Source organism: Pseudoxanthomonas sp. YR558 (assembly GCF_900116385.1).
Classification (GTDB): Bacteria; Pseudomonadota; Gammaproteobacteria; order Xanthomonadales; family Xanthomonadaceae; genus Pseudoxanthomonas_A.
This window is the reverse complement of record NZ_FPCI01000002.1, coordinates 226,850-342,192: the sequence shown is the minus strand read 5'-3', so window position 1 is coordinate 342,192 and position 115,343 is coordinate 226,850. Positions and strand designations below refer to the sequence as shown.

The window sequence follows — 115,343 nt, the reverse complement described above, 5'->3', positions numbered from 1 at the left end:
GGGCTGATGTCGTCGGCGGCGATGAAGTAATCGGGCAGCTTGGCTTCCGGATCGTCCGAGAACGGCATGGCGTTGGCGTTGACCAGCTCGCGGTAGGCCAGCAGCTCGTAGGAGTAGACGTCGACCTTTTCCTTCGACTTCTTGCCTTCGCGGATCACGTTGCGGCTGTAGTGGTGCGCGAACGAGGGCTCGATGCCGTTGGAGGCGTTGTTGGCCAGCGACAGGCTGATGGTGCCGGTGGGCGCGATGGAGCTGTGGTGGGTGAAGCGGCTGCCGACTTCGGCCAGCTCGTCCACCAGGTCCGGGGCCACTTCGGCCACGCGCTGCATGTAGCGGCTGTACTTGGCGTGCAGGACCTTGCCGGGAATTTCCTGGCCGGCCTTCCAGCCGTCCTTCGCCATTTCCGGGCGCTGGCGCAGCATAGCGGCGGTGACGGTGAACAGCTCGTCCATGATCGGGGCGGCGCCCTTTTCCTTCGCCAGGGCCAGGCCCATTTCCCAGCCGGCCACGGCCATTTCGCGGGCGATGGCTTCGGTGAACTCGCAGGATTCGGCGCTGCCGTACTTGTGCTTGAGCATGGTCAGCGTGCTGCCCAGGCCCAGGAAGCCCATGCCGTGGCGACGCTTGCGCAGGATCTCCGCCTGCTGCTGCGGCAGCGGCAGGCCGTTCACTTCGACCACGTTGTCGAGCATGCGGGTGAACACGCGCACGACTTCCTTGTATTCCTCCCAGTCGAACCGCGCCTGGTCGGTGAAGGGATCGCGCACGAAGGTGGTCAGGTTGACCGAGCCCAGCAGGCAGGCGCCGTAAGGCGGCAGCGGCTGCTCGCCGCACGGGTTGGTCGCGCGGATGGTCTCGCACCACCAGTTGTTGTTCATCTCGTTGACGCGGTCGATCAGGATGAAGCCCGGCTCGGCGTAGTCGTACGTCGAGACCATGATCATGTCCCACAGGTGGCGGGCACGGATGTGGCCGTAGATCTTGCAGGCCACCAGGCCGTCGTCGCGGACGATGTAGTTCTTGTGGGTGGGCCACTCGCGCCAGACGACCTGGGCGGCGTCCTCGACGTCGATGTCGCCCTTCTCCTTGATGTTCACCGGGAACACCAGCGGCCAGTCGGCGTCGGTGTCCACGGCTTCCATAAAGCCGTCGGTGATCAGCAGCGAGAGATTGAACTGACGCAGGCGGCCGTCTTCGCGCTTGGCGCGGATGAAGTCCTTCACGTCCGGGTGCGAGATCTCGAACGTGCCCATCTGCGCGCCGCGGCGGCCGCCGGCGCTGGAGACGGTGAAGCACATCTTGTCGTAGATATCCATGAAGGACATCGGGCCGGAGGTGTACGCACCGGCGCCGGCGACGAAGGCGCCCTTCGGGCGCAGCGTGCTGAACTCATAGCCGATGCCGCAGCCGGCCTTCAGGGTGAGGCCCGCTTCGTGGACCTTGTCCAGGATGCCGTCCATCGAGTCTTCGATGGTGCCGGAGACGGTGCAGTTGATCGTGCTGGTGGCCGGCTTGTGCTGCTGGGCGCCGGCGTTGGAGGTGATGCGGCCGGCCGGGATGGCGCCGCGGCGCAGCGCCCACACGAAGCGCTCGTACCAGTAGGCACGCTTCTCCGGGGTCGCTTCGGCGTCGGCCAGGGCGCGGGCCACGCGCTGGTAGGTGCCGTCGATGTCGGCGTCGAGGGCCTCGCCCTGCTTGGTCTTCAGCCGGTACTTCTTGTCCCAGATGTCCTGGGACGCCGGTTGCATGGGGATCAGGGTGGGCTGTTCCGTCTTGATCGCCTCGAGGCGCACCGTACTCATGGTTTTGTTGTTCTCCTAAAAACGACTGGAACCCGTAATGGCTGTGCCGGGTGGGCGCCGGGCCCACCCCCTGTATCTCAACGCGGACCCGGACGACGGGGACGGCGGCGCAGGCAGTCGCTCAGGAGGCGCCGCCCGGGTTGCCGGATTGTGGAAGTGGGCCGTACCACCGACCTGGAAATCGCCGTGTCGCCCACTGCTTCCCTCGCCCTCATGCGCCAATCCCCAAAGGCGCCCGAATTCCCAAGCAAAACCGCCTGAAAACACCATCGCTTGGGTCCGCCACGTGCTGGACCGCAACATATTGTGTCCACACGAGGCATGCAAACTACGCCCGGGTGTGACCTCTGTCAACCGGATTGACATGACATTCCGGTGACGCCAAGGCACCGTCCGTCATCACGTCATGACGCCGGCCAGGGGGCCACGCCGACCCGAACTTCATTGCCGGTTTAGGGGTCTCTGAGCAGACTCATTCAGGTTCGCCTCCCCGCCCCGTGCGGGCCTGGCCCCTCCTTCCTTATCTATGCGACGACCCGCCGACCGACCATGAAGAACGCGATGCGCCCGCTCCCGACCCTGATCGCCCTGACCGCTGCCGCCGCCTTCGGCGGTTTCGCCGCCACCGGCCTCAACGAACTGCTGCAGCAGCCGGCCCAGGCCGCCCCCAGCGCCGCCGCCGCGGTCCCGGCCGCCGCCGCCCTGCCCACCGCCGTCGATGGCCAGGTGCTGCCCTCGCTGGCGCCGATGCTCAAGCGGGTCACCCCGGCAGTGGTCAGCGTGTACAGCCGCCAGACCGTGCGGGTGGCCAGCCCGCTGGGGCCGTTCGGCGACGACCCGGTGTTCCGCCGGATCTTCGGCATCCCGGACATGCCGCGCGAGCGGGTGGAACGCGCGCTGGGCTCGGGCGTGATCGTCGATGCGGTGCGCGGCTACGTGCTGACCAACCACCACGTGGTGGAGAACGCCGACGGCGTGTCGGTGACCCTCAGCGACGGCCGCCAGGTGGAAGCCGAGTTCATCGGCTCCGACCCGGACACCGACGTGGCGCTGATCCGCATCCCCACCCAGGGCCTGACCGCGGTGCAGATGGCCGACAGCGACCAGCTGCAGGTGGGCGACTTCGTGGTGGCGATGGGCAACCCGTACGGACTGGGCCAGACGGTCACCTCGGGCATCGTCTCGGCGGTGGGCCGCAGCGGCATCCCGGTGGCGGGCTACCAGAACTTCATCCAGACCGACGCCTCGATCAACCCGGGCAACTCCGGCGGCGCGCTGGTCGACCTGCAGGGCCGGCTGGTGGGCATCAACACCGCCAGCTTCAACCCGCGCGGCAGCATGGCCGGCAACATCGGCCTGGGCTTCGCGATCCCGATCAACATGGCGCGCGGGATCATGGAGCAGCTGATCGCCAACGGCGGCGTGGTCAAGCGCGGCACCTTCGGCGTGGAATCGCAGGACGTGGACGAGCGCACCGCGCGCGGCCTGGGCCTGGACGCGCCGCGCGGCGCGCTGGTCACCCGCGTGTATCCCGGCTCGGCCGCGGCCACCGCCGGCCTGCAGCCCGGCGACGTGGTGACCACCGCCAACGGCCAGCGCATCGACAACCGCGCGGCACTGCACAACTTCGAAGGCTTGCAGCCGGTCGGCACGCGCGTGGCGCTGGACGTGCGCCGCGACGGCAAGCCGGTGCAGCTCAACGTGGCACTGAAGGAAGGCGCGCGCTCGGCCGACGGCACGACGATCGACGCGCGCCTGACCGGCGCGACGCTGAAGGAACTGGACGAATCCGCGCGACAGGTGCTGCGCAGCCAGGGCGCCAACGGCGGCGTGCAGGTCAGCAACGTGGCGCGCGACAGCCGCGCATGGAAGAGCGGTCTGCGTCCGGGCGACGTGATCGTGGCCAGCAGCAGTGGCGAATTCGGCGACCTGCCCGGCTTCCGCGCGACCTTCGAGCGCTCGCCGCCGCAGCTGGTGCTGCAGATCCTGCGCGGACGCGGCACCGGTCGCGTGCTGATGCAGTAATCGCGCGCGGTGGACGGGATAACAGCCCGTTCACCGCCGTGCATTAGAGTGGCCCCATCCCCCGCCCGCAGGAGCACCTGATGACCATGCCGACGAATACCGATGCATTGAAGTCCAACCTGGGCGAAGCCGGTTCGCACCTCGCCTCCGCCGCGGCCGCCGCTGGCGAAGCGATCAAGGGTGCCGCCAGCGCCGCGGGCGACGAGCTGCGCCTGGGCAAGGCGAACGTCAAATCCGAACTGGCCGACAGCGCGCTGTCCGGCATCGCCGCGGCCGAAGCCGGTGGCGGCGCCGCGCGCGAGCAGGTCGATGCGCTGATGGACAAGGGCCGCGACCTGATCGACAGCGCCGCCGACCTGATCCGCGAACGTCCGCTGGCCTCGTTCGGCGTCGCCTTCGCCGCTGGCTGGATCATCGCCAAGCTGGCGCGCAGCGGCGGCGACAAGTAAGCCCCGCCGCGTGTCCGACGCGCCCCGCGACACCGACGCACCCGCACCGCCCGACCTCGCCGACACCCTGAAAGAGGTCGGTGCGGCGGGCCGTGCTGCGTACGGTTCGGCGAAAGACACCGGTCGCGCGCTGCGCGGATTGGTGTCGGCCGACTTCGCGCTGGCGCGCAGCGCGTTTGGCCGAGGTCTTGCCTGGGCTGGCATCGCGATCGTGTTCGGTGCATCGGCCTGGCTGCTGGTGACCGGCGCGCTGATCGCGCTGATGCAGCGCTTCGGTTTGTCGTGGTTCCAGTCGTTGTCGATCGCCGCGCTGCTGAGCCTGGCCATCACCGCGTTCGCGGTGTGGAAGGTGGGCCGCTACTTCGACTACACCGGCATGCACGCCACGCGGCGGCAGCTGTCGAAGCTGGGGCTGTTCGACGAGGACGCGGCGATCGACGACGACCCGCCCGCCGCCGGCACCGCGCACGACCCGCGCGCGTCGGACCACGGGGGCGCCTGATGCGCTTCGAGAAACTCCTGCAGCACGTGCAGCGCGCGGAACAGCGGGTGGAGCTGCGCGCGACGCATACGCACACCCAGTGGAGCACGTTGAAGCAGGCCTGGCGCGAAGGCTGGACGCCGGGACGCATCCTGATCGCCGGCGTGGTCAGCGGCTTCCTGGTGGGCCGCGCCGAACCGCTGCGCACGCTGACCGGCGCGCGCTGGATGCAGATGTTCAGCGCGGTCTCCAGCCTGCTGGCCACGGCGCAAGCGGCCGCCGCCGCCGAACAGGCCGAGCAGGCCGCCGACACCGCGCAGGACGTGCAGGACCAGGCCGAGGGCATGGCCGAGGCCGAAGAGCCGCTGGTCGACGAGGCGTTCGAGGACGACGACATCGTCGTCACCGCGCCCCGCCCGGCCGAAGCCGCCACCGAGCTGTCCGAACGCTGAAAGCGGACGCGGCGTCCTGACGCGACGCTGACAGAGCGCCCGCCCATAATCGCGGCACTTTCGTACCGGCGCCGCCATGAGCCAGCCACCCGACGCATCGCCCGCCCGTGCCACCTCGCCGCCGCCCACGCGGCCCCGCGCCTCCGTGCCGCTGCTGGTACTGGCGACGCTGGCGGTGGGCTACACGCTGTGGGCCGCACAGGAGGTGCTGCTGCCGGTGCTGCTGGCGATGTTCTTCGCCCTGGTCGGCAACCCGATCATCCGGTTGCTGCGGCGGATGTACGTGCCGCGTTTCGTGGGCGCGTTGCTGGTGCTGCTGGGCGGCATGACCGTGGCCGGCTTGCTCGCCCACAAGATGCTGCCGTCGGCGATGGACTGGGCGCAGCAGGCACCGCGCGAGATGCGCCAGCTGGCACCCAAGCTGCGCGAACTGACCAAGCCGGTGCAGGACGCCAACAAGGCCGCCGAAAGCTTCGCCCGCGCCGCCGCCGGCAGCCAGACCAGCAAGCAGCCGCAGATCGTGCAAGCCGCACCCGATGACCCCTACCGCAAGCTGCTGGCCACGCCGCGCGTGCTGGCGTCGCTGCTGGCGGTGGTGTTGCTGACGTTCTTCTTCATGGTCTATGGCGAGAACCTGCAGCGCAACGCGATCGCATTGTTGCCGGGGCGGCAGCAGAAGAAGTTCACCGTGGACATCCTGCATTCCATCGAGCGCGAGGTGTCGCGCTACGTGCTGACGATCAGCGTGATCAACACGGTGGTGGGCTTCGTGTTCGCCGGCGTGCTGTACCTGCTGGGCCTGCCGCTGGCCGAGGCGCTGCTGTGGGGCACGATGGCGGCGCTGTTGAACTTCGCGCCGTACGTGGGGCCGCTGATCGGGATCGTGGCGATGCTGCTGGTGGGCTTCATCAGTTTCGAGGAGCCGTTCCAGTCGATGTTGCCGGCGGTCGCCTATCTGGTGCTGCACACGATCGAGGGGCAGATCGTCACGCCGATCATTCTGGGCAAGCGGATGGCGCTGTCGCCGCTGGTGTTGATCCTGGCGCTGATGTTGTTCGGGTGGTTGTGGGGAATCATCGGGTTGTTGCTGGCGGTGCCGCTGTTGGTGTGCGTGAAGTTGGTGCTGGCGCGGGTGGAAGGGATGGAGGGATGGGCGCGGTTGTTGGAGTGATCGCTGGATTCTTCCCGGGCCTGCGGCGTTTAAGTTCCGCTTCTTTCAGCACGGTGCCGCTCGCCGCGGAGGCATTCTTTCTTTGCTTGTGCAAAGAAAGAATCAAAGAAACACACCCCAGGCGGCACGCCCTGCGCTTCGCTCCGGGTCCGCGAGCGGGCCGGGAATTTTCGTAAGGCACATCCTTGTGCCATACGAAAACGCCGCCCATCCAGGGCGGCGCCCTTCAGGTTTTACCCGGCCCACTCGCCGTGCCTCATGGGGGCCCTGGAGAGCCACGTCAAAGGCGTGCACGCCCGATCTGTCCGTGTCGGCTTTCGGGGCCCCTTAGGTCCGGCAGTCACGGCGGGTCAAACCCGCAGGGCGGCGCACAGGACGTGCGCCGTTTTCGGCCGGGGCGGGATGCCCCGTCCGAAAATTCCCGTCGGGACTGCGCACCCGCCGCGCAGCGGCGGGCGGACCGCCGGGGGGTGTTTCTTTTGCCTACTTTTCTTTGCACAAGCAAAGAAAAGTAGGGCCCCCGCGGCCAGCGGCGCCATGTATTGCCGCGCTAGGCACCACACGAAGGTCATGAACCCGATGCGCTCACACCCCCATGTGCGTGCCGCGCTCATGCCAGTCGCAGCCCGGCCTCCCCGCCTGGCAGGTGAAGGGCCCTCGGGAACCGAGTGTAAAATCGCCCCGATGAGCTTTCCCGTCCGCGCCATCACCCTCGACCTCGACGACACCCTGTGGCCGTTCGCCCCCATCGGCGCCCGGATCGAACGCGTGCTCGACGACTGGCTGCGCGAACACAGCCCCGCCACCGCCGCCCTGTTCCCCGTCGAACGCATGCGCGCCGTCCGCGAAGCCGTGTTCGCCGCCCACCCCGAACACAAGCACGACCTCAGCACCCTGCGCCGGATGACCCTCGAACACGCCCTGCGCGAGAGCGGCGCCGACATGGCCCTGCTCGAACCCGCGTACGAAACCTTCTACGCCGCCCGCAACCAGGTCGAGTACTACCCGGACGCACTGGACGCGTTGCACCGCATCGCCGCCCGCCTGCCCGTGGCCGCGGTCACCAACGGCAACGCCGACCTGCAGCGGATCGGCCTGGGCCACCTGTTCGCCCATCAGATCCACTCTCGCGAACACGGCGCGGCCAAGCCCGAGGCCAGCATCTTCCACGCGGCGTGCCGCTTGCTGGAGGTGCCGCCGGCCGAAGTACTGCACGTGGGCGACCATATCGAGATGGACGTGCTGGGCGCCGCGCGCGCGGGCCTGCGCAGCTGCTGGATCAACCGGCCCGAAGACCACGACGGACGGCCGCAAGTGTGGACCGACGCCACGCTGCGCCCGGACCTGGAATTCGCCACCCTCACCGCGCTGGCCGACTGGCTGGACGCGCATCCTTCTTCCGCCACGGAACACGCTGCCGCATGAGCGCTGCCCTCGCCTATACCGACGCCTCCACCACCGCCCGCGCGTTGCACGTGCTGGATCGCACGCAGCTCGCCGCCTGGCGCGCCACGCAGTCGCCCGCGGTGAACGCATGGATCGACGCGCAGGGCTTCGCGGCCGGCGCGGGTTCGCTGGTGCTGCTGCCGGGCGAGGACGGCCTCGCGGGGGCGGTCATCGGCATCGGCGATGCGCTGGACCCGTACGCGTATGCCCACGCGCCGTTCGGCCTGCCGGCCGGCGACTGGCAGCTGGCCACCGAGCTGCCGGCCGACGCGCGCACCGCGCTGCAACTGGGCTGGGGCCTGGGCAGCTACAAGTTCGACCGCTACAAGCAGCCGGCGCGCAAGCCCGCGCGCCTGGTGCTGCCGCAGGCCGATGCCGAAGCGCTCGACCTGCTGGCCGCCAGCCTGCAGGTGCGCGACCTGGTCAACACGCCGACCGAGCACATGGGTCCGGACGATCTCGAAGCCGCGGTGCGCGAGCTCGCCACCACCCACGGGGCCGAGATCGAGGTGATCGCCGGCGACGCGCTGCTGACCGAAAACTTCCCCGCCATCCACGCCGTGGGCCGCGCCTCGCACCGCGCACCGCGCCTGATCGCACTGCGCTGGGGCGACGCCGCCGCGCCGCACGTCGCGGTGGTCGGCAAGGGCGTGTGCTTCGACACCGGCGGCCTGGACATCAAACCGGCCGACGGCATGCGCAACATGAAGAAGGACATGGGCGGTGCCGCCCACGCGATCGCGCTGGCCCGCCTGGTGATGGCGCGCCAGCTGCCGGTGCGGCTGACCCTGCTGGTGCCGGCGGTGGAGAACAGCATCGGCCCGAACGCGTTCCGCCCGGGCGAAGTCATCGCCACCCGCAAGGGCGTCAGCGTGGAGATCGACAATACCGATGCCGAAGGCCGCCTGATCCTCTGCGATGCGCTGACCTATGCCGGCGAGCAGTCGCCGGAACTGCTGCTGGACTTCGCCACGCTGACCGGCGCCGCACGCATCGCACTGGGCCCGGACCTGCCGGCGCTGTTCGCCAACAATGACAGCGTGGCCAACGACTGGATCGCCGCCGGCGAGCGCATGCGCGACCCGGTGTGGCGGATGCCGCTGTGGCGCCCCTACCTGCGCTATCTCACCAGCGGCATCGCCGACCTGGCGAACGCGGGCTCGCGCATGGCCGGTGCCGTCACTGCGGCGCTGTACCTGGAGCGTTTCGTGCCCGATGGCTTGCCGTGGGCGCACCTGGACGTCTATGCGTGGAACGACAGCGACCGCGCCGGTCGCCCGGCCGGCGGCGAAGCGCTCGCACTGCGTAGCGCTTACGCGATGCTGAAGGCGCGCTACGGCGCCACGGCCTGAACCACGGCGACATCGTTCGCCGCGGTTTCCACCCGGTTGCGGCCGGCGTGCTTGGCCCGGTACAGCGCGGCATCGGCCTGCCGTAGCAGCGTCTCGCCTAACCCGCCGTGCTGCGGGAACATCGCAATCCCGATCGACACGGTCACGTGCGGCAGCTCCTGCCCCAGGTGCATCACCCGCATGCCTTCCACGCCCGCGCGGATCGCCTCCGCGCGCGCCTGCACGGTGATCGGATCGGCTTCGGGCAGGATCAGGGTGAACTCCTCGCCGCCATAGCGGCAGGCGATGTCTTCGTCGCGCGACAGCGCCTGCAGCAAGCGCCCGAACTCCGCCAGCAACGCGTCGCCGCCGGCGTGGCCGTGCACATCGTTGAAGCGCTTGAAGTGGTCCAGGTCCAGCATCATCAGGCCCAGCGGCATGTGCCGGCGCTCGCAGCGTGCCAGCTCGCGCGCCAGCGACTCTTCCAGGTAACGGCGGTTGAACAGGCCGGTCAGCGGTTCGCGGATGGACTGCACGCGCAGGCGCGATTGCAGCTCCAGGCTGGACAGCGCCATCGACAGTTGCTCGGCAGCGGTCTTCACCAGGTCCATGCGCACGAGGAAGGCATCGTCGTGGCCGGATAGATACAGCAGGCCGAGCTGGGTGCCCTGCGCGATCAACGGTACGCACACGTAAGTCGGTGTGGCATTGAGCGACGGCGTGGTCACGTGCGCGCACGGCAGCAGCTCGTGGTGCGCGCGGTGCACGTGCGGCTGACCGCGGCGCAGCGCCCAGCAGTCCTGCAACGGGAACATCGCCGGGCCGTTGAGCGCGTGCTCGCCCCAGTGCGCGACTTCCTCGGCATAGTCCTGCGAGGCGCGCACCCGGTACAGCGTGCCGCCGGCTTCGGGCAGCAGGCGCGAGAAGTACTGCGTCGCCAGGCCGACGGCTTCTTCCACGCTGACGCAGCTCTGCAGCATGCCGCCGTAGCGGCTCAGTTCGTTGAGGTCGGCGCCCTGCCGTTCCAGCGCGTCGATGTTGTCGAGCAGCTGTGCGCGCGCTTCGTCGCCGGCGTCTTCGGCGCGCGCGCGGCGGCGGATTTCGCCGACCAGCAGCGTGTACACCACGCCGATGATCGCCAGGCCCAGCGGAATGCCCAGCAGCGCCAGCACGCGCAGCAAGGTGGCGCTGTTGTGGCTGGAATTCGCACGCTGCACGAGCAGCTGCCGCTCAGTGGCGACCAGTTGCCGCGCTTGCGCGCGCAGCGCGCCGGAGGTGCGCCGCACTTCCTGGCCGATGGAGCGCTGCGCCGACGACAGGCCGCCGGTCGCGTAGTTGCCCAGCGTGGCATCCATCTGCCCAATCCGGCGCTCGATCTCGAGCTTCCACGCCAATGCCAGGCGGCTCTGGTCGGGATTGTCGCGGACCAACTGCTGCAGCTGGGTAAGCAGCTCGGGCAGTTCGCCGCGGCTGCGCCGGTAGTCGGCGAGGTAGTCGACGTCCGCAGTGAGCAAGTAGCCACGCTGGGCGGATTCGCCATCACGCAGGTGCGCTTCGATCGCGCCGATCAGGGCGATCACTTCGTTGGTGTGCGAAACCCGGTTGGCGTCGCCGATGAAGCGTTGCGCGCCCAGCACGACGCCCACGCCAATGACCACGAAGATCGCGGCGGCGGCGAGCAGGCCGATGCGGTTGGCGTTGCGACGGCGCAAGGGCATTCCGTTCCGGAGCGCGGGGGTCAGGGGGAGCCTAGGGGCCCCTGTCCGCAAGGACAACCCGGCGCACACCGGAACTGCCAACCACGGCACATCTTGGCGCCGCTACAGCCACCCGCGCTGGCGCGCCAGGCGATAGGCCTCGATGCGGTTGGCCACGCCCAGCTTGCCGATGGCTTCGGACAGGTAGTTGCGCACCGTACCCTGCGAGAGATTGAGCTGCTTGGCGATGTCGCCAGCCGATTGGCCTTCGCCGGCCAGCCGCAGCACCTGGCGTTCGCGATCGTTGAGCGGATCGGCATCCGACCAGGCTTCCACCGCCAGCTGCGGATCGATCGCGCGGCCGCCGCGATGCACCTTGCGTAGCGCCTCGGCGAGGTCTTCCGCGGGCGCGTCCTTCAACAGGTAGCCGGACACGCCGGCCTCCAGCGCGCGCCGCAGGAACCCGCTGCGCGCGAACGTAGTGACGATGACGACCTTGCACGGCAGCTCGTGCCGCTGGATGCGTTGCGCGAGTTCCAGCCCGGTCAGGCCGGGCATTTCGATATCGGTGACCAACAGGTCCGGCGAAAGCCGCTGCAGCTCGCGCCATGCGGTCTCGCCATCGGCCGCGCTGCCGACGACCTCGATGTCGCTTTCCATGCCCAGCAGCGCGGTGAGCGCGCCACGCACCATGGCTTGGTCTTCGGCGAGCAGCACGCGGATCATCGGAGGGCCGGGAAGGAAAGATCGGATGACACGCTAGCAAATCGGGCCACGGAAGTGGACCGCTTGCTGTAGGAGCGACGTAAGTCGCGACCGCATGCCTTGCGGGCCTATAGACAACAGCAGGCCGTGGGCTCGCATGGCATGGATGCCGAGGTCGATGAATGTTCTGGCCGTGCGGTCGCGACTTACGTCGCTCCTACAGAGGTTTTCTCGGGGGGCGCCAGTACCTCGTCAGCCGACGGCAGCGGCAGCACGATCTCCACGCAGGTGCCCTGCCGCAGCGTGGAATCGATGCGCAGGCGTCCGCCGCGCGCTTCCACGCGCTCGCGCATGCCGGCCAGGCCGTTGCCGGGCACGCCCGCACTGCCCACGCCGTTGTCGCGGACGCGCAGGGTGACGTGCTCGGGCGTGGACGACAGCACGACCTCCGCCAGGCTGGCGCGCGCATGGCGCTGGATGTTGGTCACCGCCTCGCGCAGGCTCAGTGCGAGCACGGTCTCCAGGTCGGCGGGCAGCGCGACTTCCTGCGCTTCGTAGCGCAGAGTGACGCCGTCCGATTCCAGCAGCAGACGCGCGGATGCGAGTTCGGCCGCCAACCCAGCCGCGCGGATGCCGGTCACCGCACGCCGCACCTGCGCCAGCGCATCGCGGGCGACGCGGCTGACTTCGTTGATCTCGTTGCGTGCGGCCTGCGGGTCACGGTCGATCAACCGTCCCGCAAGATCGGACTTCAACGCCACCAGCGACAGCGTGTGGCCGAGCAGGTCGTGCAGATCGCGGCCGATGCGCTCGCGTTCGGCCAGCGCGGCCAGCCGGCGCACTTCTTCGTGCGAGAGCTTCAGCTCGGCGCGCTTGCGCACGGTCTCCGACTGGAAGTAATTGCCGGTGAACACCGCCACCGACACGATCGCCGTCACCACCGGCACGAACACCGGGAACCCCAGCCACGCCGCCATGCCGCAGTACGCGATGATCAGCACGGCGAAGACTTCCAGCCGGATCCACATCGAGCCCGGCAGCAACGCGACGAAGGCCGCCGCATAGATGACGTAGGTGTTGGAGAACGCGTTGAACGGCATCAGCCCGTAGCCGAGCGCCGCGATGCCCAGCGTGCACAGCACGCGCGTCATCGCGCTGGCGCGGTAGGCCAGGAAGTACATCGGCAGGAACACCGCGATCGACAGCAGCGTCGGCCACAGGTACCAGCGCACGCCCTCGCCCCAGTCCGCATTGGACGGCACCAGCACCGGCACGAACAGGAACACCAGGTAGCCCAGCAGGAAAATGGGCATCCAGCCCAGGCCGAGCGCTTCGGGCACCAAGCGATCGCGCTGGCGGGTCAGCCAGGCCAGCAGGGACGGCAATGGATGTTTCATGGACGACTCCTTGCGTCGGCGTGCCGGTTCACTGCACCAGGCGGCGACGCGCCAGCACGAAGAACACGGCAGTGATGGCGGCCAGTACGGCCAGGTGCAGCCCCAGCGGGCGCCCGGCGCCGACACCGACGGCCTGCTGCGCGACCTGCGCCAGATGATACGCCGGCCATGCGGGCGCCAGCGTCTGCAGGAGCTTCGGCAGCATCGTCAGCGGCACCCACAGCCCCGACAGGAACGCCATCGGCAGGTAGACCAGGTTGATCAGCGCCGGTGCGCCGCGACCGCTGACCAGCGTGCCCAGCCACAGGCCCAGCGCGCTGAAGGGCAACACGCCGACCAGGCACGTCGCCACCCAGGCGGCCCACTGTGCGGCCGACAGCTGCACGTGCGCCACGCCGGCCGCGAGCGCGGCGAGCAGCGCCAGGATGATCGCGGCGAACAGCAGTGCCATCGTCATCTTCGCGACGAGGTACGCGCCCGGCGGCATCGGCTGCGCGCGCTTGAGCGTCAGCAGGCCCTGTTCGCGATCCATCGCGACGGTCACGCCGAAGCCGAACAGGGCCACGCCGATCACGCCGAACACGCCGTAGCCGGCCAGCATGTACTGCGCAGCGACCGGTCCGCCCTTGCCGCCGAGCAGGACGCCGAACAGCAGGTAGAACACCGGTGGGAACAACAGGCAGGGCAGCGAGAACGACGGCGTGCGCAGCAGGCGGAGGAATTCATAGCGCGCTTCCAGCAGGTAGGCGCGCGTGGACGAGAACGGCAGCGGGACGGTGGTGTCCATCAGGCGGCTTCCTTGTGCAGGTCGGGGGCGGTGGCATCGCGGGTCAGCGCGAGGAAGGCGTCGGCCAGGCCGGCGCGCTGCACTTCCAGTTCGGTGAGCGCCGGGTCTTCGGCCAGCAGGCGACGGACGACGGGCTCGGCGGCGTCGACGACGATGTCCAGGCGCTCGCCGTCGTGCTGGGCGAGCTGCACGCCCGGCCAGCCTTGCACCAGCGCCGCCGGCAGCGTGGTGCTGCAGCGGATGCGCCGCTGCGCGACGTGCGCGCGCACCTCGGCCACGGTGCCTTCGGCGACGACGCGTCCGTGGTTAACCACCACGACGCGGTCGGCGAGTGCTTCGGCTTCTTCCAGGTAGTGCGTGGTGAGCAGCACCGCGCACCCTTGCGCGCTCAGTTCGCGGATCGCCTTCCACAGCGTCTGCCGCGCATCGATGTCCAGGCCGGTGGTGGGTTCGTCGAGGAACAGCAGCTCGGGCCGGCCGCAGACCGCCAGCGCGAACTGCACGCGCCGCTGCTGCCCGCCGGACAGCTGGCCGTAGCGGCGGTCCATCAGCCCGTCCAAGCCCGCCAACGCCATGCAGTCGGCGACGCTGCGCGGACGCGGGTAGTAGCTGCGCGTCAGGTCGATCAGCTCGCGCACCTTCAGCGTGTCCGGCACGGCCGCCGTCTGCAGCATCACCCCGACGCGACGGCGCGCGGCCAGGTCCTGCGGCGGCTGGCCGAACAGCTCCGCCTGCCCCGCCTGCGGACGCTGCAGGCCCAGCAGCAGGCTGATCGCGGTGGTCTTGCCGGCCCCGTTGGGGCCGAGCAGCGCGAGCACCTGGCCGGCGGGCAGCGCCAGGTCCAGGCCATCGAGCGCCAGCGTGCGGCCATACTGGTGGCGCACGCCGCGCAGCCGGGCGAGCGGGTGGGAAGGAAGGGTCGCCATGTCCATGCCAAGGGGCCTTGTCGGAAGATGGACACAGCCTGCGCCGCCGCCCCGCCCGTGATCAGTGGCGCCCCTCAGGCGAATCAGGTGACAGTTGTCACTGGGCCATGCCACCGGCCGCGGCCATGATGCGCACCGTCCCGGCCCCGCTACACCCGGATCCGCCGGTTCCTGCATGAAGTGACTTCCGGCAACTAGGCTTCCGTTACCCTTGCTGGTCACACTTTCCCGCATTCACCGTCTGGATACGCATGAATACGTCTGCCGACTTGCTGAAGGAACTCCGCATCGACCGCAAGGCGCCGCCGCCTGAACCCCGGTCGCGCCGCGGCCTGTGGATCACCCTGGGCGTGGTCGTCGTGCTGCTGGCGCTGGCCGCGGCGGGCTGGGCGTTCTTCGGCCGCGAGAAGCCGATCGAAGTGCGCACCGCACCGACCGTGGCGATGGGCAATGGCAGCGCGTCCTCGTCCGTGCTGGACGCGTCCGGCTATGTGGTCGCGCGGCGCATGGCCACGGTGTCGGCCAAGATCACCGGCAAGGTGCGCGAAGTGCTGATCGAAGAAGGCATGAAGGTCGAGGCCGGCCAGGTGATGGCCACGCTCGACCCTGTCGATGCCGACGCGAGTCGTGCGCTGTCGCAGGCCCAGGTCGAGTCGGCGCGCTCGCAGGTGGCGAATGTGCAGGCGCAGCTCACCGAAGCCGAAGCCAATGCGCGCCGTTTGTCCTCGCTGGTGCAGCAACAACTGGTCGCCCGCTCGCAGTACGACCAGGCCGTCGCCACCCGCGACGCCCTGCGTGCGCAGATGCAGGCCGCACAACGCAACGTCACCGTGGCTAGCCGCAGCCTGGCGATTTCCGACAACGGCGTGGACAACACCATCGTCCGCGCGCCGTTCGCCGGCGTGGTGATCGCCAAGGCCGCGCAGCCCGGCGAGATCGTGTCGCCGCTGGCCACCGGCGGCTTCACCCGCACCGGCATCGGCACCATCGTCGACATGGACTCGCTGGAAGTGGAAGTGGAGGTCAACGAGTCCTTCATCGGCCGCGTGCAGCCCAAGATGCCGATCCAGGCCACGCTGAACGCTTATCCCGACTGGCAGATCCCCGGCGAGGTGATCGCCATCATTCCCACCGCCGACCGCAGCAAGGCCACGGTGAAGGTGCGCGTGGCGTTGAACAGCAAGGACGCACGGATCGTCCCGGACATGGGCGTGCGGGTCAGCTTCCTGGAAGCGGCCAAGCCGCAGCAGGCCGAGCAGCCCAAGGGCGTGCGTGCGCCGGGGGCCGCGGTGGTCGAGCGCGGCGGCGCGCAGGTCGCCTTCGTCGTCGGCGACGAGGACACCGTGGAGCAGCGCGCGCTCAAGGTCGCCGGCAAGCTGGGCGACGACGTGCACGTGACCGATGGGCTGGCGCCGGGCGAGACCCTCGTGCTGGACCCTCCCGCCGAACTGAAGGACGGTGCCAAGGTCGTGCTGGCCGAAGACACCGAGTAAGCCGCAAGGCGCCGCGTGAGGATGGCCTCACCGCGGCGAACCACCAAACACCCGGCGCCGCCCCACCGGCGCCTGTCGATCCCGGGCGACGCCCTCCGTCGTCCCGATGGGTGGCCCGTGTCCATCGAGGACGGGATCCGCCCTGTTTGAACCGCAGCATCGCCGTTCGCCTTCCCGTCTCCAACAAGGATCCTGCCGATGTCTTCCCTGGTTTCCATCCGCAACGTCACCAAGACCTACCAGCGCGGCCCCGAAAAGGTGCAGGTGCTGCACGGGATCGACCTGGATATCCCGCACGGCGATTTCGTCGCGCTGATGGGCCCGTCCGGCTCGGGCAAGACCACCCTGCTGAACCTCATCGGCGGCCTGGACACGCCGTCCGGCGGCGAGATCGAGATCGAGGGCCAGCGCATCGACCGGATGAACGACGGACAGCTGGCGCACTGGCGCAGTTCGCACGTCGGCTTCGTCTTCCAGTTCTACAACCTGATGCCGACGCTGACCGCGCAGCGCAATGTCGAACTGCCGCTGCTGCTGACCAAGCTCGGCGCCGCGCAGCGCAAGCGCAATGCGGAAATCGCGTTGCAGCTGGTCGGCCTGGCCGACCGCGGATCGCACCGCCCGAACGAACTGTCCGGCGGCCAGCAGCAGCGCGTGGCGATCGCCCGCGCGATCGTTTCCGACCCGACCTTCCTGATCTGCGACGAGCCCACCGGCGACCTGGACCGCCATTCGGCCGAAGAGATCCTCAACCTGTTGAAGATGCTCAATCGCGAGCACGGCAAGACCATCATCATGGTCACGCACGACCCGAAGGCGGCCGAATACGCCACCCACACCATCCATTTGGACAAGGGCGAACTGGTCGACGCCCCGGCCGCCGCGCACTGATCCGGAGACGGACATGAAATATTTCTCGTTGATCTGGTCGGCGCTGTTCCGCAGCAAGACGCGGACGTCGTTGACGCTGTTGTCGGTGGTCGCGGCCTTCCTGCTGTTCGGCCTGCTCGACTCGGTGCGCGTGGCGTTCAACTCCGGCGGCAGCGTCGCCGGCGCGGACCGCCTGGTGGTCGCGTCGCGCCTGTCGATCACGCAGATGCTGCCGTACAGCCTGCTGGGCCGCATCGATGCGACGCCCGGCGTGAAGAAGAGCGCCTATGCCGCCTGGTTCGGCGGCATCTACAAAGACCCGAAGAACTTCTTCCCCAACTTCTCGGTCGGCCCTGGCTACATGGACATGTATCCGGAGTACATCATCGATCCTGCGCAACTCAAGGCCTGGGAAGCCGATCGCACCGGCGCCATCGTCGGCGAGAACCTGGCCAAGCGCTTCGGCTGGAAGATCGGCGACACCATCCCGCTGCAGGCGACCATCTTCCCCCAGAAGGACGGCAGCAATGCGTGGCCGTTGACGTTGCGCGGCACGTTCAAACTGTCCGACAGCAAGCGCAAGGGCGAAGAGAACCAGTTGCTGTTCCACTGGAAGTACTTCGACGAGGCCAACCAGTACGTCAACGGCCAGATCGGCTGGTACATGGTGAAGCTGGACAACGTGAACCACGCCACCCGCGTGGCCAACGCGATCGATGCGATCTCCGCCAACTCCGCGCACGAGACCAAGACGCAGACCGAGCAGGCCTTCAACCAATCCTTCGCCAAGCAGTTCGCCGACATCGGCCTGATCGTCACCGCGATCATGGCGGCGGTGTTCTTCACCTTGCTGCTGCTGACCGGCAACACGATGGCGCAGGCGGTGCGTGAGCGCATCCCGGAACTGGCGGTCCTGAAGACGCTGGGTTTCACCAACGGCACCGTGCTGGTGCTGGTACTGGTGGAATCGGTGCTGCTGATCGTGCTGGGTGGCGTGCTGGGCATGGCGATCGCCTCGGCCATCATTCCGGTGGTCAGCGGCGCCAGCAACGGCATGATCGCGCTACCGACCATCCCCGCCCAGACCTGGGCCGTGGGCTTGGGTCTGATGGTGGCGATCGGCCTGATCGTCGGCGCGTTGCCGGCGACCCGCGCGATGCGGTTGAAGATCGTCGATGCACTGGCCGGCCGCTGACAGGAGACATGACATGAAGAAGCAATGGTTGGGCAACCTCCTCTCCGTCGTGCTGCTGGTCGTGGGCCTGGGGGCCTGGATCATGTCGCCGTGGTACGTCATCGCCGGCGTGGCGGTGGTGCTGGCGCTGTGGCTGTTCCTCACCCGCAGTGGGCGGCTGTCGCTGGAGGCCGCGAAGATCGGCATCGCCAGCCTGCCGCAGCGCTGGGGCGCGTCCTCGGTGATCGTGGTCGGCATCGCTGGTGTGGTGGGCGTGCTGGTCGCGATGTTGGCGATGGGCGAAGGCTTTTCGGCCACGCTCAAGCAGACCGGCGGTGAAGACACCGCCATCGTGCTGCGCGGCGGGTCGCAGGCGGAGACCAATTCCGTCATCAGTCGCGATCAGGTACCGCTGATCTCCACGCTGGCCGGCGTCGCCAAGGGCAAGGACGGTCGCGCGCTGCTGTCGCCGGAACTTTCGCAGATCGTGAACCTGCCGACGGCCAGCACCGGCGAGGATGCCAACGCGCAGTTCCGCGGCGTCAGCGAAGCCGCGTGGTCGATCCGTCCGCAGGTGAAGCTGATCGAAGGCCGCAAGTTCAACGTCGGCGTACGCGAGATCGTGGTCGGCAAGGGCGCGAAGGGACAGTATCGTGGCCTCGAGGTCGGCAAGACGCTGAAACTGGGCAACCAGGAGTGGACGGTGGTCGGCGTGTTCGCGTCCGGCGACGCGCACGACTCGGAGTTGTGGACCGACATCGACACGCTGTCATCGGCGTACGACCGTCGCGCCTACCAGTCCGTCACGGTGCGCACCGAAGGCAAGGCGGGCTTCGATCAGTTCAAGCAGGCGATGGAGAACGACCCCCGCCTGAAGCTGGATGTACTGACCACGCGCGACTACTACACCAAGCAGTCGACGGGCCTCAATACGCTGATCAAGGTGCTCGGCACGGTCATCGGCACCATCATGGCGATCGGCGCGGTGTTCGGCGCGCTCAACACCATGTACGCCGCCGTCGCCGGACGTGCGCGCGAGATCGCCACGATGCGGGCGATCGGTTTTCGCGGCGTGCCGGTGGTGATGGCGGTGATGCTGGAGACGATGTTGCTGGCGCTGCTGGGCGGCCTGCTCGGCGGGTTGATCGCTTGGGTCGTGTTCAACGGCTACAGCGTGGCCACGCTGGGCAGCAACTTCAGTCAGGTGGTGTTCCAGTTCAAGGTCACGCCGGAACTGCTGTGGAGCGGGCTGAAGTGGGCGCTGGGCATCGGCCTGGTCGGCGGACTGTTCCCGGCCTTGCGTGCGGCGCGCCTCCCGATTACGCAGGCCCTGCGCGCGATCTGACGTCCGTCGAAGGGTGCCGGCGCCTGCCGGCACCCTCGTCACGCCAGCGGATCGAGCCACCCCCGCGCCACCGCCGCCGCGAGATCCTCCGGCGTATCGATATCGACCCCGAGATCCGGTGCATCGCAGGCGATGACGTCGGCACCCGCGGCATTCAGTGCATCGCGCAGGCCGCGGTCTCCCTGCACGGCCAGTGCGGCGTGCAGCATCGTCGGCGCCACGACCGCGGGCACGCCCACGCGGTCGCCGAAACGTGTCGCGGCAGAACCCGACGGCGCTCGACGAGAGGCCTCCTGCAGCGCGTGAAGGTATGCGACATCCAGCGCCGGCTGATCGCAGGTGAGCAGCAGCGTCGCGTGATCATGGGGGGCAAGCGCATCGACCGCGATGCGTACGCTTCCTGCCAGGCCCTCACTCCATTTTGCGTTGACCACGCATTCCACCGGCAGGTCGCGCACCGCGGCAACGACGTCGCCTGCGTATGCACCGACGATCACCAGCACGCGCGAAGCACCGGATGCCAACGCCAGCCGCGCCGCGCGATGCACCAGCGTCTCGCCGTCGCGCGTCAGCAGTTGCTTCGGCCGGCCCAACCGCGTGCTGCCGCCTGCCGCCAGCACCACCGCGACCAACGGCGACGTCACGACGCCTCGCCGTGGTGCCACGCCTGCAACTGCGCGGCGATGCTCAGCGCGATGGCTTCGGGGCCGTGGCCGCCCAGCTTCAAGCCGATCGGCGAACGCAGGCGGGACAACAACGTGGCATGCAGCGAAGCCGGCAACACGCGCAGCAGATCCTCGCGTCGCCGCACTGGGCCAAGCAGGCCGATGAAGGGAATGTCGGTATGCGCCAGTGCCTCCAGCGCTTCACGGTCGTGCTCGAAATGGTGGTGCATCACCAACGCGGCATCGGGTGCGGGTTTCGTGCTTTGCAACGCATCGGCCGGCGGCTGCATCAGCCACGCGTCGGCGATATCGGTATCGGGAATCCAGCGCGCGCGTCGCTCGACCACGGTGACGTGCCAGCCGAGCGGACGCAGCGCGTCGATCAGCCGCTGCGTTTCCGGGCCCGCGCCGAAGATCGCCACGCGCGGCGGCGGCGCGATCCGCACCGTGCCCGCCGCATCCACGCCTTCCGTTGCCAGGCGCTGCATCGACCATTGGTGGCTCGTGTCGCCCGCGTCGGCGTGCACGTTTCCTTCCGCCGTCACCTGCAGGGTCAACGTACCCTGCCCGTTCCACCACGTCCGCACGACGGGCGCCCACCCCGGCATGCGGTCCAGCGGCAACAACGCAAGCCTCAGCCGCCCACGGCAGCCGATGGCGGAACCGGCGAACAGGTCTTCGTCGTCGCGCGTATCGATCTCCATCGCATCCAGCGCACCGGCTTCGGCCACGTGCCGCGCACGACGCGCGATCTCCGGTTCCAGGCATCCACCGCTGAGCCAGCCCAGCTGCGCATCGCCCGGTCCGAACACGGCCAATGCACCCGCCCGCACATAAGTGGAGCCTTCGGTCGCCATCACCACGGCCAGCACGCGGCCGTCGGCGGCGTCGCTGGCATGCGCGGAGGCGTCGAGCGGGGAGCGGAAGGCCGTCATGGCACCACGATGGCGCAAGCTGCGGGGCGAAGGCAACGCCCGGCGCGCCGGTCGGGGCATCGGGCAACGATGCCGCAGGATCGTGCAAGCATCGGCCCGCGCGTTCACTGGCATGCAACGGAGGCGCGGAGTATCGTCGTCCGGTCCCACGCCGCCGCCAGGAGACGCCATGAAGTTGAACGTCAACGGAGCCGAGCGCGAAGTCGACGCGCCGGATGACATGCCGCTGCTCTGGGTCCTGCGCGACCTGATGGGCCTGACCGGCACCAAGTTCGGCTGCGGCATCGCGCAATGCGGTGCCTGCACGGTGCATGTCGACGGCGCACCCTTGCGCGCCTGCGTCACGCCTGCATCGGCCGTCGCCGGCAAGAAGATCACCACCATCGAAGGCCTCTCGGCCGACGGCTCGCATCCGGTGCAAAAGGCCTGGGCCGACCTGGACGTCGTCCAGTGCGGTTACTGCCAGTCCGGCCAGATCATGTCGGCCGCGGCGTTGCTGGCGAAGGTGCCTGCGCCGACCGACACCGACATCGACCAGGCGCTGTCCGGCAATCTGTGCCGCTGCGGCACGTACCAGCGCATCCGCGCCGCCGTGCATCGCGCCGCCGACATCGGCAAGGCGTGATCCGGTGCGGCGACGCAGGTCGCCGCCTTCCCCCTCGTTCGACGGAGGCTGTTCCGTGAACCTCGAAACCTCTTCCTCGCGCCGCGACTTCCTGCGCGCCACCGCACTCGGCGGCGGCGGCCTGGTGATCGGCTTCCTCGTGCCCGGCGCGCGCCGCTTCGCCATGGCCCAGGAGGCCGCGGCGACCGCGCCCACCACGTTCGTACCGAATGCGTTCCTCAGCATCGCGGCCGACGACACCATCACCGTGCAGCTCGCGCATGCCGAAATGGGCCAGGGCATCTGGACCACGCTGCCGATGCTGATCGCCGAAGAACTGGATGCGGACTGGTCGAAGATCCGCGTCGAGCACGGTGCGGCCGACAAGGCCTATACGAGCCCGGTATTCGGCATGCAGGGCACCGGCGGCTCGACGACCACCTGGTCCGAGTTCGACCGCTACCGGCAGGCCGGCGCCACCGCGCGGGCGATGCTGCTGCAGGCGGCGGCCGCGCGACTGAATGTTCCCGTCGATGAGCTGCGCACCGAGAACGGCGCGGTGATATCCGGCACTACGCGGCTGCGCTATGGCGAACTCGCCAACGACGCCGGCAAGCAGACCCCGCCCGCACTCGATGCGTTGAAGCTGCGCGACCCGAAGGACTGGAAGCTGATCGGCAAGCCGACCAAACGGCTGGATACGCCGGAGAAGATCACCGGCAAGGCCAAGTTCGGCATGGACGTGCAGTTCGAAGGCCTGCTCACCGCGGTCGTGCTGCGTTCGCCGGTATTCGGCGGCAAGGTGAAATCGTTCGACGCCACCAAGGCGCGCGCCGTGGCCGGCGTGCGCAACGTGGTGCAGGTGCCCAGCGGCGTGGCGGTGATCGCGGACCACTACTGGGCCGCCAAGCTCGGCCGCGACGCGTTGCAGGTGGTCTGGGAAGGCGATGCGAACGCGAAGCTCGACAGCACCGCGTTGCGCGAGCAGTTCTCCCAGCTTGCGCGCACGGACGGCGCCGTCGCCGCACGCGCCGGCGACGTCGGCAGCGCGCTGGCCAAGGCCGCCAAGACGCTGGAGGCCGAGTACGCCGTCCCCTACCTCGCGCATGCCGCGATGGAGCCGCTGAACTGCACGGTGAAGATCGGCGACGGCGAGTGCGACATCTGGTGCGGCACGCAGTTCCCGACGTTGGACCAGAACAGCGCCGCGCGCATCCTCGGCATGCCACCGGAGAAGATCCGCATCCATACGCCGTTCCTGGGCGGTGGTTTCGGCCGCCGCGCCACGCCGACGGCGGACGTGGTGTCCGAAGCGGTCGAAGTCGCCAAGGCGGCGAAGGCGCCGGTCAAGACGGTGTGGACGCGCGAAGACGACACGCGTGGCGGCTACTACCGCTCGGCGTTCGTCGAGAAGATCAAGGCCGGCCTGGACAAAGACGGCAACCCGGTGGCCTGGCACCACGTGATGGTCGGCCAGTCGATCATGGCTGGGACCTTCATGGAAGCGATGATGGTCAAGAACGGCATCGATGCGACCTCGGTGGAGGGCGTGGCCGATTCGGCCTACGTGCTCGGCACGCCGGCGCATCGTGTCGACCTGCACTCACCGGTCACCGGCATCCCGGTGCTGTGGTGGCGGTCGGTCGGCCACAGCGTCAACGGCTTCGTCATGGAAAGCTTCGTCGACGAACTCGCGCATGCCGCGGGCCAGGATCCGGTGGAATACCGGCGCAAGCTGCTGAAGGACCATCCCCGCCACCTCGCGGCGCTGAACCTGGCCGCGGAGAAGTTCGGCTGGAATACGCCACCGGCGCAGGGTCGCGGCCGCGGTATCGCCGTGCACGAATCGTTCGGCAGTTACGTGGCGCAGGCCGCGGAAGTGTCGATCGAAGACGGAAAGATCCGCGTGCACCGCGTGGTGTGCGCGATCGACTGCGGCGTGGCCGTCAATCCCGCGGGCGTACAGGCGCAGATGGAATCCGGCATCGCGTTCGGCCTGGGCGCGGCGCTGCATTCGGCGCTCACGCTCCGCGAAGGCCAGGTGCAGGAATCCAACTTCCACGACTACCAGGTGCTCCGGATGAACGAGATGCCGAAGGTGGAGGTCCACATCGTGCCGAGCACCGAGAAGATGGGGGGCGTGGGCGAACCCGGCACGCCGCCGATCGCACCCGCCGTCGCCAACGCCGTGTTCGCCCTCACCGGCCAGCGACTGCGCGAACTGCCGCTGCGTCTGCCGACGCCCGCGTCCACCACTCCCGCTGCCTGAGGCCCGCCATGCGCATCCTGATGATGTCCTTGACCGTGCTCCTGCTGGTGGCGTGCAAGCCGCGCGTCAGCGAGGAGCAGAAAGCCCAGGCGCTGACCGCGTTCGCGACGGTGGAGAAGGTGTTCCAGCATCCGCGCTGCAGCAACTGCCACATCCCGGGCGATGCGCCGTTGCAGTTCGACGCGCAGACACCGCATGCGATGAACGTCGTGCGTGGTCCCGACGGCAAGGGCGCGGCGGGGCTTCCCTGCGCGACCTGCCACAGCGAGCAGAACTCGCCGGCGAGCTACGGCCCGCATGCGCCGCCGGGCGCACCGCACTGGCAGCTGCCGCCACCCGACCACAAGATGGCGTGGATCGGCCTGCCCGCCGACCAGCTGTGCGCGATGATCCAGGACAAGGACCGCAACGGCGGCCGTGACTTCGACGCGCTGCTCAAGCACGTCGCCGAAGACAAGTTGGTGCTGTGGGGCTGGAATCCCGGTGGCGAACGCGCACCGGTGCCGGTGCCGCACGACCAGTTCGTCGCCGCCTTCAAGACGTGGGTGGATGCCGGCGGACCCTGCCCCGCACCCGGCGCCGCCGCCGCAGGTGGCGCGGCGCACTGAGCGCCGCTATTTGCTCGACGGGGCCGCGACCAGCGCGTCGCGGCGTCGCGCACGCCACAGGCCGTCGCTGGCGAAGATCACCAGGCCCGCCCAGATTGCGGCGAAGCCGACCGCGCGCGTGGCATCGAAGGCTTCCTTGAACACCAGTACGCCGATCAGCAACTGCAGGCTGGGCGCGATGTACTGCAGCAGCCCTACCACCGACAACGGAATGCGGCGCACGCCGTAAGCGAAGCCGATCAGCGGCACAGCGGTGACCACACCGCCGAGGATGAGCAGGAGATCGGTCTTCCACCCGAAGCCGTCGATGAAACCGCCGCCGTGGCCGAACTCGCCCCAGACGACGTACGCGAGTGCCGGCAGGAACAGGTACAGGCTTTCCACGCCCAGACCCGCGACGGCATCCACCGCCACCAGCTTGCGCACCAAGCCATACAGGCCGAACGAGAACGCCAGGCCCAGCGCGATCCACGGCGGCGAGCCGGCTTGCAGCGTCAGCCACGCCACGCCCGCCAGCGCGAACGCCACCGCGATCCACTGCGCCGGCGACAGCCGCTCGCGCAGCACCAGCACGCCCAGCACCACGTTGATGAGCGGGTTGATGAAGTAGCCCAGGCTGGTTTCCACCACATGGCCCGCATTCACCGCCCAGATGTACAGGCCCCAGTTGAACGCGATCAGCAGGCTGCTGACGCCGAGCAGCGGCACGGCGCGCGGTTGCGCGCGGATCTGCCGCCACCAGCCGAGGCCGTTCTTCAGCAGCAGCCAGCCGAACACCAACACCGCGCTCCACACGATGCGGTGGGCGATGATCTGGAAGGACGGCACTACCTTGAGCAGATGCCAGTACAGCGGCACCACACCCCAGATCAGGAAGGTGCCGACGGTGATCGCCAGCCCTTTGCGGTCGAGCGGTTGCGGGGTCATTTCGATTGCCGCGCGCGCGCCAGGGTGATCACCACCACGCCGCACAGGATCACCGCCATCGCACCGAGGTCATGCGCGGTGAAGGTCTCGCCGGCGATGAAGGCACCGAGCGCCACGGCGATGACCGGATTGACGTAGGCGTAGCTGCCGACCAGCACGGGGCGCGCATGGTGCAGCAACCACACGTAGGCGGTGAACGCGATGATCGAACCGAACACCGCCAGGTAGGCGACCGCCAGCGCGCCGTTCACCGTCCAGTCCGCGACGTTGAAGCGCTCGCCGTGCAGCAGGCCCGCCGCGACCAACATCACGCCCGCCGCCAGCATCTGCGCGGCGGCCGTCATGAACGGCGACGGCAGGTCGCGCCCGCGCGACCACACCGAGCCGTAGGCCCAGGCGATCGGCGCGATCAACAACAGCACCAGCCCGACGGGCGAGCCGGTCAGCGAGCTGCCTGCGTTGAGCCAGACCACACCCGCGAAGCCGACGATGATGCCCAGCCATTCGCCACGCGTCGGATGCTGTCCGCGCATCGCGCCGAACAGCCCCATCCACAACGGCATCGATGCGACTGCGACCGCGGCCAGGCCGGACGACACGGTCTGCTCGGCCAGCACCACCATGCCGTTGCCCATCAGCAGCAACAGCGCGCCCATCACCAGCAGGTTCTTCCACTGCGCGCGGGTCGGCGCGGCAACACCGCGCCAGCGCAGGAACAGGAACAGCACGAAGCCGGCCGCGACGAAACGGCTGCCCGACACCATCAGCAGCGGCGGGAACCCGCCTTCGAGCGCGAAGCGGATGCCGAGGTAGGTGGAACCCCAGACCACATAGACGATGGCCAGGGCGGCAGCGACGGCGAGGCCGCCACGCGCAGGCGCGGCGGCGGAAACGGAAGAGGTCATGGGCATCGGGGGAGAGCGACGTATGCGCATTCTAGGCCAGCGCTGCATGCATCGCGCATCGCACGGCGCCCGTATCGCTTGAAACGTTTCCGGCATGGCTTGAATTCCGCTCAAGCCGGTCGCGGACAGGATCAGCCCTGTTCGCGTGCGAGCAGGTGTTGCTTGCGCGGCAGGCCCCAGCGATAGCCACCCAAGGAGCCGTCGCCGCGGATCACGCGGTGGCACGGCACCACGACCGCGATGCGATTGTGCGCGCAGGCGCTGGCCACGGCACGCGCGGCGCGTGGTGCGCCCAGCTGGCGCGCGAGCCCGGCGTAGCTCACCGTCTCGCCCTCGGGCACCTTCATCAACGCATCCCACACACGCTGCTGGAAGCCGGTGCCCAGCAGGTCCACCGGCACTTCCGCCTCGTGTCCGGCCAGGCGCTCGGCCACGGCCTGCAGGCGCGGCGCGAGGAAATCATCGCGGCCGGCTTCCACGCGTTCGAGCTGCGCCTGCGGGAACTCCTCGCGCAGTCGCTGCTCCAGCGCCGCGTCATCGTCGCCCAGTTCGATCGCACAGATGCCGCGCTCGGTGGCGGCGACCAACGCGCGCCCGAGCACGGTGTCGACCAGCGTCCAACGGATCGCCACGCCGCGCCCGCCGGCGCGATAGGTCGCCGGGGTCATGCCCAGGCGGGCGGCGCCGCTTTCGTAAACGCGGGAAGGCGAGCCGTAGCCAGCGTCGTACAGCGCGGTGGTGACGTCATGCCCGTCGCGCAACGCCGACTTGAGCGTGCCGAGCTTCCGGCGCGCGAGGTACTCCGCGGGGCTGAGGCCGTATCGCGCGCGGAAGCGGCGCTGCAGATGCGAAGCGCTGAGGCCGGTGCGCGTGGCGAGGTCGGACAGCGAAGGCTCGCCAACGTCGAGCAAGCGGCGCGCGACCTCGAGCGGGTCGGGCGAAGGAACGTGGGAAGCGGGCGAGCGGCGCGTCATGGTGTCCATGCGCCCAGACTAGGCCGGGCGCAGCGGGCGCGCTATCCGGATCTTGCGCGGGGTGCCGGGCACCCCGCGCAGGCCGTCATTCGGCCCAGCGGCCGGGGCCCGGCGAATCCGGCAGCACCTGCGCGGACAGCTTGCGGTCCTGGCCCAGGATCTCGATCGCATCGCCGAGGATCGCGGCCGATTCACGCAACAGCGGATCCGGGCGCTTGTCCGCCAGCTTCTCGCGCTGCGCGTCCCGAACGATGTCGCGCTCGGACGCGCCCAAGCCGTCATCGGCCAAGTCGTCGGCCAGCGGATCGAGCGCCAGGCCCAGCGACTTGCGTTCGGCCTGGCGCTGCTTGCGCTGCGCATCCTGGCGATCGCGTTCGGCACGGCGCTCCGTTTCATTGAGTGAGACGTACTTCTTCGCCGCCTCGGCACGGAACTGGGCGACGTCTTCCGACCACCACTGGAATTCCTTGTCCTTCGCCGAACGCGCGGCGTGCAGCGCCTGCAGGCGCGGCAACAGCGGCGCGAAGTTGCCGTAGGTGGTGTGCGGCAGCGCGGCGATGCGGGTCCACGGCAGCGCGTTGTCGTAGGTGCTCTCGCCGTACTCGCTGGCATCCACGCTCACCGGGAACGCGATGTCCGGCACCACGCCCTTGTGCTGCGTGCTGCCGCCGGCCACGCGGAAGAACTGCGCGATGGTCAGCTTCACCGAGCCGAAGCGCGGGGCTTCGTTCGCCGGCCAGCGGTCCAGGTCCACCATGTTCTGCACGGTGCCCTTGCCAAAGCTGGTCTCACCGATCACCAATCCACGACCGTAGTCCTGGATCGCGCCGGCGAAAATCTCCGACGCCGAAGCCGACGCACGGTTGATCAGCACCGCCAGCGGGCCGTCCCACGACACGCCGGTCTTGCGGTCGCTGTTGACGGTCACGCGACCGCCGGATTCGCGCACCTGCACGACCGGGCCCTTGTCGATGAAGAGACCGGTGAGTTCCACCGCCTCGTCCAGCGAACCGCCACCGTTGTTGCGCAGGTCCATCACCACGCCGTCCACGCCCTGCGCCTTGAACTGCGCAAGCAGCTTGGCGATGTCGCGGGTCGCCGAGTTGAAATCGTTCGGGTTGCGGCGACGGCCTTCGAAATCCTGGTAGAACGCCGGCAGCTTGATGACACCGATGCGGCGCGCAGGGCCGCTGGCATCGGCCGGCAGCGTGATGGTCTCGGCCTTTGCGGCCTGCTCCTCCAGCTTCACCTTTTGCCGGGTGATCGTCACCGTCTGGTGCTTGCCATCGATGCCGGCTTCCACCGGGATGTACTCGATGCGCACCTGGGTGTCTTTCTTGCCGCGGATCTGCGCGACGACATCGTCGATGCGCCAACCGATCACGTCGGTCATCACGCCCGACTTGCCCTGGCCCACTGCGACGATGCGATCGCCGACGGTCAGCTTGCCGCTCAGGTCGGCCGGGCCGCCGGGCACGATCTCGCGGATCGCGACCAGGTCATCCTGGCGCTGCAGTACCGCACCGATGCCTTCCAGCGACAGCGACATCGACTGGTTGAAATTCTCGGCGGTGCGCGGGGTGAAGTAATCGGTGTGTGGGTCGATCGCGCTCGTGTAAGCGTTGAGGAAGGTCTGGAAGACATCCTCGGTCTTGAGTTCGTTGATGCTGCGCTGGAGGTTGGCGTAGCGCTTGTCCAGCGTCTTGCGGATGTCATCGGGCTTCTTGCCGGCCAGCTTCAGGCGCAGCCAGTCGTTCATCACCGACTTCTTCCAGATAGCATCCAGCTCCTTGCCGTCGGCCGGCCACGGCGCGTCTTCGCGGTCGTAGTCCCAGCGCTGGCTGCCGGTGAAGTCGAAATCCTGCTTGAGCAGCGCGCGCGCATAGGTCACGCGCTGACCCACGCGCTGCTTGTAGACGGTGAAGATCTCGTATGCGGGCGCGAGGTCGCCGCTGCGGATCGCATCGTCCATCTTCGTCTTGTACGGCCCAAAGCGCGCGACGTCGGCCGCGGTGAAGAACTGCTTGCCGCCATCGAGCGCTTCGAGATACCGCTTGAACACGTCCTGCGAGAGCGCATCGTCCAGCGGCCTCGGCCGGTAGGCGTAGCGGCTGTCCGACAACAGCCCGTATACGAGCTTGGAGGTGTTGGCCTGGTCCGCCGTGGGCGCCACGGCGACCGCATCGCCATCGCCGCGCGCGAGCAGCGCCAGCGGAGTCGACAGGGCCAGGGCCAGCAGCAGCAAGGGAGCTTTCTTCAGTTTCATGGGTACTCGTGGTCCCGAGGGACCGTCAGGCTGGAACGATGGGGGTTCGACACGATGACAGTGCACAAAGTTGCGCGCCTTGTCATCTGCCTTTCGGCAGCCTAAAGGCCCTGACGTAGGGAAAGGTGAACCGCGCCCGTGTCGGTGCCCGAAGACGCGCACGACGGCACCGGCCCGGGCGGGCCGGCATCACGGGAGGGAGACGTTCAGACCGCTTGGCGGGCGGTGTGGGCGGCCTGCGCCGCCTGCTGGTCGGCGTGGTAGGAGGAGCGGACCAGCGGACCGGAGGCCACGTGGCTGAAGCCCAGCGCCATGCCGTAGTCCTCCAGCGCCTTGAACTCCTCGGGCGTCCAGTAGCGCAGCACCGGATGGTGGTGCGCGGTGGGCTGCAGGTACTGACCGATGGTGACCATGTCGACGTCGTGCGCGCGCAGGTCGCGCAGCGTGCCCTGCACCTGCTCCATGGTCTCGCCGAGGCCCAGCATGATGCCGCTCTTGGTCGGCAGGTGCGGGTGCTGCTGTTTGAAGCGCTGCAGCAGGGTCAGCGACCACTGGTAATCGGCGCCCGGACGGACGTTCGGGTACAGGTCCGGCACGGTTTCGATGTTGTGGTTGAACACGTCCGGCGGGTTGACCGCCAGGATCTCCAGCGCGCGGTCCATGCGGCCCTTGCCACGGAAGTCCGGGGTCAGGATCTCGATGCGGGTCGCCGGCGAATGCTCGCGGATGGCCGCGATGCAATCGACGAAGTGCTGGGCGCCGCCGTCGCGCAGGTCATCGCGGTCGACGCTGGTCACCACGACGTACTTCAGGCCCATGTCGGCCACGGTGTTGGCCAGGCTCAGCGGCTCGGACGGATCCGGCGGCTTGGGACGCCCGTGGGCGACGTCGCAGAACGAGCAGCGCCGCGTGCAGACCTCGCCGAGGATCATGAAGGTGGCGGTGCCATGGCCGAAGCATTCGTGGATGTTCGGGCAGCTGGCCTCTTCGCACACCGTGACCAGGCGGTTTTCGCGCAGCTTGGCCTTGAGCTTGGCGACCGAGCCGTCCGAGGGGATGCGCACACGGATCCAGGACGGCTTGCGTAACACCGGCGCGTCGGCGAACTGGACGGGCGAACGCCCGATCTTGTCGCCGCCGAGCTGCTTGGCGCCGGCCTCGAGGGGGGCGGACGAGGAGCTGACGACTTCGAGGGGGATGACGCGTGCGGGGGTGTCGGCCATGGCGGCAATTCTAACGCTTCGCCGGTCGCCTCTGGCCGGCACCCGCCTTCGAGCACGGGACAGCGACTGGGGCAGAGCCCTCTGAGTCAGGGCGCGCGGCGAAGCCGTGGGGTGTGGTGGCGCGGCTCGGGGCCCAAAGTTTGCGCAGCAAAGCTTGGTTTTTATTCCTGCGGAGCGGGAATAAAAAAGCCCGCAAAGGCTAGGCCAATTGCGGGCTTGCTCCCTCCCCCACGTCGGGATGCGGGGCCATCGTGAAGGGTCCGTTACAGACCATGCACGCTGCACTGCAAAACAGAACCGGCGGGTTCAGTACCTCTTGGTGTGATGTCATGAATATGAATGCGAGCAAAACCCAAGCCCTTAAAGGGTGTTACCGATATCAGACCAATTGACTAGACGCCGCTGGAAATCAAAATTACGTTCTTCACTCCGTTTACCTGAACAGGGCTCGCCCGGTTCGGGCGCGCGAAGCCGACGAAACGCCGCCTACTTCAGGTAGTTCGGACGGCTGTCGTACCACGCCCGTGCGCGAACGGGGTGGAAGGTGCGCTCCGTGCCCTGCATTTCCACCCCGAGGCTCAGCACCCGCCACTTGGCGTACAGGTCGCCCTGCCGCTGGCCACCCTGCAAGCGCAGCCGGGCGAGCACTTCGTAGCGGTCGTTGCGGGCCTGCAGCCGGTCCAGGACCAGCACGTCGTCCCGCCACTGCACGCGTCCCTGCACCTGAGCCTGGCCGGCGTCGAGCAGCTTGTAGACCCAGCTGGGGTACTCCTTTTTCCGGGAGAACAACGCCAGCAGGAAGCCGACATCCTTCATCGTCACCTCCGCCCGGCCGCCGGCGTCCAGTGGCGCGTCGATATCCAGCCGGGCCCTGCCGAAGCGGGCGCGGGCCCACCAGCCGCGACGCGCCTCGCCCCCAGGCTCGGTGAAACTGACATTGCGCACCTGCAGCGTGCTGCCATCGGCCACGAACGCGCGGCGCTTCAAGTCGGCGCGGCGCAGACGCACACCGAGGTCGACATCGCCACGCAGCTGCAGTCCGGCCAGGAACATGCGCGTGCCGCGACCGGCGATCCGTAGCGTGCCGTGGCCCACGTCGCCTGCCGCGTCGAGCGACAGATCGCCGCTCAACACGCCGGCACCGCCATCGAAGCGCATGTGCCGGCGTGGCAGGAACGGGTTGTAGACGCGCAGGTCGGGCACCGTCGCGCCGTCGAAGGCGACGCGCGCCTTGAGCGTGTCGCGCAGTTGCGCCACCGACCCGTCCGCGTTGAGCCACAGGCGCAGGTTGCGCCCGCGCACATAGGCGTGTGTGGGCGCCTTCATCGACGCGATGTCGAAGTGCTCCATCACCGCCGTCAGGCGTGGCACGAGTTCGCCCTGCGCGCCCGCCTCCAGGCGGATGTCGGCGCGGGCGCGTCCTCGGATGCGGTTGCCCATCACGTCCGCCACCGCATCCACGCCCGGCACGACGATGCGGCTGCCTGCGGCCAGGCGTCCGTCCACCACCTGCACATCGGCACTGACGGCGCCGGCGCCGTCGAGCGCCAACCAAGGGGCCTGCGGGAAGAGGTCCGACAGCCAACGCAGCGAATCGAAATGCCACGCGCCGACCACATGGCCCGACGCGCGCGGCAACACGCCGGCAAAATCACGCAACGGCACCTCGCGCCCACGCAGGCGCAGGTCGGCCTCCACCGCCAGGCGTCCATCCGCCTGCGGTGGCACCGTCGCTTTCACGACGATGTCCTGGTCGACGGCAAGATCGATCCCGAGGATGTCGTGGCGCGCCGCACCGGCAATGTCGTTGCCCGCCACCGCCATCGTCCATTGCAGTCGCCCGCCCGGCTTCAGCTGGCCGCGCTCGAAGCCCAGGTCGATGTCCGCGCGGCCTTCGCCGGGTGCGAGCGCCAGTGAGACCTCGCCACGCGGACTGACCGCGACGTTGAGCCCTGCGGTGCGTCCGCCCACGGCCAGATCGATCCGGGTCTTGCGCAACTTGTCGATGCCGGCGGCGTCCTCGCGCCGGTGCCGGTCGATCGCGAACCCCGCATGCAGCGTCGTTTCGCGCAGCACTTCGGCGCCGTCGTGGGTCAGCCGCGCCTGCTTGAAATCCATGGTGGAGGGCAGCAGTTCCATCGGTCCGCCGCGCAACTGCTTGTAGAACCCGACCCGCGCCGACCCCTGCCCGGTCAGCTCCAGCCCGTCGTAGAAGGCGCGCCGCACGCTGTCGCTGACGATCGCATCGAATTGCAGTTCCCAGCCGCCTGCGCGTGCGGGTGTTGGTACCAACGCCGTGGCCATCCGGCGCACGCCGCCTTCGACATCGTCCGCGCGGACTTCCGGCACATGCAGCCGCCTTTCCAGCAACGGCTGCAGCGCGATCCTGCCCTGCACGCGCGCAGCCTGCGCTTGCCACGCCACGCGCCGTGCCTGGCCCTGCAGGCGCACGTCGGTCAACGTCACCCGCCCCGGCCACCAACTGCGGCCGGACGCCCACTGCATCTGGAAGCGCTCAGGCTGCCGATTGATGACCGACGGCCCCAGCGAGGTATTGAGGAAGATCGCGGCGGCGAGCACATAGGCCACGTAGAGCGCCGCCAGGGCGACCGGGAGCCACCACCACCTGCGCCGCACGACGGTGCGAAAGGATGTCCGTTCCATCCGCACAGGATGCCGCATCCCGCGTCGCACACAAGGCGCGCCTCACGAGGTCAGCGCGCGGCGAAGTGCCCGTGGAAGCCCAACGGCACCGTGTAGGGCAGCCACGCCTGCGCGACCGGACCGGCATCGACGCGTCGCGCATCGAACACCGCGATCCCGCTGCGGCCACGCTTGCCGTCCAGCAGCGTGCCGACCAGCCAGCCCTCGTCCGGACGCCGGCTGCCCGGGCGCGGCACGAACAGATGCTCTTCGACGAGCACGTCCGGCCCGAAATCGTGCACTTGGCGGCGTCCGCGCGCGATGTCGAACGCACCGATGCCGTTGAAGTACGGCGCCGTCGACGCACTTGCGTGCACCGGCGCGTACAGGCGGGCGGGCCCGCTGGAGGGCGTACGCGCGTCGAACACTGGGAATTCGATGCCGGCGACGCCGGTGTCTTCCCAGCGCGCGCGGCCGCTGCGCAGGTCCAGCATGAGCTCGCGCACCGGCCCCTGGCCGCCGTGCGCCTCCGCCTGCCCGCTCATCGCTGCCTTCATCGGCGAGCGCGCATCGTCCACGTCGGGGTGCTGCACGGCGCGCACCACGATGCGGCCGTCGCGCTCGAAGGCATCGCCGAAGTGGTAGATCGCGGCGAAGTCGGCCTCGAACCAGCGCGCGACCGACGGCGACGCCTTGTCGACCACCGCGATCCGCAGCGCTTGGTCCTGCTGGAAGCGCAGCCGTTCGAAGAACGCACCGGAGCCTTCCGTGTAACGGAACGGAATCAACACGAACACCAGATGGCGATCGGTCATCGCGAAGCTGTGCAGGTAACCGGGCACCGGCGTCTCCAGCACATCGGCGGATGCCAGCGCGCCATCGCGACCGATATGCCAGACCATCAGGCCGTTGCCGCCCAGCATCGAAATGGAACCGAAATTCCACGACGACCCGTCGCGATCGACCAGCGGATGCGCCGAGAACGGGATCGCGGCCAGGTCGGGCCGCCATGTCACCGGGCCCAGCGTGGTCAGTTGGTCGGGATCGAGTTCGAAGGCCGAGCCGGCCTCGCACAGCGCGAACAGGCGGCCGTTGATCATCGTCACCGAGGTGTTGGCGGTGTTCGCATCGTCGTTGTTGCGGATGGCCTGCATGCCGGGGATCGTCGTGCCGGCCACCGGATAAAGGAATTTCCCCGCCTTCTGCTCGCGGGTGAACTTCGGCGTGGCCACCATGCGCGCGTGGTGGGTCAGTGTGCCGTCGCCGTTGAAGCGCCAGCCATGCACCATGCCGTCGCCGTCGAACCAGTGTTCGTAACGGAAGCCGGCGCGCTCGGTCCAGGCCGGGCCGTTGCGGTACAGCGTGCCGGCGAAGCCGACCGGCAGGCGGCCTTCGAGCGACACGGTCGCCGGGCCGAGGGTCTCGGACTGGACGGATTTCCAACCGGCCAGCCACGGGTGTTCGCGCAGACCGTCGGCGAAGCGGACGGGATCGCCGGCGAAGGCGTGTTCGCCCCGCAGCAGCGCGGGCGCGATGGCCAGGGCGGTGGCACCGGAGAGCAGGTTGCGCAGGAAGCGGCGGCGATCCATGGCGGCGGTCTCAGCGCAGCGCCACGTCGATGTGGGTCGCTTCGCCGACCAGCTCGAAGCGCGCCTCGTCCCACGTCGGCTTGCGCATCACCCGCGGGTTGTTGCTGAAGCCGTAGCCCTCGACCGGCATGCCCATCATGTTGGTGTCGAGTTGGCCGTTGCCATTCTCGTCGTGGGTGATCAGCACGGCATACGCGCCCGGCTTGAGATCCTTGAACACGAACGTGGCCTGATCGCCGCTGGGCGGCGCGCCCGTGGCCTGCACCGGCGCCGCCTTGCCATCCCACCCGGCCTGCGAATCGACCAGGGCGACCTTGATCAGGCCCGTCTGCGCGCGGACGTCCTGCAGCACCACGGTCAGTTCGGCGGCTTGCGCACCGGCGGTGGCGGCGAGCAGGGCGGACAGGAAGAAAGCGCGGCGGGCGAAACGATTCATGGCGGACTCCGGTCGGTGGCGGGAACGTGGTGCCAGTCTCGTCCGCGCCCCGCACCGGGTCAGTTGCCAACGGTCATCGATCCGACCTGCCGGAAGTCACTTCCTCGCCATCGCCTCGATGCCCGCGCTCATGCCGCCTTCGCGAGTCGGCGGATGCGCACCGCCTCGGCCAACCGCTGCAACACCTGCACCGACGCCTCCCATCCGAGGCAACCGTCGGTGATGCTTTGGCCGTAGCGGAGCGGCTGGCCGTCGACCAGTTCCTGCCGACCGCCCACGAGGTGGCTTTCCACCATCACGCCGACGATGCGCCGCTCGCCGCCCTCGAGTTGCGAGGCGATGTCGTCGATCACCGCGGGCTGGTTGTCGGGATTCTTGCCGCTGTTGGCGTGGCTGGCATCGACCATCAGCCGCGCCGGCAGACCGGCCTTCGCGAGCACCTGGCTTGCCGCTTCGATGCTGGCCGCATCGTAGTTAGGCGCCTTGCCGCCGCGCAGGATGACGTGGCAATCCGGATTGCCGGCCGTCGCCGCGATCGCCGAACGCCCTTCCTTCGTCACCGCCAGGAAATGATGCGGATGCGACGCCGCGCCCACTGCGTCCACCGCGATCTTCACGTTGCCGTCGGTGCCGTTCTTGAAACCGACCGGGCAGGACAGGCCGCTGGCCATCTCGCGGTGCACCTGGCTCTCGGTGGTACGCGCGCCGATCGCGCCCCAGGCCACCAGGTCGCTGATGTACTGCGGCGAGATCGTGTCGAGGTATTCGCATCCGGCCGGCAGGCCCAGCGCATTGATGTCGCGCAGCAGGCCGCGCGCCACGCGCAGGCCGCGGTTGATGTCGAAACTGCCGTCCAGCGCGGGATCGTTGATCAGGCCCTTCCAGCCCACGGTCGTGCGCGGCTTCTCGAAATAGACGCGCATGACGATTTCCAGCTCGCCGGCCAGCGTATCGCGCAACGGCTTCAGGCGCGTCGCATACTCCATTGCCGAGGCGGGATCGTGGATCGAACACGGGCCGATCACCACCACCAGGCGATCGTCGTGTCCGTGCAAGATGCCGTGCAATGCGTCGCGCGCTTCGGACACTGTCTGCGACACCGCGTCGTCGCACGGCAGCTCGCCGATGATCGCGGCGGGCGTGACCAGCTCATCGAGTTTCCTGATGCGCAGATCGTCGGTATGGGGGGCCATGGGGGTTTCTCCGGGGTCAATAAAAAAGCCGCCAGGTTCGCTGGCGGCTTCAAGGGGATTCTTCTGGTGTCTACCTAGAATGAACGCAGCCTCGCCACCGCCGTGGGATCGCGGTAATACCAAAACCAAAAGCGGGCGCGGGTCGGGTTCATCGGGGCGTAGTGATATCACGCCTTTCCCAGGCGCGCGAATGTTTCATCTGCAACGTGCAGCGGCCGATCCACGATCCAGCGCGCTGGTCCATGGAGCGTCGCTTGCACGCAGCAGCGCAAGCAACCGCCAGACGGTGGCCGTGGGCGATGCACCCTCCCGTTGGCACCCTTGTCGCATCCCGCGACGCCACCGGCTCCGGTGCACCATGGCCTTGTCCCGCCGACACCTGCTCGCGGCGCCCGCCGCCCTCGCCGCCACGGCCCTGCTGCCCGGCCCCCTGCTCGCCGCGGTGGCGGCGCAGACCCCCACCCTACCCGACCTCTCCGATTGGGAGGCGGTACGCGCGCAGTTCGCGCTGGATCCGGCCTACCTGCACTTCGCCTCGTTCTTCATCGCCAGCCACCCGACGCCGGTGCGCGAAGCGCTCGAGGGCTATCGCCGCGCGATGGATGCGAACCCGTTCCTGGTGGTCGAACGGGCGATGTTCGAGGACGACGCGCACAACCTGCCCTTGCAGGTCTGCACCGAGGCGGCGGACTACCTGGGTGGGCAGGCAGCCGAGGTCTGCCTGACGCGGAGCACGACCGAAGGCCTCGCGCTGGTCTACCACGGCCTGCCACTGAAGGCCGGCGATGAGGTGCTGACGACGGTTCATGACCATTATTCGCACCATGAATCCATCCGCCTGGCGACCGCACGCGCGAACGCATCGATGCGGAAGATCGCGCTGTTCGCGTCCTCCGCCACGGCCAGCGTCGATGAGATCGTCGGCAACCTGAAGGCCGCGGTGCGTCCGGCCACGCGCGTGGTCGGCATCACCTGGGTGCACTCCAGCACCGGCATCCGCCTGCCGATCCGCGAGATCGCGGCGATGCTGCGCGGCCTGCCTTCACCGCCGCTGCTCGTGGTCGATGGCGTGCACGGGCTTGGATCGGCCGACGACACGGTCGCCACGATGGGCGCGGACTATTTCTGCGCCGGTACGCACAAGTGGATGTTCGCCCCGCGCGGCACCGGCCTGGTATGGGCGAACGCGGAGAACTGGGCGCGCCTGCAGCCGCTGGTGCCCAACTTCACCGAACTGGAAAGCTACAAGGCCTGGGCAGAAGAGCGTCCGCCCTCGGGTCCCGCCAACGCGGCGCGGATGATGCCCGGCGGCTTCCATGCCTTCGAGCACCAGTGGGCGATGGCCGCGGCTTTCCGCATGCACCGGCAGATGCAGCGTCCGCGCGTGGCGGCGCGCATCACCGCCATGAACGACCAACTGAAGCAGGGCCTGGCCCGTCTGCCGAAGGTGAAGATGCACACGCCGCGCGCCGCCGCGTTGTCCGCTGGATTGGTGGCGTTCGAAATCGACGGCGTATCGCCCACCGACATCGTGAAGCAGTTGCTCGCACGCCGCATCGTCGCCAGCACCAGTCCCTACGCAGTCAGCTACGCGCGGTTGGCGCCGAGCCTGGTGAACACGCCCGCCGAGGTCGACGAGGCCCTGCGCGCCGTGCGCGCGATCGCGGGCTGAACCGGGCGCACCCGACGAACGGCCACCGGCGGGGGTGGCCCCTGCGCCAGGATTTGCGCGTTGGTTCCCTTTGCCGGTCGTCGCAAGGCGACGACGCGACGCCCCTTCCGCTCTTCCCGGATCGTCATGCCCCCGAACGACGCTTCCCCCCGCCCACTGGACGACATGTTCGGCGAGGTTTACGAAGAACTGCGCCGGCTGGCGCACAAGCAGCGGTTTCCCCGCGACAGCGCCACCTTGGACACCACGGCGCTGGTGCACGAGCTGTACCTGCAGATGAGCCACCAGCAGCCGCAGTTCATCCATACCCGGCAGTTCTACGCCTATGCGGCGCGCGCCATGCGCCACATGCTGGTCGACCGTGCGCGTGAGCGCGCCCGCATCAAGCACGGCGGCGACCTGCGTCGCACCGACTACCGCGACACCGTCGCTGGTCAGGTGACGATCGATCCGCAGCACGCCCTGGAACTGGACCAGGCGCTGCGTCGCCTCGCCCAGGACGATGCGCGCGCCGCCGAAGTGGTGGAACTGCACTACTTCGCCGGCCTGCCGCTGGAGCGCATCGCCGAGCTCTGCGAATTGAGCGTGCGCACCGTCTACCGCGACTGGCAGTACGCGCGGGCATTCCTGGGAGCCCAATTGGCGGCGTGAGCGCGCCCGCGTGTCAGGGTCGGGCCCCGAAAAACGCTTGATGGCAAACCCTTTCCCTAACGACCCGCCATGCCTTCCCTGCGCCAATCGTTCGATGCGGTCGTGGACCTGCCCCTGGAGGCACGGCGCGGCTGGATCGACCGCCACTGCCCCGACCCGACCGACCGGCGCGATCTGGAAGCGCTGCTCGCCGCGCACGCGCGCACCGAGCCGCTGCTGCTGGACACCCCGGTCGCCGCGGTGATCGATGCCATGAAGGCCGACGATACGCGCCCGCCGCACGCATGGATCGGCGAGCGCATCGGCGCATTCCGGCTGATCAGCCCATTGGGCCAGGGCGGCATGGCCAGCGTGTTCCTCGCCGAACGCGAGGACGTGGATTTCCAGCAACGCGTCGCCGTCAAGCTATTGCGCCGCGGGCCGTACTCCGAACTGCAGCAGCAACTGTTCCGGCGCGAGCGACAGACGTTGGCCGCGCTCACGCATCCGGCCATCGCGCGGTTGATCGACGGCGGGGTGACCGACGAAGGCATCCCCTACCTGGTCATGGACCACGTGGACGGCCTGCCGATCACCCGCCACGCGGAACTGCGCGGACTCGACGAGACTGCAAGACTGCACTTGCTGTGCGACGTCTGCCGCGCCGTTGAGGCTGCGCATCGGCAACTGGTCGTCCATTGCGACCTCAAGCCCTCCAACATTCTGGTCACGACCGATGGCGCGCCGCGGCTGCTGGATTTCGGTGTCGCGCGCCTGATCGACGCCACCGGCGATAGCGAGGGCGCGACGGCGATCGGACTGACCCCAGGATATGCGGCACCGGAGCAGTACATCGGCGCCGCGGTCACCACGGCTACGGACGTGTACGCGCTCGGCGTGTTGATGCAGGAGTTGCTCAGCGGCGAGCGCCCCCGCGACAGCGTGCGCCCGGACATCGCGTTGAAAGGCGACCTGGGCGCCATCCTGTCGAAGGCCACCGCCACCGATCCCGCCCTTCGCTACGCATCGGCGGGCGATCTGGCCGAGGATCTCGAACACCACCTGCGCCACGAGCCTGTCCGCGCGCGGACGCCTTCGCCGCTCCATCGCATGCGCCTGTTCGCCCGTCGCCATCGCGGTGGCGTCGCCGTCGCGGCCCTGCTGATGGTCGCCGTGCTCGCCAGTTTGTCCACGGCGCTCTGGCAGGCGCATACCGCTCGCGCGGCGGCCGCCGAAGCACAGGAGCAGGCTTGGCGCGCACGCAACGAAGCGCAGCGCGCGAATGCCGTGCGGGACCTGCTGGTGCAGTTGTTCGAGAATGAAGTCCCCAAGGGTCCGCGCACGACCTTGCCGGATACGGCCACCCTGCTCGAACGCGGCGCCGAGCGCGCGCGCACCGACCTGGTGGCCTCGCCGGCATTGCAGGTCGAGATGCTGGTGGTCATCGCGCGGATCTACGACGAGATGTCACGCTATGACGACGCGCGACCGCTGCTGACGCGCGCCGTCGCCACCGCGCGCACCCTGCCTGCGCGCGACCATGCCGCGCTCGGCATGGCATTGAGCCAGCAGGGGCAGCTTGCTTCCAGCGAGAAGGATTACCCGGCCGCGCTGGCGCTCCTCAACGAAGCCCTCGCCATACAACGCGGCGTGGATCCGCACGGGCTCGCGGCCGCCCTCACCTATCACCGCCGCGCCATCGTGCGCAGTGAAATGGACGAGCACCAGGCCGCCATCGCCGACCACCTGGCCGCCATCACGATCCAGCAGGCGCGCTTGCCGCCGCGCGACCCCCGCCTGGTCCGCAGCTACGGCGCGTTGGGCACCGCGTACACCCGCGCGCACCAGCCGGACCAGGCCGTTCGTTGGCAACGGCATGCGCTGGCGTTGACGCGCGCGGCGTACGGCACCGACCATCCCGAAACCTCGCGACGCCTCAGCAACTACGGTATCGCGTTGATGTCGGCCGGGCAGATGGCAGAAGCCGAGCCGCCGCTCCTTGAAGCGGTCAGCATCGCGCGCCGCATCTACCGCGGCCCGAATGCGGACGTGGCACCGCGCGTGCACAATCTTGGTGGCGTTTACCTGGCGCTCGGTCGCCTCGATCAAGCCGAGCCGCTGCTGCGAGAAGCCATCGCCATCGAGCATGCGATCGGTCGCGAGCGCGCGCCCGGCATCGGATTCTCGCTGGCGAAGCTGTCCCGCATCCAGGAGCTGCGTGGCGACCTCGCCGGTGCGCGCGCCCTGGCCGATGAGGCGCGCGCCCAACTGGACAAGGTGCTGCCACCGACGCACGAGCAACGCTTCGATGCCGAACTCCGCGTCCTCCGCCTGCAATTGGTCGCCGGCCTCGATCGCGACCTGTGGGAACAGGCGATCGACCTGCAGCGGCGCGCCGATGCGCAACACGAGCCCTATCTGTCGGCGAACGCCCTGTACGTGCGCGCCCTGGCGCACGCGCGACAAGGCGAGGATGCGCGCGCCATCTCGATGATCCGGCAGGCACTGCAGATCAGCGCGCGTCCGCGCGCCTTCCCGCACGACCTGATCGCGTGGTACGCCACGCTGGCGCACCTGTACGAGCGCGCCGGCGATCCTGCGGCCGCGGCGCGCGTGCGTCGCGAAGGCCTCGCCTTCGCCGACCGCATGGCGATCCCGAAGACGCATCCTGCGCGCCGCGCATTGGTAGCGCCCGCAACCGTCACGATGGCCAACGCCCCCTGAACCATCCCGTATCGGCGCGTGTCAGTGAGCGTCATCAGAAAGCGCTTGTTTCTGTGGACCCCCACGCAGAGACCGGACTTCCATGTTGCTTTCCCGCCACGCCGACCCGCTGACCGACGCCCCCCCTGCATCCGATACCGTCGCGCGCGGCGGCGATACCGAACCCAAGCGCACGACGCCCGTGCGCCCGTGGACGCGCGCACTGCAGCGCCTCACCGGCCTGCTGACGCCACGCCACGCCGCTCGCAAGGGATTGCTGCAGCTGGACGATGAGACCGCCCTTGCCGGTTGCCCCCGACACGTCGAAGGCTGCGCGGAACACCGGGAAACGCTGGCGTTGCGCGGTCGACGCGTGCAGATCGTGTGCTGGGGCGACCCGCGTCGGCAGCCCTACGTGCTGTTGCCGCCGCTGGACGCGACGGGCCGCGACGCGATGGCCGCCTGGGTACGCACGTTGACGGCGCAGGGGTATGCCGTCGTCGCCTTCGCCCGCGAGGCCCGCACGATGTCCTCGCAAACGTCCACTTTGCTGGAGACAACCGGCGACATGCTCGAAGTCGGTCGTCGCTACGGCGAGGCCGCCGCGGTCATGGGCCATTCGCTGGGCGCCATGTCGGTGGTGCTCGCACTGCACCAGGGCCTGCGTGCGAAGCGGGCGATCCTGGTCTCCGCGCAAGCCGATCCGCGCGCCGCGCTGCAACGCTTCGTCGATCGTTCCGGCATGGGGCCGCGCGTGGGCGCGCGCATGCTGGCACTGCTCGAATCCCGCATCGGCCAAGGACTGGATGCGTTGCAGGCGCATCGCATCGCGCCGGCCATCGGCATCCCGGTGCTGGTCGTCCACGATCTGCTGGACGACGAAGTCCCGTGGGACGAAGGCGAACGCTTCGCGCGCCATCTCACCGCGGCACGTCTGCTGACCACGCTGGATCTCGGTCACCACGGCGTACTGAACGACCCCACCGTGCTGCGCGACTGCCTGCGCTTCCTGAAGGGCGAAGCCATCGGCGACAAGGTCGTGTCCTCGCCGAACCTCCCCTACGGCTTCACCTGACATGCGGCCAGCGTGCCGGCATGACGACAGGGCGCCCGCCTGCATCGTGCAATTCCGTCATGCGCGACGGTGTGCCGGCGACGAGGCCGGCGATGCCACGGTGGGCCTCTGCCTCCGGGGTGCCCGCGGGATGCACGCACCTCCCAGGCGCGGCGGATGCACGCTCGTCATTGCCCTGCGCGGTACCATGGACGTCGAAACGAAGGACGGCGTCTTCCGGCTTGCAGGCCGTCGGTTCCTGGCGCTGCCCGGTGACGCGCCGCAGCGCCTTCTCGCCGGTCCCGGCGCGGATTGGGTACTCGTGCATGCGCCCGTCCACTGGACGCTGCTGTTGACGGATCCCGCAGAGCGCCGCGGCCTCGCGGCGCCTCTGCTGCTGCCCGTCGCCCTGCCGATGGACCGCCCGATGCTGCAGCGACTCTCGACGCTGCTGCAGTGCGCGCCGCACCCGTGCGATCGCGAAGCAGGACGCGAACTCGCCGGCCTGGTACTGGCAGCGCGCCGCGCGCAGGCACGCGCCGCGGACTGGGTAGAGCGCGCCTATGGTCGTAGCGAGCGGCACCGGCGCGCGGTCGTCGCACGCCTGCTGACCGCACGCAACCGCATCCTCAACGCGCCGTTCGATGCGCACGACCTCCGCGCACTCGCCGAGGCCGCACGCTATTCGCCCTCTCACTTCCTGCGCTCGTTCCGTGATGTGTTCGGAATGACGCCTCACGACCTGCTGACCCAGACACGCTTGCTGCGCGCCTGTGCGCTGATCCAGGACGGTCGGCTGGCCATCTGCGAGATCGCCGCCAGCGTGGGCTACGAGAGCCGACATGCGTTCTCGCGTTCCTTCAAGCGCGCCACCGGCCTTACCGCGACGCGCTTCCGCACGGCCGGCGGCGTACGCTGAGCCTTCGAAACACGAAATCACGATAGAGGTCCCTGCCCATCACGATGACGGGCATCGCTGCGCGCGCGCATGGCGGGACACTGACCCCACAAGCACGCATCGCAACCCGACTGCGCACCGGGCGTCTCTCTCCCCGGTGCGTTCTTTTTTTTTGGATAGAAGAAGGCCGCGCCCTCACGGACGCGGCCGGATCGACGGCGGCGGACGGCGTCAGAACTTCTGCTGGTACTTCAGGTAAACGAACCGTCCGATGTCGTAACCGCCATAGTACGAATAGCCCGAGTTCGGTTGCGAATACATCGGCGGTCCGTAGCGTTCGAACACATTGTTGGCGCCGAACGAGATCGTTGCGTTCCAAGGTGCCTGATAGCGGACCTGCACGTCATGGAATGTCGTCGAGGGACGCTCGTGCAGCCGGAGGATCCTGCCTCCGGTCCACGGGGCGCTGTAGGTGGGCAGGCTGCAGATATCGTCGAGCGCGCAGCGCTCCTTGAGCCCGGAGTAGTACCGCATGCCCCACGACACGCCCCAGCTTCCATGCTCCCACCCGAGGTTGAGGTTGGAACGCACGCGGAAGTTGGCGCCCGTGCCGATCGACAATCCGTTCAACTGCTGCGGCGGGTTGTCCTCGAGCGCGTCGGTCTTCAGTTCCAGCTTGCTGATGTACGTGCTCAGCCAGCTCGCGCTGAAGGTGCCCCACGGCGTGGCCCGACGATAGTTGACGTCGAAGTCGAAGCCCTCGGTCTCCACATGACCCACGTTGATCGGCGTGGTGACGAACGACAGGATCTGTCCGGTGGCCGCGTCGCGCTCGAAGCGCGAACCCGTCGATGCATTGCAGCGCGCCTCGATCCCCCGCAGGTAGCAGTCGTCCAGCACCTGGGTTTCGGTGTCGGCCACGATGGTGTTCTCGATGCGGATCGTCCACCAGTCCAGCGACAGGTTCAGCCCCGGCGCGAACGACGGGCTGAACACCACACCCAGCGTCATCGATTCGGACGTCTCCGGCGTCAGGTCAGGATTCGATCCCGATACGAACGGGATCGGCGTCTGCGTGCCGGGCCCGTTGGCGATGCCGTCGGCGTCGTTGGCGGGCTGGCGGAAGTCCGATGGAACGTCCTGCAGGCAGCGTGCATTGCCGCGCGCGGCGCCGAACGAGGTATCGCAGGGATCGGTGTAGAACGAGAACGTCTGCGAGGCACCGCCGTACAGGTTGCTGACATCCGGTGCGCGGAACCCCTCGGCCCACGTGCTGCGGACGAGCAGCGAATCCACCGGCTTCCACTTCAAGCCCAGCTTGCTGTTGGTGGTGTCGCCGAAGGTGTCGTAGTCCGAGTAGCGTGTCGCCGCGCTGAGCGTCAGTTCCTGTGCGAGAGGGAGATCGGCGAGCAGCGGCACCTGCACTTCGGCATACACCTCGTCGAGGCTGTAACCGCCCGACGTGGGCCCCGCGGCGAGATCGGTGGAACCACCCGATTGCGCCAGCGCATCGGGCGAGAACTCCCCGTATTCCTTGCGGTGTTCGATGCCCAGCGCAATGGCCAGGTCGCCGCCTGGCAGCGTTGCCAGGGTGCCGGTGATGTTGGCGAAGTAGTCCTGCGTCTTCGTCATCGAGATGGCCTGCCCGACCGGGAAGATGAACTGCTTGACGGCCGGGTCCGTCGCCGAGCCATCGCCTGGGTCGCCGTAGCCGAACGGAAGCAGGGGATTCCATGGCGTGCATTCCCCCTGGCTGGTGCCCAGCGGGATCGGATTGTCCGGCGTCCCGCACTGGACCACGCCCTGGCTGTTGAGGAACGACGGGCCCACCGCCATCCGCACGGCGGCCAGGTTGAGATTGCCGGTGCCCACCTGCACGCCCTTGTTCTGGTTGTAGAGATAGCCCACATCCCAATCCCAACTGCGGCCGGCGAGGTCGAAGTAGCCCGACAGCGCGCCGCTGAAGCGATAGGTGGTCAGCGAAAGCCGGTTCTCGCGCGGTACCTCCCAACCACGGCGGGTGAAGTGCACCGCGGTGGGATCCGCATCGCCACTCTGGTTGCCGACGGGGTTGTAGTAGCTGTCGATCGACATGGGCGTGTCGAACGCCTGCGACGAGTACGGATAGCCCGCATTGCGCGAGAACGAAGCACGGTCGGTATAGAGCATGTCGCCGGTGAAGCGGATCCGCTCGCTGAGCTGATGATCCAGGTTGACGAACACCGACTTCCGTTCGATGCCAGCCAGCAGTGTCGACTGCTGGACCGGCAAGGAGAAGTCGATGTCGTTGTTCAGCGCTCGGTAGCTGTCCAGGTCGCGTGGATCGAGTCCGGGCGTCTCGCGTCGCAGGGTGAAGCTGCCGCGGTCCGGCACGATCAACCTGCCGTACTGGGTAGTGCCGCTTTCGCCTCCAGGACGCGGCGCCCTGCCCTCACCCAGCGGGTAGCGGCTCGCCGAGAACCAGCGGTCGATCGCCCACACCGGATCCTCTTCCGTGTATTCCGCGCCGACGGTGACCGAACCGCGATCCGTGCCGAAGCCAGCGACCAGGTCCAGCACCGTGCGCTGGCCATCGCCCTGGGAGTACTGCCCGCCGTAGACACTGGCCTGCATGCCGTCCACGTTGCGCCGGGTGATCAGATTGACGACACCGGCGATCGCATCGGAGCCGTACAGCGTGGAGGCGCCGTCTTTCAGCACTTCGATGCGTTCGATCATCGCGGCCGGGATCTGCGAGATGTCCTGGAAGCCGCCGGTGGTGATGCCCAGTCGTTTTCCGTTGACCAACACCAGGGTGCGATTGGGGCCGAGGTTACGCAGATCGATGTAGGCGCCACCCACCGCTTCGCCCGCCGCGAGCGGCGTGGTGCGGCTCACGGCTGGACTGCCGGCGCTGGTGATGTTCTGCAGGATGTCGGCGACGGAGTTGAAGCCTTGCTTCTGGATCTCTTCGCGCGAGATCACCAGCACCGGCGCGGCGGTTTCCACATCCACCTGGCGGATGCGCGAACCGGTGACCTGGATGCGGTCCAGTGTGGTGGGTGCCGCGCTCGAAGGCGTCGGCGCGTCCTGTGCGTGCGCCGCGGTCGCGGTGGCCGCGCACGCGATCAGGGCGACGCGGATCGCATCGCGCAATGCATGTCGTTTCATCTGAATCCCTCTCCTCGATGGCTGTCGTTCGCGTGGTAGTCGGTGAAAACATCGTTAAGCACCGAAGTTCGTACGCTACGGAGCGGGTCCGGCGGAAAGGTGTCCCGCGCACGGCTTTGCAGGAACGCTTGTTGCGGTATCGCGAGGCGGATATCGCGAAAAACAAAAGGCCCCGCATCGCTGCGGGGCCCTTCTTGGAACGGTGACGCGGGAAGCGGGACTTAGAAGTCCATGCCGCCCATGCCGCCCATGCCACCGCCGGCCGGCATCGCCGGCTCGTCCTTCTTCGGAGCCTCGGCCACCATCGCTTCGGTGGTGATCATCAGGCCCGCGATCGAAGCGGCATTCTGCAGCGCGGAGCGCGTGACCTTGGTCGGGTCCAGGATGCCGAACTCGATCATGTCGCCGAACTCGCCATTGGCGGCGTTGTAGCCGAAGTTGCCCGATCCGTCCTTCACGCGGTTCACGATCACCGACGGCTCTTCACCGGCGTTGGTCACGATTTCGCGCAGCGGGGCTTCCATCGCGCGCAGGGCGATCTGGATGCCGTGGTTCTGGTCTTCGTTGGCGCCCTTCAGGGTGCCGATGGTCTGCAGCGCGCGGATCAGCGCCACGCCGCCGCCCGGGACCACGCCTTCTTCCACCGCCGCACGCGTGGCGTGCAGGGCGTCTTCGACGCGGGCCTTCTTTTCCTTCATCTCGATCTCGGTCGAAGCACCGACCTTGATCACGGCCACGCCGCCGGCCAGCTTGGCCACGCGTTCCTGCAGCTTCTCGCGGTCGTAGTCCGAAGAAGTCTCTTCGATCTGCGCCTTGATCTGCTTGATGCGCGACTGGATGCGCTCGGCATCGCCGGCGCCGTCGATGATGGTGGTGTTCTCCTTCGAGATCACGACCTTCTTCGCACGACCCAGGTCGTTGATGGTGGCCTTCTCGAGCTGCAGGCCGACTTCTTCGGAGATCACCGTGCCGTTGGTCAGCGTGGCGATGTCTTCCAGGATGGCCTTGCGACGGTCACCGAAGCCCGGCGCCTTGACGGCGGCGACCTTGACGATGCCGCGGATGGTGTTGACCACGAGGGTGGCCAGCGCTTCGCCTTCCACTTCCTCGGCCACGATCAGCAGCGGCTTACCGGCCTTGGCGACGCCTTCCAGCACCGGCAGCAGTTCGCGGACGTTGGAGACCTTCTTGTCGTGGATCAGGATGAAGGGGTCGTCGAATTCGACCTGCTGCGACTGCTGGTTGTTGATGAAGTATGGCGACAGGTAGCCGCGGTCGAACTGCATGCCCTCGACGACGTCGAGTTCGTTCTCCAGGCCCGAGCCTTCTTCAACGGTGATCACGCCTTCCTTGCCGACCTTCTTCATGGCCTCGGCGATGATGTCGCCGATGTTGCTGTCGGAGTTGGCCGAGATCGTGCCGACCTGGGCGATCGCCTTGTCGTCGGCGGTCGGCTTGGAGAGCTTCTTCAGCTCTTCGACGGCGGCCTTCACGGCCTGGTCGATGCCGCGCTTCAGATCCATCGGGTTCATGCCGGCGGCGACGGCCTTGGAGCCTTCGCGGATGAACGCCTGCGCCAACACGGTGGCGGTGGTGGTGCCGTCACCGGCGTTGTCGGAGGTCTTGGACGCGACTTCCTTCACCATCTGCGCGCCCATGTTCTCGAACTTGTCGGCCAGTTCGATTTCCTTGGCGACGGAGACGCCGTCCTTGGTGATCGTCGGGGCGCCGAAGCTCTTCTCGAGCACGACGTTGCGGCCCTTCGGGCCGAGGGTGGCCTTGACGGCATTGGCGAGGATGTTCACGCCGCGCACCATGCGCGTACGGGCGTCTTCACCGAAACGGATATCTTTGGCTGCCATGTGCAACTCCAGGAATATTGAGAGTGGTTCGTGCGGCGGGCGCGGGGCCCGCCATCAAGAGGATTGCGGTGACGTGGGCGGCGGCGCGGAGCCGCCGCGCGCGATCAGCCGAGGATCGCGAGGACGTCGTCTTCCTTGATGATCTTGTACTCGACGCCTTCGGACTTGTACGCCGAACCGGAGTACTGGCCGTAGATCACCTTGTCGCCGACCTTGACCTTCGGGGCGCGGACGGCACCGGTGGCCTCGATGAACTTGCCTTCGCCGACGGCAACGACTTCACCCTTGGTGGGCTTTTCCTTCGCGGCGTCGGGAATGATGATGCCGCCGAGCGAGGTTTCTTCGGCTTCGATCGGCTTGACCACCAGGCGGTCGTACAGCGGCTTGATATTGCTCATGTCAATCCTCTTAAGTGATTGATTGGACTGGGAAAGGGGTAGCGATGTTAGCACTCGCCTCAAGGGACTGCCAACGCCGCGGGTACAAAAACCCGGCCAAGCCGGGATGCAGGGGATATTGGGGGTGCCGCAGGGCTTTCAAGGGCGGGTGCGCATCTTTGTCGCAGGGGCCCGCCCGGGCGGGTCTGCAATAATCGGCGGCCCATGCCTGTCTTCCTGATCCTGTCGACCTGCCCGGACGCCGACACCGCCCAGCGGCTGGCGCGGACCCTGGTGGAGGAGCGCCTGGCGGCCTGCGTCAGCCTGCTGCCCGGCCTGCTGTCGACGTACCGATGGCAGGGCCAGGTAGAGCAGGCTGCCGAGGTCCAGCTGCTGGCCAAGACCCCGGCCGACCGGCGCGACGCCCTGATGGCCCGGCTGGCGGAACTCCACCCGTATGAACTGCCGGAAATCCTGGCGGTCGAAACCGCCGCCTGCCTGCCCGCCTATCTGGACTGGGTGACCGCGGAAACCCGCACCGACGCCCGACCCGAGTGACCCGATGACGCCGATCCGCACCCTGCTCGCCTTCCTGCTGCTGTTCCTGGTCTCGCTGCTGGCGCCCGCCGCCTCGGCCGCGATCACCCAGGACGACCTGCTGCCGGTGGACGACGCCTTCGTGCTGACCGCCACCGCGCCGGCGCGCGATCGGATCGAGATCCGCTGGAAGATCACCGACGGCTATTACCTGTACCGCCACCGCACCGGGGTGGACGCCGATACCGGTTTCGCCGCGCAGCCGCTGCAACTGCCCAAGGGCAAGGCGTACCGCGACGAATTCTTCGGCGATGTCGAAACCTATCGCGGCGAACTGGTCGCCACGCTGCCGGGCCGACCTGCAGCCGGCACCGACAGCGTCAGCCTGAAGATCAAATACCAGGGCTGCGCCGATGCCGGCATCTGCTATCCGCCGCAGACGCGCACGCTGAAGGTCGCGCTGCCGCCCGCCGAGGACGAGGCATTCGTGCCGCTAGGTACCGGCGCGACCGGTGGCAGCCTGCTGGGCCCGAAGCCGCAGACCGGCACGGATGCCCTGCCGATGCCGGCCGAACAGGCGTTCGCCTTCGAAGCCATCGCTTTCGACGGCAACCAGCTGCTGCTGCGTTTCACCCCCGCGCGCGGCTATTACGTGTATCGCGACCGCACCTCGATGGCACTGGAAGGCGCCTCGGGTGTCTCGCTGCAAGCCCCGCACTGGCCGAAGGGCGTGGCGCACCACGACGAGCATTTCGGCGACGTCACCGTGTACTTCGACCAGGCCGAAGTGCCGGTGCCGCTGAAGCGAGATCGCGCCAACGCACTCAACGCGACGTTGCGGGTGACGTTCCAGGGCTGCCAGACCGACGGCATCTGCTATCCGCCGATGACACGCCGCGTGAAGCTCGCCATCCCCGCCGGCACGGTGACGCCCGCCGACGCGGTAGTGAGCGAAGCGCCGGCCGTCGTGGCACCCGTGGCCACGCCTGCCGATACGCCGGCAGAGACGACGACCGAGGAAGCTCCCACAACAACCACGAATGTCGAGCGGACGCGTCCGCCCAAGAACGTGGTTGCGAATACCAAGGGCTACGGCTCCATCTCGCTGTTGACCGCCTTCGCGTTTGCGCTGCTGGGCGGCCTGGTGCTCAACCTGATGCCGTGCGTGTTGCCGATCCTCTCGTTGAAGGCGCTATCGCTGGCCGAGAGCGGCCGCGGCGGCAACGATGCTCGCCATCGTGCGCTCTGGTACACCGCCGGCGTGCTGGTCAGCTTCATCGCGGTCGGCGCGATTGCGATCGCGCTGCGCTACGCGGGTCAGGCGCTGGGCTGGGGTTTCCAGCTGCAGCAACCGTGGGTGGTCGGCGTGCTCGCCTACATCATGTTCGCCGTGGGCCTGAGCTTGTCAGGCGTTTTCACTGTGGGTCATCGCCTTGCAGGCGCGGGGCACGGCCTCGCGACGCGCAGCGGCCCGGCCGGCGACTTCTTCACCGGCGTCCTCGCCGTCGTCGTGGCCAGTCCGTGCACCGCACCGTTCATGGGTGTTGCGCTGGCCTATGCGTTCACGGCGCCAGGCGTGCTGGGCTTGCTGGTGTTCGCGGTGCTCGGCCTCGGCCTGGCGTTGCCGTTCCTGCTGATCGGTTTCGTACCCGCGCTCGCCAACCGGCTGCCGCGCCCGGGCGTGTGGATGGAAACGCTGAAGCAGGTGCTCGCCTTCCCGATGTACCTCACTGCGGCGTGGTTGCTGTGGGTGCTCGGCAACCAGCGCGGCGTCGATGCCATCGGCCTCGCGCTCGCAGGCCTGGTCGTACTGACGCTCGGCTTGTGGTGGTGGCAGCGCCTGCAGTTACGCGCCGCACCGCTGCAACGCGTGCTCGCCGGGCTGCTGGTCGTCGCATCGGTGCTGCCCCTGGTCGTCGCACATCGGATGCCGAAAGCCTCGACGCTCACCCCGCGCAGCGATGACCATGTGGCCTACTCGGCCGAAGCGCTGGGCAGCTTGCGTGCGGAAGGCCGCATCGTCTTCGTCGACATGACGGCCGATTGGTGCGTCACCTGCAAGGCCAACGAGAAGGCCGTGCTCAACACGTCCGCATTCCGCGACCTACTGACGGCCCACGACGCCGTGATGATGACCGGCGACTGGACGAACGTGGACCCGGCGATCACCGCCTTCCTCGAAGAACACGGCGCGGTCGGCGTACCGCTGTACGTGATGTATCCGCGCGGGGGTGGTGCGGGCGAAGTCCTGCCGACCGTGCTGACCCAGGACGGCATGCGCCAGGCCTTCGAGCGCGCCGCACGATGAAGGCCACCACATCACGCGTGCTGCTGGTGGCGGCGGCCGCGGGCGGCTTGGGCCTGCTGGCCAGCCTGTGGTTCAACGGCAATCCCTTCTGGCGCACGCAGGTGGGCGAACGCGCGCTGCACGCGGCGACGAACGCCACGGCGCCCGCGCCACCGGCTGGCGTCACGCCTGCGGGCATCGGCGACCCCATGCCGGCCATCGCGTTGCCGGGACTGGATGGCGCCATCGTCGACCTGCGCGCGCGCTATGCGGGCAAGCGCTTGCTGATCAACGTCTGGGCGAGTTGGTGCGGGCCGTGCATCGAGGAGATGCCGGAGCTCGACCGCTTCGCCGCTGCGCAGGGCGACGACGGCGTGCAGGTGATCGGACTCGCGCTGGACACGCCCGAGGGCGTGCGCGACTTCACTGCGAAAATCCCGGTGCGCTACCCGATCGTGCTCGATACGCCAGGCCCGGCCGACGCCAGCGTCTGGCTGGGCAACGCCAAGGGCGTGCTGCCCTACACCGTACTGGTGGACGCCGATGGCCGCATCGCGCGCCAGAAGATCGGCCCGTTCACCCACGGCGAAATCAGCGGCTGGGTCGACTGAACCCGCAGGCGCCGCACGCGCCTCACTCCTCTTCTTCTCGCGCCTGCCGCTCGCCTGGCCGCACGCGTCCACCCTTCGCGCCGATGCGCGCCATGTGCGCGCGATCCTGGCTGACCTTCGCGCCGCCCTTCTTGCCTGCCTCGCGCGCATCGTCGCTGCCGAACTGATGCGCGCGACCACGCTTCTGCGCCGCGCGACCGCCCTTGCTCGCGATCTCCTTGCGTTGCTCCGGCGTGAGCAGCGCGAAGCCCCACTTGCGCTTCTTCTCAGTCATCACGTCCATCCACGCAAGCGGACGCAACCGTGTGATACGTAGCGTGCGATGCGATGAGCGCGTGAACGTCGTTCATGCACATGACTCGATGTGATCCAGTGCACGCATGCCCACATCACTGGCTTGTTGCTGAAGCGGACTCAGCAGAAATGGTCGCGAGGGCGTCGCAGTCCTTATGATCGGGGCACACAAAAAAGAACGTCCGCGTTTCTCCGCGAAGAACCACGTTGCGTCCGTCGACGACGGACCGGATCGCACCCTGCGATCAACTTTCCCCCCGTGCAAGCGAGAAGGCTGTCCCCATGACCAAGGCTGTCCCGATGAAACTTCCCGACGATTTCCAGTGGGTGGAAGCAACGCCCGACGACGACTGGAGCGGTGCGCGCCTGGATCTCGATGGGCATCCCGTACTTGAGGTAGCCGCATGCCGCGGCGGTTGGCTGGTCGTCGTCCTGATGGACGATCCGCGGCAACCACAAGCCAACGTCGCGGTGCGATCGATCCCCGCGGGCATGCGCTGGTCGGCGCGATGGGCATTGGCGCGCACCGATCGCCTACGTGTGCTGGCTTCGCGGCGCAACGCATTGCGTCCCGTCGGCGAGGCGCAGCCGTCACCCGGCCTGACGCTGGTTCCCCGCGCGCAACCATATGCGCGCGAGGAAGAAACGTTGGATGCGTGATCCGCATCGGCCCACGATCAATTGCCGCGGTCGAAGTTGTACTGCGCCGAGGCCGCGTTGCTGATGATGCCGGACAACGGCAGCAGCTGCGTCAGGAAGCGATTCCAGCGCGTCACGCCCGCCGGGCCGACCCAGACGACATCGCCCGGTCGCAGCGAGAACCGGTCCGCCAGCGTGAAGGCCACCGGTGACGTCGCGTCGAGGTGGTACACCGTCGCCTGGTCGTGCGCGTTGTCTTCCATGCCGCGGATCACGTAGACCGCACCGCCCTTGGCCGTCACCGGATTCAGTCCGCCGGTACGGCCAAGGGCCTGGGTCAGGCTCATGTCAGTGGTCTTGAACGTCAGTGCCTGCGGGCGCAGCACCTCGCCGATCACGTACACCTGTTTGCGATCGTTGAACGGCATGTACAGGCGATCGCCGGGCTTCAGATAGACATCGGCCGCCACGGTGCCGCGATTCAGCGCATCGAGGTCGAGCGGATAGTCGCTGCCATCACGCGTCAGCACGAAACCCGACAGATCGGCCTGCTCCACATCGATGCGTGCGCGCCCCACCGCCTGCGACAGCGTCAGCGGTACGGTGGTGAACTCCTGCGGCGTAGTGTCCTGGAAGGCGCCCTGCAGCGTGACCTTCGCGCCATGGCCGACCACGTTGACATCGACCTGCGGCGACTTCAGGTATTGGCTCAATCGGCTCGCGAGCGTGCTGCGCACCTGCTCGATCGTCTGGTCGGTGACGTTGAGCTTGCCGGCGTACGGAAAGAAGAAGCTGCCATCGGGCTGCACCAGGCGCCCGTTGGTGGCGGCCTGCTGCTGGTTGCCCGCCGGCGTGGTCAGCTCGGGGTGGTCCCACACGGTGACGATCAGCGTGTCGCCGGGCTGGATGCGGTATTCCTCGGGGCGGTACTGCGCCAGCGTCGGCGGCAATGCGACGGCCGCGCGCGGTGCGGCGACCAGCGACTGCGTGATCGGCACCATGCGCACGTCGCTCTGCGCGTCGCCTTCGCCGCTGGGCACGCTGGCGCTGCGCATCATGCGTTGGCCGGGGCCGAGCGCGCAGGCGGACAGCGTCGCGATGATCGCCGTGGCGAGCAGGACTTGGACGGGACGTTGGATATTCACTACCGGGCACCTCACTGGTTCGAATGGCGGCGATGCATGCACGGCATGCCGTCGCGGTCGTTCTCCGGATCGTGGCAACGGGGGCGTGAAGAGAACGGCGGAAGCAGCACAACCGCGGATTAATGCGCGTGCGCGTCGATCCATGCGGCCGTCAGCGCCGCAAACTCCTTGAACGCGCGTCCACTGCGCCACAGCGCACGTCGCGATGGCAGCCAGCGTTCACGCACGCCGACTGCGGGCCGCCCTTCCGGCACCGGAACCGGGGTGACGTCCGCACCGGCTTGCGTGAAGAGCAGCGTCGCGCGTGGCATGTGCAGCGCGGACGTCACCAGCAACAGGTGGCGTCCGCCATGTTCGGAGGCGAGCGCCGTGCTGAAGCGCGCGTTGTCGCGCGTGTCGTGGCTGCGCTCTTCCAGCATGAGGGCTTCCTCGGGGACGCCAAGGCGCCGGATCGCCTCGGCCATGCGTCGCGCTTCGGTGGTGTTGCCGACGCCGCCGCCACTCAGGATCACTTTCGACGCCTTGCCCGCATGCCAGGCACGCGCACCGGCCGCAAGACGGCTGCTGCGCAGGCGCGCAGGGTCCACGTCCTCGCGATCCAACCACGCATAGTTGCTGCCTCCCCCCAACACGACGATGGCATCGGCCGAGGGCAAGGCCGACGCTTCGCGTATGGCATAACGATGTTCGAGTACGCCGCGCAGGGTTTCCGACGCGAACGGGATCGACCACAGCGCCGACCATGCCAGCGCCGCGCCGGCGACGCTGCCGGCAATCCAACGCCTCCGCAGCAACCACGCCAGCACTGCGATACCCAGCAGGCAAAGCGAGAGCGCCGGTGGGTAGCTCAACGACACCACGAGTTCAGCCAAGGTCTTCATCGCCATCTCAGATGACGATGCCGCGGCTGACATAGAAGAACAGCACCCCGCATGCCACCGCTAGACCGGCACCGAGCAGCAACGGCTGGCGCAACGGCGCCACCCGGCTGTAGCAACACGCGGCCGCCAGGATCAGCGAGACCGCCAGCCAGCCCGGCAGCAGATAGCGATTGGAGAAGTATCCCCAGCCGATCACGAAGAACGGCACCACCATGACCAGGTAGACGGAGGCGCCATCCTGAAGCGGCTTGCGCGCCGCTGGCTGCACCCAGGGCGACACGGCCAGCACAACGACGTACCAGAAGATCGTGAACACCGCAAAATCGATGCGCACGCCGGCGCGGTAGTTGTCGTTCGCGGTGTACTCCATCACCGTCGTGTAGAGCGTAGGCGACACCGCGCCAACCACGTTCATCGACAGTCCGCTGACGTAGGCGACGAACGCCAGCGCCGCCAGTGCCCGCAGCAGGTTCGGCTTCAGCAACAGCGCGGGCGCGCACACCAGATACAGTAGCGAGGAAACGTGAAAGCTCGCGGCAAGCGCGCCCAGCAGCGCGAAGCCCCACCAGCGCCGCTGCTGGAAACACAGCAGCGCCGCGAACACCAGCGGCGCCGCCAGCCCCTGGCGGATGGCGTTGATCGAGGCGTTGACGAACATCGGCGAGATGAACAACAACAACAGCGACGCGCACAACAGCGTGGGGTACGCCTGCGTGGGCGGAAATGCGCGATGGTGGATGCGCACGGCGATGGCCACGCCCACCAGCAACAGTGCGAACAGGACCGCCTGGTATCCCGGCACGCTCAGGCCCAGCAGGCGCAAGCCGTAGCTCAGGTACGCGAAGCCCGGTTCCAGGCGGGTTTCCGGCACACCCTGGTCCAGGCTTTCGAAGAAGCCCGCGTACGTTTCCGTGTCGGAACCGATGTCCAGTGCGCGGCTGCCCACCAGCCAGCACCCGAAGGCGGCCACGGCCAGCAGCCAGACCACGCCCAACCACCGTTCGGCGCTGGCTTGGGGGCTCGTGGCCGAGCGCAGGTAGGGCAGTGCGTTGCCGGACGCCTTCATGCGGTCACCGTGTCGCCGGCCGCATCAGCAGCAGCACGCGCCGACGACCGCGCCGCACCAGCCCCACACTGCGCGCGAACCAGTGCTCGCCGCGCGTAACAAGTCCGGAAGCCAACAATTCGCGTCTCACCTCCTTGCCCGCCCGATGCATCGCATCGAGATCGCCGCTGAGACCGGCCGCGCCGAACGTGGGCTTGTGCCAGTAGGCGAGCACCTGGTTGAGCTTGACGCAGCGGTAGCCCGAGAACCCGATCTGCGCCCACAACAGGAAATCCTCCACGCGGCGGAAACGCTCGTTGAAGCGAAACGGCAGGTCGCGGCGCAGGATCACCGAAGCGGTGGGAAATGGATTGTTGAGCAACAGGCGGCGGCGTCCGATGACGTGCGACCGCACGACACCCTTCAATGGCGCGGGTGCCGCCTCGCGCGGCGCCACCTTCATCCGGTGCGCGATCAGCGCGATGCGCGGATCGCGCTCAAGTTCTGCCATCTGCCACGCCACTTTGTCCGGCGCCCAGGTGTCGTCCGCATCGAGGAAGGCGATGTACGGCTGTACCGCCTGTTGCCAACCGAGGTTGCGTGCACGCGATGGCCCACCATTGGGCGAGGATGCGATCACCTTGACCCAACCCGCGGGATACGCGTCGGCGACACGATGTAGCGCATCGAGTGTGTCGTCGCCGCTGGCGTCGTCCACCAGTAGCACTTCCGCTGGACGCCGGGTCTGCGCGGCGATCGATGCCACCGCATCGCCGATGGTGTCGCCGCACCGATAGCACGGCACCACCACGCTCACGGGCGCGGGTGCGCCGGGAATCGAGGGGGACGGAATAGCGTCGTTCATGCCTTGGCCCATGGTGCGCATTGAAAGATGTCGGGCGCCCGCCGCGCGTAATCGGCGCGTGAAACACGCGGTTGCCGTTCGCCTGCGAGCAAGGCAGGCAACGCGTCGCTGAACGGATTTCCTGCTTGCCCGGCCGTCACCCGCAACGAAGCATCCAGGCCGATGTCATCGGCGAAGTCGCGGCACTTCGGGTGGTAGTCGATGATCATGAAGGGAACATCCTGCAAATAGGCCACGATCGCGCCATGCAGGCGCGCGCTCACCACCACGTCGCACGCAGCCAGCGCGTCGACGGTGTGCAGCGGGTCTTGGCTCGCATACGGACGATGCTCCGCCGCCACGCCCTCCGTGCGCAGGCGATCCACCAGCGCCTGAGCGAGCTCCCGGTCGCCGTGATGGGGATGCTCGTTGAGACTGAACACATCCACGCGAACCTCACGCGTGCGCCGCAGGTCCGCCAGCGTGGCGATCAGGTGTTCTTCCCAACGTCGACGTGCGGGCGCCGCGTACTCGCCATCCTCGCGGTAACGGCACGGCGCCACACCGATGCGGACGGGCTCGCCCTGCGCTCTCGCCGGAACCGCGGTGCGCGGCCCGGGCACCGGCAGCAATGCCGCCAGATCGCAGCCTGCGTGTGTGATCGCCTCAAGTCCCATCGCCTGGGCGAGCCGGCGCGAACGTTCGTCGCGCACGGACAGATAGCGGAACCGCTGCAGGAAGGCAGCGACCGCGTCTTCGTCGCGCGCGTCCGCGAACGGCCCGATCGACACGCCGACGGCTGCGAGTTGCACGCCACGATCCACGGCCGACAGCATCATCGGTTTGCGGAACGATTCGCGTGCCGTGATCACCGAGCCGCCGCCCATCACCAGCACGTCGCAATCGTGGATCCCCCGGGCAAAGCTCAGCCATCGACTGGCCTTGCCGACCAGTCCCTTGCTGCCGTACCAGCGGGTCGGATAGCGACGCGGCACGGTGCTGCGCGCGGGCGCGGCGGCCAACGGTGGCCCGACCACGCTGGGAGATGCACGCCAGTACGTCTGCGCAGCGCGCGTGCAGAGCACGCCAAACAGGTCGTCGCCGAAGTTGCGCATGCCGTAGTAACCGGTGAACGCGGCCCGCAATGCCGTCATGGCGCACCCCGCAATACGGCGGCGCGCCGCGCACCGTGGTACATGGCCAACAGCAGCAAGGCCTCTGCCGTCAACGTGGCGATGGCGGCCCCCATCGCACCCTGCGAAGGAATCAGCAACAGGTTGAGCAGCGCCGCTGCGCTGGCGGCCGCGAGCATCGCGCCCACGCGATACGCCATCTGGCCTTCAGTCAACAGTACGGCACCGACGGCGGTCGACAGGAAGCGTACCGGTACGCACACCGCCAGCACCATCAAGAGCGGCTGCAAACTGGCGTAGCGCTCACCGAAGACCCGGACCGCCTCACCCGACAGCACTGCCAGCACGATACCGACCAGCAGACCGCTCGCGAGCATGCCGATGCAGCCCAACCGGTACACCTGCCGGAAGCGCGTGCGGTCGTGCACCGCCCATCGATGCAGGCGCGCAAGCAGGAACTTCTGATAGATCGTGGTGGGGAACAGGTAGATCGCGGTCATCACCGCCAGTGCGATGCCGAACACGCCGGCCTCGGCATCGCCGCGCAGGTACTTCAGCAGCACGGTGCCGATCTGGAAAAACACCGGGTACAGCACTGCTGCAACGCCATACGGCCACGCCTGCCGGAACAGCATGCGCGCATCCGGTCGCGCGATGTCGCGGGCGAGCGCGGTGTCACGTGGGCCATGACCCTTCAAGGTCCAGTCGCCGCGACGCATCGCCTGCCACTGCGGCAGTGCCAGCATCAATGCCAAGACCGCCAGCGCGGCGTGCCCCCAGGCCACCGCATGGATCGACATCGACAGCCCGGCCACCGCGAGCAGCGCGATCGCCAGCCTTCCTGTTGGCATCAGCAACTGCCAGCCCGCCAATGCTGCGTGACGTTCTTCCAGACGCAGCTTGCTGCCGATCTGCTCCACCGCCAGCAAGCCGAGGATGAAGGGGGCCAGCACCAGCAACATGGAGCGCGTCTGCGCATCCACCGGTGGCCCGAGCAAAGCCCATGCGACAACGCCTCCCACCGCCAGCACACTGGTGAGCACGAGGAAGCGCGAGGAGGCCGGCTGCCACCGTTCGGCCGCCCAGCCCTCCGCGCCATGCGCCTTCAGTCGGAACTGGGACAGACCGAATCCCGCCAGCGGTGCGACCAGGCTGACCGTCGCCAGTGACGAAGCGAACAAGCCGTACTGCGACGGGCCGAAGTGGCGCGCCAGCACCACCTGGGTGAGGAATACCATCGCCGCGCCCGCCGCCGTCGCCAGCGATAACACGGACAACGCGGCGATCGCCGGGCGCCACGGCATGGGCAAGGCCTGGCTCATGCCGCCGCCGCAAGCGGCTGTGGCAGCAGCTCGTCGTAGACCTCGCAGGTCCGGCGGATCACCACGCGCTCGTCGAAATCGGCCAGGGCCTTTTGCCGCGCACGCGCGCCCAGTTGGTGCAGCAGCACGCGATCGTCGTCGAGGCGCGCCAGTACCTGCGCCAGCGAGTCCGCGCTGCGCGGCACCACATGCAAGCCGTCGTGCCCGTCGCGCGTGACCACTTCCCGGCAACCCGGAAGATCGGTGGTGACCAGCGCGATATTGCATGCGCCTGCTTCGATCAGGCTCTTGGGCACGCCCTCGCGGTAGTAGCTGGGCAGCGCCATCACATCGACGTCGCGCAACAGCGCCGGCATGTCGTCCACATGGCCAAGCCACGTCACCAGGCCCCGCGCTTGCCAACCCTCGACTTCTTCGCGCGTAACGGAACTGGGATTGCCTTCGTCGGGCATGCCGGCGAGCAGAAAGCGGATATCGCGCCCCTCGGCACGGAGTTTCTCCGACGCTTCGGCATACTCGCGCACCCCTTTTTCCTTCAACAGACGCGCGGCCAGCAGCACGCGTAACGCGCCCTCGTCGCGAGGCTGCCGTCCGTCAGCGTTGAAGCGCGCGATATCCACACCGGAGCTGCGGATCAAGCGGATGTGGTGGGGTGGTGCGAGGCGCAGCGATTGAAATGCCTCTGCGTCGTCAGGATTCTGCAGGATCACGCGGGAACGATCGCTGCCCAGCGCGGCGCGCATCAACGTAGAGACCAGCGGTCGCAGCACGCGCGCCTTGACGCGGTCGCTGGCGAACACGTAGCCCAGGCCGGTCACCGCATTCACGTACGCCGGCACGCTGGCCGCGCGCGCGGCCAGCGCACCGTACACCGCGCATTTCAGGGTGAAGCTGTGCAGCAGGTCTGGACGCTCCTCGCGCAACAATGCCACTAGGTTCGCCAAGGTTCCGGCTTCGCGCAGGGGATTGAGGCTGGCGCGCCGCATCCGCAGCGGCACCCACCGCACGCCGTGCTCGGCGAAACGCGGGCCGAACTCGCCCGGCGGCGACACCATCACCACGTCCACGCCGCGCGCCTGCAAGGCGCGTGCCGTCGACAAGCGGAAGTTGTAGAGGTACCAGTCGGTGTTGGCGAACAGGATGAACTTCAAGGCGGGCTCCGCGCGAATCGATTCCCGGATTCTAGGAAACGACCTCGCGGAATCCATTGACGCACTCACCACAAGACGCAGGCACGCATGAACACGCAAAACGGAAGAGGCGGCCTTGCGGCCGCCTCTTGACGGGCTCTTCACCCTGCCGTGATCACTTCGCGAACTGGTTCGTCGTCACCCGAATCTCGGTGGCGGTGGATACTTTCGCCACGTGCGCGCCATTACCCTTGTTGCCGTCCACGATGCCGGTCATGGCGATCAACGGATTCAGGACCGTGTTCACACCATGCAGCCGCGTGTTGTTGTTGCGGAAGACGTTGCCGCTCACCTGGTAGTTGTAGGTGCTGGCACCCAGCATCAGGCCGACCAAATAGTTGTGCCGGATCGTGTTCTGGGCGATGTAGCCGCCCTCCGGGCCGATGGTCAGCAACCCATGTCCGCCGTTGTATTCCATCGTGCAGCGCTTGACGGTCACGCCCTTGACGCGCTTGTAGAGCAGCACGCCGTTGCCGGCGTTGCCGCGCATGACGCAGTTTTCGATGTGCACGGTGGAGGTGATGCGTTCGTCGTTGGAATCCGGTTCGACGTCGATGCCGCATTGCGGCGCGATACCGCGGGTATCGCTGAACTCGCTGTCGTATATCTTGACGTTGGTGGCGCAGCCGATCGTGAGGCCCTGGCGGCGATTGCCGGTGCTGACGATGTTGGCGATCACGACGTCGTCGCAGGGGATGGTCGGCGCGTTGGTCACCATCGCACCGCCGATGGAGACGCCGTCGCCCCAGCACTTCGACACATGGATGTCGCGCACCGTCACCCGCGAGGAGCCGCGGATCATGATGCCGTGCCCCCATTCGCCCGTGGTACCCAGATGATTGTCGCGGTCGCCGATGATGCGGCCACCCGAGATTTCCACGTTGCTGACCTTGTAGGCCATCAGTACGTAGGCACGCTCCTGGTCGTTGCGCTTGGCGCGCAGGATGGCGCCGTCCGCCAGTTGCAGGTGCATGTTGCTGCGCAAGCGTATGTTGCGGGTGGGATCGATCACGTAATCACCCGCAGGCACGTAGATCATGCCGCCCGTGGAGGGAAGCGCATCGACGGCCGCCTGGAACGAGGTCGTGTCGTCGCGCGCACCATCGCCCGCGGCACCCCAATCGCGCACGCTCAGCGTGGTCGCGCCGCGCGTGCGCACCGGCGGGTCGTACACGGCGGCGGCCGCCATCGAGACCGCCGGCATGTTGCCGGCCATGACCGCGCCGAACGCCCGCGGGATGCCGGCGGCGACGCCGATCGCCGGAAGGGCAGCAAGCATCGATTTCTGCAGGAAATCGCGCCGAGGCATCCCAGCCTCGCGCACGTCGTGCACGAGAACATTCTTCTTCACAAACGTAACCCCTCGCGGGCAAGTACCCGTCGGAAAATTTGCCATGTGATCGCCGCGTGAAATCGCGACGGGGGCGACTATAGCCACGCGAATGCAACGACCGGTTAACGCGCCTCCGTATCTGTGAACGCATTCAAATACTTCGCGCACACAAGCATCATTCGCGCGAACACCGTCACGCATCTTCACGCGCGTGATCGCGGTTGAGTTCGCTTCTCCAGCGCGGATGAGGCTGCTTGTTCTAGCCGGTTGAGTCCGCTTGCTACGCCGGATGCGCCCGCTTGATGGGTCGCGTCGCCCGTCGTCTACGGGCTCACTCGAACCGGTTGCTCCGATCGACGCGCACGTCCTTCGCGCTCCTGGCCACGTCGACATGCATCCAGCCTTTCATCGCCTGCGGCTTCTTCTTCCGCAGTCCGGCGGCGTTGCCGGAGAAGCGGTTGCCCGTCACCGCGATGTCGCGCGCGCCGGCCTGCACGACGATGCCGCGCAGCCCATTGTCGGCGATGTCGTTGTCCTCGAGCACGCATTGCTCGCCGCCGCGTATCAGCACGCCATCGCCGCGGTTGCCGCGGATGATGCAGCGACGCACGGTGATGCGGTGCCCGCGCTCGTACACCTGCAGGCCCGCACCATGGTTGCCGCGCAGCGTGCAGGCCTCGATCCCGATGTCGTCGGCACTGCCGCCCGGATCGGGCTCGATATCGATGCCGCAGCCCGGCAACGTGCCGCGCGTGGCGAGAAAATGGGAACGCAGCACCCGGACGTTCCGCGAGCGACCGATGGTCAGGCCCTGCCGGCGGTTGCCCGTACAGACGACGTCCTCGATACGGATGTCGCGGCTGGGCACCATCCGCGTGCCGCTGATGCCGCCGACCGAGATGCCATCGCCCCAGCACTTCGTGATGTGCAGGTTGCGCAGCGACACCCGTTCCGCACCCCGCACCATGATCCCATGACCCCATTCGCCCTCGCTGGAGAGGTGGTGGTCGCGGTCGCCGATGATGCGCCCGCCATCGACCTGCACGTCATGCACGCCTTCGATCAGTAAGACATAGGTCCGCGGCGCAGCATTCGCACGTGCGACCAGCCGCGTCTCGGGCGTCATCGACAGTCGTGTACGCGAACGCAGGCGCAGGCTGCGTTCGGGGTCGATGACGTAGTTGCCGGGACCCAGCGTCAGTGTTCCGCCCGCCTGCAACGCATCGATGGCGTTCTGCAGGGCGCGCGTATCGTCGGTGACCCCATCGCCCCGCGCGCCGAATGCGCGCGCGTCCAGCGCCAACGCACGGGGCGCGGGCAACATCGCGGCGAGCACCAGCCCCGAGCCGGCTTTCAGCAGCTGTCGGCGGGAGCAACGCATCAGGCCGCGATCGACTCTCGGCGCGCTTCCGTCGCCGCTGCGGCGGTGTCCGCCGCGTGCGCCGCCAGCCAGGGCAACACCACGGCCAGCAGGTAGAACTTCGATGCGTGGTACTTGTTGTCCAGGCGATCGCGGTTTCGCTCCAGCCACGTGGTGGCGCCGGGCAGCATCTCACGCACTTGCAGGGCGAACGCGTGGATCTGTTCGAACCGTTGCGCCGCCAGTCCGCACACGTCAAAACGGAAACTGCCCTTGCGCTGCACGTAAGGCAGCTCGCCGAAATGCGCGGCGATATGCCGGCGGATCAGTACCTTGTTCAAACCCGTCTCGGGATCCACCTTCTGCCGACGCGGCACTTCATAATGGATCCATTCGCGCAACGCGCGATCGCAGAACGGATACGCAGCACCCAGCCCGGCCGCATGCGCGGTGTAGAGACCCTTGGCGAACGCACCCGCCGAGCCGGCGATGGACATCGACATGTCGCGCCACTCCCACGCGCTGGTCGCCGAGGCGATCTCCGCCTTGAACAGAGAGAGGCGTTCGCGCGAGCGGCGTGCCATCTCGATGCCGAACAAGGCGTCCACTTCGGCATCGCTGAAGCGCGAACCCGGGAAGACGCGTTCGATCGGCGTCATCTGCAGCGTGCCGAGCGCGAAGCACAGTGGGAAGCTGCCGGAGATGCCCGGCAGGCCAGTGGCGTCGAACGGCAGGCGCAGCCCGCGCGCGAGGCGCACCGTCAGCTGCTGTTGCAGATCGACCGGCGTGCCGAAATAGCTGTCGGCCCCCAGGCCGTCGATGATGCCGTCGCCGCCGCGCGCGGCCACCTCGGTCGCCAGGTCGGCGTACGACAGCAGGGCGAAGTCCGCCGTCAGCAGCGGCATCCGCCCCGCCAACGCCAGGTAGCGGTCGTACGCGCGACCGGGATCGCAGACCAACGCTTCATGGCGCAGGCCGAGCCGGCTTGCCACCTGCCGCGCGGATTCCAGCTCGTTCTCCTCGTGCCCCCCGAGGTACGTGATGCAGGTGGTGTCGGGACGAGCGTCGGCGAGCGCGATGGCCAGCGTCGTGGAATCCTTGCCGCCGCTCTGCAACTGCCAGGGCGTTCGCATGTCGGCGGTAGTGCGGGTGATCGCATCGCACAGCATGCGGTGGTAGACGGCGATCCAATCCTGCGGCCGGTCCGCCACTTCGGGCACTTCGCCTGCGTTGCGGAACTTGAAGTGGAAATCCGGCGCGCCGCGCATGTCCTGGTGCGCGGAGAACCCGAAGGTCACCAGTTTGACGCCCTCGTAGATGGAGTGCGGCGGGTACACGAAGGCGTTGCGCAGCAGGTCGGCCACCGAAACGGGATCGATCCGGTGGTACTCCGGGTGTCGGTCCAGCACGGTGAAGTCCGGCGTGCCGTAGTAAGGCGACATGGTGATCTGCATCGGCGACGCCTCCTTATCGGCCCGCGCCGGCACGCGGCGCCGGCAGGTACTCGTAGTAGGTGTAGGCGTACTCGCCCGCGCCGCGCTTCTCCACGCCGTTGAAGATGGCGCCCTTCACTTCCACGCCATTCTGCTCAAGGCGCTGCTTGGCCAGGGCGATCTCGCGCTGCTGGTTGAGGCCCCAGCGCACCACCATCAGGCAGGTGCCCGCGTGGTGGCCGATGACGGCGGCGTCGGTCACCGCCAGCACGGGCGGCGTATCGATCAGCACGATGTCGTACTCGCCCGAGACGCGTTTCAGCAGGTCGCTGAAGTTCTCGTGCATCAGCAGCTCGGACGGATTGGACGGAATCGCACCGCGCGAAATGAAGGACAAGTTTTCGGCGCCGGCCACGCGACGGACGGCGTCGTCCAGCGGAATGCGGCCCGCGATGACGTCCGACAGGCCGTTCTCCCAGCGCACACCGACCGCGTCGTGCAGCGTACCGCGGCGCATGTCGGCGTCGATCAGCAGTACGCGCTGGCCAGTCTGCGCGATCGTCACCGCAAGATTGGCGCAGATGAAGGTCTTGCCCACGCCCGGGCTGGGCGCGGAGATCATCAGCAGGTTGTTGCGCATGCGCATCCGGGCGAAGTGCAGGCTGGTGCGCAGCGAGCGGAGCGCTTCCATCGCCAGGTCGGCCGGCGCATTCAGCGCGAGCAGGCGCGACTTGCCGTCGCGGCGGCGATGGCTCATGCGATACGTCAACGCCTGACCCTTCTTGCTCAGCGGGATCGACGCGTACACCGGCAAGCCCAGCAGCTCGATGTCGACCGGGTCTTCCACGCCACGGCGGAACATCTGCTGCAGCAGGACGATCACCACCATCACCATCAGACCCAGCAACGTGCCTGCAGCCAGCACCGGCAACGGCTTGGGCCAGGCCGGGCTGTTGAGGTTCACCGCGGCCGGGTCGATCACGCGCGCGTTGCCTACGGCGCTGGCCTTGGCGATCTCGAGTTGCTGCGCCTGGTCCAGCAGGTTGGCGTAGGTCTGGTTGGTGACCTCGACGTCGCGATTCAAGCGAAACAGCACCTGCTGCGTGTCCGGCAGGTCGTGGATACGGCCCTGCAGGCCGTTGCGCTCGCCTTGGAACCGGTTGATCTGGTCCTGCAGCGCGCGATACGTCGGGTGCGCCGCGGTGTAGCGGTTCTCGACTTCGGTCATCTTGATGCGCAACTGCTGGATGCTGGAATCCAGTGCGATGGTCTGGTCGAGTAGCGCGCGGTTCTGGGTGGTCACGTCCAGCGTCTGGGTGCGGGTCTGGAATGCGGTCAGCGCGGCCTGTGCCTTGGCCAACTCCTCGCGCACTTTCGGCAGCTGCTCGGTGACGAACTTCAAGCGGCTGGCCGCTTCGGCAGAGGTACGCGCGACGTTCTGACGTACATAGGCGCCGGTGACTTCGTCCAGCACGCGGCGCGCGCGCTCCGGGTCCGCATGCGCGTAGACCAGGCTGATCACGCCGGAGTTGCGCCCCATTTCCGTTGCCGTGATGTTTTCCTTCAGCGCCGCCATCACCGCCGACGGATCGTAGCGGGTCACCTGAAAGCGCATACCGGGATGGGCCGTCAGCTTGCGGACCTGCATCGCTACGCCACCCGCATTCACCGGGGTGCCCGCGCGTCCGCGTGCGAGCACCTGGCCCTGCGCGGACAGCACGTAGCTTCCCTGGGCGCCCGCCGTCAGCTCCATCGGGACGCCCTTCAGATGGTCGGGCACGTCGAGCCGGGCGATATCGAGGACTTCGCCACCCCAACCGTACTTCGACAGCCCGAACCACGGGCTCGCCAGTTCGCCGGGATTGGCCTGCTGATAACGGCGCGCGATGAAGTCGCCGATCACCGGCAGATGCTGCGGCTTCACGTCGACATCGAGGTCCATCCGGGTGATGGCCTCCCCGATCACGCGGCGCGACGTCAGCAGCTGCACCTCGGTAGTGCCGGGCGTCGGGATGGCGGACGGCGCCTGCATCGCGGTGTTCTGGCTGAGACCCGGGGGGATGGCCGGTCGGCTCTCCACCTGGACCACGGCATTGGCTTCGTATTTCGGCGTGACCACCGCCAGGTAGGCGATGCTCGCCAGGACGAACGCCGCCGTACCGAACAGGATGAGCTTCTTCTTCGCGCCCAACGTGGAAACCAGGGCGGGGATGTCGACATCGTCGTTGCGCACGGAGGCCGCCGCCAGGGTCGGTCGGTCGGCGCTTCGTCGCGTGATCAGCTGGGTCGCCATGGTTCACCTCGCTTGCATGTCGTGTCGGAGGCGCGCCCTGCGGGACGCGCGGGGAGGGACGGGAGCGCGCTCATGACGCGGCCCGAGCATCGAGCGGTTCGTGCAGCGCACGCGGCGCAGCGCGCGGCGTCGGCGGCGCGCGTAGTCCCGCCAGCGCCTCCAGCACCGGCGCGCAGCCATCCACACGGGGAATATCGAGGTCGGGCGCGGCGCACAGCGACAGATAGACCGCGTCGTCGCCCAGCAGTGTCAGCAGACGGCCGGCGATCGCCACCGGCGTGGTGCCGATCGCGACGGCACCGGCATCCGCTCCCGAGATCTCTTCCTGCGCTACGAGTACCGGCTTGCCGAGCAGACGGCGAGGCGGAGGGGCGCCCCTGCCGACCAGCACCAGGTGCGCGCGCTCGAGCAGGTAGGCCCACGCCAGGAAATCATCGACTTCCAGCGGGTGCACGTTCGCGAAGGTGTGTAGCGGATCGCCACCCTCGCCCGGCGCGATGCCCACGCCGCCCACCCAGACGATGTCCACGTCGGGACGACGGCGCGCCACCATCGCCAGCGCATCGGAGAACGCGCCCTGCCCCGGCGTATCGCCACGCGCGCTCACGGCAAGCAACAGCGGCGCATTGCTGCGCAGGAAGGCGAAGCCTTCGGCCAGGGAGCGCGCCAGATCAGCATCGCGGCGGATCTGGCGCAGCGCGGTGCGCAACGCATCGTCGGCCACGTCGGATTGCACGAGAATGCTCTCGCTGGGCACGCCTTCGCCGCTCAGGCGGCGGCCCGTCAATTCGCTGGGCGCGACATGCAGCGCGGCGAGCGACTGCACGATGCGACGGCTCGCGTCGCTCGGCCAGTGTTGCGCACCGGAAGCAGGCGCATCGGCATCGACGCAGACCAACGGCACGTCGCACGCGTGCGCCGCCAAGCTCATGGCGAAGGTCACCGGCGCATCGCCGGGCACCACGATCACATCGGGATTCGTCTCGCCGATCAGCTGCTGCATCTCGGCCTGGGCATCGCCATACGCGGCCGGCCCGCCGCTGTCGCCGGACACGCTGGCCTGTGCCTCAAGCCCGAACATCTGCAGAAGATGGCCGGCGTCGCCGCTCTCACCCTCGGTCACGCAGACAGTGGCATGGAAACGCGCATCGTCGGCCAGACGGCGCGCGATGGGCGCCACCCCCGCACCTTCGCAGGAGGCGTTCACCAGGCAGAGTGCGTGCAGCGGTGCGTCTGGATCACGCACGCTCCCAGACCGCGCCACAGAGGTGTCGGCCACGGCCTCGAGCGGACGCTGGCCCAGCGGACGGATGGAGACGGGCGCGTGGTTCAGTTCGCCGTCGTCCGGGAATTCCAGAGGCGTGCGGCGCGCGCCCGCGCGGCGCGAAGGCCCGGACGTCAAACGCTCGATGGTGTCGAGCAGGCGCGGGAAGCCGATCACGTACGCCACGGTCGTGGCGACAAAGACGAGGAAGCTCAGCGGCTGCGGCACGTTGCGCAACGCATAGCCGAGCAGCGCAAGCGCAGCGCCCATCGACACGATGGTCCACAACGCGACCGGCGCCGACAGGCCGCGGTCCAGCAGCAGGTGGTGAAGGTGCTGGCGGTCGGCGGCGAACGGAGAGCGTCCGCGACGCATGCGGCGGTACATCACGGCCGTGGTGTCCAGCAGCGGGAGGGCCACGCACCACAGCACTTCGACCGGCACCAGCCGGCCGACGCGCGGATGACTGAGGTAGATCAGACTCCAGCCAACGAGGAAGCCGATGACCGTGCTGCCGGCATCGCCCATGAAGATCTTGCGTCCGTCCGGCCAACCCAGGTTGACGAACACGTACGGGATCAGCGACGCGAACAGAATCTGCAGCATCATCGTCGCGCCGACATCGGGCGCGCCGTCGTGCGCGAACAGCAGGATGGCAGCGATCGACACCATCGCCGTGGACGCAGCGAGACCGTCGATCCCGTCCATCATGTTGAACGCGTTCATCAATCCGATCACCGCGATGATCGTCACCGGGATACCGAGCAGGCCGAGCCGCAGGTCGAACACCGGGATGAGGCCGCCGACGTGATCGAGGTAGTAGCCGGTGCTGAGGATTACCAGGCCGACGATGGCCGCTTCCACCAGCAGACGCGTACGCACGCTCAGGTGACTGATGTCGTCCGCGACGCCGATCGCGACGATCAGCGCACTGCCCATCATCAGGCTCATGACGAAGCGGTCGACGTAGCCGAGATAGCCCAGGCCCACGAGCGTACCGACGAAGAAGCAGATCCCGCCGATCACCGGCACGCGACCGACGTGCTGCTTGCGCCCGCTCGGACGGTCCACCAGACCGACGCGGCGGGCCCACGGCCGCATCGAGAATATGGCGAACAACGTTGCGGCCAGAGCGATCGCGCTGGCCGCGACGATCCGTGCATTCTCCATCTGTCACCCGGGGTTGCTGTGGACGAAAAGCCCCACGGAACCCTGGTCCATCCGGGATCCTGCGCGTCGAACGGGGGGCGCGGTTGATGCCGTCCCGAGGCTACGGACAGGAATTTGATGAGCGCATGAAATGGGATTGCGCGCGTAACGGTCCAGTCAGGAAGCTGGATGGCGGTACAGCTGCGTGATCATGCAGACAGTCGGCGATCGTGCTCGCACCATTGCGACACGCAATGCTCGATCAACGTGAATGTCTTTTCGATGTCGTCCTGCGTGCCGGCGATGGGATCGTCGATCTCCTGCGATCGGCGCCAACGGCCGAGCAGGTGCATGCGTGCGCGCGCCTCCGGTACGAGTGCACGCAAGGCCTGGAGGTGCCGTCGCTGCATGGCGAGCACGAGATCGTCCGGCCCCAGCATGGCGGGATCGAACATGCGCGCGGCGTACGTCAGCGCGGGCACACCATGCTTCTCGAGGACCGCTGCAACACGCGGGTCCAGCGCTCGGCCGGGCTGGGCGGCCAGACCCGAGGAGACCACGGAGCAGCGGCCCGCCGGCACCCGCGCATGGAAAAGCGCCGCCGCCATCGGGCTGCGGCAGAGGTTCCCCATGCAGACGATGTGTAAGGTGAACAGCGGTGAGGGCCGGATTCGAGGGGCCCACAGCCTAGGCCAGGGCCCTGTCGCCGTGTGCGAACGCGACGTGAGTCCCGGGCCATCATTCATATATATGGTGTGGCGCGCGTGACCGATGCCCAGATTCAAACAATCGCTTAAAACGAGCGAAACTTCGGCGAACTGGACAGCATCCCCGGCATCGCGCAGACTGCCGCCCTTCCGCTGGAGGCTCGAATGGCGACACTGCTGGTCCTGCATGGCCCCAACCTCAACCTGCTCGGTACCCGCGAGCCGGAGGTCTATGGTCAGGCGACGCTGGCAGATATCGACATCGCGCTGGTCGCACAGGCGCAGGCTGCGGGACATCGGCTGGAGACGTTCCAGTCCAACGCCGAACATGCCCTGGTCGATCGTATCCAGGCCGCCCGCACCGACGGCACCGCCTTCATCCTGATCAATCCTGCCGCGTTCACCCATACCTCGGTCGCGATCCGCGACGCCCTGGCCGGCGTGGCCCTGCCCTTCATCGAAATCCACCTGTCCAACCCGCACAGCCGCGAACCCTTCCGCCACACCAGCTACTTCAGCGACAAGGCGGTCGGCGTGATCTGCGGCTTCGGGGCCGATAGCTACCGCTACGCGCTGGATGCCGCCCTGCAGCGGCTGCCGGTCTGACTTTCCTTTTTTGTTCCCCGCCCCGCAGGGAACAGCGTTCAACCACGAGGCTCCCATGGATCTCCGCAAAATCAAGAAACTGATCGACCTTCTGGAAGAGTCGAACCTGGCCGAAATCGAGATCAAGGAAGGCGAAGAATCCGTGCGCCTGGCGCGCACGCCGAAGGGCGGTTACGCCCTGCAGGCCGCTGCGCCGATGATGGCGGCCCCTGTGGAAGCACGCCCGGCCGCGCCCATGCCGATGAGCTCGCCCACCGAAGCCTCGACCGGCGGCACCGCCAAGCCCGGCAATGCGCTGCCGGACGGCCACGTGGTGCGCGCGCCGATGGTCGGCACGTTCTACGCCTCGCCGTCGCCCGACAAGCCGGCATTCGTCGCGGTCGGCCAGACCGTGAAGGCCGGCGAGACGCTGGCGATCATCGAGGCCATGAAGATGTTCAACCCCATCGAGGCCGACGTGTCGGGCACGGTGTTGTCGATCCTGGCCGAGAGCGGCCAGCCGATCGAATTCGACCAGCCGCTGTTCGTGATCGGCTGAGGCCCGCGCCATGCTGGACAAAGTCGTCATCGCCAACCGGGGTGAGATCGCGCTGCGCATCCTGCGCGCCTGCCACACCCTGGGCATCCGCACGGTCGCGGTGCATTCCACCGTCGACCGCAACCTCAAGCATGTGGCCATGGCGGATGAATCCGTCTGCATTGGCCCGGCCGCCTCGAAGGACAGCTACCTCAACATCCCGGCGATCATCGCCGCGGCGGAAGTCACCGATGCGCAGGCCATCCATCCGGGCTACGGCTTCCTGTCGGAGAACGCCGACTTCGCCGAGCGCGTGGAGCAATCCGGCTTCATCTTCATCGGCCCGAAGGCCGACACCATCCGCATGATGGGCGACAAGGTCGAAGCGATCCGCGCCATGCAGGCCGCCGGCGTGCCCTGCGTGCCCGGCAGCGGCGGTCCGCTGGGCGAGGACATCGTCGCCAATACCAAGATCGCGCGCGAGATCGGCTACCCGGTGATCATCAAGGCCGCAGGCGGCGGCGGCGGTCGCGGCATGCGCGTGGTGCATGTCGAGGGCGCGCTGAAAGCCGCCATCGAGACCACCAAGTCGGAAGCCAAAGCGGCGTTCGGCAACGGCGAGGTCTACATGGAGAAGTTCCTGGAGAATCCGCGCCATGTGGAGATCCAGGTGCTCGCCGACGGCCAGGGCAACGCCATCCACCTGGGCGAGCGCGACTGCTCGATGCAGCGCCGCCACCAGAAGGTGGTCGAGGAAGCGCCTGCGCCGGGCATCACCGAGGAACTGCGCAACGAGATCGGCAAGGTCTGCGTGGAAGCGTGCATCCGCATCGGCTATCGCGGTGCGGGCACGTTCGAGTTCCTGTTCGAGGACGGCCGCTTCTACTTCATCGAGATGAACACCCGCATCCAGGTGGAGCATCCGGTGACCGAGCGCATCACCGGCATCGACCTGGTCTGCGAACAGCTGCGCATCGCCGCCGGGCAGAAGCTGACGATCAAGCAGTCCGACATCGTGCTGCGCGGCCATGCCATCGAGTGCCGCATCAACGCGGAAGACCCGGACACCTTCATGCCGCACCCGGGCCTGATCCAGCACTTCCATCCGCCGGGCGGCCCGGGCGTGCGCGTGGATACGCACATCTACGAAGGCTATCGCGTCCCGCCGAACTACGATTCGATGATCGCCAAGCTGATCGTCCACGGCCCTGACCGCGACACTGCGATCGCGCGCATGCGCGTCGCGCTCAGCGAGATGGTCATCGACGGCATCAAGACCAACATCCCGCTGCAGCAACGCATCATGCGCGACCAGGGTTTCCAGGCCGGCGGCCAGAACATCCACTATCTGGAAAAGCGCCTGGCCGAACGCAAGAACAAGGCGATATCGCTGGTCTGATACACCCCGGCCCCGCATTCACCGCGGGGCCGCCCATGGCGAAAGCTAGGTAGGGTGCGTGTCCGGCAGGACACCGCTCCGGCGTTGGAGGAGAAGGATCCCCCGACGAGAACGCACGATGCGTCCCCTGCCACGCCCCTTGTTCCTCGCCCTCGCCACCGTCATCGCGGCCGCGCCTGCCGCCAGCGCACCGACCTCCGGCCCACCCACGCAGGTCTGGATCGACGTCGCCACCCACCAGATGGCCGGCATGCCCGACCTTGGCCCGCTCGGCGGCATGGCCTCGCGCATGATGGGCGGTGGCGGGCAGCAGGCGCACTACGGACAGACGCGGATGCCGATGATGACGGGGCAATACCTCGACATCGCGTTGTACAACCGCCCCCATCCGGGCAAGGAAGCCGAACAGCGCATTCCTGCCGGATTGCGCCTGGGCAAGGCCTTACCGTTGGTGCCGCCTGTGCGCACTGCCGCGCCCTCCGATCGCAGCGGCGAGTACAAGCCACCGGAAGGCCAGCAGCGCCTGCTGATCTACTGGGGTTGCAGCACCACCGTGCGCAAGGGCCAGCCGAAGATCATCAGCATCAGCGCGAGCGGCGGCAAGGTGGAAGTCAGTGGCTCGATGCAAGGCCGCTATGCGCCGGACCGCGACATCGAATCCGATCCCGCCTACGCGCTGTGGCCGAATCCGAAATCCGGCAAGCGCGTGCCCGATGGCGCATCGCTGCAGGGTGCCCACCAGATCACCGGGCAAGGCGTGCCGGAATCGCTGAAGTTCGAACTCAAGCAGGTCGCGGACTTCATGCCGAAGATCGACCTGCAGAGCACCGGCTCCCTCGCCGACGGACAGACGTGGCGCTGGGCGCCGGTCGATCGCGCGCAGGCCTACTTTCTCCATGCCATCGGCACGCAGGGCAAGGACGTGGTGCTGTGGAGCAGCGCCGAAGTCCCCGATGCGGGACAAGGCATCTTCGATTACCTGACCGGCTCGCTGATCGATCGCTGGACGAAAGAAAAAGTACTGCTGCCGCCCGCCACCACGCAGTGCGCCATACCAAAGGGCATTTTCGCCGCACCGGGCGAAGGTGGTCGCGACGGTGGTGGCGGCCTTCTCAGCATCATCGCGTACGGGCCGGAGAGCCACATCGCGTGGCCACCCAAGCCGTCAGACCCGAAGCAGCCATGGAACCCGGAATGGAACGTGCGCGTGCGCACCAAATCCACCGGCAGCGCGATGCTCGGCATGGACCTGTCGCAGATGCAGGACGAAGAAGCGCAGCCGCAGGAACAGAAAAAGCCGCTGCGCGGCCTGTTGAAAGGCCTGATCGGCGGCTGACGCATGCCCCGGCAATGCAAGTAACGAAAAGGGCCGGGAGTTTTTCTCCCGGCCCTTCGCCTGTGCGCAACGGAGGCGGCGCGCGTTATTCGGGCGCCTGCTGCGTGCCCGGCACGGGTTCGGCGCCCAGCGGCGAGGCCGGGTCGGTGATGCGCACCGTTTCGGCCGAGCCATCGGCCCACACGACCTTGATCGTGCTGCCCGGCGCGAGCGTGGAGAACGGCGTGCCGCTGCGCGCACGGTACAGGGCGGCGACCTGGGCCGCGCCGAGGCGGCGCGCTTCATCGGGCGCATGGACCGTCATGTGGCCTACGCGCGACAGGTCGCGGTATTCCGGGTTGCGCGTCTCGATGACGATCGTGGCCGCCGCTGCCGCGTACGCCACCACCACCAGACCCCAGACCAGGACATTCACCCCGGGCCGCGTACGCTTGTATTTCATCCTTCGACTCCCGTGTGGGACAGCAAGGTGCCCACCATTTCTTCCACGTTGTCCTCACCCTGGCGCGGGACGCCGGCGTCCCGCGCGAAGGTGCTGAAATCCTGCGTTTCGTCCTGCGAGCAGATCCCGCCATTGACGCAGTAGTTGGTCATCATCGAACCGTCCGGGCTGCAGTCCATGCCGAGCCTGCACGAGGCGATGCGCCACGCGATCTCGCTCAGGTCGCTGCCGGACACCTCACCGAGGGTCTCGGTGCGACCGCTGCCCACACTACCCATCGCCGGAGCGATCGCCACGAAAGCGAAGGGGTCGCCGGAATCCAATACGCGTTGCACGAGCTCGCGCCGATAGTCGTCGCCGGCATCGAGCGGCCGATCCATCGCCAGCAGCGCCGCTTCCGCGGCCAGGCTGCCTGCACGTGCCGCCTGCATGCGCTGGTTAACGATCACCGGCAGCGAGAATCCGTCCTGCGGGACGAAGCGCGCGCACCGTTGCTGCACGCGCTGGCGTGCCGACAGCATCGCCGCGCCGCCCGACAATCCGAGCTTCGCGATGACGCGCGTGTCCTGCGCATAACCGGTCGGGTCCGCCGCGAAACCCGCGCAATAGTCCTGCACAAGGCTGAGCAGCCACATCGCGTCAGCATCGCCCGCGGAGGCCCACATCGTCAGCTCGCGCGAGTACGCGAACAGATCGACACTCTCTTCGAAGCCCCGTCGTAGCGGAGACAGGACCGGTGCCGGCCGCAGCGCCATGGGCACCAGGCGCGATGCTGGCGGCGTCGCCATCGCGCCTACCAACTCTGGCGTGCTCTCGCTATCGCCACCACCGAAGGCAACACCGGTCCAGCCCGCCTGGCGCAGCGGCATCCACGCCAGCGCGCCCAGCAGGCCCACCAGCAGGATCGGCAATAGCAGCTTCCGGGGCACCCGGCCATTATCCCGGCCGATTCCCGGGCTTTCAACGAACGGACGTCACGCCAGGCGGTCCGGAACCACCTTCCGTCGCGGGCACCCTCCCAGGACCGCGTGAGACACTAGGCAACCTCCCCTGCCGCTGCCTGCCCCATGCCCTATCTGGAACTCTCCCTGCGCTGCACCGAAGCCGAGCAGCCGCGCTACGAGAACGCCCTGGAAGACGTCGGCGCATTGTCGGTCACGCTCTTGGATGCGGATGCCGATACCGGCAACGAGCGTGCGATCCTCGAGCCGGGGGTGGGCGAAACGCCGTTATGGAAAGCGCTTGTGCTGACCGCCCTGTTCGACGCCGACGCGGATGCGCTGACCCTGCTCGCCGCGCTGGAAGCCTTCGATTCCGGCCTGGACTGGACGCAAGTCGGCTTCCGTACCGTGGCGGACGAAGACTGGGAACGCGCCTGGCTGGACCAGTTCAAGCCGATGCAGTTCGGTGCGCGCACCTTCATCGTGCCGTGGAACCATGCCGTCCCCGACGAAGCGCAAACGGACCATGCCGCCATCGTGCGGCTCGACCCCGGGCTCGCGTTCGGCTCAGGTACGCACCCCACCACCGCCCTATGCCTGCGCTGGCTGGATGGGCTGGCCAGCAGTGGCGAACTGCAGGGCCGCCAGGTGCTGGACTTCGGTTGCGGCTCCGGCATCCTCGCGCTCGCCGCGCTCAAACTCGGTGCTGCCGGCGCGGTGGGCGTGGACAACGACCCGCAGGCCTTACTGGCCAGCGCGGATAACGCGCAGCGCAACGGTATCGATGAACGCCTCCAGGTGTACTTGCCCGAAGACGAACCCGTGGCCACGTATCCGATCGTCGTAGCCAACATCCTGGCCTCTGCGTTGGATGCGCTGGCCGAGACGCTAGCCGAGCGTGTGGCGCCCGGTGGTCGCATCGCGCTGTCGGGCATCCTGAAAGGGCAGGAGGACGATCTGCTGGTCCGCTATGCCGCCTGGTTCGACGCGCTCCAGGCGACCCAGGACGGTGACTGGATGCGTATCGACGGCGTGCGTCGCTGAGGCCACTGCGATCACAACACGCGCGCGGGCCCGCGTGGTTGAATAGCGGCCATGTTCATCGCCTGTCCCCACTGCCAGTTTCTGGTCGCCCGCGATCCACAGACGCAGGCACTGCCTGTCGCCTGTACGCGCTGCGGCAAGCCGTTGCAGGCGGGCGACGCTATCGGCGCGACGACATCGCCCAGCCTGGCGACGTTCCTGCATGCTGCTCTGCCGCCGAAGGATGAAGTCGTCGCCGACGCGGCGAAGATGGAGCCGGCGGCACCGGTCGAAACGCGCGAAGACCACGCCAACGACATTGCAGTGCGCGGGGTGGACCCCGATACGCGCGCAGCGGAGCCCGCGTCCGAGGCCATAGAGGCCCTCGCACCCGTCGAAACGGACGGCGTGATCGAACCCGTTGAAGCGACGACAACGGATACCGCGGACGCATCCTCCGGCGAACACACGGACACCGCACTCGCCGTGCAGGCGGATGCCACCCTGCACGGCGAAGCGCCCACCGAAGCGCCACAGGCGGCGGCGGTCGTCGACGCGAGACCGAAGGCCCGTGGTCCGACGGGACCACGTTTCCTGCAGCGCGGGCGCACCACACCGGTGCACGCGAAACAGGCACGAATCCAGTGGTTCGCGGTGATCGCATTGTCGCTATTGCTCTGCGCGCAAGTGTTGCTGGCCGATCGCGCGCGGCTTGCCACGCAGGCGGGCTGGCGGCCCATCGTGGTTGCGCTGTGCGGGGTATTCCGTTGCGACGTACCCACCTGGCGCGAACCCGCGGCCTTCACCATGCTGAGCCGCGACGTGCGGCCCATCATCGGTAGTCCCGGCACGCTGCAGGCCCAGGCCACGTTCCGCAACGAAGCGCGTTGGGCGCAGGCGTGGCCGGTCATCCTGCTGACGCTGAAGGATGCCGACGGTCGCACCTTGGGCGCACGTGCGTTGCAGCCGGCCGACTATCTGCCCCAAGGCGAGTCATCGTCCTTGATCGGCCCGGGACAGAGCGCGCAGATGGCCGTGAGCGTGAAGGAACCGAGCGCCAACGTCGTCGCGTTTTCCTTCGACTTCCGTTAATCGCCCCGATTCATCAAAAAAGCGGATGCACGCGCCCCGATCAGGCGCTAGACTCGTCCCCCCGCCGAAAACCGACAAGCACAAGGCGGGCCTCAGCAATCCGTGTCACCAGGGGAACCGATTGAACGCTGCCTCCACCCGACAGGACCATACGCGCGGTGCGCAACGACCGCCGTTGCGTGAGCACGTGGCGCAATCCGTGCGCCGCTATTTGCGCGACCTGGACGGCAGCGATGCGGACGATGTCTATGAGATCGTGCTGCGTGAGATGGAAATTCCACTGTTCGTCGAAGTGCTGAACCATTGCGAGGGCAACCAGAGCCGCGCTGCGGCCATGCTGGGTATCCACCGCGCCACGCTGCGCAAGAAGCTCAAGGACTACGGGCTGGCCTGAGCGGCCACCGGGCGGCTTGCTGCGGCGCGTTATAATTCGCGCCCCGCTCCGTACCGCCCTCCCCATGACCCTCGATCTCCAGCCCGTGCGACGGGCGCTGCTGTCCGTTTCCGACAAGTCCGGCCTGCTCGACCTGGCCCACGCGCTGGCGCGCCATGGCGTGGAACTGCTGTCCACCGGCGGCACTGCGAAGACATTGCGTGACGCGGGCCTGACCGTCCGCGATGTCGCCGACGTCACGGGGTTCCCGGAAATGATGGACGGCCGCGTCAAGACGCTGCACCCGAAGGTGCATGGCGGCCTGCTCGGCCGCGCCGGCCAGGACGACGCCGTCATGGCGGAGCACGGCATCGGCGCGATCGACCTCCTGGTGCTCAACCTGTATCCGTTCGAAGCCGTCACCGCGAAGGCCGGCTGCACGCTGGCCGATGCGGTCGAGAACATCGACATCGGTGGTCCTGCGATGCTGCGTTCGGCCGCGAAGAACTTCGCGCGCGTCGCCGTGGCCACCGATCCATCGCAGTACGCCGGCCTGGTCGCCGAGCTGGACGCGAACGGCGGCGCACTGCCGGCAGCGACGCGCTTCGCACTGTCGGTGGCCGCGTTCAATCGTGTCGCCCAGTACGACGCTGCGATCAGCACCTACCTGTCCTCCGTCACCGACACCGCGGGCGAGGTGCCCGCGCGCGCCGCGTTCGCCGCGCAGGCCAACGGCAACTTCGTCAAGGTGATGGACCTGCGTTACGGCGAGAATCCGCACCAGCAGGCCGCGTTCTACCGCGACCTGTGTCCTGCCCCGGGCTCGCTGGCGACGTTCACCCAGTTGCAGGGCAAGGAACTGAGCTACAACAACATCGCCGACAGCGATGCGGCGTGGGAATGCGTGCGCCAGTTCGACGCGGCGGCCTGCGTGATCGTCAAGCATGCCAACCCCTGTGGCGTGGCGGTCGGCGTGGCCTGCGGCGATGCCTACGAGTTGGCCTACGCCACTGACCCGACCAGCGCGTTCGGCGGCATCATCGCGTTCAACCGCACGCTGGACGCGGCCACGGCAAAAGTCATCCTGGACCGCCAGTTCGTCGAGGTGCTGATCGCACCGGACTACGAACAAGGTGCGCTCGATTACGCGGCCAAGAAAGCCAACGTGCGCGTGCTGCGCATCCCGCTCGCTCCCGCCTCGAATGGCTTCATCGACACCAAGCGCGTCGGCTCCGGCATGCTGATGCAGACCGCCGACGACCGTGTGGTGACGCGCGACGAATTGAAGGTAGTGACGAAACTCGCGCCGACCGACGCGCAGTTCATCGACCTGCTGTTCGCGTGGAAGGTGGCCAAGTTCGTGAAGTCCAACGCCATCGTCTATGCGAAGGACCACCGCACCATCGGTGTCGGCGCCGGCCAGATGAGCCGCGTCTATTCGGCGCGCATCGCCGGCATCAAGGCGGCGGACGCGAACCTGGTCGTCGAGGGCTCGGTGATGGCCAGCGATGCCTTCTTCCCGTTCCGCGACGGCATCGACGCCGCCGCGGCCGCCGGCATCAAGGCGGTCATCCAGCCGGGCGGCTCCATGCGCGACAGCGAAGTGATCGCGGCAGCCGACGAGCACGGCATCGCGATGGTGTTCACCGGCGTGCGGCACTTCCGGCACTGACCTCATGCGCCTCCACGGCTGGACGCAGGTCGTACGTGTCGCATCGGTCATCGGTGCGCTGGCGCTCGCGGGTTGCCAGGGGATGCAGGGCAAGCTGGAAGCCGCGCGCGCCGAGACGGCATCGACGCTGCCCTCCCCCTATCTCGACGGCCTGGTGACCGAATCGGTTACCGTGGATGGCGATCGACTGGTGTTCCTCGTGCGCTCGCCGGATGGCGATGCCGAGAAGACGCGCGCCCATCCCAAGTTCAGGGCGCTGCGTGAAAGCGAACAACAGGCGATGACCGCGTTGTGCGTATTGCCCGCGATGCAGCCCCTGATCGGCACCGATGCGGTGCTGGTGCGCCGGTTCGTCGACCGCGACGGTGCACTTTTCTTCGAATTGACCCTCCCCGCACGCGAGTGCGCCGCCCCGCCGGCCTGATTCGCCGGTCCTGTCCTGAGGAAGTCCCCTTGAAAGTCCTGGTCATCGGTTCCGGCGGTCGCGAGCATGCGCTGGCATGGAAACTGGCGCAGTCGCCGCGCGTGGACGAAGTGATCGTTGCGCCCGGGAATGCCGGTACGGCGACGGAATCCGGTTGCCGCAACGTACCGGTCAAGGTCACTGACATCGAAGGCTTGCTCGCGCTGGCGCAGGACGAAGGCGTGGGCCTGACGGTCGTCGGTCCGGAAGTCCCGCTGGTGGCCGGCGTAGTGGATCGTTTCCGCCTGGCGGGCCAGCGCATCTTCGGCCCCACCGCGGCCGCGGCGCAGCTGGAAGGCAGCAAGGCGTTCGCGAAGGATTTCCTCGCGCGCCACGGCATCCCGACCGCGTTCTACGCGGTGCATACCGATGTCGACGCAGCACTGGCATACCTGCGCGAGAAGGGTGCGCCCATCGTGGTCAAGGCCGACGGCCTGGCCGCCGGCAAGGGCGTGATCGTGGCGATGACGCTGGACGAAGCCGAGGCTGCGGTGCGCGACATGCTGTCCGGAAACGCGTTCGGCGATGCCGGCGCACGCGTGGTGATCGAGGAGTTCCTCGAAGGCGAAGAAGCGAGCTTCATATCGATGGTCGACGGCACCACCGCGCTGCCGATGGCGACCAGCCAGGACCACAAGCGCGTCGGCGACGGCGACACCGGCCCCAATACGGGCGGCATGGGCGCGTATTCGCCCGCGCCCGTGGTCACGCCCGAGGTGCACGCACGCGTCATGCGCGAGGTCGTGAATCCCACCGTGCAGGGCATGATCGCCGACGGCGTGCCGTTCACCGGCTTCCTCTACGCCGGCCTGATGATCGATGGCAGCGGCGCACCGAAGGTGATCGAGTTCAACGTGCGCTTCGGCGATCCGGAAACGCAGCCGGTGATGCTGCGCCTGCAGTCCGACCTCGTGGACCTGGTGGAAGCGGCCATCGACGGCCGCTTGGACACCGTCGAGGCGAAGTGGGATCCGTGCCCGTCGCTGGGCGTGGTGATGGCGGCATCGCCGTATCCGGAAACGCCCATCACCGGCGACGTGATCGCCGGGCTGGACGAGGTGCCGGATACCGCAAAGGTGTTCCATGCCGGCACCGCACTGGATGCGGAAGGCCGCGTGGTGAGTGCTGGCGGCCGCGTGCTGTGCGTGGCCGCGCTCGGCGCGTCCGTGTCCGATGCGCAGCGCCAAGCCTACGAAGGTGTCGAGAAAGTGCGCTGGACGAACGAGTTCCACCGCACCGACATCGGCTGGCGCGCGATCGCGCGCGAGCGCGACGCCGGCTGAGTCAGGCCGCCTGCACGAAGCGCGCCGCGTGTTCCCGCGGCGCGCTGCGCAGGTACTGCGGCGCCACCGCGACGTCGGCGCCCAGTGCTGCGGCTGCGTGCCACGGCCAGCGCGGGTCGTAGAGGATGCCACGCGCGAGCGCGACGGCATCCGCCTGGCCTTGTCGCAGGATGTCGTCCGCCTGCTGCGGCTCGGTGATCAGGCCCACGGCGATGACCGGCATCGCCACTTCCCGTTTGATCGCGTCGGCGAACGGCACCTGGTAACCCGGTGCCGCGGCGATCCGTTGCGCCGGATGCAAGCCGCCGCTGGACACGTCGATGAAATGGCAGCCGCGCGCATCCAGCGCCTTCGCCAGCACGATGCTTTGCGCCAGGTCCCAGCCGCCGTCCACCCAGTCGGTCGCCGAGATGCGTACGCCGAGCGCCATCGTCGCCGGCACCACCGCCTTGACCGCATCAAATATCTGCAGCACCGGACGCATGCGGTTCTCCAACGAGCCGCCATAGGCGTCTTCGCGCCGGTTGCTCAACGGCGACAGGAACTGGTGCAGCAGATAGCCATGCGCGGCATGGATCTCGATCAGGTCCAGGCCCAACCGGACCGCGCGGCGCGCACTCGCGACGAACGCGGCGATGACCTCGTCGATACCGGCCTGATCCAGCGCGATCGGCGGAAGGCCGCCTTCGGCATAGGGAATGGCGGATGCAGAGACGGTCTGCCAGCCGTGCGTGTGATCGGGTGGAATGGCCGCACCGTGGTGGTCCCAGGGGCGATGCGTCGACGCCTTGCGACCCGCATGCGCGAGCTGCACGCCCAACGGCATCGTCGAGTGGCGGCGCGCGGCGGCAAGCGCGTTCGCGAAGGCCTGCTCGGTGGCGTCGTCCCACAGACCGATGTTGGCCCAGCTGATGCGTCCATGCGGCTCGACCGCCGTGGCTTCGATGATGGCCAGTCCAGCGCCGGACTGGGCGAGATTAGGCCAATGGAAAGCATGCCAATCGGTGGCGCGCCCTTCTTCGGCGGAGTATTGGCACATCGGCGCGACGACGATGCGGTTGGACAGGCGTAGCGGCCCGAAGTCGACGGGCGAGAACAGCAGGCTCATGGGGGAGAGAGGGAACGACGTGGGGCGGCCACTATCCGCCCGCGCGCCCACCCCATCAACGCCAGCAGTGGAACGCTGTCGGGCAGGCAGGATGGCACCGCCACATCGATTTGCTAGGCTGCGCGCAACCCACGGAGGGCGCATGTCCAGCCACAGCCAGTTTTCGCTGCTGACACAACGGCGATTCCTGCCGTATTTCACCGTCCAGGCGCTGGGCGCCTTCAACGACAACGTCTATCGGCAGGCCATCATCGCGCTGCTGTTCTTCCTGGGCGCCAGCGACGACCAGCTTTCGTTGTATGCCACCTTGGCGCCGGCGATCTTCATCCTGCCGTACTTCCTCTTTTCCGCCATCGCCGGCCAGTTCGCCGAGAAGCTGGAGAAGCACCGGCTGATCGTGATCACCACGACGATGGAGATCGTGATCATGTCGCTGGCCGCGGTTGGCTTCCTGCTGCAGAACATGCCGCTGTTGCTGGTGGCGCTGTTCTGCACCGGCGTGCAGTCCACGCTGTTCGGGCCGGTGAAGTATTCCGTGCTGCCGTCGATCCTCAAGCCGGAGGAGCTGACCGGCGGCAACGGCCTGGTCGAGATGGGCACGTCGATCTCGATCCTGTGCGGCATGATCGCCGGCGGCATGATCTTCCAGATCGCCGGTGCGCACGGGCCGCAAGCGGCCGCCGTCGCCATCGTGCTGCTGGCGGTACTGGGCAACGTGATGTCGCGGATGATTCCGCGCATGGACGCTGGCGCGCCCGACCTGAAGATCCGCTGGAATCCCATTCCCGAATCGCTGGCCGTGCTGCGCATGGCGAAGCAGCAGTTGGCGGTGCGCAATGCCATTCTCGGCGTGTCGTGGTTCTGGTTCTTCGGTACGCTGCTGACCTCGCAGTTGCCGGCCTACGCGAAACTCCACCTGGGAGCCGCCGACGGCTCGTCGACGCTGTATGTGTTTGCGCTGGCGCTGTTCTCGGTGGGCACCGGCATCGGCTCGTTGCTGTGCGAGAAGCTCTCCGGCCGCACGGTCGAAATCGGCCTGGTGCCGGTCGGCGCCTTCGGCATGAGCGCGTTCCTGCTCGATCTGTACTTCGCCCGGCCCGGCCTGACACCCGCGACGGGACTGGACATCGCCGGCTTCGTCCACCACGCCGGCAGCGTGCGGATCATGATCGACCTGGTGGGTATCGGCATGTTCGCCGGCATCTTCGTCGTGCCCCTTTTCGCGCTGATCCAGAGCCGCACCGACCGAACGCAGATGGCGCGCGTGTTCGCCGCGCTCAACATCCAGAACTCCGGATTCATCGTGCTGGCGGCGCTGGTGGGCCTTGGGTTGCACGCACTGGACTGGAGCAGCCCGCAGATGTTCCTCGCGCTGGCCATTGCCAACGCGGTGGTCGCGATCTGGATCTTCACGATCGTGCCCGAGTTCCTGATGCGGTTCCTCAGCTGGTTGCTGGTGCGCGCGCTGTACCGGCTGCGCCTGCACGGCATCGAGAAGCATGTGCCGGACGAGGGCCCGGCGCTGCTGGTCTGCAACCACGTGAGCTACATGGATGCGCTGATCTTGGCCGCGACCATCCCGCGGCCGGTGCGCTTCGTCATGTACTACAAGATCTTCAACATCCCGGTGATGAGCTGGATCTTCCGGACCGCCAAGGCGATCCCGATCGCCGGCGCGCGCGAGGACCCCGCACTGATGCAACGCGCCTTCGACGAGATCGACGCGGCGCTGGCCGAAGGCGAGATCGTCGGTATCTTCCCCGAAGGCGCGCTGACGAAGGACGGCGACATCGCCGCGTTCAAGTCAGGCGTAGAGAAGATCCTGGAGCGGCGCGCCGTGCCCGTGGTGCCGATGGCGCTTAAGGGCATGTGGGCCAGCATGTGGAGCCGTCGCGATACGCGTCTCGGTCGCATGCGCGTACCACGGCGCTTCCGTGCGCACGTAGATGTCGTGGCGGGCGAACCGATGGACGGCGCGGCCGCGACGGCGGAAGTGCTGGAAGCACGCGTGCGTGCCTTGCGCGGCGACGCGGCGTGATGCATCTGCCCAGCGCGCGCTGATCATTTTTGTTCCGCGGTCTGGCACTATTGGGCGGCTTGAGCGGCGTGCAGGCCGACTCGCGCGCCACCTCGTCCAAGGAGAGACCCATGAGTTCCATTCCGCCCGTCACGCCACCACCGGTTATCGAGGGTGCGCCGATTCCCTCCTACCTCGCCTGGTCGATCACCTCGACCGTGCTCGCGTTCCTGCTCTGCTGCATTGTCTGCTACAGCTTTCCCGGCATCGTGACCGGCGTGGTGGCGATCGTGTTCTCGACGAAGGTCGGCACGCTGTTGCGCCAGGGCGATCTTGATGGCGCGCGCGCCGCCTCGAAGAACGCGAAGATCTGGACATGGGTGACCGCCGGCATCATCGGCGCCGCCGTGATCCTGTTCTTCGTGTCGCTCGCCCTGATGGGAGGCGTCGAGGGATACATGGAGCGCATCCAGGAATTCCAGCAGCAGATCGAAGCCAACCAGTGATCGGAGAGCGGCGCCCGCTGTTCCTGATGGTGTCCGCCGCCGCCCTGTTGGTGGCTGCGGCGGGCATCTGGGCGCTGCGCACGTTCGATCCGAATCTACCCGGCAATCCATTTCCGCCCTGCATCTTTCGCGCAGTCACCGGCTACTTCTGCGCAGGCTGCGGCATCACACGCGCGTTACATGCGCTTGTGCACGGAGACCTGATGGCGGCCCTGCGCTTCAACGTGCTGGCGGTCGGATTGCTGTTCCTGGCGCCTTTCGTCGTGCTCTGGCAGCTCGGTTGGCAGCCGCGCGCCTTGGCGCCCCTGGCTCGTATTCTCGGCAAACCCGCGCTCTGGCTTGTGCTGATGCCGGCCTACTGGATCGCGCGCAACCTGCCGTGGGCCCCGTTCGCCTGGCTCGCGCCGGGCTGACCTACGTCAGCTGACCCAGCCGCCGATCACGAACACGGCAATCACCGCCAGCCACAGCAGCAGGATGCGCCACACCAGGCTCATCGCATCGCGCAGTTCGGGCAATTCGCGCATCGCCTGGACCATGCCCTCTTCGGCGTACTCCTCGGCTTCCTCGGCCAGCTCGCAACGCACGCTGGCGCGCGCCGCACTGCCCAGGAATCCCGCATCCAGCGCGAACCGCGCGCCGCCGCTTTCGCGCCACGTCGAGAACACGGTGTCGAAATTACCGACCAGGGCCATCGCCAGCGTCATCAGTTGCGCGACGGGCCATTCGAGCGCCGCCTTCAACACGCGCACGCCTTCGCGGTTCGCCGATGGCAGATCGGCCCAGGTCTCGTGCGCCGCGAGAACCGTCAACCGGTAGAGCATCGCGCCCACGGGGCCGAGCAGGAGGAACCAGAACAGCACGCCGAACCAGCGCTCCAACGCATTGCGGAACACCGCTTCCACCAGCGCGGGGCCATCGAGTGCGGCGGCTTCGCCGGTCAGGCCAAGCCGGGCGATGGCCGCGCGTCGGGTCGGCGGATCATGTGCATCGATGACGGCCTCGACATCCACATCGAGGTCACGCGGCCCCCACGCGTACACGAGCACCGCGATATCGAACAACAACCCCACCAGCCCGTAGATGGGGCCATCGAGCAGCCATTGCAGGATGCCGACCAGGAGCAGCACCGGGACCAGCGCAAGCGTGATGCCGTAGCGTCCCTGCCACGCAGCGCCGTGCCCCGTATTGCGGGTCAGCCACTCCAGCCATGCGCGATACCAGGCGTACTGGCGCAGCGAAATGACCAGCGTGGGCGCGACATGGCCCAGCACCAGTGCAATCACGACCGCGACGAGGGTGATCGACATGACGTCCTCCGGGCCCGGATTCTAGCGCGCCGGGGCGTTAATGGCCGGTCTGCACGGGTGGTATGCCTATGGGCGCCGCGCCAGCATGGCAGCATGCCAGTGCTCGATGAGCGCGCGCGCAATGGAGATCGAAGGAGAAAGCAGCAGCGGCGCATCGTCGCCACCTTCCCCGTGCAGCGCCGCATCGACTTCTTCGAAGGTGAACCAGCGCGCGTCCTCGAGTTCGCCATCCACCTGCGGTGGATCGGGCTCGCCTTCCGCGCTGAAGCCCAGCATCAGCGCGCCAGGGAACGGCCAGGGCTGCGCGCCAAGGTAGCGGCATGCGCGCACGCGCACCTGCGCCTCTTCGAACACTTCGCGCGCAACCGTCTGCTCAAGTGTTTCGCCAGGCTCCACGAACCCGGCGAGGACCGAATAGCGGCGCGGTGGCCACGCGGCCTGGCGGCCTAGCAACAGTCGCTCACCGTCGCTGACCGCCACGATGGCGGCAGGATCGACGCGCGGATAGTGATCCTTGCCGCATTGCGTGCAGTGCGCGATGTAGCCCGCGCGCTTGAAGGTGATCGCGCCGCCGCAGGCACTGCAGAACCGGGTGGAGGCCTGCCAGTGCAACAGCGCGCGTGCCATCGCGAAGACGCCGGATTCGAAGGGCGGCCAGGACGCGGCCGCGCGGCGCAGATCGACATGCGACGGCGCCTGCATCGCGTGATGGCGCGCATGCGCGGCGAACCACGCCACACCATCCTTCAACCCCAGGAAAAGGCTCGCGCCCGGACCGCCACCCAAGGCGGCGCCCGCTGCTGCGAAGAGTTCGCCCTCAGCATCGGCCAGTGCACGCCCATCGTCCTCGAGCAGCAGGACGCGTGCCTCGGGCCACAGACGGGCCAGCGCGTCGGCATCGTCACGCAGCGCATCGGCACGATCGAGCGTATCGCCAGCAAAGGCGAACCCGGTCAATGGAGCGGAGGGAGCTGGAAGACCTGTCACTGAACGCGGCAGGCCATGCATCACATGCTGAAACTGCTGCCGCAGCCGCACGTCGTCTTGGCGTTGGGGTTGCGAATGACGAACTGCGCACCTTGCAGGCTCTCGCTGTAGTCGACTTCCGCACCCATCAGGTATTGAAGGCTCAGCGGATCGACGAGCAGCGAAACGCCGTCGGTGTTCACTGCAACGTCGTCCTCGGCGCGGTTCTCGTCGAATTCGAAGCCGTACTGGAAGCCGGAGCAGCCGCCGCCCTGGATATAGACCCGCAGCGCCAGCGCCTCGTTGCCTTCGTCCTGGATCAGTTCGCGCACCTTCGCCGCAGCCGCCGGGGTGAAATTGAGCGGCCGGTCGATGGACTGGTAGTCCGGCGCGGCCGGCGCGATGGGCAGGGAAACGACGGTGGTCATGGCAAAAGGATGGGGGCTGGCGGCAGGCAGTTCAAGTTCAGCGGGCCGCGGCGCCTTCGCCTGCGCCATCCTTCGCGGCGGCCTGTGCCCACGGGAACGACTGTTCCACGGCCGTACCGCCCTGCGGCACCACGCGCGCGATCACCCGCACCGGCTTGAAACCCTGGGGCAGCAACAGATCGCCTTCCACCTGCTGGAAATACTTGAAGGAATACGCCACGCCCGGCGCATTCGCCTGCTGGCGCAGGTCGGACCAGCCCAGCCGGCGGAGCTTTCCGCCCTCGGTGCCTTCCACCGATACCAGCAGGCGGCCGGCATTCACGGCGCCCCGGTTGAGGTTCTGGGTGAGAGTGGCGGTGAAGTGCCAAGCCTGCGCGTCCTGGGGTACCAGGGTGAGTTCGTGCACCGACAGGCCACGACGCTGCGCGGTGGCACCGACGAAACGTTCGTAGAAGGCGACGTCGGCGCGCAGACCGGAGATCTCCTCGTCGCGCTCGGCGAGTGTGGCCTGCAGGTCGCGATTGGCGTCGCGGCTGATCTGGTCCGAGCGCGCCAGGGTGGCGGCGCGCTGCTCCAGCGTTTCGATGCGCTGCTGCTGGGCCCGCAGCTGGCCTGGCGTGGGCGTGTCGCCGGCATGGCGCGCGAACACCTGCCAGGCACCCCAGACGCCGAATCCCAGCACAAGCACCAGGACCGCGAACAACACCGGCCACCCCACCGCGCGGGGCGGGGGCACGGTCGGCGGGACGGGCCTGGTGCTCATGGCCGCAGGATAGCGCGGCGTCTCACATCAGGCTCTGAATGGCCGCCTCAGGCGTCGGCGGCCCAGGCTTCGGGCAGGGCGGCGCCCTCTCTTGGCTGGCCGGCCGGGACCGCCTCGGCGTGCACGAGGTGGCCGGTCAGCTGCGCACCGGCATTCATCTCGACCACCTTGTAATGCAGGTTGCCGTGGACGCGGGCCTTGGGGGCCAGTTCGATGCGCTCGTGCGCATACACATCGCCGACCATACGGCCATTGATCACCACTACCGGCGCCTGTACTTCGCCTTCGATGCTGCCCTGCTCGGCCAGCGTCAGCACGGCGCGTTCGCCGGATTCAGCGATCACCTTGCCCTGGATATGGCCTTCAACGTAGAGACCGCCACTGAACACGACGTCGCCACGGATGGTCACCTGGGGCCCGATCAGGGTGTCGATGGCACCCACGTCCGGACGGATGGGCTTGTTCTTGAACATCTCACTTGCCTCCTGCGGCGGTAGCGGTCTTCCAGTCGAACGCCTGCTCCACCGCCGCGTCGTCGCCGTGCAGCGTCACCTTGACGCGTTGCGGCGTGAAGCCCGGCGGCAGCATCACGCTGCCATCCAACTGTTGGAAATATCGGAATGAATAGGCCTGCCCGGGTGCGCTGCGCTGCTGGTGCAGCTCGTCCCAGGCGACCGCGGCGAGCTTGCCGTTGCGCACGCCTTCCACGATGAAGCGCATCTGGCCCTGGCTGATCGCGCCGCGGTTGAGCGTCTGGGTCAGCATGATCTGGTAGCGCCACGTGCCGCCCGATGCGGGCTCGAACTCGGCCACGTGCACACCCAGGCCTTTACGCTGGCTGGTGGCACCGACCAGGCGCTCGTAGAACGCCACGTCGGCGCGCAATGCGGCGATCTCTTCGTCTCGCTCGGCCAGCGCGTCCTGCACTTCAGCGTTGGCCGCGCGGCTGATCTGGTCGGAACGGGCAAGGGTCGACTCGCGCTGTTGCAGCGAACGCAATTCGTTGCGTACGGCGGCGATATCGCGCTCGGCACGCCCCCGCGCGGCATCCGCCTGCGCTAGGCGCGGCGCGGCCGTATGGCTGGCGACGAACCAGGCGGCCGCCAGGCTACCCGCCCAGGCGATACCCAACAGTAGCGTGGTGCCTCGACGACGTACGGCCGCATCGCGCGGGACGATGCGGAAGCGGGATGGAAGACGCTCGGACATGACGGACAAACGGCGCCCGGCACTCAGCCGGCAGCCAGATGGGACCCCTATACTCGCCGCAGTGGCGCGAGTCCTCGAGTTTACCGGGAGTGGCTGACATGTCCGAAGCGCATCTTTTCGTAATTGGGATCTTGTTGGCATGGATGGCGGGCATCCGTGTCTATCTGACGGTCTTCGGCCTCGGACTCGCAGGCGCGCTCGGCTGGCTCGACCTGCCGCCGGCCCTGCAGGTGACCGAATCCTGGTGGGTGCTCGGCACATCCGGCGCGCTGGCGCTGACGGAGTTTTTCGCCGACAAGATCCCTGGGGTCGATTCGGGTTGGGACCTGCTGCAGACCCTGGCCCGTGTGCCGGCGGGCGCTTTCCTGGCCGCGGCGACCCTGTCGCCGGACGGCCAGCTCAGCGGCGGCGCGCTCGCCGCGGGCGCGGGCGTCGCACTGACCAGCCACCTGCTGAAGAGCGGCTCCCGTGCCTTGATGAACACGTCCCCGGAGCCGGTCAGCAACTGGACGGCCTCCGTCGCCGAAGACGCCGTTGTGGTCGGTGGCCTGTCGTTGGCCTTTGCACACCCCTGGATTGCGTTGTTCCTTGTTGTAGGGATGTCGTTGCTGGTGGCGATCGCCGTGTGGTGGGTCTGGCGCACGCTTTCGCGCGGACTGAAGCGGCTCCTGGAACCGCTGCCCGCGACGCAGGCGACACCCCCGACCTCTGGCCCGTGACAGGCGCCAGCGCATCGGGGATCATGGGTCTGCCTCACCTGTGAACTTCATCGCATAATGGGGCTCAGCTTGGGGAAGCCTGATGTCCGCCATCGATTCCACGTCCCGCATGCAGGATGAGCCGCCGCGCTCGCGCCTGCGTGCCGAAACCCCACCGGCGCACTATTGGCGACGTTGGGCGGGCGATGCCGCCCCGGAGGACGAGGACCTGCCCGGAGCCGGAGAGCCCGTCGAGATGACCCCACCGACCCCCACACCCGTCTCCGCCGCCCCGACGTCGCCTACCGCACCGCCCGCCCCGGCGACGAGCGACACCGCCACCCCGCCACCGCCCGTCGATCCGGAATCGCCGTACCGCGTGATGATCGTCGAGGATGACCGCGGGCAGGCCTTGTTCGCGCAGAGCGTGCTGCATGGCGCCGGCATGCAGGCCGAAGTGCAGATGCAGTCCGACGGCGTGCTCGATGCGATGCGTCGATTCCATCCGGACCTGGTCCTGATGGATCTGCACATGCCGGGCAAAGACGGCATGTCGTTGACGATGTTGATCCGCCAGCAGCCCGAATACCTGCACCTGCCGATCGTCTTCCTCACCGGCGATCCGGACCCGGAGCGCCAGTTCGAAGTGCTGGAAAGCGGCGCGGACGACTTCCTCAACAAGCCGATCCGGCCACGACACCTGATCGCCGCCGTCTCCAATCGCATCCTCCGCTCGCGCCAGCGCCAGCAAGCGCTCCCGCGCGCGACGTTGAATACGGAAACCGGCCTGCCCACGCGTACGTTCGTGCTGCAGCAGCTCACCGACAGCCTGCAACGCAACGCGGGCGGCGGCCTGTTCTTCATCGAAGTCAGCAGCGCACTGAGCCTTCGCGAGCGTTACGGCTACGCCGTGTTCGAGCACCTGATGAACCAGGCCGGCCGCCAACTCGCCGCCGCCGCGTCGCCGCATCCGGTCGCACGCCTGAACGACAACAGCTTCCTTATGCTCGCCGACACGGTCGACGAAGGCACGCTGGTCGCGCTCGCTCAACAACTGCGCGACGGCCTGACGGCCCACGATTTCCAGGCTCGCGCGAACGAGTCACTGAAGCTGCGCGGTTCGGTCGGTTATACCGCGCTGTCGCTTGGCTTCGCCGATGCGGGCAGCGCGCTCGAAGCGACCGAACGCGCCGTGCTGCAGGCCCGCCTGAAGCCGGAAAGCCTCGCCGCTTACGAACCTGCGCAGGTCGACGAGGACGCACCGAGCATTTCGCTCGAGGACGGCCAGTTCGAACTCGCCTACCAGCCGATCGTCGCCGTCGCCGGCAGCGACCAGGCGCAATACCAGGTACTGCTGCGCATGCGCCAGGCCGACGGGTCGCTGATACCGGCCTCGCAGGTCATCCCGGCGGCGGAATCGGCCGGCGGCATCGCGCAGATCGACCATTGGGTGCTGGAACATGCGCTCTACGTGCTGGCCGAACGCCAAGCAGAGGGCCCTTCCCTGCGCCTATTCGTGTCCCAGTCGCCGCGCTCTCTGGCGCGTGACTCGCACGCGCAGTGGCTGCTGGATGCACTGCGTGCGCGCGGCATCGAAGGCACGTCGCTGGTCATCGACCTTCGCCTGGCCGATGCGCTGATCCACACCGTCACGCTGCGCCAGTTCTGCCAGCAGCTCATGCCAGCGGGCGTGCAGTTCTGCCTGAGCCAGTTCGAGCCCGGTACCGAGGCCGATGCCCTGCTCACGCAGCTGCCCCTTGGCTTCGTCCGCGTGTCCAGCAAATACGCCAGTGCGCACGCCGACCCGGTGCTGCGCGACCAGCTGCGCGGCGTCATCGATGCCGCCCATCGCCAGGGGCTGCAGGTGATCGGCCAGCAGATCGAGGATCCGCAGGCCGCCGCGGCCATGTGGATGGGCGGTGTCGACTTCATCCAGGGCAACCTGGTGCAAGCCGTCGGCAGCGAACTCGGCTTCGACTTCCACAACGCGGTGCTGTAAGCATGCCCGCCGCGGGGCGCACACCGGTGATGCCCTGGCTGACGACGGCGCTCGCCGCCGCCACGGTCGCCGCCGGCGGCCTGCACACGGCGGGCATCGATGGCCCCTGGTTGCCGGTGGCGCTCGGTGCCGGCGGCGCCACGCTCGCCACTGCACTGGCCGAGGCACTGCGTGCCCGCGTGCAGGCGCACCGGCACACGGGCGTGCAGGCGCGCGCTGCGATGGCAGAGTCCGAACGGGACGGTTTGCGCCGCGACCTGCAACGGCACGATCAGTTGGAACAGGAACTCGTGCGCGCCAAGCAAGCCGCCGAATCCGCGGCGATGGCCAAGGGCGAGTTCCTCGCCACGATGAGCCACGAGATCCGCACGCCACTCAACGGCATCGTGCCAATGCTGGAGATGCTGTCGCGCGCGCCGCTGGCGCCGGATCAGCGCGAGATGCTGGCGACCGCCACCGCTTCGTCGCACCAGTTGTTGCGCATCGTCGACGACATCCTCGATTACTCCAAACTCGAGGCCAACAAACTCGACCTCGAGATAACGGGCTTCAACCTGCGCGAACTGCTGGATAGCGTGCTGCAGTTGATGTATCGCCCGGCCGAGAACAAGGGCCTGAAACTGAGCCTGCAGCTCGACCCAGCGGTACGCCTGCCGGTACGCGGGGATCCGGTGCGTTTGCGCCAGGTGCTGACCAACCTGGTCGGCAACGCCATCAAGTTCACCGATCGCGGTTCCGTCACCTTGGTCGTGCGCCGGCTCGGCGAGACTGCCGCACAGCACCTGCTGCGCTTCGAGGTCCGCGACACCGGCATCGGCATCGACGAAGACGCGCGCGGTCGCCTGTTCCATTCCTTCAGCCAAGCCGATGCCTCGACCACGCGTCTGTACGGCGGCACCGGCCTGGGCCTGGCGATCTGCCGACGCATCGTCGACCTGATGGGCGGCCGCATCGACGTCGTATCGGAAGTAGGCCGAGGCTCGACGTTCTGGTTCGAGGCCCCGCTGATGAAGGTCATCGGCGACCTGCGCCAGCGCGACAACGGCGCACTGGACCACGGGCGCGTTCTCATCGTTTCGCCTGATGCAAGGCTGCGGCAGCGCCTCACCCTGCTGGTCACCAACTGGGGCATGCAGCCCGTCGCCGTAGAAACCACCCAGGAAGCGCTGGACCGTCTCCGCTTGGTATCCGAGCAGGCACAGCAGGATTACCTGGCCGTGCTGGCCGACATCAGCGGCATCCGCAGCACGGCGCTCGCGCTGCACCGCGCGATCACGCGCCGTCCGCTGCCGGACTCGCTGCGCCTGGTGTGGCTGTACGGCGATGAGACCGTGCCCACCGAACTTCACGCACGTGCGACCTCGCTTTCGCGTCAGTCGCCGGATGCCGACCTGCGCGCCGCGCTGACCGGTGCCGCGCCCGAGCGCGATCAGGAAGTGGAAGCACCGATGGTGGAGGAAATTTTCCCAGTGACCTCCGGGCCGCATATTCCAGAAACCGCCACGCCGGCGTTCGCAACGACGCCGGTCATCGCCGAAGCCGCACCTGAAATCCCCTCGCAACCCGAACCGGCCGTCGTCAGCGCCATGCGGATCGAGCCCCGACTCCTGTTGGTGGAAGACAATCCGGTCAATCTACTGGTGGCGCAAAAGCTGCTCTCCGCGCTCGGTTTCGAGTGCGAAACGGCGGCCAACGGTGACATTGCGCTAAAGCGCATGCAGGTGGAGCACTTCGACCTGGTGCTGATGGACTGCCAGATGCCGGTGCTGGACGGCTATGCGGCGACGCGCCGCTGGCGCGAGATCGAAACCGAGCGTGCGACCGGCGGGCGTCTGCCGATCGTCGCGATGACGGCCAATGCCATGGCCGGCGACCGGCAGCGCTGCCTCGACGCCGGCATGGACGACTACCTCGCCAAGCCGGTGTCGCGCGAACAACTGGAGGGCTGCCTCAATCGCTGGCTGCCCGACCGGATGAACTTCGTGTTGCGCAACGCTGCGCTCGCTGCGCCTGTCGAGCCGGCGCCCGTTGCGCCAGCGGTGGCCACAGCGCGTGCACCGGCACCGAGCTTCCCGGTGCTGGACCAGACGATGCTGGAAGAACTCCGTGAGATCGCCGGCGACGAAACCGCCCGCATCATTACGGTGTTCCTCGAGGATGCGCCGCGCCTGATCGCCACGCTCGAGAAGGCAGCCGCAATTCCCGATCTGGATGCCATGCGCGATGCCGCGCACACGCTGAAATCCTCCAGCGCCAATGTCGGCGCGATGGCACTGTCGGCCGCCGCCAAGCGCGTAGAGCTCGGCGCACGCGCGCGCAAGCTGGAGCGCCCGGCCGTGGCCGTGGCGCTGGTCATCGCGGAATATGCGCGCGCCCGGATGGCGCTACAGGGCTACGCTGCACAGCAGTTGGGTAGGCCGCTGATCCCGCAGCCTGCCACGACGCCTCAGTCGTCGCCTTCGAGCTTGGTCAGCAGGTAGTTCGGTTCACCGATACGATCGATCACCGACAGCTGCGTCTCCAGCCAGTCGATGTGCTCTTCCTCGGAATCGAGGATGTCGGCGAACAGCTTGCGGCTGACGTAATCGGCCACCGATTCGCAGTACTTGATGGCATCGCGCAGCAGCGGCAGGGCTTCCTGCTCCAATGCCAGGTCGCACTCGAGGATCTCGCGCGGCGTCTCGCCAATACGCAGCTTGCCCAACGCCTGAAAATTCGGCAGACCATCGAGGAACAGGATGCGCTCCGACAGCTTGTCGGCATGCTTCATCTCGTCGATGGATTCCTTGTACTCGTGTTCGGCCAACTCCTTGAAGCCCCAGTTCTTCAGCATCTTGGCGTGCAGGAAGTACTGGTTGATCGCAGTGAGCTCGTTGTAGAGCGCCTTGTTGAGGTACTCGATGACCTTGGCGTCGCCTTTCATGGCCATGCTCCGTGGGAGGAAGGACGGCAAAGGTTAGCCCGTGCAAACGCTCCATGACGGAACGCGAATCGTGATCATTGCGGAGGAGCGATGCCGCCGACGGACGGTTGCCGCGAATCAGGCGGCGTGGGACAGCGTCAGGATCGGGAACAAGGATTCTCGCGGCGCCGGCTGCGCGGCCTGCAACACATCCATCGCCATGTCGAGGCAGCTGCCGCAGTTGGCGCCGGCACCCGTCCTCATCGTCAGCTCGGCCACGGTCGTGCAGCCAGTGGTGGCGGCTTCACGGATCTGGCGTTCGGTCACGCCATTGCAGATGCAGACGTACACGTTAGGGAGCGGATGCGACGGACCCAGAGTGGCCCGGCCCTATTGCACCCAAAATGAGAATGATTGTCAATTCTGGGCGGGCTCGCTCCCACCATCCCGTTTACGTCCGGGCCGACTACGGCCCCGCCGGCGGGCAATCTCCTGCGGCCGCACGGACGGCAGCGGCGGGGGAATGGCCTGGACCCCCGCCACGCCACGCGCGAACGGCGCGAGATGGCCGAGGGCACTGGCGTAGACGCGACGCTTGAACAGGACCACATGCTCGACGGGGTACCAGAAATCCACCCACCGCCAATGGTCGAACTCGGGGCTCTCGGTCAGGTCCAGGCGCAAATGCGCCTCGTCCCCCAGAAGACGCAACAGGAACCAGACCTGCTTCTGGCCGATACAGACCTGACGCTCGTTCCGGCGCACCGCCCGAGGCGGAAGCCGGTAGCGCAGCCAGCCGGGCGTGACAGCCAACACCTCGACATGTTCGGGCAACAGGCCGGTTTCTTCGCGCAACTCGCGGTACATGGCCTCGACCGGCGTCTCGTCCGTGTTCATGCCGCCTTGCGGGAACTGCCAGCCATCCCGGCGCACCCGTCGCGCCCAGAACACCCGACCATCCGGCCGCATCAACACGATACCGACGTTGGGTCGGTAGCCGTCCGGATCGATCACGATGCGGACTCCTGAAATCTACTGCCACTGACTCTGCCACGCCCCGTCGGAAGCGACAAGCACGAGCCGCCCGGTTGACATGGAGGGGGTGGAAATGAAGAATACGCGGTTCACGCGGCTATGTAGCTCAGCCGGTTAGAGCACAGCACTCATAATGCTGGGGTCGGTGGTTCGAGTCCACCCATAGCCACCAGATTTCCAAACGAAATCAACGCGTTGAAGAAACCCGCCACGAGGCGGGTTTTTTGTTGGCGTGTTTGCCCGTATCACATGCGCCGCGCCGCCCTCGATCGATGCTCTGACTACTGAAGTTACAACCCGGCCGCCTCGCTGGTTCATCTTGAGATATTGACTACCTACCTATTGGTAGGTAGATTTTCAGTTCCTCACTTAGAAAGGATGTCCATGGGCATTTCAGCGATCGGCTGGCTCCACACGCTGGGAAGCCTCCCCGCGATCCCGCTCGCGGTTTACATGCTGGCCAAGCACGGCAGGATCGCGCCTGAGACCAAGGCCGGTCGCGCGTACTTCTGGTTCATGCTGTTGGGCGTGTTGACGGTCTATCCCATCGCGCACCAGCCGGTGAGCTCCATCGTCGCCACCATCACCCTGACGTTCCTCCTGGTTGGATACGGCATCGCGCTATGGCGGCCAGCCAAACGGCTGTGGACGTATCTCCAGACGATCTCGCTGAGCATCACCGTCTTCTTGTTGATGGTGCCGACGGTGAGTGAAAGTCTGCGCCGGCTTCCTGTCGGCGATCCGCTGGTGACAGACTTGAAGGACCCGCTGCTCCTGGGTGTCCAGGGCGCGCTCTTCTTGGCGCTTATCGTAGGCATCCCGTTGCAGGTACATGCGCTGTATAAGCAGCGCCTCAATAGAGATCAGGTAGCCCGTTGATGTCTTCCGTCGATGCCCAGCCCCAGTATTCGCCGAAGGCCCAAGAGATCATCCAGCGGACCAACGAGCTGTTGGCTTCTGGTGGCTACAACGGATTCAGCTATGCGGACATCGCCGAGCTTGTGGACGTCAGAAAGGCCAGCATTCACCACCATTTCCCCGCGAAGGTGGACTTGGTCAAGGCGACCGTTGCCCAGCATCGACACGCCATGCGGCGAGGACTGCAGGCACTTACGGAATCGATTCCCGACCCCTATGCGCGACTAATCGCCTATAGCCGCTATTGGGCCGACTGCATCCAAGAGTCGAATCCTCCCATCTGCATCTGTGCACTTCTTGCGGCCGAGTTGCCGACCATCCCGGCAGAGGTCGCCGTGGAGGTCACGGGCCACTTCAATGATCTGCAGGCCTGGCTCGCACAAACCATCACGGAGGGCGCGACGAAGGGCGTCATGCGCCTGACGGAAGCACCTGCGGGAGAAGCCGCGATGTTCATGGCCTCGATCCACGGAGCGATGCTCTCGGCACGAGCTACCGGCGACGCGTCGCTGTTCTGGCAGATCGCGAAGCTTTCGACGGACCGCTTGAAGGTTCAGTAGTCCGCTCTGTGCGACCTCCAGACGCGCACCGGCTTCAAGCAGGCTTAACGGCCTGCACGTCGGCAGTGCCGTCCGACAGCCCGCCTTGAGCAGTTTTTGGAAAGGATGAAACACACGGCGGCGACTGCGACACTGGCAGCCCCCCGTCGCGGAACCCGCATATGCAGGGCCTCGCCAATCTGCTGCTCAACACCGATAGCTACAAAGCCAGCCATTGGCTGCAATACCCACCTGGCACCGACGCCACGTTCTTCTATGTGGAGTCACGAGGTGGCATCCACGATCGCACCGTGTTCTTCGGCCTGCAGGCCATCCTGAAGGAATATCTCGCCACGCCCGTCACGCATGCCGACGTCGATGAGGCGCGCGATGTCTTCGCGGCGCATGGCGAACCCTTCAACGAAGCGGGATGGCGCGACATCATCGATCGCCGCGGCGGTCATCTGCCGATCCGTATCCGCGCGGTACCGGAAGGCACGGTGGTGTCCACCCATGAAGCGCTGATGACGATCGAATCGACGGACCCCCAGGCCTTCTGGGTGCCCTCGTATCTGGAGACGATGCTACTGCGCATCTGGTACCCGATCACGGTGGCGACGATCAGCTGGCATGCCAAGCAGACGATCCGCCAGTTCCTGGAGCGCACCAGCGACGACCCCGTGGGCCAGCTGCCCTTCAAGCTGCACGACTTCGGCGCCCGCGGCGTGTCCAGCCTGGAGTCTGCCGCCATCGGCGGCGCTGCGCACCTGGTCAACTTCCTGGGCACCGACACCGTGTCGGGCCTGATGCTGGCGAGGGCGCACTACCACGAGCCGATGGCGGGCTATTCGATCCCCGCCGCCGAGCACAGCACGATCACCAGCTGGGGGCGCGAGAACGAGGTCGAGGCGTATCGCAACATGCTGCGGCAGTTCGCCAAACCCGGCTCGATCGTCGCGGTGGTGTCGGACAGCTACGACATCTTCCACGCCATCCGGGAGCACTGGGGCACCACGCTGAAGCAGGACGTGATCGATTCCGGCGCCACCGTGGTCATCCGTCCCGACTCGGGCGATCCGGTCGCCGTGGTCCACCAGTGTCTGGAACTGCTGGACGAGGCCTTCGGCCATACCGTCAATGGCAGGGGCTACAAGGTGTTGAACCATGTCCGGGTGATCCAGGGCGACGGCATCAATCCCACCAGCATCCGCGCCATCCTCGAGCGCATCACCAGCGCCGGCTACGCCACCGACAACCTCGCCTTCGGCATGGGCGGCGCACTGCTGCAGCGCCTGGACCGCGACACCCAGAAGTTCGCGCTCAAGTGCTCGGCCGCACGCGTGAACGGCGAATGGATCGACGTGTACAAGGACCCGGTCACCGACAAGGGCAAGCAGAGCAAGCGTGGCCGCATGACGCTGCTGCGGCACCGCGAATACGGCGGCTTCCGCACGGTGCCGGTGCCGGCGACGGCCGCATCGCTCGATGAGGTGGAAAAGCCCGTGGGCTACGACGACGGGATGGTCACCGTCTGGGAAGACGGGCGCCTGGTACGCGACTGGACGTTCGCCGAGATCCGCGCACGCGCCGAGGCGGCGCGGCTGTAGGGGTCCAGTGCTTCCTCACCAGAACACCGCGTACAACGCCGTGAGGATCGCCAGCACCGCGACGGCGCCGATGTTGAATACGCCACTCGTGCGGTAGTCGACATCGCGCGTCTGGATGATGTCCTTTTCCGGCGCATGCGGCGTCGCCAGCGAGACGACGACGGCCAGCGCCAGCGCCAGCAGGAACACCAGGCCGACGCGATCGATGAAGGGCAGTGCCGGCCATGCCAGCTTCAGCACGATGGACAGCGCGAACGAACCGATCGCCGCCGCCAGCGCGCCGGCCTCGTTGGCGCGCTTCCAGAACAGGCCCAGCACGAAGATCACCACGATGCCCGGGGTGAAGAAGCCGGTGTATTCCTGGATGTACTGGAACGCCTGGTCGAAGCTGCCGAGGAGCGGTTTGGCCGCGAGGATGCCGAGCACGACGGTCACGACCGCGGCGATGCGGCCCACGCGCACCAGCGTGGCCTCGCTGTGCTGGCGTTTGCCCTTGGCGTAGAAATCCAGGGTGAAGATCGTCGCCACGGAATTGATCTTCGATGCCAGCGACGCGACGATCGCCGCCACCAATGCGGCGAACACCAGGCCGAGGATGCCGGTTGGCAGCAGCCGCATCATCGTCGGATAGGCCTGGTCGGGCTTGTCCAGGCCCGGCGCCAGCATCACCGCGGCGATGCCGGGCAGCACGACGATCACCGGCATCAGGAGCTTGAGGAAGGCGGCGAACAACACACCCTTCTGCGCCTCGCCGATGTCCTTCGCCGCGAGCGCGCGCTGGATGATGTACTGGTTGAAGCCCCAGTAGCTGATGTTCATGATCCACATGCCGCCGATCAGCACGCTGAGGCCCGGCAGGTCCTTGTAGAACGGGTTGTCCTTGTCGAGGATCATCTCGAAATGGCCCGGTTGCGCGGCCCAGAGCTTGTGGAAGCCGGCGACGACACCCGCGCCCTCGCCCAGCTCGTTGAGCGTGAGGCCCGCGACCAGCAGGCCGCCCAGCACCAGCAGCGATACCTGCACGATGTCGGTCAGCGCGACCGCCTTCAACCCACCGTAGAGCTGGTACAGCAGCGCGAACACGCCGATCAGCACCACCGCCAGCATCTGGTCCATGCCGGTGACCTGCGACACCGCGATGGCGCCCAGCCACAGGATCGAGGTGACGTTGACGAACACGTACAGCCCCAGCCAGAACACGGCCATCAACGTGCGGATGCGCGTGCCGTACCGCTGCTCGAGGAACTGCGGCATCGTGTAGATGCCGTTGCGGAGGAATACCGGCAGGAACCACTTGCCGACGATCAGCAGCGTGGCCGCCGCCATCCATTCGTACGACGCGATGGCCAGGCCGATGGCGTAGCCGGAACCGGACATGCCGATGATCTGTTCGGCCGAGATGTTGGCCGCGATCAGCGACGCGCCGATGGCCCACCACGGCAACGACTTGCTGGCGAGGAAGTAGTCCTTCGCGTCCTTGGTGTGCCCGGCCTTCTCGCGCGACACCCATTGCGCAAGCACGAAGATGCCGGCCAGGTAGGCCAGCACGATGGCGATATCCAGTCCCGACAGTGTCATCCCGCTCCCCTTCCCCGTTCGTTCGCCATCGCAGGAGATCCGGACGCACGTGCGCCCGGATCACCCATCGTGGTCAGCGTGCGCAGTCCACGGTCTGTTCCGCCTGGTCCAGCGCGCCCAGCGCCACGCGCGACACCGAAATCGTCATCGTCCCCGCGGTACCGACGGACCACGGACGATCCAGCTTGGCGACATCGGCACCCGCCTTGGCCAGGCACTTCAGCGGCACGCCGACGCGCGTCCACTGGCCGGCGGGCAATTTCGCCAGCGTCGGTGCGAGCGCCACGCGCGCGGTGCATCCGGTGCCGCAGCCGACCGACAACCAGGCGTCGCCGCTGGGCGCGGCATCCACGCGCAACGTGGTCAACAGCATCACGTCGCCGTTGCTTTCGCGCTGCAGGTCGAGCGCCGTGTGCGACTGCAACGCCGCGACCGCCTCGCCCTTGCCCGACCAGGCCAGACGGCGCGCGTCCTCCTGTGCCTGATGATCCACGCCGGTGACCTTCAACAGCTCGCCGTCGAGCGCTTCCGGCACCTTGGTGACCGTCACGCCCTGCCCATCCACGCCTTCGAGCCGCAACGCCATGCCGGAACCGGCATCGCCGCGCGCGAAGAACACACCGGTCGCCCCTTCGTCGCCGCTCACGCCGGAGTCTTCCGGCAACGCGGCCAGGTCGCCCTTGTCGGCGTAGGTCAGGCCGAAGCCGAACGCGAACAGCGGGTCGTAGCCTTCCTGTCCCACGTTGTTGGCGTACTGCGTGGCCGTGCGCGGCCAGCTGAAGCTCAGCTTGCCCTTGAAGTCGTGCTGCACGCCACCGTCAGCCTTGCGCAACAGCACGTCGGCGATGCCCGCGCCTTCCGAACCCGGCAACCACGCTGCCACGAACGCATCGGCCGCGTTGATCTCGCGGTTCATCCACAGCGGGCGCCCGCTTAGGAACACCGCCACCACCGGAATACCCTCGGCCTTCAGCCGCTTGATCAACGCCAGGTCCGCGTCGTCGCCCGGCTTGTACAACAGCGTCTGCAGGTCGCCCTGGAACTCCGCGTACGGGTTCTCGCCGAACACGACCACCGCCACGTCGGGCTTCTGCGTGTACTTGCCGTCGATGGCGAGGATCGCCTCGCCCCCCGCCGCCTTCGCCTGCTGCGCGATGCCTTCGTAGATCGAGTCCGCGTTCGGGAAGTCCTTGCGCGTGGTGCCCGTGCCCTGCCAGTTGAGCGTCCAGCCGCCGGCCTGCTTGCCGACATCGTTCGCGCCGTCGCCGGCGACCAGGATGCGCTGCTTCGGCGCCAACGGCAGCACGCCACCGGCGTTCTTCAGCAGCACCAGCGATTCGCGCACGGCCTGGCGTGCGACGTCGCGGTGTTCCGCCGAACCGAGCAGTGCGAACTGCCCACCCACCGCGCGCGTCGACGGCTTGCCCGCCTCGAACAGACCCAGGCGGAACTTCACCCGCAGGATGCGACGCACCGCCTCGTCCAGCCGTTCCTGGCTGATCGTGCCGGCCTTCACCGCCGCGAGCGTGGTCTCGTAGAAACCCTTCCAGCTGTCCGACGCCATCGCCATGTCGAGGCCGGCGTTGATCGTCGCCGGGCAATCGGTGTTGGTGCAGCCCTTCACCTGGCCGTGGCCGTTCCAGTCGCCGACCACGAAACCGCCGAACTGCATGCGGCCCTTCAGCGCGTCGGTCAGGTACGGCTTGTTGCCGTGCATCTTCTCGCCGTTGACGCTGTTGAACGAGGCCATCACCGTCTGCGCGCCGGCCGCGATCGCCGGCGGATAGCCGGCGCCATGGATGCGCACCAGGTCGGCTTCGCTGATCTTCGTATCGCCCTGGTCCTTGCCGTTGGTGGTGCCGCCATCGCCGAGGAAGTGCTTCACCGAGGCGATCACGTGGCGGCCGTCGAGGAAGCCGGGCGTGCCGACCTTGCCCTGCAGGCCCTCGACCATCGCGCCGGCGTAACTGGCCACGATCTCGGGCGATTCCGAATAGCCTTCGTACGAACGGCCCCAGCGGTCGTCCTGCGGCACCGCCACGGTCGGCGCGAACGCCCACTCCATGCCGGTGGTGCGCGTTTCCAGCGCGGTGACCTCGCCGATCCGGCGCAGCAGCTCCGGATTGCGCGTCGCACCCAAGCCGATGTTGTGAGGGAACAGCGTGGCGCCGACGATATTGCTCTGCCCGTGTACGGCATCGATGCCGAAGATCACCGGGATCGCCTTGCCGCCCTGCGACGTGTCCATCGATGCGTCGTAGAAGGCGTCGGCGAGCGCCAGCCACTCGGCCGGTGACGCGTCGTAGCGCCCGCCGGGATCGGAGTTGCCGCCGGCCAGGATCGAGCCGAGCCGGTACTTGCGCACGTCGTCCGGTGTGATGCTGGCGATATCGCCCTGCACCAGCTGGCCGACCTTCTCCTCCACCGTCATCGTGGCGATCAGGTCGGTGATGCGCTTCTCGAGCGCCGCGTCCTCCGCCAGCGGCCAGGCGACCTGCGGCCACGGATTGGCGTCGGCGGCGGTCGCGGGTGCGGCCGCCTTGTCGTCGCCCTTGCAGGCGACCAGCGCCAGCATCAGGGCGGTCACCAGCGCGCCGGTGCGCGCGAGGGAAGTGCGCGGGGTCATCGTCTTCATCCTTCCATCTGCTCCAGTTCTTTGCCCTTGGTCTCGTGCACGTACTTCAACACGAAAAAGACCGAGATGACCGCCGATACCAGATAGATGCTGTAGGTCGCGGCCAGGCCGATGGCGGCCAGCAGGATCGGGAAGGTCACCGTGACCGCGAAGTTCGACGTCCACTGCGCCGCGCCGGCCACGGCCAACGCCGAGCCGCGGATCTGGTTGGGGAACATCTCGCCCAGCATCACCCACATCACCGGGCCCCAGGAGATGTTGAAGAACACCACGTAAGCATTGGCGGCCACCAGCGCCAGCGTGCCCATGCCTTCGGGCAGCTGCAGGTGGCCATCGACCAGCGAGCCGCTGGCGAACGCCCAGACCACCAGCGCCAGCGACACCGCCATGCCGGCCGAGCCGATCCACAGCAGCGGCTTGCGGCCGATGCGGTCGATCAGCAGCACGGTGACGATGCAGGCGCCGATGCTGAGCGCGCCGGACAACACGTTGATGGCCAGCGCATCGTTCTCGGAGAAGCCCACGGCCTGCCACAGCACCGCGCCGTAATAGAAGACCACGTTGATGCCGACTAGTTGCTGGAACGTCGCCAGGCCGATGCCGACCCAGACGATGGGGCGGATCTTGCCGGTCGTCTTGTTCTTCAAATCGGAGAGCTGCGGGCGATGGTGGTCGGCCGACAGCGACGCGTCGATCTCGGCCAGCTTGGCCTGTGCCTCGGCCCCACCGAACAGCCGCGTCAGCACACGCAGCGCTTCGTCTTTGCGACGCTTCACCACCAGGTAGCGCGGGCTTTCCGGAATGGTCAGCAGCAACACCAGGAAGATCACCGACGGCACCGCCTGCATCCAGAACATCCAGCGCCACGCGGCATGGCCGCCCCACAGCGCTTCGGTCGAGGCACCCGCCTTGGCGGCGAGCAGGTAGTTGGACAGGAACGCCGCGGTCAGGCCGCTGATGATCGCGATCTGCTGCACCGTGGCGAGCCGGCCGCGATAGCGCGCCGGCGCGACCTCGGCGATGTAGGCCGGCGAGATCACGCTGGCTGCGCCCACGGCGAAACCGCCGATCACGCGCGCGATGACGAACACGACCGATGAGGTCGCCGCACCTGCGCCGATCGCCGAAAGCAGGAACAGCACGGCCGAAATGATCAACACGTTGCGCCGGCCGAGGCTGTCCGCCAACCGCCCCGCGCTGAACGCGCCGACCGCGCAACCGAGCAGCATCGAGGCCACCTCGAAACCGAGGCCCGCCTTGGTGGAACCGAATGCCTGCTGCAGGCCGTCCACGGTGCCGTTGATGACGCCGCTGTCGAACCCGAACAGGAATCCGCCGATCGTCGCCACCACGCTGATCAGCACGATCAGCTTGGTGTTCTCGCCCCCGGTCATCGCCTGGTTCATTGCTATCCCCTTCCTCGAATCGTGTTGTCGTTGCGACCTGCCGCGCTCAGCGCAGCAGGTACTGGTTGAGCAGGTTTTCGTAACGCTCCTGCTTGCCGCTGGCCTGCCTGGGTTCGCCCTGCGCGGCGGCCAGCGACGCCAGATCGGCCAGGCCCAACGCACCGGTCTCGAAGTCCTTGCCCTTGCCGCTGTCGAAGCTGGCGTAGCGCTCCTTGCGCCACTGTTCCCAGGGCGACTCGGTCAGCAGCGCGTGCGCCACTTCCAGGCCGCGCGCGAACGCGTCCATGCCGCCGATGTGGGCGATGAACAGGTCTTCCAGGTCGGTCGATTCACGGCGCACCTTGGCATCGAAGTTCAACCCGCCCTCCAGCCCGCCCTGGCGCAGCACCACCAGCATCGCGCCGACGGTGTCGTACAGGTCGGTGGGGAACTGGTCGGTGTCCCAGCCGTTCTGCGCATTGCCGCGGTTGGCGTCGATGCTGCCCAGAAGCCCGTGGTCGGAGGCCACCTGCAGGTCGTGCTCGAAGGTGTGGCCCGACAGCGTGGCGTGATTGGCCTCGATGTTGAGCTTGAAGTCCTTTTCCAGCCCATGCTCCTTCAGGAACCCGGCCACGGTGGCGCTGTCGAAGTCGTATTGGTGCTTCATCGGCTCCATCGGCTTGGGCTCGATCAGGAAGTTGCCCTTCAACCCGATGCTGCGGCCGTAGTCGCGCGCCACCGTCAGGAAGCGGGCGAAGTGCGCCACTTCGCGCTTCATGTCGGTGTTGACCAGCGAGGCATAGCCCTCGCGGCCGCCCCAGAACACGTAGTGCTCACCACCCAGCTCGACCGTGGCTTCCAGCGCCGCCTTCACCTGCACCGCGGCACGCGCCACGACGGCGAAGTCCGGATTGGTCGAGGCGCCATTCATGTAGCGCGGATGCGAGAACAGGTTGGCCGTGCCCCACAGCAGCTTGATGCCGGTCGCGTCCTGGCGCGCTTTCGCCAGGCCCACCATGTGCTTGAGGTTCTTCTCGTACTGGCCGATGTCCTCGGCATCCGGGGCCAGGTCGATGTCGTGGAAGCACCAGTAAGGCACGCCCAGCTTGGTGAAGAACTCGAACGCGGCATCGACCTTGGCTTCGGCCGTGGCCATCGGCGAGCCGGCTTCCCACGGGAAGTGGCGCGTGCCCGGGCCGAACGGGTCATGGCCTGCGTTGCAGAACGTATGCCAGTAGCAGACCGCGAAGCGCAGATGCTCCTGCATGGTCTTGCCACCGATCTTCTTCTGCGCGTCGTAGACCTTGAACGCCAGCGGGTTGTCCGAGCCGCGCCCTTCGAAGGGGATGCGGCCGATGCCGGGGAAGTATTCCTGGGCGCCGATGAAGGGCTGCGTGCTCATGAGGCGGTGTTCCTGTGGTTGTGCGAGGTGTCGCGTGGGGAACGTCAGCCGCGTTGCAGCGGGGTGACGGCATCGAGGTAGCGGAGGAAGCGGGTGTAGGCCGTGGCATACGCGTGCGCGCGCTCCGGGTCGGGGCGCGTGGACAGCGCGGGATCGGTCGCCACGTGCGCACGGGCGATGTCGGCGATGGAGGCCGCATCGCCATCGGCACGGCCGAGCGCCCACAGCGCCTGCAGTGCCGCACCGAAAGCGGCGCCTTCCGACTGCACCGGCACATCGACCGGCAGGCCGAACACATCGGCCACCAGCTGGCGCCACGCCGCACTGTTGCTGCCGCCGCCGGTCAGCACGATGCGCTCGAAGCGCATGCCGGCGCGCACGAAGGCATCGAAGCCGTACTTCAGGCTGTAGGTCGCCCCTTCCATCGCCGCGCGGTAGGTGTGCGCCGGGGTCATGTTGGTCGGGTCCATCCCGGCCAGCACGCCCTTGCCGTGCGGCAGGTCCGGGGTTCGCTCACCGTTGAGGAAGGGCAGCATCACCAGCCCGTCCGCGCCGGGCGGCGTGGCGATCAGGTGGGCATCGCCTTCGCGCGTGCTGAAGCTGAAGGCCTTCGCTACCTGTTCGGTGGCGACGGTGCAGTTCATCGTGCAGATCAGCGGCAGCCAGCCGCCGGTGGAGGAACAGAACGCAGCCCAGGCACCGTCGGGATCGACGACCGGCACATCCGAGTAGGCGAACAGCGTGCCCGAGGTGCCCAGGCTCATCGCCAGGCGGCCTTCCTCCACGCAGCCGGTACCGATGGCCGCCATCATGTTGTCGCCGCCACCGACGGCGACCTTCGCCGTGGCTGGCACACCCAGTCGCGCCGCCATGGCCGGATCGATGTCGAACAGCGCGTCGGGCGCCGCGATCGGCGGCAGGCACGCGGCCAGGTCGCGGTCCGCATCGGTCGCGTGCAGGAGTTCCTTCGACCACGTGCGCGTGCGCACATCGAACCAACCCGTGCCGGAGGCATCGCCCCATTCGCAGAAGCGCTCGCCGGTGAGGACGAAGTTGAGGTAGTCGTGGGGCAGCAGGATCGTCGCCAGCCGGGCGTAAGCCTCGGGGCGATGCGTCTTCGTCCACGGCAGCTTCGAGGCGGTGTAGCCGGCGAGGATGGGATTGCCTGCCAGCGCGATGGTTTGGGCCGCACCGCCGACCGCGTCCATGATCTGCGCGCACTCGGCCGTGGTGCTGGTGTCGCACCATAGCTTCGCCGGGGCGAGCACCTCACCGGCGGCATCCACCGGCACGAAACCATGTTGCTGGCCCGAGACCGCCAACGCCGCAATGCGCGCACGCACGGCAGGATCGATGCGGTCGAAGCAGGCCTGCATCGCCGCGACCCACTCGGCAGGATGCTGCTCGCGGCTGCCATCGTCGCCGCTGGTCAGGCCAAGCGGCACGCTGGCGCTGGCCACGATAGCCCGCGCCGCGGCGTCGTACACCACCACCTTCACGCTCTGCGTGCCTGCATCGATGCCGGCGACAAGGCTCATGCTGTTTCCTTCTTCATGCGCGCACCAGCGCGCCATTGCGCAGCCGCACCGTGGCCGAGGCCCCGGCGGCGAGTTCGATGTCGAGCGTCTGGTCCGCATGGACCAATGCGTAGCGACCACCCTTGTCCGAGTGCAACGTCGCGTGCGCCAGCCGTCCTGCCTTCCAGTTGAGGTCCAGTCGCGCGGCATTGCGCACGCGCACACCTTCGAGTTCGCCGTCGCGCCATGACGACGGCAGCGCGGGCAGCAGGAAGATCGATCCGCCCCAGCTCTGCACCAGCATCTCGACGATGCCGGCGGCGCCACCGAAGTTGCCGTCGATCTGGAACGGCGGGTGCGCGTCGAACAGGTTCGGGTAGCTGCGCTGCGGCGACAGCAGCATGCGCAGGATCTTCAAGCTGTGCTCACCATCCCACAGGCGCGCCCAGAAGTTCAGCCGCCACGCGATGCCCCAGCCGGTGGCCTCGTCGCCTCGGATTTCCAGCGTGCGCTTCGCCGCGCGCGCGAGTTCGGGCGTGTCGCGCAGGTTGATCTGCGCACTCGGGTGCAGGCCGTAGAGGTGCGAGATGTGGCGGTGGTGGAGCTCGGGCGCCAGCGTGTCCCAGTCCTGCTGCCACTCCTGCAGCTGTCCGGCCTTGCCGATCCGGTTGGGCGGCAGCTGCGCGGTCAGCTCGGTCAGGCGCGCGGCGAAATCGGCGTCCACGCCGAGCACGCGCGCCGCTTCGATGCACTGGCCGAACAGGTCGCGCAGGATCTGCGCATCCATGGTCGGGCCGGCGCAGATCGCCGCGCCGAAGGGATGTTCGTTCTCCGGCGACAGCGACGGCACGGTGACCTTGTGGCCGGTCTGCGGATCGTCCTGCAGCGTGTCGACGAAGAACTGCGCGGCGCCCTTGAACAGCGGCCAGACCTGCTTCAGGTAGTCCGGATCGCGCCCGTAGTCCCAGCGGTCCCACAGCGCCTGCAGCAGCCACGCCCCACCGGTCGGCCACAACGCCCAGCGCGCGCCATCCGGCGGCGTGGCGGCGCGCCACAGGTCGGTGTTGTTGTGGAGCATCCAGCCGTCGGCGCCGTACATGTCGCGGGCGACGCCGGCACCGGTCTGCGCCAGTTCCTCCAGCATGCGCTGCAAGGGTTCGACGCACTCTCCCAGACCGTTCTGCTCGGCCGGCCAGTAGTTCATCTCGGTATTGATGTTGACCGTGTACTTGCTCTCCCACGGCGGATCCATCAGGTCGTTCCAGATGCCCTGCAGGTTGGCGGGCTGGCTGCCCGGCCGCGAGCTGCAGATCAGCAAGTAGCGCCCGTACGCGTGATACAGCGACACCAGCGCGGGATCGTTGCCCTGCGCGAAGGCCGCGATGCGTTCATCCGTTGGCAGGTCTGCGGCGGGGGTACGGCCCAGGTCCAGCCGCACACGCTGGAACAGGCGGCGGTGCTCGGCGAGATGCTCGGCGAGCACGCGATCGAACGCCTTGCCCTTCACCCGTGCCAGCTGCGTGGCGGTGATCGCGTCGGGATCTCCGCCGACATCGTCGTGCGCCACATGGCTGGTCGCCGCGACGATACGCAGTTCGAGTTCGCGCACGCCATCGAAGGCGATCTGCTCCTGCTCCACCCTCAGCTGGCCCTCGCGGTGCGCGACCTGCAGGCGGAAGGCGAAGCGCAGGCGGCCTTCGATGCCGTGCTTGCCGACGTTGCGACCGCTGACGTGCCAGCCGCCGTCGACGACCCGCGTGGTCGTCGCATGTTCGTTGCCGGTGCGTATCCGGCCGATCATCGCGTCGCCGCCTTCGACGGTGTAGCGCACGACGATGCACTGGTCGACCGGCGAGACGAATACCTCACGCCGGTGCACACCGTTGCCGACACGGAACGTGGTGCGCGCGACGGCGGCATCGAGATCCAGCTCGCGCCGGTAATCGGCCACGCCGTCCAGGCGGTCGAACTGCAGCCACAGGTTGCCCAGCGGCTGGTAGGCCATCTGTTTCACCGGCCGCGAGATCAGCGTGTCGTCGGCCAGCGCGGCAGCTTCCGCGTAACGGCCCGCGAAGATCAGCGCGCGTACCTGCGGCAGTCCCTCGCGCGCTTTCGGATTCACTGCCGAATACGGCCCGCCCGCGTACAGCGTGTCCTCGTTGAGCTGCAGGCGCTCGTGCGCCACGCCGCCGAAGACCATCGCACCCAGCCGGCCGTTGCCGACGGGCAGCGCCTCCACCCAGACCCGCGCTGGCTGGCGATACCAGAGCCGCAGGTCCTGTGCCGTCGCCGCATTGGCCGCGACGGCGTCGGACCGGCCCGGCAATGCCACGACCACCGCACCCGCCGCCACACCCTTGAACAGCGTGCGGCGCGCGGGATCGCGTGGCCCGGCGTCGACGGCGACCGGCAACGTGCCGGGGCGCGGGGACTGCTTCATCCGGCCCTCCCGGACAGGTTTTGTCTACCGGTTACCATGGTGCCGCTCGGCCACGCGCCTGTCATCGTGCAGTGCGGGGAGAACGCACGACCTGCGCCTTGCCGTCGTAGCGGACGGTGACGTCGCCCTGCGGTTCCAGCGTGCCGGCATCGGCGCGCGGACCGTCGATGAAGCGCACGCGCACCTCGCGCGACGCGACCATGCCGGGATAGCGCCCTTCGCGTGCACCGATGCGCAGCTCGCCGCTCTTCTCATCCCACGCCAACGGAATGCGGCTGGATTCGCCGCGTTCGTAGCCGTAGCTGCGGCCGTTGTCCTCGTACAGCGAGAACCTGCCGTCGGCGCCGGTGTAGACCTCGATCGTCAGCGGCGCATCGGGCTTCTCATCCACGAACTGCTGGACCACGGTGCGCGGCACGATGGCGCCGGCACGGACGAACAGCGGCATGCGCTGCAGCGGTGCGGCCGCCTCGATCGTCTGGCCGCCGTCGTAGCGCTTGCCGGTCTCGAAGTCGATCCAGCTCGTGCCTGCGGGCAGGTAGACCGGACGCGTGGTCGCCTTGAACGTCGTCACCGGCGCGACCAGGAACGCGGGACCGAACAGGTACTGGTCGGCGATGTCGCGCACCTTGGGGTCGGACGGGAAATCCATCGCCAGGGTGCGCAGCAGGGTGCCGTCCTGGTGGTAGGTGTCGCCGGCCAGCGTGTAGATATAGGGCAGCAGCGTGTAACGCAGCTTCAGGTAATGGACGAAGCTGTCGTAGTGCGGCGAACCTTCCGGCGCGATTTCCCAGATCTCGCGGTACGGGAACTGGCCGTGCAGACGGAAGATCGGCACGAACGCGCCGTGCTGGAACCAGCGCAAGCTCAGTTCGCGCCATTCGGCCAGGTGCGCGGGGTCCTTGTTCTCGTAACGCTTCTCCGGCGAGAAACCGCCGATGTCGAAGCTGACGTTGGGCGCACCCGCCATCGAGGCATTGACCAGACCGGAGATCTGCTCGCGCAGGTCATCCCAGCGCGGCACGATGTCGCCGCTCCAGAACGCCGCACCGGCGCGCTGCTGGCCCGCGAAGAACGCGCGCGACAGGATGAAGACGCGCTTGTCGGGATCCTGCTCGCGCGAGCCGCGGTACACGCCTTCGGAATGCACCAGCGGATACGAGTTGAAGAACTCCGTCGACGGGCCCAGCGACGTCGGCGTGGTGCGTGCCTTGCGCTCGCCGATGTCGATGTTGCTGTGCAGGTCCGGCTCGCTGGCGTCCAGCCACCAGGCATCAAAGCCTTTCGCGTTGAGCTTGCCGTTGACCTGGCGCCAGAAGATGTCCTGCGCCTCCTTCGAATACGGGTCATAGAAGGAGTTGAGGTAGCCCTTGCCGATCCAGTCCAGCTCGCCCACCTCGACATTGCGGTGGTACATGTGGCCGGCGGCGTCGAGTTCCTTGTAGTTCGCGGTGGTCGGATAGAACTTCGGCCACACCGAAATCATGATCTGCGCGTGCTGGTCGTGGACGTGTTCGACCATGCCTTCCGGATCCGGGAAGTTCTTCGCATCGAAATCGTGCGAACCCCAGGCGTCTTCCGGCCAGTACGACCAGTCGAGCACGATGGCGTCGATCGGCAGCTTGCGCTTGCGGTACTCGTCCAGCGCGCCAGTCAGTTCAGCCTGGGTCTTGTAGCGCTCGCGGCTCTGCCAGAAACCGTACGACCACTTCGGCAGCAGCACGGCCTTGCCGGTCAGCGTGCGGTAGCCGGCCAGCACCCGGTCGGCGTCGTCGCCGGCGACCACGTAGTAGTCGATGGCCTGCGCGGCCTCGGACCAGATCGACAGGTCCTTCGCCTCATCGGCCGGCAGCGGATCGCGATGCAGCAACGCGATGTACGCCGGCTCGATGCGGTCCCACACCAGCTTGACCTTGTGCCGCTGGCCGGCCTTCATCTCCAGCGCGAACTCGTGGTGCCACGGGTTCCAGTTTTGGCGCCAGCGGTCGAGCACCAGTTTGCCGTCGACGTAGAGCTTGGCGTATTCGCTGTTGTACAGCGAAAAGGTGTGGCGACCGTCGCTGCGCGCCGCGATCTCGCCTTCCCACACCACGTCGCTGCGACCGCCGGTGGCGAGGTTTTTCCCCTTCGCCGGGAAGTTCGCCAGGTCCTTGATGTACTGGTAATTCACTTCGCTTTCGCGACGCTCGACCACCTGCTTGCCGTTGACGGTGTAGCGCGCCGTCAGCGCGCCCGCCTTGCCCTGCGCGTCGAACAGGTCCAGCGACGCGCCCAGCGGCTGCAGGCCACGCGGATCGCCGTAGCGGGTGATCGCGTTGCTGTCCCAGAGGATGCCGTAGTGGCGCGTGGAGACGAGATAGGGAATCGCCTTGTCGATGTTGTGCTGGAGCAGTTCGACATCGCGGCCCTTGAGGTTCATCCAGCCCTGCTGGTGCAGGCCGGTGCCGTAGAAAGCCTCATCGTCGGGGGATTCGAAGCGCTGGCGGATGGCGTAGTAATCCTTGCCCTCGACCTTGGCCGGCGTGAACGTGCGCGCACGCTCGGCCAACAGCGGCTTGCCGTCGGCGTCGAAGAAGCTGACCTGGCCCGTGCGCGCATCGACCTTCGCCGAGATGCCCTGGGTGCTGACCGTCACCTGCCCGCCGGATTCGCCCACCTTCACCGCCGGCGGTGCGCCGGTCTTCGCGCGCATCAGACTGGGCGTGCGCGCGAAATCGCCATCGGGGTCGGCCATCACGCGCAGGATGCCCGGCGCGACCGCTTCTACCTTCACGTCGGCGGCGGCCACATCGACCGGCCGTACGATCACGCCGTGGTCGATTTTCTCGACGGCGTCCTGCCCCGCGGCGTTGGCGCCCGTGGCGGCCAGGGCCAGCAGCGGCACCGTCAACGTCTTCAAGTAACCCATCGTTTGCTCCTCGTTCGGGCGCGTGGGCACCCGGGTTCTGGGACCGGCGGGCCGGTCCACGGATCGATCAGTAGGTCGCCAGCTTCACGCGCAGCAACTGCGGGACGCTGGAGAAATTGAGGCCGTAATCGGTCTGGTCGCCATTCCAGCGGCGACGGAAGACCCACTTGCCGTCGACGTAGGTGCCTTCGTCGACGTACTCGTAGATCTGCCGCGCGGCGACGGCCGGGTCTGCCGCATCTATGTTGATGCGCGCATGCGCGCCAGCGACGAGGAACTCATCCGGGCCCAGCTGCACCACCAGCGCGCGGCCGATCGGTTCGGGATTGCCTGGCGGCTCGCCCTGGAACCAGAACTGCGGCACGCCATAGGTGACCACCATGTTCCAGCGGTCGTCGATCTTCACCGTCTGCACGGCCTGCCCGGGCTGCTCGGCGGTGCCGCGCACCTTGCCCTCGAAGCTCGCCTGCGCGATCACGCGCGCCGCCGGGCGGACGATGGCGTAGTTCAGTGCGAACGACTCCAGCGCCTTCTCGTCCAGGTGCTTGGCGCCGAGTGGCCAGTTGGAATAGCGCGAGTAGTCGATGCCGAACGGCGACCAGCCGATGGCCTGCTCGCCCAGCGCTGAGAAGAAGTAGCGCGGGTATTCCTCGCGGTTGCCGGTTTCGGCGACGAACAGCGGATTGTCGGGGCGCGAATAGCGGTCCAGCACCGTGGTGTAGTGCGTGTATTCGGGCATGTAGATGTCCGGCGCCAGCAGGTCGATGTGCGGCGCGGCGGCCTTGTACACGTCCAGCACGTTGTCGGTGGGCCCACCGCTGGCGTACTGCCCGGGCTGACCGGGATTGAACGGCCCGCGCAGCGCGGCGTTGACGAGCATCGGCAGCGGATAGACCGCCTTGCCGGCCTCGGCGACCTGGTCGATGTAGTGCGCGATGTGCCAGGCGTGGAAGTACTCGTCCGCATCGGCGCCGAATACCTCGCGCCACGTGCCGGGCGTCTTGCCGAGCTTCTTCAGCAACGCGTCGGGCACCGGGCCTTCGAACACCTTCTGCGCCAGCGGCGAGAAATCGCGCACGCTGCCGTAGGTACCCGGCTCGTTCTGTGGCTGCACCATGATGACGGTGCGCTGCGGGTCGGCGGCCTTCAGGTGCGTCATCAGGGCGACGAAGGCCTTGCGATCAGCGTCCAGCGTGGCCTGCGCATGCGGCGACAGCGAGTTGAGCGTGCGACCGTCGGCCGTGATGACGCGCGGAAAGCGTGCGTTGTCCAGCTTGACCCAGCCCGGTGCATAGTTCGGGCCGTTGTTCTTCCATGTCGCGAACCACAGCAGGATCAGCCGTACGTTCTTTTCGCGCGCCTGCTTGAGCAGCACGTCGACGAAGGAGAAGTCGAAGGTGCCTTCCTTCGCTTCGACCTGTTCCCAGGCCACCGGCACCATCACCGTGTTCGGCTTGACCACGTCGATGGCGGGCCAGACGTCGTCCAGCGCCTGCGGCCAGTTGCTGGAGTTGTTGACCTGCGCGCCAAGGATCAGGAACGGCGCTCCGTCGACCATCAGCGCATGGCGTCCGTCCTTGCTGACGATCTGCGGGATCGGCGTGGCACCGGACGCATCGGCCGCGCCGTCGCCCTTCGCCGTGGCCGGCGCATCGCCTTTTCCGGCGGGTTGGCAGGCCGCCAGGCCGAGCAGCGCGACGAGCGACAGGAGCAACAGGCGGCGGG

General features: G+C 67.7%; 94 protein-coding genes, 1 tRNA gene and 2 pseudogenes (2 of these 97 running past the window's edge). 43 read left to right on the top strand and 54 right to left on the bottom strand.

Annotated elements, in window-relative coordinates:
- Positions 1 to 1,802, bottom strand: partial view of an adenosylcobalamin-dependent ribonucleoside-diphosphate reductase gene (locus BM365_RS13080; RefSeq protein WP_093489982.1) — the 5' portion only. Its footprint begins 349 nt before the window's first position; only the first 1,802 of its 2,151 coding nucleotides appear in the window; it begins with the start codon at positions 1,800 to 1,802; its stop codon lies off the left edge, out of view.
- Between the two features lie 561 nt (positions 1,803 to 2,363).
- Between BM365_RS13080 and BM365_RS13075 the strand changes: the two genes are divergently transcribed.
- The 7 genes from BM365_RS13075 (at position 2,364) to BM365_RS13045 (ending at position 9,178) form a co-directional block, all read left to right on the top strand.
- The gene (locus BM365_RS13075; protein ID WP_093490786.1) at positions 2,364 to 3,827 is read left to right on the top strand and encodes a Do family serine endopeptidase; all 1,464 of its coding nucleotides are present in this window, start codon (positions 2,364 to 2,366) and stop codon (positions 3,825 to 3,827) included.
- A gap of 86 nt (positions 3,828 to 3,913) precedes the next feature.
- A complete protein-coding gene (locus BM365_RS13070; RefSeq protein WP_056878612.1) occupies positions 3,914 to 4,276 on the top strand; it encodes a hypothetical protein in 363 nt (120 codons plus the stop codon).
- A 10-nt stretch (positions 4,277 to 4,286) separates the two neighbouring features.
- Positions 4,287 to 4,778 (top strand): hypothetical protein, encoded by a 492-nt coding sequence (locus tag BM365_RS13065; RefSeq protein ID WP_093489981.1) that lies wholly within the window; start codon positions 4,287 to 4,289, stop codon positions 4,776 to 4,778.
- Entirely contained in the window at positions 4,778 to 5,209 is a 432-nt protein-coding gene (locus BM365_RS13060) for a hypothetical protein (RefSeq protein WP_093489980.1), read from the top strand. Before BM365_RS13065 ends, BM365_RS13060 begins: the two co-directional genes overlap by 1 nt.
- Positions 5,210 to 5,285: 76 nt before the next feature.
- Positions 5,286 to 6,380: an AI-2E family transporter gene (locus BM365_RS13055; RefSeq protein ID WP_093489979.1), complete on the top strand. Its 1,095-nt coding sequence runs from the start codon at positions 5,286 to 5,288 to the stop codon at positions 6,378 to 6,380.
- Positions 6,381 to 7,064: 684 nt separating this feature from the next.
- On the top strand, positions 7,065 to 7,805 hold the full coding sequence (locus tag BM365_RS13050) for an HAD family hydrolase (RefSeq protein WP_093489978.1): 741 nt from the start codon (positions 7,065 to 7,067) through the stop codon (positions 7,803 to 7,805).
- Positions 7,802 to 9,178, top strand: a complete 1,377-nt coding sequence (locus BM365_RS13045; RefSeq protein WP_093489977.1) for a leucyl aminopeptidase family protein — start codon at positions 7,802 to 7,804, stop codon at positions 9,176 to 9,178. The genes BM365_RS13050 and BM365_RS13045 overlap by 4 nt, the downstream gene beginning before the upstream one ends.
- On the opposite strand, the gene BM365_RS13040 is transcribed toward BM365_RS13045, so the two are convergent.
- From BM365_RS13040 to BM365_RS13020, 5 genes are all read right to left on the bottom strand, one after another.
- Positions 9,160 to 10,875 carry a sensor domain-containing diguanylate cyclase gene (locus BM365_RS13040; RefSeq protein WP_093489976.1) on the bottom strand — a complete coding sequence of 572 codons (1,716 nt, stop codon included), beginning with the start codon at positions 10,873 to 10,875 and terminating at the stop codon, positions 9,160 to 9,162. The genes BM365_RS13045 and BM365_RS13040 overlap by 19 nt on opposite strands.
- 102 nt (positions 10,876 to 10,977) lie before the next feature.
- Complete coding sequence (locus tag BM365_RS13035; protein ID WP_093489975.1) at positions 10,978 to 11,580, bottom strand: response regulator transcription factor; 603 nt, start codon at positions 11,578 to 11,580, stop codon at positions 10,978 to 10,980.
- Positions 11,581 to 11,765: 185 nt separating this feature from the next.
- Entirely contained in the window at positions 11,766 to 12,956 is a 1,191-nt protein-coding gene (locus BM365_RS13030; RefSeq protein WP_233210812.1) for a sensor histidine kinase, read from the bottom strand.
- Positions 12,957 to 12,984: 28 nt separating this feature from the next.
- A complete protein-coding gene (locus BM365_RS13025) occupies positions 12,985 to 13,743 on the bottom strand; it encodes an ABC transporter permease (protein WP_093489974.1) in 759 nt (252 codons plus the stop codon).
- Positions 13,743 to 14,669: an ABC transporter ATP-binding protein gene (locus BM365_RS13020; RefSeq protein ID WP_093490784.1), complete on the bottom strand. Its 927-nt coding sequence runs from the start codon at positions 14,667 to 14,669 to the stop codon at positions 13,743 to 13,745. The genes BM365_RS13025 and BM365_RS13020 overlap by 1 nt, the downstream gene beginning before the upstream one ends.
- A gap of 251 nt (positions 14,670 to 14,920) precedes the next feature.
- On the opposite strand from BM365_RS13020, the gene BM365_RS13015 reads away from it, so the two are divergent.
- The 4 genes from BM365_RS13015 to BM365_RS13000 all read left to right on the top strand — a co-directional run bounded on the left by BM365_RS13015 (position 14,921) and on the right by BM365_RS13000 (position 19,551).
- Positions 14,921 to 16,162 (top strand): efflux RND transporter periplasmic adaptor subunit, encoded by a 1,242-nt coding sequence (locus BM365_RS13015; RefSeq protein ID WP_093489973.1) that lies wholly within the window; start codon positions 14,921 to 14,923, stop codon positions 16,160 to 16,162.
- Between the two features lie 198 nt (positions 16,163 to 16,360).
- Positions 16,361 to 17,053: an ABC transporter ATP-binding protein gene (locus tag BM365_RS13010; protein WP_093489972.1), complete on the top strand. Its 693-nt coding sequence runs from the start codon at positions 16,361 to 16,363 to the stop codon at positions 17,051 to 17,053.
- 13 nt (positions 17,054 to 17,066) lie between these two features.
- A complete protein-coding gene (locus BM365_RS13005) occupies positions 17,067 to 18,227 on the top strand; it encodes an ABC transporter permease (RefSeq protein WP_093489971.1) in 1,161 nt (386 codons plus the stop codon).
- Positions 18,228 to 18,240: 13 nt separating this feature from the next.
- Positions 18,241 to 19,551, top strand: a complete 1,311-nt coding sequence (locus BM365_RS13000) for an ABC transporter permease (protein WP_093489970.1) — start codon at positions 18,241 to 18,243, stop codon at positions 19,549 to 19,551.
- 38 nt (positions 19,552 to 19,589) lie between these two features.
- Here the strand turns inward: BM365_RS13000 and BM365_RS12995 are convergent, their stop codons facing one another.
- Together BM365_RS12995 and BM365_RS12990 are read right to left on the bottom strand one after the other, a co-directional pair.
- Entirely contained in the window at positions 19,590 to 20,195 is a 606-nt protein-coding gene (locus BM365_RS12995) for a nucleotidyltransferase family protein (protein ID WP_233210811.1), read from the bottom strand.
- Positions 20,192 to 21,151, bottom strand: coding sequence for an XdhC family protein (locus BM365_RS12990; RefSeq protein ID WP_093489968.1), 960 nt, complete (start codon positions 21,149 to 21,151; stop codon positions 20,192 to 20,194). The genes BM365_RS12995 and BM365_RS12990 overlap by 4 nt, the downstream gene beginning before the upstream one ends.
- Positions 21,152 to 21,320: 169 nt before the next feature.
- On the opposite strand from BM365_RS12990, the gene BM365_RS12985 reads away from it, so the two are divergent.
- Genes BM365_RS12985 through BM365_RS12975 form a run of 3 tightly spaced genes read left to right on the top strand, consistent with a single transcriptional unit; the run spans position 21,321 to position 24,632 of the window.
- Entirely contained in the window at positions 21,321 to 21,776 is a 456-nt protein-coding gene (locus BM365_RS12985) for a (2Fe-2S)-binding protein (protein ID WP_093489967.1), read from the top strand.
- Between the two features lie 55 nt (positions 21,777 to 21,831).
- On the top strand, positions 21,832 to 24,024 hold the full coding sequence (locus BM365_RS12980) for a xanthine dehydrogenase family protein molybdopterin-binding subunit (protein ID WP_093489966.1): 2,193 nt from the start codon (positions 21,832 to 21,834) through the stop codon (positions 24,022 to 24,024).
- Positions 24,025 to 24,032: 8 nt separating this feature from the next.
- Positions 24,033 to 24,632, top strand: coding sequence for a hypothetical protein (locus BM365_RS12975; RefSeq protein WP_093489965.1), 600 nt, complete (start codon positions 24,033 to 24,035; stop codon positions 24,630 to 24,632).
- A gap of 6 nt (positions 24,633 to 24,638) precedes the next feature.
- Here BM365_RS12975 and rarD read toward each other — a convergent pair whose 3' ends face one another.
- The 9 genes from rarD to BM365_RS12930 form a co-directional block, all read right to left on the bottom strand.
- Complete coding sequence (rarD, locus tag BM365_RS12970; RefSeq protein ID WP_093489964.1) at positions 24,639 to 25,559, bottom strand: EamA family transporter RarD; 921 nt, start codon at positions 25,557 to 25,559, stop codon at positions 24,639 to 24,641.
- Complete coding sequence (gene yedA, locus BM365_RS12965) at positions 25,556 to 26,464, bottom strand: drug/metabolite exporter YedA (protein WP_093489963.1); 909 nt, start codon at positions 26,462 to 26,464, stop codon at positions 25,556 to 25,558. Before yedA ends, rarD begins: the two co-directional genes overlap by 4 nt.
- A 131-nt stretch (positions 26,465 to 26,595) precedes the next feature.
- Complete coding sequence (locus BM365_RS12960) at positions 26,596 to 27,438, bottom strand: methylated-DNA--[protein]-cysteine S-methyltransferase (protein ID WP_093490783.1); 843 nt, start codon at positions 27,436 to 27,438, stop codon at positions 26,596 to 26,598.
- Positions 27,439 to 27,523: 85 nt separating this feature from the next.
- Positions 27,524 to 29,704: a carboxy terminal-processing peptidase gene (locus BM365_RS12955; protein WP_093489962.1), complete on the bottom strand. Its 2,181-nt coding sequence runs from the start codon at positions 29,702 to 29,704 to the stop codon at positions 27,524 to 27,526.
- A gap of 206 nt (positions 29,705 to 29,910) precedes the next feature.
- On the bottom strand, positions 29,911 to 30,927 hold the full coding sequence (lipA, locus tag BM365_RS12950) for a lipoyl synthase (protein ID WP_093489961.1): 1,017 nt from the start codon (positions 30,925 to 30,927) through the stop codon (positions 29,911 to 29,913).
- 486 nt (positions 30,928 to 31,413) lie between these two features.
- Positions 31,414 to 33,591 carry a translocation/assembly module TamB domain-containing protein gene (locus BM365_RS12945; RefSeq protein WP_093489960.1) on the bottom strand — a complete coding sequence of 726 codons (2,178 nt, stop codon included), beginning with the start codon at positions 33,589 to 33,591 and terminating at the stop codon, positions 31,414 to 31,416.
- Positions 33,592 to 33,641: 50 nt separating this feature from the next.
- Positions 33,642 to 35,159: a carotenoid oxygenase family protein gene (locus tag BM365_RS12940; RefSeq protein WP_093489959.1), complete on the bottom strand. Its 1,518-nt coding sequence runs from the start codon at positions 35,157 to 35,159 to the stop codon at positions 33,642 to 33,644.
- Between the two features lie 10 nt (positions 35,160 to 35,169).
- Positions 35,170 to 35,595 (bottom strand): DUF2141 domain-containing protein, encoded by a 426-nt coding sequence (locus tag BM365_RS12935; protein WP_093489958.1) that lies wholly within the window; start codon positions 35,593 to 35,595, stop codon positions 35,170 to 35,172.
- A 128-nt stretch (positions 35,596 to 35,723) separates the two neighbouring features.
- Positions 35,724 to 36,788, bottom strand: coding sequence for a 3-deoxy-7-phosphoheptulonate synthase (locus BM365_RS12930; protein ID WP_093489957.1), 1,065 nt, complete (start codon positions 36,786 to 36,788; stop codon positions 35,724 to 35,726).
- Between the two features lie 358 nt (positions 36,789 to 37,146).
- On the opposite strand from BM365_RS12930, the gene BM365_RS12925 reads away from it, so the two are divergent.
- From BM365_RS12925 to BM365_RS12905, 5 genes are all read left to right on the top strand, one after another.
- A complete protein-coding gene (locus BM365_RS12925; protein ID WP_175502092.1) occupies positions 37,147 to 38,460 on the top strand; it encodes an aminotransferase class V-fold PLP-dependent enzyme in 1,314 nt (437 codons plus the stop codon).
- Between the two features lie 126 nt (positions 38,461 to 38,586).
- On the top strand, positions 38,587 to 39,111 hold the full coding sequence (locus BM365_RS12920) for an ECF-type sigma factor (protein WP_093489956.1): 525 nt from the start codon (positions 38,587 to 38,589) through the stop codon (positions 39,109 to 39,111).
- 69 nt (positions 39,112 to 39,180) lie between these two features.
- On the top strand, positions 39,181 to 41,814 hold the full coding sequence (locus BM365_RS12915; protein WP_093489955.1) for a serine/threonine-protein kinase: 2,634 nt from the start codon (positions 39,181 to 39,183) through the stop codon (positions 41,812 to 41,814).
- Between the two features lie 82 nt (positions 41,815 to 41,896).
- Complete coding sequence (locus BM365_RS12910) at positions 41,897 to 42,868, top strand: alpha/beta hydrolase (protein ID WP_093489954.1); 972 nt, start codon at positions 41,897 to 41,899, stop codon at positions 42,866 to 42,868.
- 187 nt (positions 42,869 to 43,055) lie between these two features.
- On the top strand, positions 43,056 to 43,766 hold the full coding sequence (locus BM365_RS12905) for a helix-turn-helix transcriptional regulator (protein WP_158253477.1): 711 nt from the start codon (positions 43,056 to 43,058) through the stop codon (positions 43,764 to 43,766).
- A gap of 210 nt (positions 43,767 to 43,976) precedes the next feature.
- On the opposite strand, the gene BM365_RS12900 is transcribed toward BM365_RS12905, so the two are convergent.
- The 3 genes from BM365_RS12900 to BM365_RS12890 all read right to left on the bottom strand — a co-directional run bounded on the left by BM365_RS12900 (position 43,977) and on the right by BM365_RS12890 (position 49,155).
- Positions 43,977 to 46,901 (bottom strand): TonB-dependent receptor, encoded by a 2,925-nt coding sequence (locus tag BM365_RS12900; protein WP_093489952.1) that lies wholly within the window; start codon positions 46,899 to 46,901, stop codon positions 43,977 to 43,979.
- A 215-nt stretch (positions 46,902 to 47,116) separates the two neighbouring features.
- Positions 47,117 to 48,757, bottom strand: a complete 1,641-nt coding sequence (gene groL / locus BM365_RS12895) for a chaperonin GroEL (RefSeq protein ID WP_055939743.1) — start codon at positions 48,755 to 48,757, stop codon at positions 47,117 to 47,119.
- 104 nt (positions 48,758 to 48,861) lie between these two features.
- Positions 48,862 to 49,155: a co-chaperone GroES gene (locus BM365_RS12890; RefSeq protein WP_093489951.1), complete on the bottom strand. Its 294-nt coding sequence runs from the start codon at positions 49,153 to 49,155 to the stop codon at positions 48,862 to 48,864.
- 204 nt (positions 49,156 to 49,359) lie between these two features.
- Between BM365_RS12890 and cutA the strand changes: the two genes are divergently transcribed.
- From cutA to BM365_RS12875, 3 genes are read left to right on the top strand one after another with little or no spacing between them, the layout of a single operon-like run.
- Positions 49,360 to 49,692 (top strand): divalent-cation tolerance protein CutA, encoded by a 333-nt coding sequence (cutA, locus tag BM365_RS12885; RefSeq protein ID WP_093489950.1) that lies wholly within the window; start codon positions 49,360 to 49,362, stop codon positions 49,690 to 49,692.
- 4 nt (positions 49,693 to 49,696) lie between these two features.
- Positions 49,697 to 51,979, top strand: coding sequence for a protein-disulfide reductase DsbD family protein (locus BM365_RS12880; RefSeq protein ID WP_093489949.1), 2,283 nt, complete (start codon positions 49,697 to 49,699; stop codon positions 51,977 to 51,979).
- Complete coding sequence (locus BM365_RS12875; protein WP_093489948.1) at positions 51,976 to 52,569, top strand: TlpA family protein disulfide reductase; 594 nt, start codon at positions 51,976 to 51,978, stop codon at positions 52,567 to 52,569. Before BM365_RS12880 ends, BM365_RS12875 begins: the two co-directional genes overlap by 4 nt.
- 22 nt (positions 52,570 to 52,591) lie before the next feature.
- Here the strand turns inward: BM365_RS12875 and BM365_RS12870 are convergent, their stop codons facing one another.
- Positions 52,592 to 52,852, bottom strand: coding sequence for a KGG domain-containing protein (locus tag BM365_RS12870; protein ID WP_093489947.1), 261 nt, complete (start codon positions 52,850 to 52,852; stop codon positions 52,592 to 52,594).
- Between the two features lie 293 nt (positions 52,853 to 53,145).
- Here BM365_RS12870 and BM365_RS12865 point away from each other — a divergent pair, with 293 nt between their 5' ends.
- Positions 53,146 to 53,523: a hypothetical protein gene (locus tag BM365_RS12865; protein WP_093489946.1), complete on the top strand. Its 378-nt coding sequence runs from the start codon at positions 53,146 to 53,148 to the stop codon at positions 53,521 to 53,523.
- A gap of 17 nt (positions 53,524 to 53,540) precedes the next feature.
- Here the strand turns inward: BM365_RS12865 and BM365_RS12860 are convergent, their stop codons facing one another.
- The 13 genes from BM365_RS12860 to BM365_RS12800 form a co-directional block, all read right to left on the bottom strand.
- Entirely contained in the window at positions 53,541 to 54,647 is a 1,107-nt protein-coding gene (locus BM365_RS12860; protein ID WP_233210809.1) for a polysaccharide biosynthesis/export family protein, read from the bottom strand.
- A gap of 119 nt (positions 54,648 to 54,766) precedes the next feature.
- On the bottom strand, positions 54,767 to 55,528 hold the full coding sequence (locus tag BM365_RS12855; RefSeq protein ID WP_158253476.1) for a YdcF family protein: 762 nt from the start codon (positions 55,526 to 55,528) through the stop codon (positions 54,767 to 54,769).
- Positions 55,529 to 55,535: 7 nt separating this feature from the next.
- Positions 55,536 to 56,594 (bottom strand): EpsG family protein, encoded by a 1,059-nt coding sequence (locus tag BM365_RS12850; protein ID WP_093489944.1) that lies wholly within the window; start codon positions 56,592 to 56,594, stop codon positions 55,536 to 55,538.
- Positions 56,595 to 56,598: 4 nt separating this feature from the next.
- Positions 56,599 to 57,438 (bottom strand): glycosyltransferase family 2 protein, encoded by an 840-nt coding sequence (locus BM365_RS12845; protein ID WP_158253475.1) that lies wholly within the window; start codon positions 57,436 to 57,438, stop codon positions 56,599 to 56,601.
- A complete protein-coding gene (locus BM365_RS12840; RefSeq protein ID WP_093489942.1) occupies positions 57,435 to 58,571 on the bottom strand; it encodes a polysaccharide pyruvyl transferase family protein in 1,137 nt (378 codons plus the stop codon). The genes BM365_RS12845 and BM365_RS12840 overlap by 4 nt, the downstream gene beginning before the upstream one ends.
- Positions 58,568 to 59,872, bottom strand: a complete 1,305-nt coding sequence (locus BM365_RS12835; protein ID WP_093489941.1) for a lipopolysaccharide biosynthesis protein — start codon at positions 59,870 to 59,872, stop codon at positions 58,568 to 58,570. The genes BM365_RS12840 and BM365_RS12835 overlap by 4 nt, the downstream gene beginning before the upstream one ends.
- Positions 59,869 to 61,023 carry a glycosyltransferase family 4 protein gene (locus BM365_RS12830; RefSeq protein ID WP_093489940.1) on the bottom strand — a complete coding sequence of 385 codons (1,155 nt, stop codon included), beginning with the start codon at positions 61,021 to 61,023 and terminating at the stop codon, positions 59,869 to 59,871. The genes BM365_RS12835 and BM365_RS12830 overlap by 4 nt, the downstream gene beginning before the upstream one ends.
- A 154-nt stretch (positions 61,024 to 61,177) precedes the next feature.
- Positions 61,178 to 62,413 (bottom strand): right-handed parallel beta-helix repeat-containing protein, encoded by a 1,236-nt coding sequence (locus BM365_RS12825; RefSeq protein ID WP_104367911.1) that lies wholly within the window; start codon positions 62,411 to 62,413, stop codon positions 61,178 to 61,180.
- Positions 62,414 to 62,726: 313 nt separating this feature from the next.
- Positions 62,727 to 63,776, bottom strand: coding sequence for a right-handed parallel beta-helix repeat-containing protein (locus tag BM365_RS12820; protein WP_093489938.1), 1,050 nt, complete (start codon positions 63,774 to 63,776; stop codon positions 62,727 to 62,729).
- Complete coding sequence (locus tag BM365_RS12815; RefSeq protein WP_139227425.1) at positions 63,776 to 65,209, bottom strand: asparagine synthase-related protein; 1,434 nt, start codon at positions 65,207 to 65,209, stop codon at positions 63,776 to 63,778. Before BM365_RS12815 ends, BM365_RS12820 begins: the two co-directional genes overlap by 1 nt.
- Before the next feature lie 13 nt (positions 65,210 to 65,222).
- Complete coding sequence (locus BM365_RS12810; protein ID WP_093489936.1) at positions 65,223 to 67,481, bottom strand: polysaccharide biosynthesis tyrosine autokinase; 2,259 nt, start codon at positions 67,479 to 67,481, stop codon at positions 65,223 to 65,225.
- A gap of 70 nt (positions 67,482 to 67,551) precedes the next feature.
- Positions 67,552 to 69,915: a UDP-N-acetylglucosamine 2-epimerase gene (locus tag BM365_RS12805; RefSeq protein WP_093489935.1), complete on the bottom strand. Its 2,364-nt coding sequence runs from the start codon at positions 69,913 to 69,915 to the stop codon at positions 67,552 to 67,554.
- A gap of 188 nt (positions 69,916 to 70,103) precedes the next feature.
- On the bottom strand, positions 70,104 to 70,790 hold the full coding sequence (locus BM365_RS12800) for an arsenate reductase/protein-tyrosine-phosphatase family protein (protein WP_139227424.1): 687 nt from the start codon (positions 70,788 to 70,790) through the stop codon (positions 70,104 to 70,106).
- On the opposite strand from BM365_RS12800, the gene aroQ reads away from it, so the two are divergent.
- The 4 genes from aroQ (at position 70,767) to BM365_RS12780 (ending at position 74,459) form a co-directional block, all read left to right on the top strand.
- Entirely contained in the window at positions 70,767 to 71,207 is a 441-nt protein-coding gene (gene aroQ / locus BM365_RS12795; RefSeq protein WP_093489933.1) for a type II 3-dehydroquinate dehydratase, read from the top strand. The two genes, BM365_RS12800 and aroQ, sit on opposite strands and share 24 nt — an antisense overlap.
- Positions 71,208 to 71,262: 55 nt before the next feature.
- A complete protein-coding gene (accB, locus tag BM365_RS12790; RefSeq protein ID WP_093489932.1) occupies positions 71,263 to 71,745 on the top strand; it encodes an acetyl-CoA carboxylase biotin carboxyl carrier protein in 483 nt (160 codons plus the stop codon).
- Between the two features lie 10 nt (positions 71,746 to 71,755).
- Entirely contained in the window at positions 71,756 to 73,123 is a 1,368-nt protein-coding gene (gene accC / locus BM365_RS12785) for an acetyl-CoA carboxylase biotin carboxylase subunit (protein ID WP_093489931.1), read from the top strand.
- A gap of 118 nt (positions 73,124 to 73,241) precedes the next feature.
- On the top strand, positions 73,242 to 74,459 hold the full coding sequence (locus BM365_RS12780; RefSeq protein ID WP_093489930.1) for a hypothetical protein: 1,218 nt from the start codon (positions 73,242 to 73,244) through the stop codon (positions 74,457 to 74,459).
- Between the two features lie 85 nt (positions 74,460 to 74,544).
- Here the strand turns inward: BM365_RS12780 and BM365_RS12775 are convergent, their stop codons facing one another.
- Together BM365_RS12775 and BM365_RS12770 are read right to left on the bottom strand one after the other, a co-directional pair.
- Positions 74,545 to 74,901: a hypothetical protein gene (locus tag BM365_RS12775; protein WP_093489929.1), complete on the bottom strand. Its 357-nt coding sequence runs from the start codon at positions 74,899 to 74,901 to the stop codon at positions 74,545 to 74,547.
- Positions 74,898 to 75,830 (bottom strand): hypothetical protein, encoded by a 933-nt coding sequence (locus tag BM365_RS12770; RefSeq protein WP_233210808.1) that lies wholly within the window; start codon positions 75,828 to 75,830, stop codon positions 74,898 to 74,900. The genes BM365_RS12775 and BM365_RS12770 overlap by 4 nt, the downstream gene beginning before the upstream one ends.
- A 138-nt stretch (positions 75,831 to 75,968) precedes the next feature.
- On the opposite strand from BM365_RS12770, the gene prmA reads away from it, so the two are divergent.
- From prmA to purD, 6 genes are all read left to right on the top strand, one after another.
- Positions 75,969 to 76,886, top strand: a complete 918-nt coding sequence (gene prmA, locus BM365_RS12765; RefSeq protein ID WP_093489928.1) for a 50S ribosomal protein L11 methyltransferase — start codon at positions 75,969 to 75,971, stop codon at positions 76,884 to 76,886.
- Positions 76,887 to 76,937: 51 nt separating this feature from the next.
- Positions 76,938 to 77,957, top strand: coding sequence for a DUF3426 domain-containing protein (locus BM365_RS17870; RefSeq protein ID WP_233210807.1), 1,020 nt, complete (start codon positions 76,938 to 76,940; stop codon positions 77,955 to 77,957).
- A 121-nt stretch (positions 77,958 to 78,078) separates the two neighbouring features.
- Complete coding sequence (gene fis, locus BM365_RS12755) at positions 78,079 to 78,351, top strand: DNA-binding transcriptional regulator Fis (protein WP_093489927.1); 273 nt, start codon at positions 78,079 to 78,081, stop codon at positions 78,349 to 78,351.
- A 64-nt stretch (positions 78,352 to 78,415) separates the two neighbouring features.
- Positions 78,416 to 80,002, top strand: coding sequence for a bifunctional phosphoribosylaminoimidazolecarboxamide formyltransferase/IMP cyclohydrolase (purH, locus tag BM365_RS12750; RefSeq protein ID WP_093489926.1), 1,587 nt, complete (start codon positions 78,416 to 78,418; stop codon positions 80,000 to 80,002).
- Between the two features lie 4 nt (positions 80,003 to 80,006).
- The gene (locus BM365_RS12745) at positions 80,007 to 80,426 is read left to right on the top strand and encodes a hypothetical protein (RefSeq protein WP_093489925.1); all 420 of its coding nucleotides are present in this window, start codon (positions 80,007 to 80,009) and stop codon (positions 80,424 to 80,426) included.
- Positions 80,427 to 80,455: 29 nt separating this feature from the next.
- A complete protein-coding gene (gene purD / locus BM365_RS12740) occupies positions 80,456 to 81,748 on the top strand; it encodes a phosphoribosylamine--glycine ligase (protein WP_093489924.1) in 1,293 nt (430 codons plus the stop codon).
- A gap of 1 nt (position 81,749) precedes the next feature.
- Here the strand turns inward: purD and BM365_RS12735 are convergent, their stop codons facing one another.
- Complete coding sequence (locus tag BM365_RS12735) at positions 81,750 to 82,856, bottom strand: NADH:flavin oxidoreductase/NADH oxidase (protein WP_093489923.1); 1,107 nt, start codon at positions 82,854 to 82,856, stop codon at positions 81,750 to 81,752.
- A 142-nt stretch (positions 82,857 to 82,998) separates the two neighbouring features.
- Between BM365_RS12735 and BM365_RS12730 the strand changes: the two genes are divergently transcribed.
- The 3 genes from BM365_RS12730 (at position 82,999) to BM365_RS12720 (ending at position 85,792) form a co-directional block, all read left to right on the top strand.
- Entirely contained in the window at positions 82,999 to 84,894 is a 1,896-nt protein-coding gene (locus BM365_RS12730) for an MFS transporter (RefSeq protein WP_093489922.1), read from the top strand.
- A 110-nt stretch (positions 84,895 to 85,004) separates the two neighbouring features.
- Positions 85,005 to 85,379 carry a CD225/dispanin family protein gene (locus BM365_RS12725; RefSeq protein ID WP_093490778.1) on the top strand — a complete coding sequence of 125 codons (375 nt, stop codon included), beginning with the start codon at positions 85,005 to 85,007 and terminating at the stop codon, positions 85,377 to 85,379.
- A 26-nt stretch (positions 85,380 to 85,405) separates the two neighbouring features.
- Positions 85,406 to 85,792, top strand: coding sequence for a DUF2752 domain-containing protein (locus tag BM365_RS12720; RefSeq protein ID WP_093490777.1), 387 nt, complete (start codon positions 85,406 to 85,408; stop codon positions 85,790 to 85,792).
- A 6-nt stretch (positions 85,793 to 85,798) separates the two neighbouring features.
- On the opposite strand, the gene BM365_RS12715 is transcribed toward BM365_RS12720, so the two are convergent.
- From BM365_RS12715 to BM365_RS12690, 6 genes and pseudogenes are all read right to left on the bottom strand, one after another.
- A complete protein-coding gene (locus BM365_RS12715) occupies positions 85,799 to 86,689 on the bottom strand; it encodes a cobalamin biosynthesis protein (protein WP_093489921.1) in 891 nt (296 codons plus the stop codon).
- 66 nt (positions 86,690 to 86,755) lie between these two features.
- A complete protein-coding gene (nudC, locus tag BM365_RS12710; protein ID WP_093489920.1) occupies positions 86,756 to 87,697 on the bottom strand; it encodes an NAD(+) diphosphatase in 942 nt (313 codons plus the stop codon).
- Positions 87,697 to 88,083, bottom strand: coding sequence for an iron-sulfur cluster insertion protein ErpA (erpA, locus tag BM365_RS12705; protein WP_093490776.1), 387 nt, complete (start codon positions 88,081 to 88,083; stop codon positions 87,697 to 87,699). The genes nudC and erpA overlap by 1 nt, the downstream gene beginning before the upstream one ends.
- A 37-nt stretch (positions 88,084 to 88,120) precedes the next feature.
- Positions 88,121 to 88,846, bottom strand: coding sequence for a DUF6776 family protein (locus tag BM365_RS12700; protein ID WP_233210806.1), 726 nt, complete (start codon positions 88,844 to 88,846; stop codon positions 88,121 to 88,123).
- Between the two features lie 116 nt (positions 88,847 to 88,962).
- A pseudogene (locus BM365_RS12695) lies at positions 88,963 to 89,319 on the bottom strand (polymer-forming cytoskeletal protein); the annotation flags it as partial.
- Position 89,320: 1 nt separating this feature from the next.
- Positions 89,321 to 90,055, bottom strand: coding sequence for a DUF6776 family protein (locus tag BM365_RS12690; RefSeq protein WP_093489918.1), 735 nt, complete (start codon positions 90,053 to 90,055; stop codon positions 89,321 to 89,323).
- Between the two features lie 98 nt (positions 90,056 to 90,153).
- Between BM365_RS12690 and BM365_RS12685 the strand changes: the two genes are divergently transcribed.
- The 3 genes from BM365_RS12685 (at position 90,154) to BM365_RS12675 (ending at position 95,232) form a co-directional block, all read left to right on the top strand.
- Entirely contained in the window at positions 90,154 to 90,774 is a 621-nt protein-coding gene (locus tag BM365_RS12685) for a DUF4126 domain-containing protein (RefSeq protein ID WP_093489917.1), read from the top strand.
- Between the two features lie 82 nt (positions 90,775 to 90,856).
- On the top strand, positions 90,857 to 92,752 hold the full coding sequence (locus tag BM365_RS12680; RefSeq protein ID WP_093489916.1) for an EAL domain-containing protein: 1,896 nt from the start codon (positions 90,857 to 90,859) through the stop codon (positions 92,750 to 92,752).
- 2 nt (positions 92,753 to 92,754) lie between these two features.
- Entirely contained in the window at positions 92,755 to 95,232 is a 2,478-nt protein-coding gene (locus BM365_RS12675) for an ATP-binding protein (protein WP_233210805.1), read from the top strand.
- Here the strand turns inward: BM365_RS12675 and bfr are convergent.
- From bfr to BM365_RS12660, 3 genes and pseudogenes are all read right to left on the bottom strand, one after another.
- Positions 95,199 to 95,675 (bottom strand): bacterioferritin, encoded by a 477-nt coding sequence (gene bfr / locus BM365_RS12670; RefSeq protein ID WP_093490773.1) that lies wholly within the window; start codon positions 95,673 to 95,675, stop codon positions 95,199 to 95,201. The genes BM365_RS12675 and bfr overlap by 34 nt on opposite strands.
- A 117-nt stretch (positions 95,676 to 95,792) precedes the next feature.
- Positions 95,793 to 96,005 carry a (2Fe-2S)-binding protein gene (locus BM365_RS12665; protein WP_093489915.1) on the bottom strand — a complete coding sequence of 71 codons (213 nt, stop codon included), beginning with the start codon at positions 96,003 to 96,005 and terminating at the stop codon, positions 95,793 to 95,795.
- Between the two features lie 183 nt (positions 96,006 to 96,188).
- A pseudogene (locus BM365_RS12660) lies at positions 96,189 to 96,668 on the bottom strand (RNA pyrophosphohydrolase); the annotation flags it as partial.
- Between the two features lie 116 nt (positions 96,669 to 96,784).
- On the opposite strand from BM365_RS12660, the gene BM365_RS12655 reads away from it, so the two are divergent.
- From BM365_RS12655 to BM365_RS12640, 4 genes are all read left to right on the top strand, one after another.
- A tRNA-Met gene (locus BM365_RS12655) sits at positions 96,785 to 96,861 on the top strand.
- A 212-nt stretch (positions 96,862 to 97,073) separates the two neighbouring features.
- Positions 97,074 to 97,568 carry a hypothetical protein gene (locus tag BM365_RS12650; protein WP_093490772.1) on the top strand — a complete coding sequence of 165 codons (495 nt, stop codon included), beginning with the start codon at positions 97,074 to 97,076 and terminating at the stop codon, positions 97,566 to 97,568.
- A complete protein-coding gene (locus tag BM365_RS12645; protein ID WP_093489913.1) occupies positions 97,568 to 98,167 on the top strand; it encodes a TetR/AcrR family transcriptional regulator in 600 nt (199 codons plus the stop codon). Before BM365_RS12650 ends, BM365_RS12645 begins: the two co-directional genes overlap by 1 nt.
- Positions 98,168 to 98,328: 161 nt before the next feature.
- The gene (locus tag BM365_RS12640) at positions 98,329 to 99,753 is read left to right on the top strand and encodes a nicotinate phosphoribosyltransferase (protein ID WP_093489912.1); all 1,425 of its coding nucleotides are present in this window, start codon (positions 98,329 to 98,331) and stop codon (positions 99,751 to 99,753) included.
- Positions 99,754 to 99,768: 15 nt separating this feature from the next.
- Here the strand turns inward: BM365_RS12640 and BM365_RS12635 are convergent, their stop codons facing one another.
- The 8 genes from BM365_RS12635 to BM365_RS12600 all read right to left on the bottom strand — a co-directional run.
- A complete protein-coding gene (locus BM365_RS12635; RefSeq protein WP_093489911.1) occupies positions 99,769 to 101,331 on the bottom strand; it encodes a sodium/sugar symporter in 1,563 nt (520 codons plus the stop codon).
- A 73-nt stretch (positions 101,332 to 101,404) separates the two neighbouring features.
- Positions 101,405 to 103,966: a glycoside hydrolase family 3 protein gene (locus tag BM365_RS12630; protein WP_175502091.1), complete on the bottom strand. Its 2,562-nt coding sequence runs from the start codon at positions 103,964 to 103,966 to the stop codon at positions 101,405 to 101,407.
- The gene (locus BM365_RS12625) at positions 103,963 to 105,372 is read right to left on the bottom strand and encodes a sugar porter family MFS transporter (RefSeq protein WP_093489910.1); all 1,410 of its coding nucleotides are present in this window, start codon (positions 105,370 to 105,372) and stop codon (positions 103,963 to 103,965) included. The genes BM365_RS12630 and BM365_RS12625 overlap by 4 nt, the downstream gene beginning before the upstream one ends.
- A 46-nt stretch (positions 105,373 to 105,418) precedes the next feature.
- Positions 105,419 to 106,753, bottom strand: coding sequence for a xylose isomerase (gene xylA / locus BM365_RS12620; RefSeq protein WP_093489909.1), 1,335 nt, complete (start codon positions 106,751 to 106,753; stop codon positions 105,419 to 105,421).
- Between the two features lie 44 nt (positions 106,754 to 106,797).
- On the bottom strand, positions 106,798 to 108,291 hold the full coding sequence (xylB, locus tag BM365_RS12615; RefSeq protein ID WP_093489908.1) for a xylulokinase: 1,494 nt from the start codon (positions 108,289 to 108,291) through the stop codon (positions 106,798 to 106,800).
- Positions 108,292 to 108,304: 13 nt separating this feature from the next.
- Positions 108,305 to 110,710, bottom strand: a complete 2,406-nt coding sequence (locus BM365_RS12610; protein WP_093489907.1) for a glycoside hydrolase family 95 protein — start codon at positions 110,708 to 110,710, stop codon at positions 108,305 to 108,307.
- Positions 110,711 to 110,771: 61 nt separating this feature from the next.
- A complete protein-coding gene (locus BM365_RS12605) occupies positions 110,772 to 113,618 on the bottom strand; it encodes a TIM-barrel domain-containing protein (RefSeq protein WP_093490770.1) in 2,847 nt (948 codons plus the stop codon).
- Positions 113,619 to 113,685: 67 nt separating this feature from the next.
- Positions 113,686 to 115,343 carry the 3' portion of a GH35 family beta-galactosidase gene (locus BM365_RS12600; RefSeq protein ID WP_093489906.1) on the bottom strand. The gene runs 16 nt beyond the window's last position, so only the last 1,658 of its 1,674 coding nucleotides appear in the window; its start codon lies off the right edge, out of view; it ends in the stop codon at positions 113,686 to 113,688.

What these genes read in the sequence shown, in the direction of transcription:
- BM365_RS13075 (WP_093490786.1), top strand. Translation starts at nt 2,364, where the DNA reads ATGCGCCCGCTCCCGACCCTGATCGCCCTGACCGCTGCCGCCGCCTTC.
- BM365_RS13070 (WP_056878612.1), top strand. Translation starts at nt 3,914, where the DNA reads ATGCCGACGAATACCGATGCATTGAAGTCCAACCTGGGCGAAGCCGGT.
- BM365_RS13060 (WP_093489980.1), top strand. Translation starts at nt 4,778, where the DNA reads ATGCGCTTCGAGAAACTCCTGCAGCACGTGCAGCGCGCGGAACAGCGG.
- BM365_RS13055 (WP_093489979.1), top strand. Translation starts at nt 5,286, where the DNA reads ATGAGCCAGCCACCCGACGCATCGCCCGCCCGTGCCACCTCGCCGCCG.
- BM365_RS13050 (WP_093489978.1), top strand. Translation starts at nt 7,065, where the DNA reads ATGAGCTTTCCCGTCCGCGCCATCACCCTCGACCTCGACGACACCCTG.
- BM365_RS13045 (WP_093489977.1), top strand. Translation starts at nt 7,802, where the DNA reads ATGAGCGCTGCCCTCGCCTATACCGACGCCTCCACCACCGCCCGCGCG.
- BM365_RS13040 (WP_093489976.1), bottom strand. Translation starts at nt 10,875, where the DNA reads ATGCCCTTGCGCCGTCGCAACGCCAACCGCATCGGCCTGCTCGCCGCC.
- BM365_RS13035 (WP_093489975.1), bottom strand. Translation starts at nt 11,580, where the DNA reads ATGATCCGCGTGCTGCTCGCCGAAGACCAAGCCATGGTGCGTGGCGCG.
- BM365_RS13030 (WP_233210812.1), bottom strand. Translation starts at nt 12,956, where the DNA reads ATGAAACATCCATTGCCGTCCCTGCTGGCCTGGCTGACCCGCCAGCGC.
- BM365_RS13025 (WP_093489974.1), bottom strand. Translation starts at nt 13,743, where the DNA reads ATGGACACCACCGTCCCGCTGCCGTTCTCGTCCACGCGCGCCTACCTG.
- BM365_RS13020 (WP_093490784.1), bottom strand. Translation starts at nt 14,669, where the DNA reads ATGGCGACCCTTCCTTCCCACCCGCTCGCCCGGCTGCGCGGCGTGCGC.
- BM365_RS13015 (WP_093489973.1), top strand. Translation starts at nt 14,921, where the DNA reads ATGAATACGTCTGCCGACTTGCTGAAGGAACTCCGCATCGACCGCAAG.
- BM365_RS13010 (WP_093489972.1), top strand. Translation starts at nt 16,361, where the DNA reads ATGTCTTCCCTGGTTTCCATCCGCAACGTCACCAAGACCTACCAGCGC.
- BM365_RS13005 (WP_093489971.1), top strand. Translation starts at nt 17,067, where the DNA reads ATGAAATATTTCTCGTTGATCTGGTCGGCGCTGTTCCGCAGCAAGACG.
- BM365_RS13000 (WP_093489970.1), top strand. Translation starts at nt 18,241, where the DNA reads ATGAAGAAGCAATGGTTGGGCAACCTCCTCTCCGTCGTGCTGCTGGTC.
- BM365_RS12990 (WP_093489968.1), bottom strand. Translation starts at nt 21,151, where the DNA reads ATGACGGCCTTCCGCTCCCCGCTCGACGCCTCCGCGCATGCCAGCGAC.
- BM365_RS12985 (WP_093489967.1), top strand. Translation starts at nt 21,321, where the DNA reads ATGAAGTTGAACGTCAACGGAGCCGAGCGCGAAGTCGACGCGCCGGAT.
- BM365_RS12975 (WP_093489965.1), top strand. Translation starts at nt 24,033, where the DNA reads ATGCGCATCCTGATGATGTCCTTGACCGTGCTCCTGCTGGTGGCGTGC.
- rarD (WP_093489964.1), bottom strand. Translation starts at nt 25,559, where the DNA reads ATGACCCCGCAACCGCTCGACCGCAAAGGGCTGGCGATCACCGTCGGC.
- yedA (WP_093489963.1), bottom strand. Translation starts at nt 26,464, where the DNA reads ATGACCTCTTCCGTTTCCGCCGCCGCGCCTGCGCGTGGCGGCCTCGCC.
- BM365_RS12960 (WP_093490783.1), bottom strand. Translation starts at nt 27,438, where the DNA reads ATGACGCGCCGCTCGCCCGCTTCCCACGTTCCTTCGCCCGACCCGCTC.
- BM365_RS12955 (WP_093489962.1), bottom strand. Translation starts at nt 29,704, where the DNA reads ATGAAACTGAAGAAAGCTCCCTTGCTGCTGCTGGCCCTGGCCCTGTCG.
- lipA (WP_093489961.1), bottom strand. Translation starts at nt 30,927, where the DNA reads ATGGCCGACACCCCCGCACGCGTCATCCCCCTCGAAGTCGTCAGCTCC.
- BM365_RS12945 (WP_093489960.1), bottom strand. Translation starts at nt 33,591, where the DNA reads ATGGAACGGACATCCTTTCGCACCGTCGTGCGGCGCAGGTGGTGGTGG.
- BM365_RS12940 (WP_093489959.1), bottom strand. Translation starts at nt 35,159, where the DNA reads ATGGATCGCCGCCGCTTCCTGCGCAACCTGCTCTCCGGTGCCACCGCC.
- BM365_RS12935 (WP_093489958.1), bottom strand. Translation starts at nt 35,595, where the DNA reads ATGAATCGTTTCGCCCGCCGCGCTTTCTTCCTGTCCGCCCTGCTCGCC.
- BM365_RS12930 (WP_093489957.1), bottom strand. Translation starts at nt 36,788, where the DNA reads ATGGCCCCCCATACCGACGATCTGCGCATCAGGAAACTCGATGAGCTG.
- BM365_RS12925 (WP_175502092.1), top strand. Translation starts at nt 37,147, where the DNA reads ATGGCCTTGTCCCGCCGACACCTGCTCGCGGCGCCCGCCGCCCTCGCC.
- BM365_RS12920 (WP_093489956.1), top strand. Translation starts at nt 38,587, where the DNA reads ATGCCCCCGAACGACGCTTCCCCCCGCCCACTGGACGACATGTTCGGC.
- BM365_RS12915 (WP_093489955.1), top strand. Translation starts at nt 39,181, where the DNA reads ATGCCTTCCCTGCGCCAATCGTTCGATGCGGTCGTGGACCTGCCCCTG.
- BM365_RS12910 (WP_093489954.1), top strand. Translation starts at nt 41,897, where the DNA reads ATGTTGCTTTCCCGCCACGCCGACCCGCTGACCGACGCCCCCCCTGCA.
- BM365_RS12905 (WP_158253477.1), top strand. Translation starts at nt 43,056, where the DNA reads ATGGACGTCGAAACGAAGGACGGCGTCTTCCGGCTTGCAGGCCGTCGG.
- groL (WP_055939743.1), bottom strand. Translation starts at nt 48,757, where the DNA reads ATGGCAGCCAAAGATATCCGTTTCGGTGAAGACGCCCGTACGCGCATG.
- BM365_RS12890 (WP_093489951.1), bottom strand. Translation starts at nt 49,155, where the DNA reads ATGAGCAATATCAAGCCGCTGTACGACCGCCTGGTGGTCAAGCCGATC.
- cutA (WP_093489950.1), top strand. Translation starts at nt 49,360, where the DNA reads ATGCCTGTCTTCCTGATCCTGTCGACCTGCCCGGACGCCGACACCGCC.
- BM365_RS12880 (WP_093489949.1), top strand. Translation starts at nt 49,697, where the DNA reads ATGACGCCGATCCGCACCCTGCTCGCCTTCCTGCTGCTGTTCCTGGTC.
- BM365_RS12875 (WP_093489948.1), top strand. Translation starts at nt 51,976, where the DNA reads ATGAAGGCCACCACATCACGCGTGCTGCTGGTGGCGGCGGCCGCGGGC.
- BM365_RS12870 (WP_093489947.1), bottom strand. Translation starts at nt 52,852, where the DNA reads ATGGACGTGATGACTGAGAAGAAGCGCAAGTGGGGCTTCGCGCTGCTC.
- BM365_RS12865 (WP_093489946.1), top strand. Translation starts at nt 53,146, where the DNA reads ATGACCAAGGCTGTCCCGATGAAACTTCCCGACGATTTCCAGTGGGTG.
- BM365_RS12855 (WP_158253476.1), bottom strand. Translation starts at nt 55,528, where the DNA reads ATGAAGACCTTGGCTGAACTCGTGGTGTCGTTGAGCTACCCACCGGCG.
- BM365_RS12850 (WP_093489944.1), bottom strand. Translation starts at nt 56,594, where the DNA reads ATGAAGGCGTCCGGCAACGCACTGCCCTACCTGCGCTCGGCCACGAGC.
- BM365_RS12845 (WP_158253475.1), bottom strand. Translation starts at nt 57,438, where the DNA reads ATGAACGACGCTATTCCGTCCCCCTCGATTCCCGGCGCACCCGCGCCC.
- BM365_RS12840 (WP_093489942.1), bottom strand. Translation starts at nt 58,571, where the DNA reads ATGACGGCATTGCGGGCCGCGTTCACCGGTTACTACGGCATGCGCAAC.
- BM365_RS12835 (WP_093489941.1), bottom strand. Translation starts at nt 59,872, where the DNA reads ATGAGCCAGGCCTTGCCCATGCCGTGGCGCCCGGCGATCGCCGCGTTG.
- BM365_RS12820 (WP_093489938.1), bottom strand. Translation starts at nt 63,776, where the DNA reads ATGCGTTGCTCCCGCCGACAGCTGCTGAAAGCCGGCTCGGGGCTGGTG.
- BM365_RS12815 (WP_139227425.1), bottom strand. Translation starts at nt 65,209, where the DNA reads ATGCAGATCACCATGTCGCCTTACTACGGCACGCCGGACTTCACCGTG.
- BM365_RS12810 (WP_093489936.1), bottom strand. Translation starts at nt 67,481, where the DNA reads ATGGCGACCCAGCTGATCACGCGACGAAGCGCCGACCGACCGACCCTG.
- BM365_RS12805 (WP_093489935.1), bottom strand. Translation starts at nt 69,915, where the DNA reads ATGGAGAATGCACGGATCGTCGCGGCCAGCGCGATCGCTCTGGCCGCA.
- aroQ (WP_093489933.1), top strand. Translation starts at nt 70,767, where the DNA reads ATGGCGACACTGCTGGTCCTGCATGGCCCCAACCTCAACCTGCTCGGT.
- BM365_RS12800 (WP_139227424.1), bottom strand. Translation starts at nt 70,790, where the DNA reads ATGCAGGACCAGCAGTGTCGCCATTCGAGCCTCCAGCGGAAGGGCGGC.
- accB (WP_093489932.1), top strand. Translation starts at nt 71,263, where the DNA reads ATGGATCTCCGCAAAATCAAGAAACTGATCGACCTTCTGGAAGAGTCG.
- accC (WP_093489931.1), top strand. Translation starts at nt 71,756, where the DNA reads ATGCTGGACAAAGTCGTCATCGCCAACCGGGGTGAGATCGCGCTGCGC.
- BM365_RS12780 (WP_093489930.1), top strand. Translation starts at nt 73,242, where the DNA reads ATGCGTCCCCTGCCACGCCCCTTGTTCCTCGCCCTCGCCACCGTCATC.
- BM365_RS12775 (WP_093489929.1), bottom strand. Translation starts at nt 74,901, where the DNA reads ATGAAATACAAGCGTACGCGGCCCGGGGTGAATGTCCTGGTCTGGGGT.
- prmA (WP_093489928.1), top strand. Translation starts at nt 75,969, where the DNA reads ATGCCCTATCTGGAACTCTCCCTGCGCTGCACCGAAGCCGAGCAGCCG.
- BM365_RS17870 (WP_233210807.1), top strand. Translation starts at nt 76,938, where the DNA reads ATGTTCATCGCCTGTCCCCACTGCCAGTTTCTGGTCGCCCGCGATCCA.
- purH (WP_093489926.1), top strand. Translation starts at nt 78,416, where the DNA reads ATGACCCTCGATCTCCAGCCCGTGCGACGGGCGCTGCTGTCCGTTTCC.
- BM365_RS12745 (WP_093489925.1), top strand. Translation starts at nt 80,007, where the DNA reads ATGCGCCTCCACGGCTGGACGCAGGTCGTACGTGTCGCATCGGTCATC.
- BM365_RS12735 (WP_093489923.1), bottom strand. Translation starts at nt 82,856, where the DNA reads ATGAGCCTGCTGTTCTCGCCCGTCGACTTCGGGCCGCTACGCCTGTCC.
- BM365_RS12730 (WP_093489922.1), top strand. Translation starts at nt 82,999, where the DNA reads ATGTCCAGCCACAGCCAGTTTTCGCTGCTGACACAACGGCGATTCCTG.
- BM365_RS12725 (WP_093490778.1), top strand. Translation starts at nt 85,005, where the DNA reads ATGAGTTCCATTCCGCCCGTCACGCCACCACCGGTTATCGAGGGTGCG.
- BM365_RS12720 (WP_093490777.1), top strand. Translation starts at nt 85,406, where the DNA reads ATGGTGTCCGCCGCCGCCCTGTTGGTGGCTGCGGCGGGCATCTGGGCG.
- BM365_RS12715 (WP_093489921.1), bottom strand. Translation starts at nt 86,689, where the DNA reads ATGTCGATCACCCTCGTCGCGGTCGTGATTGCACTGGTGCTGGGCCAT.
- nudC (WP_093489920.1), bottom strand. Translation starts at nt 87,697, where the DNA reads ATGCATGGCCTGCCGCGTTCAGTGACAGGTCTTCCAGCTCCCTCCGCT.
- erpA (WP_093490776.1), bottom strand. Translation starts at nt 88,083, where the DNA reads ATGACCACCGTCGTTTCCCTGCCCATCGCGCCGGCCGCGCCGGACTAC.
- BM365_RS12700 (WP_233210806.1), bottom strand. Translation starts at nt 88,846, where the DNA reads ATGAGCACCAGGCCCGTCCCGCCGACCGTGCCCCCGCCCCGCGCGGTG.
- BM365_RS12690 (WP_093489918.1), bottom strand. Translation starts at nt 90,055, where the DNA reads ATGTCCGAGCGTCTTCCATCCCGCTTCCGCATCGTCCCGCGCGATGCG.
- BM365_RS12685 (WP_093489917.1), top strand. Translation starts at nt 90,154, where the DNA reads ATGTCCGAAGCGCATCTTTTCGTAATTGGGATCTTGTTGGCATGGATG.
- BM365_RS12680 (WP_093489916.1), top strand. Translation starts at nt 90,857, where the DNA reads ATGTCCGCCATCGATTCCACGTCCCGCATGCAGGATGAGCCGCCGCGC.
- BM365_RS12675 (WP_233210805.1), top strand. Translation starts at nt 92,755, where the DNA reads ATGCCCGCCGCGGGGCGCACACCGGTGATGCCCTGGCTGACGACGGCG.
- bfr (WP_093490773.1), bottom strand. Translation starts at nt 95,675, where the DNA reads ATGAAAGGCGACGCCAAGGTCATCGAGTACCTCAACAAGGCGCTCTAC.
- BM365_RS12650 (WP_093490772.1), top strand. Translation starts at nt 97,074, where the DNA reads ATGGGCATTTCAGCGATCGGCTGGCTCCACACGCTGGGAAGCCTCCCC.
- BM365_RS12645 (WP_093489913.1), top strand. Translation starts at nt 97,568, where the DNA reads ATGTCTTCCGTCGATGCCCAGCCCCAGTATTCGCCGAAGGCCCAAGAG.
- BM365_RS12640 (WP_093489912.1), top strand. Translation starts at nt 98,329, where the DNA reads ATGCAGGGCCTCGCCAATCTGCTGCTCAACACCGATAGCTACAAAGCC.
- BM365_RS12635 (WP_093489911.1), bottom strand. Translation starts at nt 101,331, where the DNA reads ATGACACTGTCGGGACTGGATATCGCCATCGTGCTGGCCTACCTGGCC.
- BM365_RS12630 (WP_175502091.1), bottom strand. Translation starts at nt 103,966, where the DNA reads ATGAAGACGATGACCCCGCGCACTTCCCTCGCGCGCACCGGCGCGCTG.
- BM365_RS12625 (WP_093489910.1), bottom strand. Translation starts at nt 105,372, where the DNA reads ATGAACCAGGCGATGACCGGGGGCGAGAACACCAAGCTGATCGTGCTG.
- xylA (WP_093489909.1), bottom strand. Translation starts at nt 106,753, where the DNA reads ATGAGCACGCAGCCCTTCATCGGCGCCCAGGAATACTTCCCCGGCATC.
- xylB (WP_093489908.1), bottom strand. Translation starts at nt 108,291, where the DNA reads ATGAGCCTTGTCGCCGGCATCGATGCAGGCACGCAGAGCGTGAAGGTG.
- BM365_RS12610 (WP_093489907.1), bottom strand. Translation starts at nt 110,710, where the DNA reads ATGAAGCAGTCCCCGCGCCCCGGCACGTTGCCGGTCGCCGTCGACGCC.
- BM365_RS12605 (WP_093490770.1), bottom strand. Translation starts at nt 113,618, where the DNA reads ATGGGTTACTTGAAGACGTTGACGGTGCCGCTGCTGGCCCTGGCCGCC.